This is a genomic window from Citrobacter sp. T1.2D-1 (assembly GCF_950098555.1).
GTDB classification, from domain to species: Bacteria; Pseudomonadota; Gammaproteobacteria; order Enterobacterales; family Enterobacteriaceae; genus Citrobacter_A; species Citrobacter_A telavivensis.
The window spans coordinates 1-115,343 of the sequence record NZ_CATNHH010000006.1 but is presented as its reverse complement, the minus strand read 5'-3'; the positions used below and the strand labels follow the sequence as shown (position 1 = coordinate 115,343).

The following is a 115,343-nucleotide window of genomic DNA, read 5'->3' as shown; positions in this document are numbered from 1 at the left end:
CTTTTTCGACATTGTCACATCCCTTACACATTCATGTTGGTGAGCGCTCAGGGTGTGGTTGTTATTTTTCTTTGCGGACGGGACCGCAAAGGTCCAGAATTGGGTCAATTCCCCCCATCCAGGAGGGGCTTGTGACAGAATACCACAATGTTGGTATGTGTGTTCTTATACGGTTAAAAGAAAGTGAATAAGATACATCCAAAAGAAGTTAAAAATGTGATAAATGTCACGAGTTCCCGGCGGATTAACCTTTGGAAACGTGAAGATTTGCAACATCCTCAGCCGGATGAGGTAGCCGAAGAGGTGCCCGTTGCGCTGGTCTATAACGGCATTTCTCATGTCGTGATGATGGCTTCGCCGAAGGATCTGGAACACTTTGCGGTCGGTTTTTCCCTCTCCGAGGGCATTATTGACAACCCGCGCGAGATCTATGGCATGGATGTTGTCCCCTCCTGTAACGGTCTTGAAGTCCAGATCGAGCTTTCCAGTCGCCGTTTTATGGGACTGAAAGAGCGTCGTCGCGCGCTGGCCGGACGCACCGGCTGTGGCGTATGCGGCGTTGAGCAGCTCAATGATATCGGTAAACCCGTACAGCCGCTGCCGTTCACCCAGACCTTTAACCTCGCCAGGCTTGACCACGCGTTAAGGCATCTGAAGGATTTTCAACCCGTGGGGCAACTCACCGGATGTACGCATGCTGCGGCGTGGGTGATGCCATCAGGCGAACTGGCGGGCGGACATGAAGATGTTGGTCGACACGTTGCGCTGGATAAACTGCTGGGGCGACGCGCTGCGGAGGGGGAAAGCTGGCTGCCGGGAGCGGCGCTGGTCTCCAGTCGCGCGAGCTATGAGATGGTGCAGAAGTCCGCAATGTGCGGCGTAGAGATCCTGTTTGCCGTTTCTGCCGCCACCACGCTGGCGGTTGAAGTCGCCGAGCGCTGCAATCTGACGCTGGTGGGGTTCTGTAAGCCGGGCAGAGCAACCATTTATACGCATCCACAGCGTTTAGTCGCTGAGTGATTTATGTTCAGTTAATTTGAATAAGATGGGCAAATCCTTCCGCTTTTAGTTGTCTGGGTAACGGCCTATTATTTATCACATCAAGGCACGGTGCCTTACTCAAACAACTAACTTAAAGGGTTTACATCATGAAAAGCATCAAAACTTTTGTCGCAGTTATCGCTCTCGCTACCTCTTTCGGCGCTTTCGCTGCCCAGTCCGTGACTGCTACCGGTTCGACTCTGGAAAGCACTGAAGCAAAAATCGCAGCCCAGGCTGAACAAGCGGGTGCAAGTTCCTACAAAATCACACAGGCTTACACCGGTAACCGCGTGCACATGACGGCGGAACTGCTGAAATAAGTTCATCTTCATCGTCGAAAGAGCGCCCCTGAGGCGCTTTTTTCGTTTCTGCGCTTACTGCTTTAATAGCCCGATAAAAGCCTCATATCCCTTTAATTCGCAAATGGTTTCAGCGGGATGACTACACAGCACGCTGGCCAGATAGCTAAAGATTTTTAGCTCATGACGCGCATCGGCGGCAGCGCAGGCGATCAGCACATGGCTCACGGGTTCATTATTGACCTGAACGGTATGCGCGAGGGTAATGAAGAATCCGCGAAAACGCCGCTTTTGTTCGCTCCAGCAATGGGGGATTGCCAGATGATTGACTATCAGGTTCTCACCTTCGCCTTCACGGGCGCAGATGCGTTGTGACTCATCGTCGGTAATCTGGTGTTGCGTCACAAGTCGGGTACAAATCTGGCGAATGATGTCGGGCCAGCCTTCGTTGGGGGTATTTGAATAGTGGAAACTGCCTGATTCAGAAAAGAAACGTTCCGGCTGCTGGCGAATAAAAGCAGTGGCAAGAAAGCTTTTAATTTGTTCAGTGCCGGCAGAGGAAATGATGTTCTTGATGGTCAGGACATTTTTTAATGATTCATTCAGCAAATAATGGCTGTTATTGACGATCAGTAGCGGTTCCACCTCCTGACTTATTGAGATCACCTCACCGGGAGTTCGTGCAATGATTACCCGGCAATTTAATACGTCACGCTCAATGGCCTGCTGGTTAATGGTGGCAATTGCATTTTGATCGGATAACAAAATGATGGGCTGACGCTCATTTTGATGCCGCTCCAGCGCACAGGCAAAGTAGAGCCCGATCAGATCGCTGTCGAACAACGGGATAGCGAATTGTTCACGCAATAGGGCAATGAAACGCAGGCTCATATCGAACGCGGCGGGCCAGGCGGCTTTCAGGTTATTCATGCTGCTCTGGCGATGTTCCGGAACCCAGATTGGGGCCGAAACGCATCTGCGCAGGTGATCGGTAATATTATCAACCAGTTGCGTATCAATGATGTTCAACGCGGCGACACCGGGTACACGTTGTAGCAAAGAAGCCACAGCGTCGGCAGATATTGTCATTGCCTGCTGTTGCTGCGTTTCCAGCAGTCCAGACAGCGTGTTGAACGCGTTTTCGCCGAGATAGATCCCGCTCTGCTCTACGATATTTTTTAGCAACGTATGCCGACATTCTGGCCATGCGCGGGTGAGTTGATTACGCAGCGCATAGACCGCCAGTACCAGGCTCGCAAGATATTCTCCCGACATCAGCGCAAACGCATCAAGACTTTCGCAGGCGGTGTTGAGTCGTTCAATATTGTCTCGTGTCACGCCAGGGAGCGGAATTAACAGCGGATCTTTTTTAAGCAGATTCGCCAACAGAACAATGCGTTTTTCTTCAGGTTCATCAATGAAATGGCCAACGCCCGGGCGACTGGAAAGGCAAAATGCACGTTCATAGCGTTGCTTCAGACGCGAAAGACGATCGGCAACCCAGGTCTCCGGCAAGTTAAGCGAAGCGGCCAACTGTACGCGGGGAGTAAAGGGATTCAACAGCAGGAGCGCCAGCAACCGGTCATCATTATCATGACGTTGCAGAAGCTGGAAAAAGCTGCGTCTGTCGATGATATCCAGTTGATAGCCTGCGCTACCGCCAGGCTGAATACGGGCCTTACCGCTGAGCGTAAAGTTGATGTAATCAATATCGCGCAGGATGGTTCTGCCCGAAACGCCAGTTTGCCGCGCCAACGCGTTTAGCGAGCAGGGCTGCTGTTCAAGAAGGTCGACGAGCGTTAACTGGCGTTCGCTGAGCATCAGTTCACCTGACGAAAGTCGGTGAACGCGTTGACCTTATCTGTCGTCAGCGACATCAGCAGTTCGCGCACCAGCGTAAACAGAGCATCATAGTCCTTCGCGGAAATCATACCGCTGTTGGCGTGAAGGTAACGGGTGGGTAAACAGAGCGCCGCTACCGGGCGACCACCGCCCATCACGTTATAGCGCCCGCCGTCCGTCGCCCCGGTTTTCATGGTGCAAAACTGTACAGGAACAGTACGGCTTTCCGCACTCGCTTTTAACGCAGCAACCAGTTGCTGATTGGGGAAATAACGTTTATCAAACAGCATCAGGCCAGGGCCCGCGCCCAGTTTCAAGGGGTATTTGATGCTGTCGATGCCGGGCACATCGCCTGCGACCGCCGTATCCAGCACGATAACCACGTCAGGTTTGATATGTTCTGCTGAGGTTTGCGCCCCGCGCAGTCCGACCTCTTCTTCCACGCTGCCGACGCCGTAAAGCGTAATGTCGGGGTTATCCACCGTCTGTAACAGCTCCGTCATCAGCGCACAACCGACTCGGTTATCCAGCGCTTTGCCAACGATTTTATCCTCACCCCAGCGGGCAAAGTTCGCTTCCGGGCTAATAAAATCACCGATCGCAATGCCGCGTTTTTCCACCTCTTCGCGGCTGTTCGCGCCAATATCAATGAACATATCGTCAAAGGTCAGCGGCTGCTGTTTCTGCTTATCCGTTAAGGCGTGCGGCGCAACGGAGCCGATGATTCCGGGGATTTTTACGCCTTTGCGGGTGCGAATGGCGACCCGATGGTTCAGCATTGATTGACTCCACCAACTGCCAATGGTGGTAAAGCGCAGAAAACCATTATCGTCGACATGCGTGACCATAAAGCCAACTTCATCCATGTGACCGACGATCGCGACCTTTGGCCCGCGGTTGCCTTTGCGGGCGACAAAACTGCCGAGACCGTCAAAGGTAATGTCATCTACGTTGTGCTCCAGCGCGTTGATGAGGATATTACGCACTTCTTGCTCATCACCGCTGACGGCGCTGGCTTCGCATAATTGCTGAAGTAACTCAATGTTCATGTGCAAGCTCCTGCTGTGCGGCTTTACGTCTGAGCCACAATCCCTTCAGGATAATAATCAACGAAATGTTCAGCGCCAGACCGATTGCCAGCACCAGATAAAAGGAACCGACCGGCGACATCAGGCCGATCAGAGGGTCAAAGATACCTAATCCTGGCGCGAGACGTTTGATTCCGAAGGCGATCACCAGCATGCCGGTTATGCCGCCTGAGAGCGTATTCGCGGTAATCATCGGCAGCGGTGCGGCCAGCGCGTAGGGAATCGCCGGTTCGGTGGCGACGGTGGCGCCGACCACAATCGCGCTGCTGGCGGCCGCCTTTTCTTGTTGAGTAAACAGTTTTGGCGTCAGGTATGTCGCGATACCTGCTGCGACGGGCGGCATCAGTGCCACAACGCCGACAATGGCGTACCAGTCATAGATATGTTTTTCCAGCAGCGAAAAGCAGAAGAACCATGCGGTTTTGTTGATTGGCCCCCCCATATCAAACGCCAGCATTGCCCCAACGAGGAAGGCGGCACCCATTTTCATGGAGGGCGGAATGGTATTCAGGAAATGCAGCAGACCGCCCATGATATCTGACATCACCGGGCCGATGACGTAATACGTTAATACGCCAAACACCAGCAGAGTAACAAACGGGATCAGCATTGAACCGAGTAGCGGCTGGAGCGCTTTGCCGAGACGGACTTTACGAAACCACAGCACGAAATAACCGATCGCCAACCCCAGCACGACCGCGCCGAGAAATCCCGCGCCAGACTGAGTGCCGAGCAGCCCTTTATCGTTAGCGAGATAACACACTAAAAATGCCGGAGCAAAGGCGGGTTTATCCGCAATCGACCACGCGATATATGCCCCCATAATCGGGATCATAAAGGTGAAACCCAGATAGCCGATGGATTCGACAATCCAGGTAAATGACGGCGCGCCTTTCGACATATCGGTATAGGGCAAGCCGAACTGGACCAGCATATTGGCGATAGCGACCAGGATACCCCCACCAATAACAAACGGCAGCGCAGCGGAAACCCCGGCCATCAGATGGCTCATGATGCTGCCCTGTTGGACATCCTGTTTACCCAGCTTCACGCCGCTATCTGTGGCAAAAATCTGCGAATGAGAAGGTAATTGCGTGAAAATTTGGTCGATGTTTTTCAGTGCCTGTGAAATGGCGATCTCATAGACTTTTTTCCCGGCGAAACGCGCCCTGTCTTCACCGCCTAAGCCTCGCCCGGTGGCTAAAATGACATAATCAGCCGCGGCAATTTCATCCTGCGTCAGGCGGTTTTCGACGCCGCTTGCCCCCTGGGTTTCGACTTTAATGGTATGGCCGAGCGAACGCGCTTTTTGTTCCAGCGCTTCCGCGACCATGTAGGTGTGAGCAATGCCCGCAGGACAGTTGGTGATTGCCACTAAACGTAAGGATGACTGCATAGCCGCTTCCTTATGAGGTTAAGGTCTGATTTAACAGGGCAAGCACCTGGCTGGCGTCACCCTGCTTCAGTTGATTGATGAAATCCTGATGGATAATTTTGCGGCATAGCGTGCCGATGATTTTGACCTGGTCCTCTTCACCGGTTTGCGGCACGCCGAGGCAAATCCAGCAGTTGACGCCTTCGCCGTCGCTCGCCTTCCAGTCAAGACTCTGGGTTTTACGGGCAAACAGAACAAAGGGTTGCTTCACGCAGATGCTTTTTCCGTGAGGAACGGCGATGCCTGAGCCGAATCCCGTGGAATGCAGTTTTTCCCGCATCAGTAGCGTTTGCAGAAATAACGAACGATCGGTGATATAGCCATTCTTAAACGCTATTTCCGCGAGTTGTTTGAGGATGGAATAAGGGGTATTCCCCTGAATATTCAGATCAATACAGTTTGCGCCGACTGCTGGCATAGAGTGACTCCGTTAAAATCTTTTTTATGATTTTAACGATGAACGGACGATGAGATGAGCGGCAATATGTCGGCGGGTAATGACATAATTCGCGCTAAGCATGTGCAGCCTTTGTGCGCAAGCCCACATTTTGACGCCTTACACCGGGAAAAATAGAGGCGTTGTGGACCTCTTAATCGTAAAAAAAAGCGATGGTTATCACATTTTTCTCTTTTTATAAAAGCGACATAACCCGTTGCCGAGGGAGTCTTAATGGCGATTTTTTCATGCTTTATTAACTCAATGATAAGTAAGGGAATTGAAAAGTAATCTCTGGATAAAATTCAATTTATAAATGAGATATATATCACAAAAAACAGCTTTATAATGAGCCTGTCAATATTAGGTGATTACGAATTTATCAGCATTATGTGATCTTCATTGCAAATATCAAGCATGGAGTCAGGGAAAAATGTTTCTACGGACGCTTCGGAGGAAACACAATGAAAATGGGTATTGTCATTAGTGGTGGAGACGTTTCTGGAATAAATAATTTCATATTCCAGGTCGCCAGACTCGCGGATGCAAAAATTACGTTATTCAATGGTGGTATTCCCGGTTTACTGGAGAAAAATCACCATGACGTGACATGGCGGGATTTGGTCGATTTTTCTATCGCGGCGATACCTGTCATTACCTCAGGAAGAACCACCCGGAAGTTGCAGCGTAGCGAGTATGAAGCGATCGCCAGAAAACTTAAGTCGTTGCACATTGATGTGCTGATTATGGCGGGTGGCGACGGCAGTTTACAGTTTCTCAATACCCTGAGCGAGTTTGATATTAATTGTTTTGGCGTAGGAATGACTATCGATAATGATGTTTATGGCAGCCATTATACGATTGGTTTTTCGACCGCCTGCGAACAGATTATTAAGGAGGTTTCACGTTTAAGAAATACCGGCAGAGCGCTGCCCGGCCGCGTGTTTATGGTGGAATTGTTGGGCGGATATTGTGGTGAATTAACCCTGCAATCGGCCATTAAATGTAATGCAGATATTGCCCTGATCCCGGAATCCCAGATGCCGCTTGAAACCTTAGCGCAGCGGGTGAAGCAGAAACTGGCCATCCAGAACAGCGTGATTATTCTGTGCTCCGAAGGCTACACCCGAGAATATTCTCCCGGCTTTCAGGGAGCGATTGACACAATGATTAAACAACTCGAACCGCGAATTGGCGAGCGAATTCGTAAAACGATAGTCGGTTACGGTTTACGGAATGGCGATCCGACCTGTGAAGAAATTTATCAGGGCACCATTATGGCGAGCGAAGTGGTTCGGTGCATCCAGTCAGGGATGAAAAATAAAGCGATTATTATAAATCAAAGTAATAAACCTATTCCGATTGATCTCGTAAGTATGAAAAAACGTCTGGTTGATACAGAAGGACATCATTACAAACTTGCCAAACAACTCAATATTATTTGAGGAGACCTTACATGCTGAAAATTCTTTGCGTATGTGGCTGCGGCCTCGGTTCAAGTTTTGCTATTGAAATGACGGCGAAAGCGGTTTTAAAGAAACTGGAAATTCCTGCGCATATCGAACATACCACGGTATCCGAAGCGGGAGCGTTTAAATCTGACATGATCCTGACGCAAAAAACCTTTGCTGACATCTTAACGGCTGATGCCAGCGAAGAAGAAATTAAACGGGTCGTGGTTCTGAATAAGCTCACAGACAAAGACGAAATTGAAGCCAAGATCGTCGCGTTTTTAAAAGAGCGGAATCTGAAGGTAGCCCATTATGAATAGCTTCGTTGAATTCATCGTTAAAGATTTGCTCGGTCAGGCGTCGATATTAATTGCTTTTATCGCGATGCTCGGGCTTATCCTGCAAAAGAAATCGCCGGGAAAAACCGCTGAAGGCACGTTTAAAACGTTGCTCGGTTTTTTAATCATGATGGCCGGGATTAACATTATTGTCGCCACACTGACCTTCCTGAACGATATTTTTACTCAGGGATTTGGCATGAAGGGTTACATTACCGATGTGGCCGCCATTGCCGGATTAGCCAACCGCGAGTTGGGCTCAGAAGTGGCGTTAACCCTGATGGTGATTTTTGCTGTCAACATCATCATCGCGCGTCTGACGCCGCTGAAATACATCTTCCTGACCGGACAGGCGTTATTGTGGATGGCGACCATTGGCGCGGTCATTGGCTATAAATCGGGTCTTACCGGACTGCCGCTGATTCTGACCGGTGGTATTTTTGGCGGCATCATGGCGGTTCTGATGCCTGCGCTGGCGCAACCGGTGGTCAGACGTATCACCGGCTCGGATGATGTGGCGCTGGGACACTTTTGCACCATTGGCTACCTGGTACAGGCGGCGGTGGCTAAGGTGGTGGGCAAAGGGTCCCGCTCCACGGAAGACCTCGAATTACCTGATAACTTCAAGTTCTTACAGGATACCTACCTCGCAATGGCGGTCGTGATGGTACCGATGTACCTCATTCCGGCGCTGGCGGCGGGTCCGGAATATATCGCCCAGTTCTCCGGTGGTGTTAACTACCTGATGTATGCCTTCATGCAGTCCATTCAGTTTGTGGCCGGCGTCTTCGTGCTCTACAGCGGCGTGCGTTTGTTGCTCAACGAACTGGTTCCGGCGTTTCGCGGTATCGCCATGCGTATCGTCCCGGATGCTAAGCCCGCGCTGGATTGCCCGGTGCTGTTCCCTTATGCGCCCAACGCGGTGATTGTTGGATTCCTGGCGACAACCGTTGGTTCCATCATTGGCATGCTGGTGTTCCCGATGTTTGGTCTGGCGATGATTCTGCCGGGTCTGTTAACCAACTTTTTTGCCGGGGGGACGGCGGGGGTGTTTGGCAATGCGCTGGGCGGTCGTCGCGGGGCGATGATCGGCGGCGTGGTTCACGGTTTGTTCATCACCTTCTTGCCTGCGATTCTGGTGCCGATGCTGGAAACCTACGGTTTCACCGGCGTCACGTTCAGCGATTCAGACGTCATCAGCTCTGGCCTCGTCTTAGGTCACGCCTTCCAGAATAACTGGCTCTTTGTTGCGTTGTTCATTGTTTTTGTTGCCGCACTGGCATGGTTCGTAAACGGTAAATCCGCTAAGCCAAAAGGGGAAAATGTTCATGAGTCTGTATAACTTCAACGAGATCCTTAAAATCGGCCAGGAAAGAAATTTCAAAGCGATTGGATCTTTTAACCTGCACTGTATTGAAATGCTGCCCGCGTTTTTTAAAGCGGCGCAAAAAACGAATAGCCCGTTGATGATTCAGATTTCAACCGGGACGGCAGAATATCTGGGCTATCGCCTGTTAGTGGATGCGGTACGTTCGCTGGCAGAGAGCGAGAATGTCCCGACCTGCCTGCATCTGGATCACTGCTCTGATATCAGCGCCATTGAGACGGCGATGAATGCCGGGTTTTCCTCGGTCATGTATGACGGCTCGCACCTGGGACTGGAAGAGAATATCGGTAATACCCGCATCGTGGTGGAGATGGCACGACCACGAAATATTACGGTGGAAGGCGAGCTCGGGGCTATCGGCGGCTCAGAGGATGGTAAAGCGGTGGCGGCGGAGGATATCTGCTTTACGACGGTAGAAGATGCCAAACGCTTTGTTGATGAAACGCAGGTCGACATGCTGGCGGTGTCGGTGGGCACGGTGCACGGTTTGTATACCGGTAAGGCGCAGATTCAACATCAGCGGCTGAAAGAGATCAGCGCCGCGACCGCTGTTCCGCTGGTATTACACGGTGGAACAGGGGTGAGTGATGACGATATGCGTCTGGCGGTTACCGAAGGCATTAATAAAGTGAATGTCGGTACGGAAATGAACGTGCAATGGGTCGATCAGTGTAAAAACACCTTTGAGAAAGGCAAGGTGAATGACAGCGTACGTAAGTTTTTAATTCCGGCAAATAATGCGGTAACCCAGGTATTAATGGAAAAGATCGCTTTATTTAAATAACGCCGTTATTAATGAATGATATTTTGTTGCCCTGTTGTCCATCAGGGCGGGGGATCGCTATGTTTGAATCTTTGAAATCGTTATGGAAAAAAGAAACACGCCCGCCGGAAGAATATGATGAACAATCCCGTGTTCTGGCGGAAGAAATCGCCAGGCTGGAAGGTGAACTGCAGGGCAACCCAGGTAATGGCGAAATACAGAAAGCATTAATGCTTACCTATAATCGGGCGCTGTCGGTTTATGCCAAAAGCCAAACGTACCGACAGGAAATTGATTCGCTTTTTGTACGTATAGATGAGTTACGTAATGTTATTCGCCGGAATATTTAGAGCCAGATTCATTAAGCTCTTAGGGAGTCGTCATGACGATAAAAGAATTACTTATCGAGGCCGATGCGATTCAGGTTGGCGTAGCAGAAACTGACTGGCAGAAGGTGATTCAACTGGCGGCCAGTCCATTGGTTGCAAAAGGGTATATTTCAGCGGAATACGGTCAGGCGGTTATCGACAACACCCTCAGTCATGGGGCGTATTATGTGTTTGATGAAGGTGTCGCGATCCCCCATGCCCGTCCAGAGTGTGGGGTGAAGCGTAACTGTTTTAGCATGGTGCTGCTGGATAAGCCCATTCAGTTTGCTGACAGTGAAGCCGCCGACATTGTCATTATGTTTGGCGCGCAGGACAGTAATGCGCATATCGAAGAGGGCATTCGCGCCATCGTCGCCTTACTCGACAATGATGAACGCATGGCGAAGCTGCGAGCGGCAAGTTCCCGCGAAGAGGTGGTCGCGCTGCTATGAAACGACACCTCTCGCCAGACTGTAAAACAGTCATTTTAATCAACGGGATCCCCGCTTCAGGTAAAAGCACGATCACCCGGCAGTTATCGGAAGCATTTAGCCTGCCGCTGCTGACGATTGATGGGATCAAAGAGCCGTTTATGGCGCGCTTTACGGATATCGACCGGCCTTTCAATCGGCAGTTAGGCTGTGCGGCCTATGAGGTGATCTGGTCGATTATCGGCCACTCTCCGGCGAGCGTCGTCTGGCTGGTTGACGCCTGGTTTGGCTTTCAGCCTCGTGAAACGTTACTGCGACTATTGCAGCAGGCGGGCGTTGAGAAGGTGGTTGAGGTGTGGAACCACATTACGCCCGAGCTCGCGGTGACGCGCTACGCCACGCGGCTACAGGCCCGTAAGTCGGGCCATCCTGGTGAGGAGTATCTGCCTGAACTGGCGCAACTGGCAGCACGCGCTGAGCCGATGCGGCTCGGGCCGGTATTAACGGTAGACCAGGCGCAAGCGTTGGATATTAACGCCGTTATCACCTGGATAGACGAACAGATAGCGAAAACCTGAACGACAAATTGTCGTTAACACGTTAAGGGCGCCCACGGGCGCTTTTTTAGTGTATCCCCGCCATCCGCAGCAGTGCCGTGACCACGGCAGCGGCAATAATCACCACAATCAATGGCATTTTTCGCCAGGCGAGGAAGACCGCGAAGGCGACGCCGAGGACGCGCGCCATGCCGGCAAAGTGCTCGCCTTCATAAAAGGTGGTGGCCAGCGCGACGGAAAACAGCAGTACCGTAGCGGCATCGGATAACAACGCCTGAGAGCGTTCAGAGAGTGCCAGTCGGCTGCCGAGTTTGGCGCCGCCGAGGCGCATTAAATAGGTTCCCGCCGATAAAATGGCGATGCCGACGATGAACAGCGTCATGTTGCCCATTATTTCTTCCTCGTCAGTAAACCCAGCAGGGAGAGCAGAACCGGCAGTCCGACCGGTGCAAAGGGAACGGCGGCGAGCGACACGACGGCACCGCTCAGGCCACGAATCAACGTGGTGCGGTTTTTAAACGCCGGGACGACGAGTGCCAGCAGGATGGCCGGGAACACGGCGTCCAGTCCAATGGTTTCCGGGGCGGGCAACAGTTGCCCCACCACCGTACCCAGCAACGTTCCCAGCGGCCACAGAATGGCGACGCCAAGGCCGCACAGCCAGTAGGCGGCTTTGCGCTGCTCCGGGGTTTTCTGCGACAGGCCGAACACCACGCTTTCATCGTTCATAATATGGCAGCCGAAAAAGCTTGCCGCGCGGGTGCCGACCAGGTCGCGTACCGTCACGCCAAACGGGACATGACGGGCGTTAACCAGTAAGCCAGCAGCGGCGGCGGCTAACGGATTGCCGCCGCTGGCGATAATGCCAATAAACATAAACTCGGACGCCCCCGCCAGCACACAAATAGAGAGTATAAACGGCACCCAGACCGGGAAGCCGTAAGCCATCGCCAGCGAACCGTAGGACATCCCCACCACGCCTACTGCCAGGCAGACCAGAAAGATTGCTTTTATTGTGTCTGCCTTCAGACAGGAGAAGAAGCGCGTCATGATTTAGCCATATCGAACGAATTTCCATTATAATGAACGCAACACAGATGTTTGACAAGATGAACGATTCGTTCGATATAAAAAACATGGAGTCGTGTATGACACAACCCATCAGCGTGATTGCTAAGAGTCTGGTTCGCGAACGTCAGCGAACGGGGCTGTCTCTGGCAGAAATCGCCCGACGGGCGGGGATTGCCAAGTCGACGCTTTCCCAACTGGAAGCGGGAAATGGTAATCCTAGCCTGGAAACGCTCTGGTCGCTCTGCGTGGCGCTGGATATTCCCTTTGCGCGGCTGCTGGAGCCGCAGGCGCAAAAAACGCAGGTGATCCGTTGCGGTGAGGGCACAAAAGTGGTGGCCGAACAGGCGCACTATCAGGCGATTTTACTGGCCGCCTGCCCGCCAGGCGCACGGCGCGATATCTATTTGCTGTTGACCCAGCCTGGAGCCGACCGCATTTCTCAGCCGCATCCGCCGGGATCGATCGAACACATTATTGTGACGAAGGGAAAAGCGCTGGTCGGCCTGACGGAAGCCCCAGAAGTGTTAGGTGAGGGCGACTATATTTGTTATCCCGCCGATCAGGAGCATATCTTTAAAGCGCTGGAAGCCGATACCCAGGCGATTCTGGTGGCTGAGCAGAGTTTAGCGAACCTGGAATTTCACCGCTATGGTATGCAAAAGGCGCCATCGAATGATTACTCTTAACTATTTTCTTTCTTAATTCATATTTAATTATTTTTATGATATTTCGTTTATTTTAGCCCTTTTGTTATATTCCTCACGAACTGAAAGCTTTCGGCGTTTACACAAAGAAAGCTGCGTGTTAGTAATTGTTGGCCTGTGGCGTTGTAACAGTTGATTATTATTTTTATCAATTGCTGCCGTTTTTAAATATAAAAATAATACATATTACCTTGTTATTCACTCTGCGTATTTCTAAAGGAAATACGCTGTTCATTATTTATTTAAAGGAACGCGAATAAATGAAGGAATCGACGCTGGCTTTAGCAATAGGTCTATTATTAGTTGCTAATAATAGTTTTGCTAAAACGCAAAAAATGACACTGGAACAACGACTCGAACAGCTGGAAGCGCGACTGGAAGCGGCAGAAAACCGGGCGGCGAAGGCGGAAAATCAGGTTCAGCAATTACAGACCCAGCAGGCAACTGAAATACGTGAGATTAAAGCGGCACAGGGCAATACGCCCGTAAACGGTCAGACCTCTGCGGAGGAGACGAAAAAGAATGCCGCGACGCCGAATCTGCTGCTGTCCGGTTATGGCGATCTGAAAATCTACGGTGACGTAGAATTCAACATGGATGCGGAAAGTAATCATGGCCTGCTGGCAATGACCAATGCCAATGTTAATAACGATCCGACTAACGAACAGTGGAATATTAATGGCCGAATTTTACTGGGCTTTGACGGCACGCGTAAGTTAGATAATGGCTATTACGCCGGATTCTCCGCTCAACCGTTGGGTGATATGAAGGGCATGGTGAATATTGATGATGCCGTCTTCTTCTTTGGTAAAGAGAATGACTGGAAGGTGAAGGTCGGGCGCTTCGAAGCCTACGATATGTTCCCTCTTAATCAGGATACGTTTATTGAGCACTCGGGGAATACCGCCAACGATCTGTATGACGACGGCAGCGGCTATATTTACATGATGAAAGAAGGCCGTGGTCGTTCTGATGCCGGCGGCAACTTCCTCGTCAGCAAGCAGGTGGATAACTGGTACTTTGAGTTAAACACTCTGCTGGAAGAGGGGACCTCACTTTATAACGATGACGAATTCCACGGTCGGGCAATGGAACAACAGAGGAGCGTTGCCTATTTGCGTCCGGTTATTTCGTGGTCACAGGATGCGTTCTCAGTTGCTGCCGCGATGGAATCGAACGTCGTCAATAACGCTTATGGTTACACTAATTCAAACGGTAAATTTGTCGATCAGTCCGATCGTACCGGTTACGGTATGACAATGACGTGGAATGGTTTAAAGACCGATCCGGAGAATGGCATCGTGGTAAACCTGAATACCGCGTATCTGGATGCCAACAACGAAAACGACTTTACTACCGGGGTGAACGCGCTGTGGAAGCGTTTTGAGCTGGGCTATATCTACGCGCATAACAAGATTGATGATTTTGAAGGGGTAGTGTGTGATGACGGCTGCTGGATTAACAATGAAGGCACCTATGACATTCATACTATTCACGCGTCGTATCAGTTCGCTAATGTGATGAATATGCAAAACTTCAATATTTACCTTGGTGCATATTATTCGATTCTGGATAGCGACGGGGATAACGTGAACGGTGACGATTCTGACAGTCGCTATGGTGGGCGCGTCCGCTTTAAATATTATTTCTAAACGAAAGGGCCCGGTAGCGCTGATGCCTACCGGGCTCATCGGTTACTCCAGATAAAACACGTCTTTCAGCTCCGCGCTCACCGGGCTGTTATCCGGGTTTGCGGGCATGACGTCACGCATATGCTTCCACCAGCGCTGACAAACGTCGGTGCTGGCAACGGCGTTCCAGCGTTCTTCGGACTCAATCTCGACGGTTGCGAACAGCAGATTGCGGTCTTTATCGAGATAAATCGCGTAATGATGCGCGCCGTGAGCCTTCAGCACCGCTTCCAGCTCTGGCCAGATGGGATTATGACGACGCTGATATTCCTCGTGCGCGTCGGCATTCACCTGCATCACGAACGCTTTGCGGATCATAACGCCTCCAGGTACAGCTCGCGCACATCGTCACGGCTGGCGGTACGCGGGTTGCACGGTGCGCAAGGGTCTGCCAGCGCTTTGTCCAGCCAGCCTTCGATATCCTCTTTAGTGACGCCGAGCTGGCTGAAACCTGTCGGAATGCCGACGCGTTTGCTCAGCGCGCGGATGGCGTTGATTGCTTCCTGACTCGCGGCTTCATCGCTCATACCACGGGTATCAACACCCATCGCCTGCGCGATACGGGCAAAACGCGCTACCGCGTTCGGACGGTTAAAGTTTTCGATAATCGGCAGCAGGATAGCGTTACAAACGCCGTGCGGCAGGTTATGCGTGGCACCCGGCTGGTGCGCCAGAGCGTGAACCAGTCCCAGACCGGCGCTGTTAAACGCCATACCCGCCAGATACTGACCAAATGCCATCTGCTCGCGCGCTTCCAGGTTGTGACCATCATCAACCGCTTTTGGCAACCACAGGTTGATCAGGCGAATCGCCTCCAGCGCATTGGCGTCGGTTAGCGGGTGCGCGCCGACAGAAACATACGCTTCCACCGCGTGAGTCAGCGCATCCATGCCGGTTGCCGCCGTTACGGAGGCCGGGATTTCCAGCATCACGCTGGCATCGTCCACGGCGATGTCCGGGATGATGTTCGGATCGATGATGACCTCTTTCACCTGGCGTCCGGAGTCGATAATGACCGCGTTACTGGTCATTTCGGCGGCTGTCCCAGCGGTGGTATTGATAGCAACCAGCGGCACGCCGGGGTTTTTCACTTTACCTACGCCGGAATAGGCGGTGGAGGGGCCAGGGTTTGCGGTGAGTATTTTCACGGCTTTGGCGGTATCGATCGGGCTGCCGCCGCCAAAGGCGATGATGTAATCACAGTTCGCACCCTGATAGGCCGCGTAACCTTTTTGTACCAGCGCTTCGGTCGGGTTCGGGAACACTTCATCGAACAGGTGGTACGACATTTTGTGCTCATCCAGCGCCGTAAACAGGCTGTCGAGCAGGCCCAGCTTAACCAGTTGACCGTCGGTGACGATCAGCGCTTTGCCCCATTGCTTATTCGCAACGAGGTTCACCATATCGCCAATCGCGCCCGCGCCATGCAGACTGATTTTTGGAAGTGCCAGCATAAAGCTCATGTTTTTTCTCCTTAAAGTGATGATATTTCCGGCGGCAAAACTCCATGTCGCCGGGGGGATTCAGATTCGTCGTCGTTGCATAACCCGGCGCGTCAGGATGGGCAGCGAGATAACCACAATCAGCATCGCGCCGATAATGATCGACATGACGATGCCCGGCACGTTGAGCAGACTCAGACCGAAGGTCACCAGCCCCATCAGGAAGGCCGCGATGATGACGCCGGTCATACTGCCGGAGCCGCCGAGAATATTGACGCCGCCCAGCACCGCCATCGTTACCACCGCCAACTCCCAGCCCATCGCGATGGTGGGACGCGTACTGCCAAGTCGGGAGGTGAGCAACACGGCGGCCAGTCCCGCCATGAGTCCGACCAGGGCGAATAAAATCAGGTTGTGGCGTTTGACGTTAATGCCGGAATACCACGCGCCCACCGGGTTATTGCCGATGGCGTAGGTGCGGCGACCAAAGTTTGTTTTGTGCAGCAGGAAGGTGAACGCTATCGCCAGCACGATAAACAGCGCGAACTCGAACGACAGCGCCCCCCAGACATAGCCCTGACCAAACCACGCAAAGCTCTCCGGCCAGGCATTCAGCGCCTGATCGCCGAGCAAAATGTAGGTTATGCCGCGATACAAGCTCATGGTGCCGATGGTTATCACAATGGACGAGAGGTTGAACCGCGTGACCAGGATGCCGTTCAGCAGCCCGCACAAGAGTCCGGTTCCCAGTCCGACACAGACCAGCAGGGGCGTATCCATCCCCGCCGCCGCGCAGAATCCCATGGCTGTCGAACTGAGCGCCAGGGTCGAGGCCACCGAGAGATCGATCTCCCTGGCGATAATCAGCATCGCCATCGGCAGCACGATGATCGCTTTTTCGGTGAAGTTGAACGTCGCGTCGGAGAGATTCCAGATATTAAGGAAGTACGGCGAGGCCAGCGCATTGACGATAAATACCGCCAGGGTGACGGTAAGCAGAAAACCTTCCCAGCACAACAGGCGTTGCCAGACCGCACGCGTATCGGGGGCGCGTTCGATCGCTTCAGACGTCATCACTTTACTCATGAGTTCACCGCCTGTTTTTGCCGTGCCAGTGCCGCGTTGCGCAGAATTAAACGGCCTTTCTGTTTATTGCTGCGTTCATTAAGCAGAACGGCAATCACGATCACCGCGCCGGAAATGGCCATCTGCCAGAAAGGTGAGATGCCAATGACGGGCAAAGCGTTATTGATCACGCCGAGGAACAACGCGCCACACAGGCAGCCGAGAACGCGACCGATCCCTCCCATCGTACTGATCCCCCCAATCACACAGGCTGCCACAACCTGTAACTCAAAACCGTTAGCTACATCGACATAGGCAACAGCGAATCGGGAAATCCACAGGTAGCCGCAGAAACCGGCGAGGGCACCCGACAGGCAGAAGCTGACGAACTGCATTTTCCCGGCGTTGATCCCGGTGTAGTACGCTGCGGTGGCGTTACCGCCTGCGGTGTAAAGCGCCCGCCCAGTGCGGCTGTAGCGCAGGAAGTAGCTCACCACGATAACGGCGGCGATAGCACACCAGCTCAGCACCGGCAGGCCAAGCAGGACGAAACGGGGAAGGGCGAGGAAGCTGTCGCTCATCTGATGCGAGTTAATCCAGCCACCGTTCGACAGCAAAAAGATAATGCCGCGATAAATACTCATGGTGCCGAGCGTGACCACAATTGCCGGAATACCTAATTTCCAGACCAGCAGACCGTTGATCATCCCCATCACCAGGCCACAGGCGGTTGCCAGTAACATCAACGCCCAGACGGGGATCTCAGGATGCTGGAAGTTGAGCAGGGCGACGATCATCCCGGTGAGCGCCAGATTGGCGGCCATCGACAGATCGATACCTTTGGTTAGCAGCACCATCATTTGCCCGAGCGCCAGGATGATAAGAATGGCGGTGTCATTGAAGATTTCGGCCAGGTTGCCGGGGGAGACAAACGACGGGACGCGACTGCCGATGGCGGCGATCATCAGGAGGATGACCGCCGCCAGCAGGGCTTCGCGATGTTTAAGCAGACGCTGAATCATTATGCTGCCTCCTTAGCGATGCCGCTGGCGGCGCTGACAATGGCCTCCGCCGTGGCTTCACCGGCGCGGTATTGCGCGACCATCAGCCCTTCGTGCATGACAATAATTCTGTCTGCCATGCCCATCACTTCCGGGAGTTCTGAGGAAACCATGATCACCGCCAGACCTTGCGCCACCAGTTCGGACATAAACTGGTGCACTGCCGCCTTCGAACCGATATCAATGCCTTTGGTCGGTTCGTCGAGAATAATCACTTCAGGATGGGTGGCGAGCCATTTGCCAATGACCACCTTTTGCTGATTGCCGCCAGAGAGCGTTTCGACCGCCTGACGCCAGCTAAAGGCTTTGACCTGCAGGCGTTTGGCGTAGCTGTCAGCCAGTTGCCACTCCCGCGCCGCATTGAGCACGCCGCGCGGATTCAGCTTACTCAACTGCGGCAGGCTGATGTTCTCGGCGATACTCATTTCAATGATTGCCCCCTGTTTTTGCCGCTCTTCCGGCACGCAGACAATACCGGCGCGAATTGCATCGGCGGGCTGATGAAAATGAATGGCCCGCCCGTTGAGGCGGATCTCACCGTGAGAAGGCCGGGAAACGCCGGACAGCGCCTGCATCAGTTCGGTACGCCCCGCGCCCACCAGTCCGTAGAAGCCGAGGATCTCCCCTTTTCTCAGGGTGAAATCAATGTGAGCAAATTCGGTGGGATGACAGAGATCTTTCACCTCCAGCACCGTCTCGCCTTTCTCACTGGCCACTTTCGGGAAGGTTTGGGTAATGGCGCGTCCCACCATCATGGCGACCATCCGCTCTTCGCTAATCTCATGGATGTCGCCGGAACTGACAAACGCGCCGTCGCGCAGAATGGTGTAGTAGTCTGCCAGCTCAAAGATTTCATCAAACTTGTGAGAGATAAACAGAATCGCTTTGCCTTCCTGCTTCAGGCGCTCAACGATTTGATAAAACTCCAGAATTTCGTGCTGTGACAGCGCTGCGGTTGGCTCATCGAGAATCACCACCTGGGCCTCAAAGGAGAGCGCACGGGCAATGGCCACCATATGGCGCTGCGCGATACTCAGGGTTTTCAGCGTGGCGTGCGGATCGATCTGCACCTCAAGCCGGGTGAGAATTGCCAGTGCCCGACGGTGCATTTCTGGCCAGTCGAGCTTTTTGAGAAGACCTTTATACAGGTACTGGCCGACAAAAATATTCTCGGTCACTGACAGCTCATCGAACAGCACCGTTTCCTGATGAATCGCGGTGATGCCGACTTTATGCGCCGCTTCCGGATTCGGGAGCCGAACAGGAATAGCTTTGTAGAGGATTTCCCCCTCTTCTGGCTGATAGATACCGGTCATCACTTTGACCAGCGTGGATTTCCCCGCGCCATTTTCGCCCACCAGCGCGGTCACTTTGCCAGGCCAGAGATCGAGTTGCACGTTCTCAAGGGCGCGCACGCCGGGGAATATCTTGGTGATCCCATGAAGTTGTAGTAAAGGGGTGGACATGTCAGTTCTCCTCTTCATGTAGCGTTGCCGGATGGCGCTAACGCTTATCCGGCCTACAAAACGTATCGGTACTCGCCGGCCGGATAAGCACAACGTCATCCGGCGGCGTGACCCTGGGATCAGAAGATTTTTGAGAACTTATCTATGTTGCTGGCATCGTAGACGAATGGCTTAGCCATCGCGCCATTGCCGTCGGCATCCAACTGCACTTTGCCCAGTCTCCCCATATTGGCTTCGGTTTTGCTGGCGGTGCCTTTGACCAGATCGACCGCCAGATATGTTGCCGCATAGCCCAGATCGATAGGGTTCCAGATCGCAAAACTTTTCGACGCGCCCGACTTCACCGCCCCCGCCATTTCAGACGGCAAGCCAAGGCCGGTCACGTACACTTTGCCAATTTTGCCCTGATCCTTCACCGCCTGTGCCGCGGCGACAATGCCGACGGAAGAAGGGGAGACGATCACTTTCAGGTCAGGGTAAGATTTGAGCAGCCCCACCGCTTCACGGTAGCTCTTGTCAGAGAGATCGTCGCCATAGGCCACGGTCACCAGGTTGATGGACGGATACTGCGCAAGCACCTTTTTCATCTCCGCAATCCAGATATTCTGGTTGGTCGACGTTGGCGTGGCGCTCAGGATCGCCACATCCCCTTTCTCCACGTTCAGCGCCTTCAGCGCATCGGCGGCGAGCTTGACGTTGGTTTCGCCGATCAGCGCATTATTCGACGGATTAAGGTGGATCTGCCGACCCGCAGGCGCCACGCCGGAATCCCATGAGACCACTTTGATCCCGCGCTGCATCGCTTTTTTCAATACGGGCACGACGGCATCGGGATCGTTGGCGGAGATGGCGATCGCATCAACACCCTGGGCGATCAAGCCGTTCAGAACTTCGATCTGGGCTTCTGCGGTGGTCGTGGTGGGACCGGTGTAGATCACGTTGACATCACCGATCTCTTTGGCGGCTTCCTGGGCGCCGACGTTTGCGGCTTCGAAGAATCCATTACCTAACGATTTCGCCACCAGGGCGATTTTCACTTCAGCTAAAGCGGAACCGGACAACGCCAGAATGGCAACGGTGAGGATCAAGCTTGTCTTTATTTTCATTGCTTTTACTCCACATAATGTTGATTCCCATAGGGAATGGTTTGGATTTGCAGGTGACAGAGTTCGCCCCGTCTCAGTGAGCGGGGCGCGATGTTGTTATCAATACAGTTCTAATGCACTGGCGAGCGGGGTGACGCCAAAGCGTTTACCCAGCGCAATCAGGTCCTCGCGGCTGATGGTTTGCTTCATACCGCCCATCGACAGCACTTTGACTAACACTTCAGCGGACTTCTCGGCGGTATCGATCAGCCCAAACGCTTCATCCAGCGTCGGGCCGCTGCCGAATACGCCGTGGAATGGCCACAGCACCAGCGAATGTTTCTGCATTTCTTGCGCGGTAGCCTGACCTATCTCGTCGGTGCCCGGCACCATCCACGGCAGAATGCCCACGCCATCCGGGAAGACCACCAGACACTCGGTACTGCCTTCCCACAGTTTGCGGGTGAAAAGCGCGGTGCTGTTTTCCAGCACATAGGTCAGGGCGATCAGGTTGGTGGCGTGGCAGTGCATGATCACGCGATCTTTACCTTGAGTGGTCTGGATGCGCTCGCAGTGTGACAAGAAGTGTGCCGGTAGCTCAGAGGTGGGAACCGCTTCGTTCGTCAGCCCCCATAGAATGTGGTAGCCCGCCCCGTCGCTGTCCACTTTCACGATGCCTAAATTGGCGGCGGGATCGAGCTGTACGTTGCGGAAGAATTTACCGGAGCCGGTTACGATAAACGGCGTGTTCGCCAGCAGCGGCATTGGCTGGCTCAGGGCAATGTAGCGCGGCGCACGATGGAAGTCGGCGCTGAAGGGGGAGAGGTCCGCGTCGTCGAGACGCAGCGTCAGGTTGCCGCCGTTGCGCTCATCCCAACCTTTCAGCCAGGCATCGGAAGTGGCTTTAATCATTCCCTGAACAAACCAGGCGTCGAGAATATTTTGCATAAAAGATGTACCTGTCTTAGTAAATGCCCGATGGCGCTGCGCTTATCGGGCCTACGATGTTGAGAGTGCCAGTAGGCCGGATAAGCGCAGCGCCATCCGGCAATGATGCGTTAACCGCGTTTGCTCAAAATCTCTTTCTCATAGGTGCGAACGCTCTCCAGCCACTGGCTACCGGTTGGCGTGTCATGGCGCTGGCAATACATCTCCCATACCGCCTGCCACGGCAGACATTTCTGCTCTTCCAGCAGTGCCAGACGCGCGGTGTAATCACCGCTGGCTTCCAGTTGACGCAGATGTTCGGTCGGTTCCAGCAGGGCGCGCAGCAGCGCTTTTTTCATGTTGCGGGTGCCGATGACCCATGCCGCGATGCGGTTGATGGAAGCGTCGAAGAAGTCGAGACCGATGTGGACGCGGTCGAACAGGTTGTGGCGTACGATCTCGCTGGCAATCGCCTGGGTTTCATCATCCAGCAGCACCACGTGGTCGCTGTCCCAACGCACCGGGCGGCTCACGTGCAGCAGCAGACGAGGCACGTACAGCATGGCAGCGGAGATCTTGTCGGAGATCACTTCAGTGGGATGGAAGTGGCCGGCATCGAGACACAGCGCGGTCTGGCGACTGGTGGCGTATCCCATGTAGAACTCGTTGGAGCCGACGGTGTAGCTTTCCGCGCCGATACCAAAGAGTTTGCTTTCGACGGCGTCGATATGGTGCGCCGGATTCAGTTTTTCACTGATGACCTCATCCAGCGCCTCCATCAGGCGCTGACGCGGGGCCAGACGGTCCACAGTGACATCTTTCATGCCGTCCGGGATCCAGATATTCATCACCGACGGCGTACCCAGTTGTTCACCAAAGTAAGCGGATACGCGGCGGCTGGCCTTGCAGTGGTCGATCCAGAACTGGCGGATGTTGTCATCGGCGTGCGCCAGCGTGAAGCCATCTGCGCTCAGCGGATGCGAAAAGCAGGACGGATTGAAATCCAGACCGAGTTGATGCGCTTTTGCCCACTCCACCCAGTTTTTAAAGTGCTCCGGTTTGATATTGTCGCGGGCGACCGGGGTATCCGATTCCAGATAGATAGCATGCAGATTCAGTCGTTTGGGACCTGGGATCAGGCTGATCGCCTGTTCCAGATCGGCGCGTAGCTCACGGGCATTGCGCGCTTTACCCGGATAGTTGCCGGTGGCCTGAATACCGCCGGTTAGCGACCCTTCCGGGTTTTCGAAACCGGCTACGTCATCGCCCTGCCAGCAGTGCATCGAGACCGGCAGACGATCGAGCTGGCGCAAAGCCTCCTCGACATCAATACCTACTGCGGCGAAGCGTTGTTTCGCCAGTTCCCAGGCTTGTTCCAGTTGAGTGGTCATGCGCAAAGCTCCTTTGTCTGTCGTTTTGAATGAAATTGCGCGATATAGCGGGCAATCTCACTATCAGGATTGGGGGTAAAAGTGGTCAGGTTGTCGTTGGCGGTGACCACCTGGCGGAAGTCATCGACGTTGCTCAGTTCATCCAGCGTCATCAACTGGATACCAATGTTGCCGAGCGTGGAGGCTTCAACAGGGCCGGCGATGACGCGGATACCGCAAGCATCGGCGCAAAGCTGGTTCAGCAAGACGTTCTGGCAGCCACCGCCAACAATATGCAACTGGCTGAAAGACTCGCCGCGCAGCGTCGCCAGTTCCTGCAACACATCGGCGTACAGCAGCGCCAGGCTGTCGAAAATACAGCGGGCCAGTTCCGCATCGCTGTCGGGCACCGGCTGCCCGGACTCGCGGCAGGCGGCCTGAATTTCGGCACTCATGTTGGCGGGGTTGATAAAGCGATCGTCATTCGGGTTGATCAGGAAACGACAAACGGGCAATGACCGCGTGGCGGCAATTAACGCGGACAGGTCGTCCACCTGACGCTCTTTCAGCACACGCTGTAACAGCCACAGTCCCATGATATTTTTCAGTACCCGATAACGCCCTTCCGCGCCGCCTTCGTTAGTGATGTTCGCTGCCAGTGCGGCGTCGTTGGTGTAAGGCGTTCTGCTTTCAAAGCCCATTAACGACCAGGTGCCGGATGAGAGATACGCGCTGTGTTTATCGGCCAGCGGCGAGGCGATTACCGCGCTGGCGGTGTCATGACTGGCGACGGCCACCACCGGGATTTGATTTTTCTGTGGGCAAATCCAGTAACCAATCACGTTGCCCGGATGCGTGGGGCGGCCAAACCAGGCGTTGTCCGCCCCCGTCCACGCCAGCAGCGTTTCATCCCAGTCGTCGCTGTTGATATTCACCAGTTGAGTGGTGGTGGCGTTGGTGTATTCCCAGTTCAATTCCCCGGTCAGACGAAAGCTGAAGTAGTCGGGAATCAGCAGGGCGTGCGCGACCTGCGCAACCTGCTCCGGCTGTTGTTCGACCTGTGCGCGCAGTTGGTAAAGCGTGTTGAAGGGCAGGAACTGGATCCCGCTGCGTTGATAAATCGCGCATTTACCGAGCTGTTCCTGCGCGCGCTGCATCACTCCCGTGGTGCGGCTGTCACGGTAGGAAACCGGTAGTCCGACACGTTGACCTTGTTTATCGAGCAGGACATAGTCCACGCCCCAGGTATCAATACCGATACTGTCAATGCGGATACCTTCATCGCAGACTTTTTCCAGACCCAGGCGGATGGCGTCTTCGAGGCTGTCGAGATCCCAGGTGTCGAAACCGTCCTGCTTTTGCAGGCAGTTAACGAAGCGGTGAATTTCACGCAGCGTCAGGGTGCGATGTTCACTGTCATAGCGCGCCAGCATTACGCGTCCGCTGGAGGCGCCAAGATCGACAGCGACACAATGGCGAAAAGTCATAGTGAGGTCCTTCTGAGTTTCATTAAGCCCAGTCTAGAAAACCTCGTCATGGCTCACCTTCTTGTTACTGACAGGCAAAATTGGCCGCTGGCAAGAAAGCAAAGGTGAACGTGATAACGTTCACAGTTTCCGGTAATAAGCGCGATATCCCCTGATGTGACGCCGTCCGCATTTCCGGATCTTTCCCGTCTTTTCTTGAAAAATTGACCCTGTTTGCACGGTTTCGTGTCAAAAATTTAAGGTGAGGTGGCTAACCCTTAATTACTATTTCTGACATGTTCATTTGACCCGGATGCCATCATGACCGTACTGCACAGCGTGGATTTTTTTCCATCAGGTAAAGCGCCCGTGGCCATCGAGCCCCGGCTACCGCAGCCTGCTTTTCCAGAGCATCATCATGATTTTCATGAAATTGTGATTGTGGAACATGGCACCGGTATTCATGTGTTCAATGGGCAGCCCTATACCATCAGCGGCGGTACGGTTTGCTTTGTCCGCGACCATGACCGGCACTTGTATGAACATACGGACAATCTTTGCCTGACCAATGTGCTCTACCGCTCGCCCGATGCGTTCCGCTTCCTGGCCGGACTGGATCAACTGCTGCCGCAGGAACAGGATGGCGTGTATCCCTCCCACTGGCGGGTAAATCAGGGTGCGCTGCAACAGGTGCGTCAACTGGTGGCAAAAATGGAACAGGATGGCGATGAGAGCGATCTCCCCGGCGTGGCCAATCGTGAAATTCTGTTTATGCAGTTGCTGGTGCTGCTACGCAAAAGTAGCCTGATGGAAGGGGCGGAAAATAACGATGCACGGCTGAATCATCTGATGGCCTGGCTGGAAGATCATTTTGCGGAAGAAGTGTGCTGGGAGGCGCTGGCCGGTAGGTTCTCGCTGTCCCTGCGCACATTGCATCGCCAGTTGAAGCAACAGACCGGATTGACGCCGCAGCGCTATCTCAACCGTCTGCGTTTAATCAAGGCCCGCCATCTGTTACGTCATAGCGATGAAAGCGTCACGGAGATCGCCTATCGCTGCGGTTTCGGCGACAGTAACCACTTTTCGACCCTGTTTCGCCGTGAATTTGACTGGTCGCCGCGCGACATCCGCCAGGGACGGGATGCGTTACTTCAGTAACGCGAATACTATCAACGTTTTTCGCCGCCAAATTGCTGATAATCATCGATCTGTGATGCCGGATGGCGACGCGGTGGCGTCTTATCCGGCCTACGTGTTCACGTAATTTGTAGGCCGGATAAGGCGAAGCCGCCATCCGGCAAGGAATATTCTGGTGGCGAATCAACTGATTCTTCTAAAAGACGACTTCTTTGCGAATGCCGGGCAGGCCGTCGCCGTTGCCGATCGCTATCCGCAGGATGTGTTTGCCGAACATACGCATGATTTCTGTGAGCTGGTGATTGTCTGGCGAGGCAATGGTCTGCATGTGCTGAACGACCGTCCCTATCGCATCACCCGTGGCGATCTGTTTTATATTCGTGCCGAAGACAAGCACTCCTATACCTCCGTTAATGACCTCGTGTTGCAAAACATCATCTATTGCCCGGAGCGGCTAAAGCTGAACCTGGGCTGGGAGGGGGCGATTCCCGGATTTAACGGCACGCCGCGGCAGCCGCACTGGCGGCTGGGCAGTGCTGGAATGACGCAGGCGCGCCAGGTGATAAGCCAGATTGAGCATGAAAGTAACCAGCACGATCCGCTCGCTAACGAGATGGCAGAGCTGCTCTTTGGCCAGCTGGTAATGACGCTGAAGCGCCATCGCTATGCCACCGACACGCTGCCAGCGACCTCCAGCGAAACGCTGCTGGATAAACTGATTACCGCGCTGGCCGCCAGTCTGGAACGTCCGTTTGCGCTGGATACCTTTTGCTGCCGGGAGGCGTGCAGCGAACGCGTGCTGCGTCAGCAGTTTCGTAGTCAGACCGGGATGACGATTAACCAGTATCAGCGTCAGGTTCGCGTCTGCCATGCGCAATATCTTCTTCAGCACAGCCGTCTGATGATCGGTGAAATTTCGATGAAGTGTGGATTTGAGGACAGTAACTACTTTTCTGTGGTGTTCACGCGGGAAACCGGGATGACGCCCAGTCAGTGGCGTCATCTCAGTAACTCAAGTGATTAGCTTGCCATGCCCAGACCGACAATGTTGGCGGCGATGATGATCACTACGCATCCCAGACTCAGTACGCTGACGGGACGACGCCCGGCGTTGTTCCACTCTTTCAGCACCAGACCGACGATACCACCGCACAGCACGTAGAAACTCATGTGCAGCATCCAACTGATGTAGTCATATTGCGCCGGAATGCGCGCGTGGCCCCAGGCGTAGAAGAAGAATTGCAGATACCACATCAGGCCACCCAGCGCGGACAGCAGCACGTTGGTGATGATAAGCGATTTTGCCAGCGAGAAGTCGGCTTTTACCGACAGGTTCTTCACTTTTGCCAGACGAACAAAACAGAAGCCCAGGTTGACCAGCGCGCCGCCGCCCATGATCACCACGTAGCTTGGCAGCGCGACATACAGCGGGTCTACACCCAGCGCCGCGGCTGCTTCATGCATCGGCTTCGCGGCGTTCATCGCAAACGACATGCCTGCGGAGAAAATCCCGCACATCACCGCCAGCAGTAGCCCTTTTTTCAGGTTGAAATCTTCGGCTTTGATGCCCATTTTGCGCTCTTTGAGCTGGCCCGCACGGGTGACAATCCCGACGCCAATCAGCGCAACCAGTACCCCGAGCAGGGTCATCCGCCCGCCTTCGGTGTTAATCAGCACATCAAAGTTGCCGTTGATGATAGGGGTCATCAGCGTACCGACAATCAGCGTGATGCCAATGGCAATGCCAATCCCCATCGACATGCCGAGGTAGCGCATGGTCAGGCCGTAGTTGATATTACCAATGCCCCACATTGCGCCGAACAGGAACACCGGAAGCAGAGTGGAGAGGTTGAAAGAACTGTAGTAGGCCCAGAAGTTGGGCAGCAGCATGGCGCTGATGGTCCAGGGAAGAATCAGCCAGGAGACAATCCCGCCGACCGACCACATGGTTTCCCATGACCACTGTTTCACTTGTTTGAACGGGGCATAGAAACAGGCTGCACTGGCCGCGCCTATCAAATGCCAAAAAATACCCATCGTAATCGCGTTACTCATTACATCATCCTCATTGTTTTTATCGTCGTTTCTACCCTTCCGACGTCATGAGTTTAAAAATTGCGCAGATGTATAACCTTTTGCCGATTGCCGCGATTTTTCCTTTCTGGCAAAGGCCCGGTTAAGTGGGTGATATGGCTCACATAATCAACAATAGACGTAAAGGTAATAACCTTATAAAAAGTACGGCATTGATAATCATTTTCAATATCATTTAATTAACTATAATGAACCAACTGCTTACGCGGCGTTAACACCCGGCCGCTCGACAATAATGGAGATGAATATGAGTTATACACTGCCATCCCTGCCGTACGCTTATGATGCGCTGGAACCGCACTTCGATAAGCAGACGATGGAAATCCACCATACCAAACACCACCAGACCTATGTAAACAACGCCAACGCGGCGCTGGAAAGTCTTCCTGAATTCGCTAACCTGTCTGCGGAAGAGCTGATCGCTAAACTGGATCAGGTACCGGCCGACAAAAAAACCGTTCTGCGTAACAACGCGGGCGGTCACGCTAACCACAGCCTGTTCTGGAAAGGCCTGAAAAAGGGCACGACCCTGCAGGGCGATCTGAAAGCGGCTATCGAACGTGATTTCGGCTCCGTTGATAACTTCAAAGCAGAGTTTGAAAAAGCTGCTGCAACCCGTTTCGGTTCTGGCTGGGCCTGGCTGGTGCTGAAAGGCGATAAACTGGCGGTCGTTTCTACCGCAAACCAGGATTCCCCGCTGATGGGTGAAGCGATTTCTGGCGCTTCCGGCTTCCCGATTGTGGGTCTGGACGTGTGGGAACACGCTTACTACCTGAAATTCCAGAACCGTCGCCCGGACTACATCAAAGAGTTCTGGAACGTGGTGAACTGGGACGAAGCGGCTGCGCGTTTCGCGGCGAAAAAATAAGTCTTATTTAACAAGACGTAGCGTTTGTATGACCCCGTCGGCGCGGCCGGTGGGGTTTTTTTGTGATCAAAATCAAATCAAAAACAGCGATCCACAAAAAATGAAACATTGTTTTGTTATGTGGTTGGGATCACTTTTATTATTGTGCTGAATGTCTATCGTTGACACATCTTTACATCGGAAGGTGATGGAAATGCAGATTAAACGCACGATAGAAAAAATCCCTGGCGGCATGATGCTCGTCCCTCTGTTCCTGGGCGCGTTGTGTCACACGTTCTCTCCCGACGCGGGGAAATATTTTGGCTCATTCACCAACGGGATGATCACCGGTACGGTGCCGATTCTGGCCGTGTGGTTTTTCTGCATGGGGGCCTCCATCAAGCTGAGCGCAACGGGTACCGTCCTGCGTAAGTCTGGAACGCTGGTGGTGACCAAAATTGCTGTGGCGTGGGTGGTGGCGGCGATTGCCTCGCGGATTATCCCTGAACATGGCGTGGAGGTAGGATTCTTTGCCGGGCTGTCGACACTGGCGCTGGTTGCGGCAATGGACATGACCAACGGTGGGCTGTACGCGTCGATCATGCAGCAGTACGGCACCAAAGAAGAGGCCGGGGCATTTGTCCTGATGTCGCTGGAATCTGGCCCGCTGATGACGATGATCATCCTCGGTACGGCCGGGATTGCGTCGTTTGAACCGCATGTTTTTGTCGGCGCGGTGCTGCCATTCCTGGTGGGCTTCACGCTGGGTAATCTGGACCCTGAGCTGCGCGAGTTCTTCAGTAAAGCGGTACAGACGCTGATCCCCTTCTTCGCCTTTGCGCTGGGCAACACCATCGATCTGAGCGTGATTGCGCAGACCGGTCTGTTGGGCATTCTGTTGGGTGTGGCGGTGATTATCGTGACCGGTATTCCGCTGATCGTTGCCGATAAACTGATCGGCGGCGGCGACGGTACGGCAGGGATTGCCGCTTCCAGCTCAGCAGGTGCGGCGGTGGCGACACCGGTACTGATCGCAGAAATGGTGCCCGCATTTAAACCGATGGCGCCGGCGGCAACCTCGCTGGTGGCAACCTCGGTGATTGTGACGTCAATCCTTGTGCCAATTATCACCTCTGTCTGGTCGAAGAAGGTCAAAGCGAAAGCGGCGGCAATCGAAATCCAACATGCTGTAAAATAAAACAATAATGCCGGATAGCACTGCGCTTATCCGGCCTTTTTTTGCATCATAAAAAGGCCTGGTGAATCTCACCAGGCCTTGTCTTTTAACGACCAAAGACCTCATCAATTGTCCGGCAGTCGTGTTCGTTCAACTCGCCGCCCGCATTACGTGAAACCCCGCTGCAATAGCCGAACTTCCGCGATACCACCGTCTTGATGGTGGTGACGAAATCTTCGCCGATGGCATAAATCGACATATAGACGCCAATTTTCTGCTGAATGTCGCGCAGGGCCGCCAGGTCTCCGGCTTTGAACGCTTCACGCGCGCTGACAAACAGTTCCGGCATAACGTTGTTGAGTCCGGAGATAATCCCCGCCCCGCCAGCCAGCAGGTTAGGAATGAAATACTCGTCATAGCCTGAGAGTACGGCAAAATCGTCACGTACGGCCTGGGTTGCCTCGATCATTCTACGGGTATGCGACTGACAGTCGACGGTATCTTTGATCCCGGCAAAGTTAGGGAACTCGCTGGCAAGTTGGGCGACCAGATCCGGCGTTAAATCGCTGCCGGTGCGTGGCGGGAAGTTGTAGGCGAACCATTTCCCGCTGAGCTTTTGCCCCAACTGGCGGAAGTAGCTCAGCAACTGCTTCGGCGTTTGGCCGTAGTAATACGGCGGCAGAACCATCACTGCATCGTAGCCTGTGCGATACGCTTCCTGCGCCATCCGTAATACATCGTGGATGCAGGTGGAGGAGACGTTAGCCACCATCTTCAATGAGCTCATGGCGCGCGCCTCGCGAATCAACAGCAAGCGTTCGTCAAGAGTGAAGGACGCGAACTCCCCGATACTGCCCATCAGCAAAATCACGTCGATTTTTGCCTCAGTCAGGCGTTGAAGGTGTTGGCTCAGACCGTTGAGATCGATATTACCATCCTGATCCATTGGCGTAATGGAGGGGCACCAGACGCCAGCAAACTGCGTTTGACCTGTCACGTTGTTGACTCCTTATTATGAAATGGCGTTTCAAAATCCCTTCAATAGATAGCATGGATAGTTGCGCATCGTGTGAACCTTGCTCTCATTTTGCGCGGTTGAGGTAAAATAATTGTGGTTAAATAAGGCAAATTTATCGGGGAGAGGGACCAGATGCGATATCCAGTAGACGTGTTCAGCGGCAAGATTCAGGACTACGCGGGAAGCCGCCCCAGTGCGATTGGCAAAATTCAGGTCGATGGCGAACTGATGCTGACGGAACTGGGCCTGGAAGGCGATGAACAGGCAGAAACGAAAATCCACGGCGGGCCCGATCGTGCGCTGTGCCATTATCCACGCGAGCATTATCTGTACTGGGCGCGCGAGTTCCCGGAGCAGGCGGATCAATTCGTGGCGCCGGCTTTTGGTGAGAACCTCTCTACCGATGGCCTGACGGAACAAAATGTCTATATCGGCGATATTTTCCGTTGGGGCGAGGCGCTGATTCAGGTCACGCAGCCGCGTTCACCGTGCTTCAAGCTCAATTTCCACTTTGGGATCGGCGATATGGCGAGCCTGATGCAGAACTGCGGCAAAACGGGCTGGCTGTGCAGCGTGGTTGCTCCAGGCATGGTATCAGCCGATGCGCCACTGGAGCTGGTCTCCCGGGTTAGCGACGTCAGCGTGCAGGAGGCTGTTGCCATTGCCTGGCATATGCCTTTTGACGATGAACAGTATCACCGTTTGCTGTCAGCGGCGGGGCTGTCGAAGAGCTGGACGCGAACGATGCAAAAGCGCCGACTGAGCGGCACAATCGAAGACCAGTCACGTCGTTTGTGGGGTAAATAAACGCCGCTATCTGGCAACCGAAAAAATGCCTGATGGCGCTCGCTTATCCGACCTACCGTTCGTGGAGATTTGTAGGCCGGATAAGGCGTTTACGCCGCCATCCGGCACAATCCGTTACGAACGTTTGTACAACGGTAGCCAGATAACCAGACGTAAGCCGCCCAGCGGACTGTCTTCGGCTTTCACCCAGCCGCGATGCTGCTGAATGGCGGTTTCCACAATCGCCAGACCCAGACCGGTGCCGCCGGATTCGCGATCGCGCGCTTCGTCAGTACGATAGAACGGGCGGAAAATCTGCTCGCGGTCTTCCGGGCTGACGCCAGGGCCATCGTCATCCACCGTGATCGTAATACCGTCTTTATCCACCGCGAAGCCAACTTCAATCTTCGTATGTGAATAGCGCAGGGCGTTACGGACGATGTTTTCCAGCGCACTTTCCAGCGCGTTCGGGTTACCGTACAGCGGCCACGGCCCCGGCGGGAAATTCACCGTGAGTGATTTACCCATCTGCTCGGCTTCAAAGGCCGCGTTATCCAGCACCTCGCCCCACAGATGATTAGCCTTCATCGTTTCGCTGACCAGCGCGTTTTTCTGCTGATTGCGCGACATCACCAGCAGATCGTTGATCATGCTGTCCAGACGTTGCGCTTCGGTTTCAATACGCTCCAGCTCTTTGCTCTCGCCGCTACGGCGACGCAACAGCGCGGTTCCGAGTTGCAGACGCGTGAGCGGGGTTCTCAGTTCGTGCGAGATGTCTGACAACAGACGTTGCTGCGTCGTCATCATGCGTTCCAGGGCGGTCACCATCTGGTTGAAACTGGCGCCTGCGGCAAGGAACTCCTGCGGGCCAGCTTCCAGTTCCGGATGCTGACGCAGGTTACCCTGAGCGACCTCATCCGCCGCGTTTTTCAACTTACGCGCCGGTTTCGCCAGACTCCACGCCAGCCATAACAACAGCGGGGAACTGACTAACATTGTGACAATCAGCAACAATAGCGGACGGTCAAACAGCAGGTTGATAAAATCGGATTGGGAATTGCTGGCTGGGCGAATCAGGTAAAGCTGGTAGTTATCTTCTCCATCTCTGACGGAGAATGGCCCAACCATTTCGACGCGACCGTACTTTTTCTTCTGCGGGTGATCGGCGTTGTCCGCCTGACCAATAAAGTTACGAATGATCTGCATCTCGCTGCGTTCAGCGCCGATCACGCGTCCTTCTGTGGTCACCAGCAATAATCGCTGCCCAGGCGGCGCCCACTTGTCAATCGCACGGAACAAGCGACGCCACCACATCAAATCGTTGGGTGGATCGTTCGCGAGTTCAGCTTCAACGTGTTGCTCAATCATTAACCCCTGGCGCTGTTCGCTATCCAGCAGCTCGGTCATTTGGCGTGAGTCGAGCTTGGGTAACATCAGTACCAACATCAACACCAGTGCCAGCGTCAACCAGAAGATGGCAAAGATGCGCGCGGTTAAGCTCCCTATCATGAAGCTGAAACCATCAGATAGCCACGACCACGCAGGGTTTTAAACCACGGATGCCCGTCTTTCCGCTCCGGCAGTTTGCGCCGCAGGTTTGAGATATGCATGTCGATGGCGCGGTCGAAAGGCGTCAGGCGTTTACCCAGCACTTCCTGGCTCAAATGTTCACGCGATACCACCTGGCCGAGATGCTGTGCCAGTAGATAGAGCAGGGTGAATTCGGTGCCAGTTAACTCCAGCGCCCGACCGTCAAAGCTGGCTTCCTGGCGACCCGGATTGAGGCTGAGGGCATCCACTTCCAGCGTCGGCGAGCCGTTATCGCTGCTTTGCTGCTGTTCGCTCCAGTGCGAGCGGCGCAAAATAGCGCGGATACGCGCGACCAGTTCACGATCGTTAAACGGTTTCGGTAAATAGTCATCCGCGCCCAGCTCAAGGCCAAGTACGCGATCCAGTTCGCTGCCGCGGGCGGTCAGCATAATCACGGGGGTCTGGTGTGTCTGGCGAAGCGCTTTCAGCGTATCGATACCGTTTTTCTTCGGCATCATGACATCAAGCAAAAGTAAATCAATGCTGTCGTCCAGAAGTTCAAGCGCCTGCTCCCCGTCATGGGCAACCAGCACATTGAAGCCTTCCATTTCGAGCAGCTCCTTTAACAGGGAAGTCAGCTCTCGGTCATCATCAACTAACAGGATTTTATTCATTGTTTAAGTACCTCCGAGGCAGAAATTACGTCATCAGGCGTCGCTAATCCATGACTTTACGTTGTTTTACACCCCCTGACGCATGTTTGCAGCCCGAATCGTAAACTGTCTCTCGTTGAATCGCGACAGAAAAGATTTTGGGAGCAAATGATGCGCAAAGTTACCGCTGCCGTCATGGCCTCAACGCTGGCACTCAGTACCGTTAGCCAAGCAGCTGAAGTCGTTACAGGCGATAACTGGCACTCGGGAGAATCCCCTGCGCCGCGCACTGTACAAAGCCATATGTTTGACGGCATAAGTTTAACCGAACATCAGCGTCAACAGATGCGAGATCTGATGCAACAGGCCCGACATGAACAGCCGCCTGTTAATGTTAGCGAAATGGAGACGATGCATCGTCTTATTATTGCAGAAAAATTTGATGAAACCGCTGTACGCGCTCAGGCAGAAAAGATGGCGCAGGCACAGGTTGCCAGACAGGTCGAAATGGCCAGAGTTCGCAACCAGATGTATCGCCTGCTTACTCCCGAGCAGCAAGCGGTTTTGAACGAGAAGCATCAACAAAGAATGGAGCAGTTGCGCGACGTGACGCAATGGCAAAAAAGTTCTTCGTTGAAGTTATTGAGTAGTAGCAACTCACGTTCCCAGTAGTAAACCCTGTTTTCCTTGCCATAGACACCATCCCTGTCTTCCCCCACATGATGTGGGGGTTTTTTTTGCCCTTTGATACGTAACTCTTTATTTTTCAATTCGTTATTTTATCTGATGCAGGATTTATTCCCTCATTCTCATCGGCAGGAAACCATTTTATGTGTTGCATGCAACTTAGAGATGATATTCAAGATGCGAGTTCCCGTTGTTGTGGCTTATGAGCGATGAAGCGACTCTCAACATATTTGTACATGACTGGTGCAATAATCCCTGATGCAATAATTGCACATGCCTGCCATAGATAATTCCCAGCGCTGTATAAATAGTGTTTAGACACGGTTTGAGTAATACCATGTACTAAATAGAGAGAAAAACTACAGGTTCCTAACATAGTAACTGGCAGTGAAGTCAATAGACCAAAGTAGTCACAACCGCTCTTAATTGTGTAGAATATGATAAACATGTAGAGTGGTGTTGTTGTATTATAAGCATGTTTTGTGAAAAATAATGCGACGAATAATAAGAGTAAACAAACTACATCCGATGGTCGTTTGTTGCTCTTGATTGTTGCGATAAGGAATCCAGTCAAAAAATACATTAAATAGCTAAGGAATTGTTCCTGGTTGATGAAGTATTTATAACTCAGGACAAGAACCATTAAAAAAATAATAAATATTTTTTTGTATTCTATCTTTTTCATTATTAGATATAAAAAAGGAATAGCAATGTAGAGGCGTAGCTCCCAGACTAATGTCCAGAAGACGCCTGAAGTCGCTATCTGCAACGATATGCCGTTGATGTTAGCTCCGGGTGCATCAAAGATAAATGGCAGCGACGGGACTAACCAACTCGTTATTGGCGTATGGTGTAATGGGTTCATTATTAACGTTATTAAATAAATCAATAATAACGTCACAATAACTGGAGGGTAAATTCTTAAACAACGGGAAATGAAAAATTCTTTAACATTAAATGTTGGGGCTAATGCTTTGCGAAAAAAAAGAAAGGCCGAAAGTATAAAAAAGATACCGACTGAAAGTTCACCTGTGAGAAAAATAATTCGCTTAATATTGCTTGCCGTAATATAATCAAGGGACCAGTAATTGTCGAATTCTCCTCCCGCCCTCCAGTATAAATGAAATATTGCAACGAGTGCTGCACAGATTCCTCGTAATCCGTCGAGAGCGGCAAATTTATGTTTTGCTGGTGTAATTCCAAGCAACTTGGATGTGATGAAGATGGTTAATACTAATAAGCTGATGTAAGTAGCGTACTCAATTAAATAAGACATTTTATTGTTTTCAATAATATTTTTCGACATATTATCATTTTTTAAATGTCAAGTGAATCACCAATCACCAATCACTTACACCATCCGTTATACTACCGGCATGAGATGGCAGGAGTGTTTATGAATCAATCCTATGGGCGGTTAGTCAGTCGGGCGGCCATTGCCGCGACAGTGATGGCGTCGCTGTTACTTTTGATCAAAATTTTTGCGTGGTGGTACACCGGGTCGGTGAGTATTCTGGCGGCACTGGTCGACTCGCTGGTGGATATCGCCGCGTCGCTCACTAACCTGTTAGTGGTGCGCTATTCGCTGCAGCCAGCGGATGATGAACATACCTTTGGTCACGGCAAGGCGGAATCCCTGGCCGCGCTGGCGCAAAGTATGTTTATTTCCGGTTCGGCGCTGTTTTTGTTTTTAACCGGTATTCAGCATCTGATTTCACCTACCCCGATGAACGATCCTGGCGTGGGGGTTGTGGTTACCATTATCGCCCTGATATGTACTGTAGTGCTGGTCTCGTTTCAGCGCTGGGTGGTGAAACGGACGCAAAGTCAGGCGGTGCGGGCAGATATGCTTCATTATCAGTCTGATGTTATGATGAACGGTGCTATTCTCGTGGCGCTCGGTCTGGCCTGGTACGGCTGGCATCGTGCGGACGCGTTGTTTGCATTGGGGATTGGCATCTATATTTTATATAGTGCATTACGCATGGGCTATGATGCAGTGCAGTCGTTACTGGATCGTGCATTACCCGATGAAGAACGTCAGGAAATTTTTGAAATCGTGAAATCATGGCCCGGCGTCAGTGGTGCTCACGATCTCCGTACGCGGCAGTCAGGGCCGACCCGCTTTATTCAGATTCATTTGGAAATGGAAGATAATCTGCCGCTCGTTCAGGCGCATGTTGTGGCTGAACAGGTAGAGCAGGCGATTTTACGGCGTTTTCCGGGATCCGATGTCATTATCCATCAGGACCCGTGTTCTGTCGTCCCCAGGGAAGGCAAAAGGTTTGAGCTTTCGTAAGTGAGCGTAAAAAAGAGAGCCAGGCCCGCATTTTGTGTATAAATTACCGCCATTTGGCCTGACCTGAATCAATTCAGCAGGAAGTGATTGTTATACTATTTGCATATTCGTTGGATCGTCTCGCTATGCAGGATCGACTTCCGGCAACAGACTTCATTTTGCATTCCAAAGTTCAGAGGTAGTCATGATTAAGAAAATCGGTGTGTTGACAAGCGGCGGTGATGCGCCGGGCATGAACGCAGCAATCCGTGGTGTGGTGCGCGCAGCACTGACGGAAGGACTGGAAGTCATGGGTGTTTATGATGGCTACCTGGGTCTGTACGAAGACCGTATGGTGCAGCTTGACCGTTACAGCGTGTCCGACATGATTAACCGCGGTGGTACCTTCCTGGGTTCCGCACGCTTCCCGGAGTTCCGTGACGAAAACGTCCGCGCCGTGGCTATCGAAAACCTGAAAAAACGCGGTATCGACGCGCTGGTGGTGATCGGCGGTGACGGTTCTTACATGGGTGCAAAACGCCTGACTGAAATGGGCTTCCCGTGCATCGGTTTGCCTGGCACCATCGATAACGATATCAAAGGCACCGACTACACCATTGGTTACTTTACGGCGCTGGGCACCGTGGTTGAAGCGATTGACCGTCTGCGCGATACCTCATCTTCTCACCAGCGTATTTCTATCGTTGAAGTGATGGGCCGTTACTGTGGCGACCTGACTCTGGCAGCGGCGATTGCGGGTGGTTGTGAGTTCGTTGTGGTACCGGAAGTGGAATTCAGCCGGGACGATCTGGTCAATGAAATCAAAGCGGGCATCGCGAAGGGCAAGAAGCACGCTATCGTGGCGATCACTGAGCACATGTGCGACGTAGACGAACTGGCGCATTACATCGAGAAAGAGACGGGCCGTGAAACCCGTGCGACCGTACTGGGCCACATCCAGCGCGGCGGTTCTCCGGTGCCTTACGACCGCATCCTGGCTTCCCGTATGGGTTCTTACGCCATTGAACTGCTGCTGGAAGGTCACGGTGGTCGTTGCGTCGGTATTCAGAACGAAAAACTGGTTCACCATGACATCATCGACGCTATCGAAAACATGCAGCGTCCGTTCAAAGGTGACTGGCTGGATTGCGCGAAGAAACTGTACTGATTCTTCTCTGCGCCTGATGGCACTACGCTTATCCGGCCTACAGATCGCAAAGACGTGTAGGCCGGATAAGGCGTCAGTCGCCATCCGGCATAAGCCCTTCATATATTCCCTCAAGTTATAGCCAATCTTTTTTTATTCTTTAATGTTTGGATTTCTTTCTGGCACGCTTTGCTCATCACAACACAACATAAGAGAGTTGGGCGATGAACAAATGGGGCGTGGGGTTAACTTTGCTGCTGGCATCCAGCGGCGTTCTGGCAAAGGATATTCAATTACTGAACGTGTCTTACGATCCAACGCGTGAGCTGTACGAGCAGTACAACAAAGCGTTTAGCGCACACTGGAAGCAAGAGACGGGCGATAACGTGGTGATTCGTCAGTCGCACGGCGGGTCGGGCAAACAGGCCACCTCGGTGATTAACGGTATCGAAGCGGATGTGGTGACGCTGGCGCTGGCCTATGATGTTGATGCGATTGCCGAGCGCGGTCGTATTGATAAAAACTGGATCAAACGCCTGCCTGACAACTCTGCGCCTTATACCTCCACCATTGTGTTCCTGGTTCGCAAAGGCAACCCGAAGCAAATTCATGACTGGAACGATCTGGTTAAACCTGGCGTCTCTGTGATCACCCCTAACCCGAAAAGTTCCGGCGGCGCTCGCTGGAACTACCTGGCGGCGTGGGGCTATGCGCTGCACCATAACAACGGCGATCAGGCGAAAGCCCAGGATTTCGTGAAGGCGCTGTTTAAAAACGTTGAAGTGCTGGACTCCGGCGCGCGCGGCTCCACCAATACCTTCGTGGAACGCGGCATCGGCGACGTGCTGATCGCCTGGGAGAACGAAGCGCTGCTGGCGACCAATGAACTGGGCAAAGATAAGTTCGAAATCGTGACGCCGAGCGAATCCATTCTGGCTGAGCCAACGGTCTCCGTCGTGGATAAAGTGACCGAGAAGAAAGGTACCCAGGCCGTGGCGGAAGCCTACCTGAAGTATCTCTACTCACCGGAAGGTCAGGAGATCGCGGCGAAAAACTACTACCGTCCGCGCGATGCAGAAGTGGCGAAGAAATACGAAAATGCGTTTCCGAAACTGAAGCTCTTCACCATTGATGAGGTGTTCGGCGGCTGGACGAAAGCGCAGAAAGAACATTTCTCGAACGGCGGAACGTTCGATCAGATCAGCAAGCGTTAAGCGCGGATCGCAGAAGAGGCCCGGGGCATTTGCCGCCGGGCTTTTTTTATTTGTCATGATTTTGCGTTACTCTTGCAGGTCGTTGAGATACAGGGAACGCGTTATGAAAAAAACTGGCTATGGGCTACTGGCCGCTGTCGTTATTGTTGCGGCAGCCGGTTTTGGCTACTGGAAGCTGGCCGGAAACCCGGATGCGTTGCGTAAGATTGTCCTTGAGCAATGTCTGCCCAATCAGTTGCAGCATCAAAACCCTGCGCCATGCGCCGAAGTGAAGCCCGGTGCCGGATACGTGGTCTTCAAAGACCGCAATGGCCCGCTGCAATATCTGCTGATGCCGACTTACCGCATTAACGGCACCGAGAGTCCGCTACTGGTGGAACAATTCACGCCGAATTTTTTCTGGCTGGCCTGGCAATCTCGCGACTTTATGAGCAAGACGTATGGTCAGGATATTCCGGACAGCGTCGTTTCGCTGGCAATTAATTCACGCAGCGGACGGACGCAAAATCATTTCCACATCCATATCTCCTGCCTGCGTCCTGATGTCAGAGCACAACTGGACGCTAATCAGGCCAAAATCAGCACCCGCTGGTTGCCGCTGCCGGGCGGACTGCGCGGACACGAATATCTTGCCCGTCGCGTGACGGAAAGCGAACTGGCGCAGCGCAGTCCGTTTATGATGCTGGCAGAAGAGGTGCCGGAGGCGCGCGAGCGGATGGGGAGCTACGCGTTGGCGTTGGCGCGCCAAAGCGATGACGCTTTTGTTCTGTTGGCGACACAGCGCAACTGGCTGACGTTTAACCGGGCGTCGGCGGAAGAAATCCAGGATCACGACTGCTCACTGCTCACCCAACCCTGAACGCGGTCCCACTAGGCTGTCGGCGTTTTTTTGCACAACCTCTCACTTCAGGCCAGCGATGATGTATCGTTGGTTAAATTAATGTGAAATCGATCAAAAGATATAAAGGTATACCTTTATATCTTTTGTGATTCCATTACACTCCCTCATAACGCCTGACCCTGACTGCCCGGATCATGCGTTAATCATAAAAGCTTTTATTTCACGTAGTTACGTCATCCTTTTTTCGACATTCTTGTGCCCAACGGCGCAAAAGGAATACCGATATGAAATTGTCTATCGTGGAAAAAATAGGTTTCGGCGCCGGGGATATGGCGATCAACGTAGTGATTATTGCCATGCAGCTACTGCTGGCATATTTCTACACCGATATTTACGGTTTACGTGCAGCAGATGTGGGTGTGCTGCTGGTGGTTGTGCGGATGATCGATGCCATTATCGATCCGGCAATGGGAATGCTGACCGATAAAGTCTCGACCCGCTGGGGGCGATATCGTCCGTGGTTGTTATGGTTTGCCATTCCGTTTGGTTTCGCCGTCTATCTGATGTTTATCACGCCGGATATGGCGTATACGGCGAAGCTGGCGTGGGCCTATTTTACTTACATCCTGATGACGCTGGTCTATACGGCGATCACCATCCCTTATATCTCTCTGATTGGCGTCATCACGGACGATCCGGGCGAGCGGTTGAGCGCCAACGGGTATCGTTTTGTGATGACTAAAATCGCCGCGTTTCTGGTGACGATTGTGGTTCCCATGCTGGCAGTCTGGCTGGGGCAGGGCAATAAAGCGCTGGGTTATCAGCTCTCTATGGGGTTGATGGGCGCGATGGGCGCAGTGCTGTTTATCTTCTGCTTTATGACCACCCGCGAACGCAGCGAGCCTGAACTGCCGTCACTGTCGGTAAAACAGCAGTTCGCCAATCTGCTGCGCAACGACCAGTGGCTGATTCTGGGCGTGGTGATTATGTTGCTGATGTGCGGCTACGTGATCCGTGGTTCGGTTGCCGCCTATTACGCCAAATATTATCTGAATGGTGGTGACAGCATGATTTCACCGTTCCTGACCGTCGGCGTTGTGGCATCTATTCTGGCGATGATTGCGACCACATGGGTGACCAAGTTCTGGGACAAAATAAAAATGTTCCGCTACACCCAACTGATGACCTTCGTGCTGAGTATCGCCATGTACTTCTGCGTCGGGCAGCAAAACCTGATCCTCGCCTTTATCTTTTACTTTCTCATCAACTTCTTCTGCGACATGCAAATGCCGGTGTTCTGGTCTTCCATCGCGGAGGCGGTCGATTACGGCGAGAAGAAAACCGGGCTGCGCGTCTCCGGACTGGCTTTTGGCGGCATTCTGTTCTTTCAGAAATTCGGCATGGGGATTGCCGGCGGCGTCCTCGGCTTCCTGCTGAGCCACTTCGGCTACCAGGCGGATGTCCAACAGAGCGCGAGTTCGCTGGCAGGAATTGCACTGATGATGACGCTCATCCCCGCCATCTTCCATCTGGTGGTTGGCGTCGTGATGAAAAAGTATCTGATCAACAACGATTATTACCGCGATATCCAGCGTGAACTGGCACAGCGTCAGGCGTGAGGAGGAGCAAATGAATCATCTCAATAAAGTCTGGGTGATTGGCGATGCGTCCGTGGATCTGGTGCCGGAAAGAACGGACTCTTACCTGAAATGTCCGGGCGGGGCATCGGCTAACGTCGCCGTTTGCGTCGCACGACTGGGAGGCGACTGCGGATTTATCGGCTGCCTTGGAGAGGATGATGCCGGGCATTTCCTTCGTCAGACGCTGGCAGACAACGGAGTGGACGTGAGTTCGCTACGCCTCGACCCGCAGCAAACCAGCGCGGTGCTGGTCGTTAATCTGACGCCAGAAGGTGAACGCAGTTTTACCTATCTGGTGCATCCCGGCGCGGACACCTTTGTCTCCGTGCAGGATTTACCGGCCTTCAGCGCTAACGAGTGGTTTTACTTCAGCTCGATTGGCCTGACCGACAGTCCGGCGCGCGAGGCGTGTCTGGAAGGTGCCAGACGCATGAAGGCGGCGGGCGGGCACGTTATGTTCGACGTCAACCTGCGCGTCAGCATGTGGCGGGATCGTCATGAAATCGCCCCCTTACTCGCACAGTCCATTGCGCTGGCCTCTATCTGCAAGGTCTCTGCCGATGAGTTGTGTTGGCTGGGTAAGGTCGAGCGCTGGCAGGACGCACGTTATCTGATGCGTGAACTCGGCTGCGATACCACCGTTATCTCACTGGGCGATGCGGGCGCGTATCTGGTGACGCCAGAGGGCGAATGCGCGTTCCCGACTGCGAAAATTTCCGTGGTGGACACCACCGGGGCAGGCGATGCCTTTGTTGGTGGGCTGCTCTATACCCTTTCACAGGCCGCTAACTGGGATAGCCGCCTGCTTGCTCAGGCGATTGGCACGGCCAACGCCTGTGGCGCGATGGTGGTCACGGCAAAAGGGGCAATGACCGCGCTGCCCTACCCGGAACAGCTCGCTGCCTTTCGCGTCAGTCATCCGCTGGAAAAATTATGCTAAACCGTTAAGGAGTCATTCATGCACGTTGAAATTAACAAAATACTGGGCTGCCTGATTGGTGCCGCTGCGGCGGACGCGATGGGCGCGGCGACCGAAGTGCGCACTCAGCAACAGATTCGCGAATACTTTGGTGGTTGGGTGACCGGTTTTGAGAAACCGCCCGCCGATACGTTTGGTCGCTGTAATGAGGCCGGAATGTGTACCGATGACTTTATTCAGGCGAAGTACATCATGGACGCCCTGTTACAGCATCATCGTCAGGTGAGCGATGAGGCGATGCGTGAAGCCTTTCAGCGCTGGCTGGCCTATCCGTATTATGCCAATTTTACCGGGCCAACAACCCGGGCCGCGATGAAAGCCATTTTTAACGATAACCGTGCGTCCCTGCAGGGGGAACTGGAAGGGGAGAAGCAGTCGGTACAGATTATCAACAAAGGCAATGCGGAAGCCACCAACGGCGCGGCAATGAAGATTTGGCCTGCCGCCGTATTGCATCCTGGCGATATTGAAAAAGCGATTCAGACTGCGCTGGATATCTGCCGTTTTACCCACAACAACGTGCTGGCAATGTCTGGTGCTGCGGCGATGGCGGCGGCGACCAGCGAAGCGCTACAGCCTGTGGCGAGTGCGGAAAGCATCATTGCGGCCGGGATTTACGGTGCCGACCGGGGCTATGCGCTGGCGGCAGAACAGGGCGCGATGATGGTCGCCGGGCCGTCGGTGGGGCGTCGTATCGAACTGGCGGTGGCGATCGGCAAACGCCACGCCCATTGGGAGACGGCGATTGTCGACATCGCCGATATCATTGGTTCCGGGCTGCACGTCAGCGAAGCCGTTCCGGCGGCGTTTGGTTTGTTCGCATGTTGTCCGAATTCTGCCGTTGATGCTATTATTTCCGCCGTTAATATCGGCAATGACACCGATACCGTCGCCACCATGGTTGGGGCACTCTCCGGCGCCTGGCACGGTGCTGATGCTTTTCCTGCCGACTATTTAACTACCGTTAATCGTATGAATCATTTCGATTTGGCTGAACTCGCCAGACAGATTAAAGGGTAGTGCGCTGCCCTGCGGGGGCGGCGACAACCGTCCCCGACTGGCAGACTTTCGAGGTAAATGGCTTGCAGGTTGATAAAACGAGTTTCACTCCGCTGTATAAGCAGTTGTTTTATATCATCTGCCAGCAGATCCAGAACGGCACCCTGCCGCTGGGGAGTCAGTTGCCTACGCAAAAAGCGATCGCGCAAACCTACAACGTGTCGCTGATCGTCGTGAAGCAGGCGTGGAGTGAGTTAATCAACGCCGGTGTGATTACCTCCCAGCGCGGAAGCGGTTCTGTGGTGAGCGCGGTGCCGGAAGGCGTCAGCTATGGCCATACCTTTCGCGGGATCACCAGCGATCTGCGTGATGCCAGCGTGGCGGTTGAGAACCGCATTCTGGAGATCGCCACACGCCGGGCGCGCGACGCGCAGGAAGATGGTTTAAGCCTGCCGACCCATCATCACTATCTCTATATTTCTCGGGTGCGATACCTGAATAATCGCCCGTTTAACCACGAGAAAATTTATCTCGATCTCTCCTTCTTCCCGGGGTTAACGCTGACGGCGGATGAACTGGCCCATACCTCGCTTTATCACCTGTTGAATGTCAAAAGCGACTCGGCCATCGAAAAGGTCGATGCCATTCTGCCCAGTCCCGATCTCTGCGAGAAGCTACAGATTGCTGAGAACAAACCGCTCCTTTCCGTGGCGCGCCAGACATTTATGGCGGGGGAAGAGCACCCCTTTGAGTATTGCCGCTACTATGTGCTGTCTGACTACTTTGGCGAAATCCATTATCACTAACCCTCTGCTTTTTTAGGGGAAGACGCGCGTTTACAGAAGGGAGATGCCCCCGTATTCTTGTTGAAAAAAACAACAGGAGACAGGCATGTCGCTCTGGTTTTCACACCCTCTGTTTCTGCCCTCGCTGGTGGTGGTGGTCACCATCCTGCTCTGGGCGACCTCGCTATTGCCGGAATTTATCACCGCGCTGCTGTTTTTCACCGTGGCGATGGTGGCGAAAATCGCCCCACCGGACGTCATCTTTGGCGGTTTTGCCTCGTCGGCGTTCTGGCTGGTATTCAGCGGCTTCGTGCTGGGCGTGGCGATCCGCAAAACCGGACTGGCAGACAGGGCGGCAAGAGCGCTGTCCTCACGGCTAACGGAATCCTGGCCGCTGATGGTCTCAAGCGTGGTACTGCTGAGCTATGCGCTGGCGTTTGTGATGCCCTCCAATATGGGACGAATCGCGCTGCTAATGCCCGTCGTTGCCGCGATGGCGAAACGTGCCGGGATCCTCGATGGCACTCGCGCGTGGTATGGACTGGCGCTTGCCGTGGGCTTTGGCACCTTCCAGCTCTCCGCCACTATTCTGCCTGCCAACGTACCGAACCTTGTGATGAGCGGGGCGGCGGAAGGGTCGTACGGTATTCACCTGAACTATTTGCCTTACCTGCTGCTGCATACGCCGGTATTAGGCTGGCTGAAAGGCGGGTTGTTGATTGCGCTGATCTGCGGGCTGTTCCCCGGGAAACCCCATGCGCCGCGTGAACTCACGCCGCCGGAACCGATGAGCCGCGACGAAAAACGACTGGCCTGGATGCTGGCAGTGGTGCTGGTGATGTGGGTCAGCGAAAGCTGGCATGGCATTGGCCCGGCATGGACTGGACTGGCGGCGGCGGTCATCACCCTGTTACCGCGCGTCGGGTTTATCAACGGAGAGGAGTTTTCCACGGGGGTTAACATCCGCACCTGCATTTATGTTGCCGGTATTCTTGGACTGGCGAGCGTGGTGACGCAAACCGGCATTGGCGATGCGGTCGGTGAGGCGCTGCTGCACGTGATGCCGCTGGACCCGGAGAAACCGTTCACCAGTTTTCTCGCCCTGACCGGCATCACCACCGCACTTAACTTTATCATGACCGCTAACGGCGTTCCGGCGCTGTATACCACCCTGGCGCAGAGCTTTTCTGAGGCAACGCAATTCCCACTGCTGTCGGTGATTATGATTCAGGTGCTGGGCTACTCAACGCCGCTGTTGCCGTATCAGGCATCGCCTATTGTGGTGGCGATGGCGCTGGGAAGAGTGCCGGCGAGAGCCGGGATGTTGCTGTGCCTGGTGCTGGCGGTGGCGACGTATCTGGTCCTGCTGCCACTGGACTATGCGTGGTTTAATCTATTAGGCAAATTGTAGTGTTAATTACCTGATAATTTTGGTTTTGTGAGAGGGCGGTGAGTTTTACCGGCACGAATGACGGTTAATATCGAAACGCATACTTATGCGCAGGATACTCAAGGATTGATCCATGGACAGATTGACCCCTATTCGCTGCTGGCCCGCCATTATCTCGATTGTTATCACACTGACTATCTGGTTTATCATCCCATGTCCTGCGGACGTGACGCCACAGGCGTGGCATCTGCTGGCACTGTTTATCGGCACTATTGCGGCCATTATCGGTAAAGCCATGCCCATTGGGGCGATTGCCGTTGTGGCTATCATGCTGGTGGCGATGACCGGTGTGACGAATCCCGGTAAGCCAGCTGCGGCGCTTAACGATGCGCTGAGCGGTTTTTCCAACCAACTGATCTGGCTGATTGGTTTATCGATCATGCTGTCGCAAAGCCTGCTAAAAACAGGACTCGGCGCGCGCATCGGCTACGGATTTATTGCGTTGTTTGGTAAGCGAACCTTAGGTATCGCGTGGGCATTAACGCTCGCAGAAACGCTGATTGCCCCCGTCACCCCAAGCAACACGGCGCGCGGTGGCGGTATTATCCACCCGGTAATGCGGGCCATCGCCGACAGCCTCGGGTCGCAGCCTGGCAACAGTGAAAATGGCTCAACGGGTCGCTATCTGGCGCTGGTGAATTACAACATTAACCCCATCAGTTCGGCGATGTTCATCACCGCAACCGCTCCTAACCCTCTCATTGTCACCTTTTTGACTCAGGGGACGGACGGGGTACTGACTATGACCTGGGGGATGTGGGCCATTGCGGCGCTCCTTCCGGCGGTGGTCTCGCTGCTGGTGATGCCCATCGTCATCTGGTGGCTCTATCCACCCGCCATTACCCGCACGCCTAACGCGCCGCAGTTCGCCCGGCAAAAGCTGGATCTTCTCGGCCCGCTGTCGCTGGCAGAGAAAATCACGCTGGCGGTATTCATTTTGCTGCTCTGTCTGTGGGCTGGCGTTCCTGCGATGATCATGGGCAGCGGCTGGACCGTGAACCCCACTAGCGCGGCGCTGATCGGCTTATCGATTCTGTTGGTGACGGGGGTCTTAAACTGGGAGGATATCCTTAAGTGTCGCGGTGCCTGGGATACCATTGTCTGGTTTGCCGCGCTGGTGATGATGGCGGATTTCCTCAGTAAACTGGGACTGGTCGGCTGGCTGGCGACGAGTGTGGGGACGGCAATCAATCATCTTGGCGTTCACTGGAGTATCGCGACGCTGCTGTTGATCCTGCTTTACGTCTATTCTCACTACTTTTTCGCCAGCACCACGGCGCATATCACGGCCATGTTCTCCGCCTTCTTCATCGCGGGGTTAGGTCTGGGCGCACCACCGGCTCTGCTGGGGCTGATGCTCGGTTTCTCCTCCTCGCTGATGATGTCGCTCACCCACTATGGCACGGGTACCGCGCCGATTATTTTTGGCTCTGGCTACGCCACGCTGGCGGAATGGTGGAAGACGGGGCTGGTGATGAGTGTGGTGAACCTGACTATCTGGGCGGTAACCGGGGCTTTCTGGTGGCACTGGCTGGGATACTGGTAATACGGAGATAAGCCGGGGGGAGAGGTTCCCCCCGGCTACACAACTTAAGCCTGTTTTGCTGCTTCAGCCGCTTTCACGATCACCGCGAAAGCATCAGCTTTCAGGGAAGCACCGCCAACCAGCGCGCCGTCGATGTCCGGCTGAGTGAACAGTTCTGCCGCATTGGCTGCGTTTACGGAACCGCCGTACTGGATGATGACCTGCTCAGCAATTTTCGCGTCTGCTTTGGCAATGTGGTCACGGATGAATTTGTGAACAGCCTGTGCCTGCGCTGGCGTTGCGGATTTGCCAGTGCCGATCGCCCAAACGGGTTCGTAAGCGATAACGACGCCTTCGAATGCCGCAGCACCCTGGGTTTTCAGAACGGCGTCGATCTGACGTGCGCACACTTCTTCTGTTTTGCCCGCTTCGTTTTCAGCTTCGGTTTCACCGATGCACAGAACCGGCGTCAGACCCTGCTCTTTCAGCACGGCGAATTTTTTCGCGATCAGTTCGTCAGACTCTTTGTGGTAAGTACGACGCTCAGAGTGGCCGATGATGATGTACTGCGCGCCGATGTCTTTCAGCATTTCAGCGCTTGTTTCACCGGTAAATGCGCCGGACAGGTTCAGGTCAACGTTCTGTGCGCCCAGGAGGATGTGGCTACCGGCCGCAGCGTGTTTTGCCAGGTCGATGTACATTTCCGGCGGCGCGATCGCTACCGCGCAGCCTGCGACGCCAGCCAGCTCTGTACGCAGGTTAGCAATCAGTTCGTTTACCATGTGGCGGCTGCCGTTCAGTTTCCAGTTACCCATCACTAAAGGATGTCGCATTTCTATTCTCCACGCTTTGTCAGCGAATTAAGGAAGATGGCCGCCCCTCAGGGCAGCATGGTCTGTGAAACAGTATAGAGATCACTCCCCGGAAAGGCTTTGCTTTTTATCATCTCCCCGTCATTCTCCGCGTTACAGGTGCGTTGTCTATACTCGCTCACCCCAGTCACTTACTGATGTAAGCTCCTGGGGATTCGTTGCGTCGCCGCCTTCCTGAAACGTGAATAATTTAGGGGGAATTGGACCCGTCCAGGTTTTCAGATAACGCCAGCTTAATCGGTTCAACTGCGAAGGTCAGCCCCTTTTCGCCGTTATCTGCGACAACATAGCGAATTGCGCCTTCGGTCTCTGCGTAATAGCGCTTATTTTTCCCGGCGGTAAGCAGCTTTTGCAGCTTTTTCTGGCTCTGCTCTTTGGTTAGCAAGGGGGCAACGGTGCGGATCACCGCCGCCATATACTCCAGCGCTTTGGCTTTTGCCGCTTTCTGTTCCGGCCCCTGAATCGGCAGCCAGGTTATCTGCATACTCTTGATCTTCAACGTCCCGCGCTCAAGGGCGGTCGAAGCATAGAGATTTTCATTAATTTTGCTGGCCGCACGGGTGAGGTTGGCTTTGTCACGACTGCTGTCGATCGCGCGGAATTCGTTTAAGGTAAGCTTCGGATTTTGCGTATTAAAGTTTTCGCGAAACTGGCTGATGGAAAGATCAAACGTGGGGGCTCCAGCGAGCAAATACGGTGCGGTGGTGGCTGTCAATGGCTCAGCCGCCAGCGCCGGGGTGCTGGAGAATATCGCAGAAAACAATAATAAAAACAGTGAACATCCTGGCTTCATCAATCTTACCTTTCGTTATGACTGTTCACGATTAAAACGATAACCGTCTGGCTTGTCAAAAGGGTAAACTGTCGAAGATAGTCATTTTAAAGGAACAGGCATGACCTTACAGCAGTGGTTATTCTCATTTAAAGGGCGTATCGGACGCCGTGATTTCTGGATCTGGATTGCGCTGTGGATTGTCAGCATGGTGGTTCTGTTTTCGCTCGAGAGTCAAAAATTACTCCCCGATCAGATAGCCCCCTTTGCGCTTGTGTGTCTGCTCTGGCCGACGGCGGCAGTTACGGTGAAACGTCTGCACGATCGTGGGCGTTCAGGGCTGTGGGCGTTATTGATTATTCTTGCCTGGATGCTGTTAGCCGGCAACTGGGCCATTCTTCCGGGGATGTGGCAATGGGTGGTCGGACGCTTTGTGCCGACGCTGATCCTCATTATGACGATTATCGATCTGGGGGCGTTTGTCGGCACCCTGGGCGTAAATAAATACGGCAAAGACACCCAGAATGTGAAGTTCAGGTAAAGTGCAGGCCGGATAAGGCGAGGCCGCCTGTCCGGCAACGTGCTTACCAGTAGTGCTCTGCGGTCATGTGGCCCGGTCGGCGGCGCAAATGTTTAGTCATTTGCCGGGTCTCTTTCAGCAACTGCTGCGTGTCGCGAACCATCTGCGGATTCCCGCACAGCATCACATGGCTGGTCTCTTTATCCATCACTAAGCCTACCGCTTTTTCCAGTTCACCACTTTCAATCAGCGCCGGAACGCGACCGGTCAGTGAACCTGCGACCGTCTCACGGCTTACCACCGTCTGGATCCGCAGTTTGCCTTCGTAGCGCGTTTGCAGCGCCTGCATAAGCGGCAGGTAGCTTAAATCAGCGGCGTAACGTGCGGCATGGACCAGCACCAGGTTTTTGAAGCGATCGAGATCTTTACCCAACTGCAGAATCGATAAATAGGGGCCGATGGCGGTGCCGGTTGCCAGCATCCACAGCGTGTCGCAGTCCGGCACTTCATCCAGCACAAAGAAACCAGCGGCTTCGCTCACTACCTGCACCTCATCGCCGGGCTTCAGTGCTGCCAGACGCGGGCTCAGCTTACCGTCAGGTACGGTGACCAGGTAAAACTCCAGATTGGGATTATCAGGGGCATTCACATACGAGTAAGCGCGCTGGACGCGCTCGCCGTCAATCTCAAGACCGAGCTTGGTAAATTGACCGGCGGTGAAGGGATGAACGGGGGCGTGAACGGTCAGACTAAACAGGGCATCGGTCCAGTTCTGTACCTTTGTGACTTTGCCTGTTACCCAATCTGCCATGGTTTTCTCCTGTACGGGTCTCGTTCCCTTATCTTCGTTTGTTGGCAGAAAGATTTCCAGCCTGAAGGGGGCTGGAAGGCTCTAATGAACAAATTCGTTAAAGGATATGTGTCTGCACGTCCGGGTCTTTGCGATCGAGGTAGTGAATCGACTGAATGCGGCGGATGGTGCGTGATTTTCCGCGGATCAGCAGCGTTTCGGTGGTCGCGATATTACCTTTACGACTAATCCCTTCCAGCAGATCGCCTTTAGTAATGCCGGTTGCAGAGAAGATGACGTTGTCGCTGCGCGCCATCTCATCCAGACGCAGCGCTTTACCGGCCTCGATGCCCATTGCTTTACAGCGCGCCAGCTCCTGTTCGCCGATGCGGCGGTTCTCTTCGCTATCGCCTTTAACATCATGACGCGCCAGCAGACGGCCCTGCATGTCGCCATCCAGCGCGCGGATCACCGCAGCGGACACCACGCCTTCCGGCGCGCCGCCAATTCCGTACAGCACATCCACTTCACTGTCCGGCATACAGGTCAGGATGGAAGCGGCAACATCGCCATCAGGAATCGCGAATACACGTACGCCCAGCGTCGCCATCTCTGCGATCACCTCATCATGGCGCGGTTTCGCCAGAATCGTCACCGTCAGTTCGCTCAGCGGTTTGCCCAGCGCGTTAGCGACATTGCGCAGGTTCTCTTCCAGCGGCAGATTGAGATCGATGCTGCCCTTTGCGCCCGGCCCGACAATCAGCTTTTCCATGTACATATCCGGCGCGTTCAGGAAGCAGCCCTTGTCACCGACGGCCAGAACGGCCAGCGCGTTGGCCTGGCCCATCGCCGTCATTCGCGTACCTTCGATGGGATCGACGGCAATATCCACCGCGTCGCCGCGACCGGTACCGACTTTCTCACCAATGTAGAGCATTGGCGCTTCGTCGATCTCGCCTTCACCAATCACGATGGTTCCGTCAATGTTGACCTGGTTTAGCATAATGCGCATGGCGTTAACCGCAGCACCGTCGGCGGTGTTTTTGTCACCGCGTCCCAACCATTTATAGCCAGCCAGCGCCGCCGCTTCGGTTACGCGGGAAAATTCGATGGCAAGTTCTCGTCTCATAGCAAACTCGTAGCAAAAAGGAATGGCGCGAAGTGTAGCACAGGGGAGGGGAGGGAATTATTGATATCAGAGGGTGAGTGTGCGGGGTTGCCCCCCGCACACGTAATACAATCCGTAGACCGGATAAGACGCGTTCGCGTCGTCATCCGGCAATTCACGATTACTCTTCGTGATCTTCCCACGCCAGCGCGCGTTTGACCGCTTTCTTCCAGCCGCTGTAACGGTAGTTACGCTCGGTGGTTTCGATACCAGGGCGGAATTCACGTTCGATAACCGCTTTCTCCTGCAGCTCATCGAGGTTCTGCCAGAAACCAACCGCCAGACCGGCCAGGTAGGCTGCACCCAGCGCCGTCACTTCACGCACTTCCGGACGCTCAACGCGCGTGCCGAGAATGTCAGACTGGAACTGCATCAGGAAGTTGTTGGCAACCGCGCCGCCGTCCACGCGAAGAGCGTGCAGGCGAATACCGGAGTCTGCCTGCATCGCTTCCAGCACGTCGCGAGTCTGGTAGGCAATCGATTCCAGCGTTGCGCGAATGATGTGGTTGGAGTTCACGCCACGGGTCAAACCGAAGATCGCCCCACGCGCATACGGGTCCCAGTAAGGCGCGCCCAGACCCGTAAAGGCCGGCACCACGTACACGCCGTTGGTGTCCTTCACTTTGGTCGCGAAATACTCGGAATCGAAGGCGTCGCTGATGAGCTTCATTTCATCACGCAGCCATTGAATGGAGGCGCCCGCCATAAACACGGCGCCTTCCAGCGCGTAGTTCACTTCTCCGGTCGGGCCACAGGCGATGGTGGTCAGCAGCCCGTTCTCGGACTTCACCGCTTTCTCGCCGGTATTCATCAGCATAAAGCAGCCGGTGCCGTAAGTGTTTTTCGCCATCCCTTCCTTCACACACAGTTGGCCGAACAGCGCCGCCTGCTGGTCACCGGCGATGCCGGAGATAGGAATACGCGTACCGCCTTTACCGCCAATGTTGGTCTGACCGTAGACTTCAGAAGAACGACGGACTTCCGGCAGCATGGCACGTGGAATATCCAGCGCATCCAGCATCTTGTCGTCCCAGTCCAGCGTGTGGATGTTGAACAGCATAGTACGTGAGGCGTTGGTGTAATCCGTCACGTGTACGCGTCCCTGCGTCATTTTCCAGATAAGCCAGGTATCAACGGTACCGAACAGCAGTTCGCCGCGACGTGCGCGCTCACGGGAGCCTTCAACGTGGTCGAGGATCCACTTCACTTTGGTGCCGGAAAAATACGGGTCAATGACCAGCCCGGTGTTATTGCGGACGTATTCTTCCATGCCATCGCGCTTCAGGCGCTCGCAGATCTCCGCGGTCCGACGACACTGCCAGACAATCGCGTTATAGATAGGTTTACCGGTTTCACGTTCCCAGACGATGGTAGTTTCACGCTGGTTAGTAATCCCGATAGCTGCAATCTGATCGGAACTGATGTCCGCTTTGGCCAGCACTTCCACCAGAGTAGAGCTCTGTGTTGCCCAGATTTCCATCGGGTCGTGTTCTACCCAGCCTGCTTTCGGGTAGATCTGCTCAAACTCGCGCTGTGAAACGCTCACTATATTGGCATCATGATCCATCACGACGGCGCGGGAGCTGGTGGTTCCCTGGTCGAGCGCAACGATATACTTTTTCTCAGTCATAATTATTTGTCCCGTAGTCACATTACAGCGAAGCTTTTTGTTGTGAAGTGGTCGTGGTTTCCTTCTCTTCCACGGCACAGGTATCGCACGGTAAATGGCGACCGATCAGCTTGCGATAGGCGAAAGCGCCCAAAATAGCGCCAACGATGGGGCCAAACAGCGGCACCAGGAAGTAAGGAATATCTTTGCCACCGGTGAAGGCGACATTACCCCAGCCCGCGAGCCAGGCGAACGCTTTCGGACCAATGTCACGCGCCGGGTTCATCGCAAACCCGGTCAGTGGGCCCATGGATGCGCCGATAACCGCAATCAGTAAACCAATCAACAATGGAGCCAGCGGGCCACGCGGTACACCGTTACCGTCATCAGTCAGCGCCAGGATAAGCCCCATCAGGATAGCGGTAATCACCATTTCAACCGCGAAGGCCTGCACAAAATTGATATGTGGGTTGGGATACGTTGAGAAAGTGCCGGCCAGATCAACACTCTCAATGCTGCCACGTACAATGTGGTGCGTCTGTTCGAAGTCGGCGAAAAGATTGTAGTAAAGCCCGTAAACTAACGCCGCTGCGCAAAAGGCACCGGCAAATTGAGAAAGGATAAAAGGAACAACCTTGCGCTTGTCGAAACACGCAAACAGCCACAATGCAATCGTGACTGCCGGGTTGAGATGTGCGCCAGACACACCTGCGGTCAGGTAGATAGCCATGGCTACCCCCAGTCCCCAGATAACGCTGATTTCCCACTGTCCAAAAGACGCACCCGCGACTTTAAGCGCAGCGACACACCCCACACCGAAGAAAATCAACAACCCGGTACCGAGGAATTCAGCAATGCACTGGCCTTTTAAGGTTGATGTTTGACTCATAATCGGATCCTGAAGAGTTTAATGTTTATTGTATGCGAGGAGGTCACTGACGTCCGCGATGCCCTGTAGGCACACTGTTAATTTATCGTTAACGAGCAAAAACGAGAAATATCGAACTTAAAATGTGTGTGCTCCGTCAATAAAATGAGCGTTTTCGCGCCATAAAGCGCGTTTTGTTATACAAAAACAGTGTGAGCTGAATCATTTCATTAACCAAAGTATTAACACTTAAGGGTTAGGGGGTTATTGTCTGTAAGAGTCGACTGAAAAGTGTTGTAAACCGCAATCAGCGCGGGATGCTGCTGGACAGCGAGGACGGGGCTTCATACAATCGGCACTATATATTGTGCGCGTTCACGTGAAGCGTCGCCTTGCAATTCAGGAGAGTAGTATGACCATGTCTTTAGAAGTGTTTGAGAAACTGGAAGCAAAAGTACAGCAGGCGATTGATACCATCACCTTGTTGCAGATGGAAATTGAAGAGCTGAAAGAGAAGAACAACTCGCTGTCACAGGAAGTGCAATCTGCACAGCATGGCCGCGAAGAGCTCGAGCGCGAAAACCAGTCTCTGAGAGAACAACAGAATGGCTGGCAGGATCGTCTGCAGGCGCTGCTGGGCCGCATGGAAGAAGTCTAATCCTCGTCATATTTCACGTTATGGCGGCGTTGGCTGCGCGTATTCACCCCAGTCACATGGTTATCTATGCTCCTGGGGATTCATGCGCTTACCGCCTTGCCCTAACGCGAAATCTTTAGCGGATTGCGGTAAGTCATGTAGGCCGGATAAGGCGCAAGCCGTCATCCGGCAATATCATAGCGTTACCGCGATACAACGTTAGTTTCAGGCATTCAAACCTCCATCCACGTCCAGACCCGTGCCGGAAATCTGCCCAGCCGCTTGGCTTGCCAGAAACGTCACCGCCGCTGCAACATCCTCCGGTGTACCGTAATGCCCTGTCGCAATAAGCTGTCGTTGGGCGTCCGCCTGTTCGCCATCTGCTGGGTTCATATCACTGTCCGTTGGGCCGGGATGGACAAGGTTGACGGTAATACCCCGCGGGCCGAGATCACGAGCCAGGCCACGGGTTAGCGAGTTGAGCGCTGATTTAGTCATCGCGTAGACAGCAATCCCCGGTTGGGCGACACGGTTGGCAAGGCAACTGCCAATATTGATAATCCGCCCACCTTCAGGGAGATGTGGCAACGCGGCCTGTATGGCTACCACCACGCCACGGATATTCACGTTAATCAACGCGTCGATGTCTTCCAGTGACAGCGACTCCAGCGGGCCACCGCGTGCGATCCCTGCGTTGTTGACCAGAATATCTAATCCTCCCAGTGACTGTATCGTGTGATTTACGGCGTTCTGAATAGCCTGAGCGTTTGCACTGTTTGCCTGAATAGCCTCGCCATGGCGGCCGAGTGCTGTAATTTCATTGGCAACGGCTTGGGCTTTCTCCGCAGATTTTTCATAGGTTATAACAACATCAGCACCGGCTTTTGCCAGCGACAGTGCAATAGCGCGCCCTAATCCACGACTGGCTCCGGTAACCAGCGCTTTTTTACCTGTCAGATCGATATGCATGATGACCTCGTGACGAGAGTGATGAGATTCATCATTAGGTATAGAGAGAGTTTTCTCTTCGTCAATGCGCTGAATGGGGGAATCGAAAGGGTGAAGTGACAAAAAAGAGGATCTGGAGATGTCCAGAATCGAAGTAAATTGCCAGTCAGTTGTTTAACCGACTGGCATCACACCGAATGGCGGTATTTTCTTTACTCGATATCGAGTGGGTCTTCGGAGAGGATGATTCCCGTATTGTCGGCGTACAGATGGTCGCCGGAGAAGAACGTCACGCCGCCAAAATTGACGCGGACATCGCTTTCCCCAATCCCTTCACCTGCTGCACCTACCGGAATCGCGGCAATCGCCTGAATGCCGATGTCCAGCTCTTCCAGATCGTCTACCTGACGCACTGCGCCGTAGATGACCAGCCCTTCCCATTCATTCTGTACCGCCAGACGCGCCAGTTCGGCGTCGACCAGCGCACGACGGACAGAACCGCCGCCATCGACCAGCAGAATGCGTCCACGACCATTTTGTTCGAGCAGATCATACAGCAACCCGTTGTCCTCGAAACATTTCACCGTGACGATTTGTCCGCCAAACGACGACCGTCCTCCAAAGTTAGAGAACAGCGGTTCCACGACGTTGACATCTTCTTGATAGATGTCACAAAGCTCGGAAGTATCGTATTTCATAGGCTTAACGTTCAGTTGCTGCGAGAATTTTTAGTATATCGCGCTATGTGTACTGTTGGCAAAATCATCAATTGTTAATTGATATTTGTCAGTTATCTTGCCCACTGACTTAAGAAAATCCCGACGACAAACAGCAGGTTAGTCAGCAACGCGGCTTTTACCGTACGTTCGAGCATCGGACGCATCGCCGCCGGTTCCATCTGGCGCATAACGTAACGCGCCTGTTTAACCAGTACCGGTGCGGCCAACAGGAACAGCCAACCCCACGGACTTTGCAGCGAAAGCAGGTTAAACAGCGCCAGGCAGACCAGCGTCCCCATCAGCAGACAGGCATGGTAACGACGGGCATTGACGGCACCGAGGCGAACGACCAGCGTATTCTTTCCGTTTTCCCGGTCGCTGTTGATATCGCGCAGGTTATTGATGTTAAGCACGGCAGTGGCCAGCAGACCACAGGCGGTTGCCGGAAGAATGAGCGCCGGGATCAGCGTATGCGCCTGCAGATACCAACTGCCCATCACGCTCAGCCAGCCAAAGAAAACCAGCACGGAAATATCACCCAGGCCGATGTAGCCATAGGGACGATTGCCCACGGTATAGGTGATGGCGGCAATAATCGACAGCACGCCAAGCACCAGGAAACCGACAAAATCCGCCGGCGTACGGCACGCCACGGCAACCAGCGACAGACCGGACAAACAAATGAGTACGACGGTGATGATCAGTGCGCGCTTCATCTCCTGTTGGGTGATCACCCCTTTTTGCATCCCACGCAGCGGTCCGAGGCGGTCCGGCTTGTCGCTGCCCTTAACGGCATCGCCATAATCGTTGGCGAGATTTGACAGGATTTGCAGAAGCCCTGCCGTAATGAGTGCCAGCAGAGCGACCAGCGGATCAAAGTATCCCTGCCACCATGCCAGGGCCGTACCGACGATGATCGCCGCGAAGGCGAGCGGTAGGGTCTTGGGTCGTAAGCTTTCCAGCCAGGCCTGGGAGCGGCTAATTTGTTGTTGTTCAGTCATATTTAGCGCCAATAAAAATGGGGCCTTTCAGCCCCATCAACAGTGATGAAAATGCAGTGAACGCGATTATAGGATAAAACGGCTCAGATCTTCATCTGCGACCAGCGCATCCAGATGTTTGCTCACATAATCCGCATCAATTGTTATGCTTTGACCATTCAAATCGCTCGCATCATAGGAAATATCTTCCATCAGGCGCTCCAGAACGGTGTGCAGACGACGGGCACCGATGTTTTCGGTGGTCTCGTTAACCTGCCATGCCGCTTCAGCAATTTTCTTGATACCGGATTCAGTAAACTCAATGTTGACGCCTTCAGTCGCCATCAGTGCTTTGTACTGCACGGTGACAGAGGCATTAGGCTCCGTCAGAATGCGTTCAAAGTCGCTGGTGGTCAGCGCCTGCAGTTCCACGCGAATCGGCAGACGACCCTGCAGTTCCGGGATCAGGTCAGACGGCTTCGCCACCTGGAACGCCCCAGAGGCGATAAACAGAATGTGGTCGGTTTTGACCATCCCGTGCTTGGTGGAGACGGTGCAGCCTTCAACCAGCGGTAGCAGGTCGCGCTGTACGCCTTCACGGGACACGTCCGGGCCGGAGGATTCGCCGCGCTTACAGATTTTGTCGATTTCGTCGATAAACACGATCCCGTGCTGCTCAACAGCGTCGATCGCTTCCTGTTTCAGCTCTTCCGGATTCACCAGTTTGGCTGCTTCTTCTTCAATCAGCAGCTTCATCGCGTCTTTGATTTTCAGCTTACGCGCTTTCTGCTTCTGCCCGCCCAGGTTCTGGAACATGGACTGCAACTGGCTGGTCATCTCTTCCATTCCCGGAGGCGCCATGATTTCCACGCCCATCGGTGCAGCAGCGAGATCGATCTCGATTTCTTTATCGTCGAGTTGGCCTTCGCGCAGTTTTTTACGGAATGCCTGACGCGCAGCAGACGGTTCAGACTGCTGTTCCGCCTGGCCCCAGTTATTTTTAGCCGGTGGGATCAGCACATCAAGAATGCGCTCTTCTGCCATCTCTTCTGCACGATAGCGATTTTTCTCGATCGCCTGGACGCGAACCATTTTGATGGCGGCATCGGTCAGATCGCGGATGATAGAGTCAACTTCTTTACCGACATAACCTACTTCGGTGAATTTTGTCGCTTCTACTTTGATGAACGGCGCGTTGGCAAGCTTTGCCAGACGACGGGCGATTTCGGTTTTACCGACACCGGTGGGGCCTATCATCAGAATGTTTTTCGGTGTGACTTCATGGCGCAGTTCTTCGTCGAGCTGCATGCGGCGCCAGCGGTTACGCAGTGCAATCGCCACGGAACGCTTGGCGTTATCCTGGCCGATGATGTGCTTGTTCAGTTCGCTGACGATTTCGCGTGGGGTCATTTCAGACATGGGAGATCCTTACGCTTTAGACGGTAATTCTTCAATGGTATGGAAATGGTTGGTGTAAATGCAGATATCACCTGCAATATCCAACGCTTTTTCAGCAATGTCGCGAGCGCCGAGCTCGGTGTTTTCCAGCAGAGCACGTGCCGCAGCCTGGGCGTAGGGACCGCCGGAGCCGATGGCAATCAGATCGTTTTCCGGCTGCACGACGTCACCGTTACCGGTGATGATAAGGGAGGCGTTTTCATCTGCGACTGCTAACAGCGCTTCAAGTTTGCGTAGCATCCTGTCGGTACGCCAGTCTTTCGCCAGCTCAACGGCGGCTTTGACCAGATGTCCCTGATGCATTTCCAGCTTGCGCTCAAACAGTTCAAACAGCGTGAACGCATCCGCCGTACCTCCCGCAAAGCCAGCAATGACTTTGTCGTTGTACAGACGACGTACTTTTTTCACGTTGCCTTTCATTACGGTGTTACCCAGTGTGGCCTGACCATCACCGGCGATAACCACATGGCCGTTACGGCGTACGCTTACTATTGTTGTCACGAGCAGACCCCTTGGTTACAAATACAGAATACAAGCCCCGCACGGTGTACGGGGCGTAATGCAAGTATAGATGGGGGGGATTTTGGGGGTTTCAACCCCCGGAGGCGAGTCGAATACAGTTTGTGTGACCCGCCATCTTCAGGCGGCTAATCGTGCTGTCGGCATTCTCTTTGCCTTTCACCGGCCCGATAACCACGCGATTCCAGCCATTGTTGGTGGTGATTTTGGAGTCAAAGCCTTCGAAAGCCAGCTGTGCACGCACGGTTTCTGCCTGTTCAGCGCCTTTAAACGAACCGCACTGCACCATCCAGCGACGTTCGTCTTTCTTCTCCGCAGTCGGCTTCGGTGCTTCTGGCACGCGCTCAACCGGAGCGGCAGGTTGTGTTTTCGGCGCAGACGCCGCTGTGTGCGCAGGGGTCTGCAGCAGATCCTGATACGGCTGTGACGTTGCCGCAGGTTTCTGCGGCTGCGCGACAGGCTTCGACGGTTGCTGTACCGGTGCCGTTTGCGCTGTGCGCGTTTGTGTCTGCGGCTGCGTACGCGGCTGTTGAACCGGTGGCGTGCTGTTCCACTGCTGCTGCTGTTGCTCAACCTGACGTTGCTGAGCCTGGCGCTGCAACGTTTGCTGACGCTGTGCCGGTGTCTGCTCGTTCCACGGTACTTCGTTGAGTTGCGTTGGCTGCTGGCGCATATCGGCCTGCATTTGCGCAAGCAACTGGCGCTGTTCGTTGGTCAGTTGATCCGGCTTCATCACTTCACCGCCTGCAGACGGTTCTGTCGGCGCACGTACGCCCGGCTGGCGGCTTTCCAGCTCTTTAATATAGCGCCAACGCTCTTCCGGCTTCGGCGGCAGCCCGTTACCGGTCACTTTCTGACCCTGCAACGTTTCGGATTCTTCTTTCTTATGATGCGTAATGAAGTACAAACCACCGATAAAGGCCACAAGAACGGCGGCGGCAATGGCGACCATTGCGGGCGATACCGCAGACGTGTTGCGTTGCTTTTTCCGTGAGGTGCTCTTTTTGCGCCGCGAAGGTGCCGGTTGGCCGCGACGTACATAATCTCGTTGTGCCACTATCGTTTCGCTGTATTGATTTGTTCGTCAGCCCGCCATGTTACTTAAGCGGCGGGCCTTTGACCAGACACCGTGTCTGAAAGGTTTACGTTAAGGCACGCGTGGTACCCCGAAGGATCAGTTCACAGTCCATCAAACGCGAGCCGCTGTTGACATTTTGTCCATGAATTTGGTCAAGCAGCAACAGCATCGCTTCACGACCAATTTCGAAACGCGGTTGCGCAACGGTGGTCAGCGGCGGATCGCAAAATTCCGCCAGGGCGATGTTGTCGAAACCAATAATCGACAGGTCATCCGGAACTTTGATGCCCTGACGTTTGGCCCATGAGAGGGCGCCGAGCGCCATGACATCGCTATGACAGAATACCGCTGTCGGCGGTTGCGGCAATTCGAACAACTGCCTGAGCGCATTGCCGCCAGCTTCGAAGGTGAAATCCCCGCGAGCGATATAGTGCGGATCCACCGTCACACCGCAACGGCGCAGCGCTTGCACGTAACCCTGCAAGCGGTAATGACATAGCGGCATCTCTTCCGGCCCGGCAATGCAGCCAATGCGCTGATGTCCCAGTTCATGCAGATAGTTCACGGCATTGAAGGCAGCGGTCAGGTTGTCGATATGGACGGTGGGCAACTCCAGCTCCGGCGCAAACTCGTTCGCCATCACCATCGGCGGCAGATTGCGCTGCTCTTCAATACTGGCGTCAAACGGCAGACGAGAGCCCAACAACAACATGCCATCAATTTGCTTGGTGATGATCAGATTGACGAAGGTTTTTTCCTGCTGGTTCTGGTGCGCGCAATCGCCGATCAACACCAGATAGCCATGACTGGCGGCGGTGACCTCGATCCCACGGATCAGTTCGCTAAAGAAGGGATCGCAAATATCCGGGACAATCACCAGGATCGTTCGCGATTCATTACGTTTAACATTGCGACCCGTCGCCTGCGGTAAATACCCCACTTCTACAGCTGCCTGTTCAACCCGGTTTCGGGTGGACTGAGAGACTTTATCGGGGTTCATTAGCGCGCGGGACACCGTTGCCGTTGAGACTTTCGCCTTTATGGCAACATCTTTCATTGTAGCGGCAGCGGCCTGCTTATTCGGTTTCACTCTTTCTCCTCGCCTGGAAAATTCGGCGCAGCACAATCCCTGTTTAAATTCACATCGAAAACATTTTTATCAGATAGCGGATGGAAACGGTTACAGAATTTTCATAAAAAGTGTGATGAATGTTGAATTTTACGATCCGCCTCGCATCTGAGGGGGCTATCCCTCGATGGGATCGACATCCAGCACCCATTTCACCTTGCGCGACTCCGGTAACGTATTGATGAGTGCTAGCGTGCCACTCACGATATGCTGCAAACGAATCCGTGACGGATGCTGCAATAAAATCTGCCAGCGATAGCGTCCGCCGCGCTTCGGCGCCAGTGCCGGTACCGGGCCTAAAATCCAGAGCTTATCGTCAGCCAGCGGACTGGCCTGAATCAGATTACGCAGTTGCTGCAAAAACAGCGGCGCCTGCTGATTATGATGATCTTCTGCGCGCACAATGACGTGACTGGTCCACGGCGGCAGTTGCAGAGTTTGCCGTTCCGCCAGCGCTTGTTCAGCGAATGCGTCATAGCCCTTATGCAACAGAGTCTGTAGCAGCGGATGTTCCGGATGGTGGGTCTGCAAAACCACTTCTCCCTGTTTGCCAGCGCGTCCTGCGCGCCCGGAAACCTGCGTATAAAGTTGGGCAAAGCGTTCTGCTGAGCGGAAATCTGCCGAGAACAGCGCGCCGTCCACATCCAGCAGCGCAACCAGCGTCACGTCAGGGAAGTGGTGACCTTTTGCCAGCATCTGGGTGCCGATCAGGATCCTTGCGCCACCGCGATGCACTTGTGCCAGATGCTGCTCAAGCGACCCTTTGCGGCTGGTGGTATCGCGGTCAATGCGGGAAATCGGCACGCCGGGAAAGAAGGGAGCCAGCGCTTGTTCAAGCTGCTCAGTGCCCAATCCGACCGGTACCATATGCGTAGAGCCACAGGAAGGACACTGACGTGGCACCGGACGCTGGCTGTCGCAGTGATGACAGCGCAAATGGTGCTGTGCCTGATGCAGGGTGTAGTAGTGATCGCAACGCGGACACTCCGCAATCCAGCCGCAGTCGTGGCAAAGCAGCGCAGGCGCAAAGCCCCGGCGATTGAGAAATAAAATCACCTGGTTGTCGGCCTGTAAATGCTGGCGCATACGGGCGATCAGCGCCGGTGCCAGACCGACCTGTACCTGCTGACCTTTTAAATCCAGCACGTGCTGAGTCGCGGGACGCGCGTTTCCGGCGCGGCGCGTCAGGCGCAGCATCCGGTATTTTTTCTGCCGCACGTTACACAGCGTTTCCAGTGCCGGAGTTGCCGAACCGAGGATTATCGGAATGCGTTCGCTATGGGCGCGCCAGACCGCCAGATCGCGGGCATGATAGCGCCAGCCTTCCTGCTGTTTATAGGAACTGTCGTGTTCTTCATCGATAACGATCACGCCAAGATTTTTAAACGGCGTAAATAAGGAGGAGCGTGTGCCAATGACAATCGCCGCTTCGCCGTTTTTGGCTTTCAACCAGGCAGAAAGGCGCTCGCTGTCATTGAGGCCGGAATGCAGCACTTCCACCGGCGCGTTGAACCGTTCGCGAAAACGGGCGATGGTTTGCGGCGTCAGACCAATTTCCGGCACCATCACCAGCGCCTGCTTACCCTGTGCCAGAACGTTTTCCAGTACGCTCAGATAAACTTCGGTTTTACCTGACCCCGTCACCCCGGCCAGCAGCCAGGCGGAGAAACAGTCTGACGCGCTGTGAATTGCGCCAACGGCGGTGGCCTGTTCGGTGTTCAGTCGCAGACGTTCGCCGCAAACCGCGTAGTGCGTGCGCCAGTCGCTAAAACCTGGGGTTTCGCTCGCCAGTTCACACAAGCCTTTTTTACGCAGAGCCTGAAGCGCGGCATCGTTGAATTCAAGGTCGGCGACCCGATCGCGCCAGATTTTCCCCTGTCGCAACGCGGCCAGCGCCTGCTGCTGTTTGGGGGAACGTTTCAGGCTATTAAGATCAACGGCCTGGCCCTCTTCGGTGGCAAACCAGTACCACATTGGCGTGTTGGTGGCTGGTTTCCCCTGACGCAGCAGGATGGGCAGGGCATGGAACAGCACGTCGCCAATGGGATGATGATAATAATCCGCCGCCCAGATCAGCAGACGCCAGACGGAGGTCGAAAAGAGCGGCTCATCATCCAGCACATCAACGACAGCTTTCAGTTCATTCAGCGGCAGCTCGCTTTTGTCACTAACCGAGACTACGATCCCGACGCGCTCCTGCTGTTTGCCAAACGGTACGCGCACGCGACACCCTGCTTTGACATTCATGCCTTCCGGCAGAAGATAGTCAAAGGTGCGAGGGAGCGGAACGGGTAAGGCAACGTGCACTACGGGCATAAATCATCCTGACTTGAAATCTGGCCGGTTAGTATACACATTACTCATGGGTGATGAGCGAATCAGTTTGCATGAGCGGGCTAATTTCTGTATGATTCGCCGCCTTTGATGCAAATTGATTGTGTCAAAACTTGACCGTTACCCGAGAATTTCACGCAGCCAACATATCAGCGGTGTGAAAGGCGACGGGTAAAAATTAACATCGCGTGGTGTCTGGCGTTAGGGCTGGAAGAGCGACGCGGCCTTAAACTGAGGTTTTCCCATGAAAAAAGATATTCACCCGAAATACGAAGAAATTACTGCTACCTGTTCTTGCGGTAACGTCATGAAAATTCGCTCTACCGTAGGTCACGATCTGAACCTGGACGTCTGCGGTAAATGCCACCCGTTCTACACTGGCAAACAGCGTGACGTTGCAACCGGTGGCCGTGTTGACCGCTTCAACAAGCGTTTCAACATCCCGGGCAGCAAATAAGTTTCAGCTGTCAAAAAAAAGCGCCGACTGGCGCTTTTTTTGTATCTGAATTTTATCTTTTTTATATTTTTTATTGACGCCTTGAATAAATAACGAGAAACTAACTTGAAATGCCGTTTCTAATTTTTCGGTAAATTGTTTCTATTGGTGATGTTCATCTCTCTTATCTTTCTTTTTTTGCCATGATTTTTAGTTGCTGGCAAAATTTAAAAGGTTTTAGCTTCCCCGCTTAAATAAACTTCATTACGTAATATAAAATTAATTCTGTCCCTTATTTTCATCATGTCGTTTTAGCAGTGGTGGTGCTGATAAGGTCAGATTGTTTTTGACGTTTTCTATTGAGAGGGATTGCTATGAAGCGTGGATATGCATTATTACTTATTCCATTATTATCTGGGGCCGCTCACGCAGGCTATGTAGATTATCGTCATGAATATTATGATGATGGACGTAACTATGACCGTGTTTATATGTCTCACCGCTTTGCGACTGGTTTTGGTGTGGCAGTAGAAGCTATCTCTCGTTCCGATGATGCGCAATCAAATGATGCGTGGAACAATATGGAAAGTAATGGCAACGAGTATACGGCAAGTTATCAATTCACCTGGCAGGGGCTCATCTGGCAGCCGGGCATCGCGGTGGAAACGGGTGATAATATAGCGATCTATAAGCCTTATCTTCGCGTACAGTATAATATCAATGATAACTGGTGGACTGCGTTCCGCTATCGTCAGGAATATATGCGCAGAAATGCTGACGGCAAAGATGACCGGATGGTCTATCGCCCGGAAGCGTGGCTCGGTTATAACGTCAATAACTGGATGTTTGAACTTAACGGCATTTATAAAATTGCCGATAGTGAAGATTTGTATAACAACAAAAATGAAGATTATGAATATAACTTCCGTGTTGCTTATAAGATAGGATCCTGGGTTCCTTTTGTTGAAGTGGGTAACGTTTCTTCTGGTTATAACACAACAACGACGGACGATCGCCAGACGCGTTATCGCGTGGGTCTGGGTTATAACTTCTGATTGTTAATTCCGTTAACGTGAAATTTATCTAAACAAAACATCATCAAGTTGCCTTTCAATACGCAAAATACGCTTGTTCTCATTTTCGCGTGAATAAGGCACTCAGGAGTTGACATAATGTCCAGTGATGAACATGTTATAAGAAGTAATGCAAGCATTGCTATCAGGCCTTTCGGATTCAGAGATAAAATAGGTTACTTGTGTGGCGACCTGGGAAATTGTTTTATTCTTGGGTTGGTCAATAGCTTTTTAATGATTTACTACACTAATGTGCTCGGTGTTTCCGGGGTTATTGTCGGGTCACTCTATTTTATAACAAAACTCTTTGATGCGTTTGTTGATGTCGCCGTAGGGCGCATATGCGATACGTCTAAACTGACCGTTTACGGGCGTTTTAATCCCTGGGTTCGTCGCATGAAATACCCTTTCTGCATCATTTCGGTGGTTCTTTTTCTGCCGTTTGTTCATGAATTTTCTGAAACAGCGAAAATTATCTATATCTGCTGTTCCTATTTTATTTACGGTTCGTTGTTATCGACCGTTAGCATTCCTTATGGTGCAATGTCAGCCGCGATTAGCTCGAATCCGGACGATCGTGTTTCGCTTTCGACTTACCGCAGCGTTGGCTCGGCGATTGGTGGTGGGGCAACCGGTTTTTTTATTCCCATTCTGATGTATACCACCCTTGTTGACGGAAGCCTGGTGATTTCCGGGCAACATTTCTTCTGGATTGCGATTGGCTGCTCGATACTGGCTTTTATCTTTTTAACACTGACCTGTCACTTAACGACAGAGCGCGTGCGTGTGGAAAGAAAAGAGAGCATGCCCGTTTCTGTTTTGCTGAAGGGATTGCTACGCAATAAGGCGTTGATTGTGCTGGTTGTGGTTGATCTGCTTATTGTGATTAATCAGGGTCTCTCCGGCACCAATATGACCTATCTGTTTAATGACTATTTCCACAATAAAGCCGCCATGTCTGTCGCACTCTTATTTACCTTTGGTTCCCTGATTCTGCTGGCGCCATCGGCGTCCTGGCTCACGAAGCGGTTTGGTAAAAAAGAAGCCAGCGTCGGCGCACTGTTCTTTTCAGTGGTGATGTATCTGATTATGTACTTCATCCACATTACGGATGCGAAAATCTATCTGGTCTTTCTTTTCCTTGCGACGCTAGGGGCCGGATTATTCAACCTGATGATTTGGGCGTTTATGACTGATGTTTGCGACTACCATCAGTATATTACTGGCGATCGCGAAGATGGCACCGTTTATGGTGTGAACTTCTTTGCTCGCAAAGTGGGTCAGGCATGTGCGGGGGCCATTGGGGGTTTTATGCTGGCTATCATCGGCTACCAATCCTCATCAACGGGCGGGGCTGTGCAAACCAGCGTCGTGCGGGAAAATATTTACACGATGGCGAATCTGATACCGGCTTTATGCCTGTTTTTGGCCGCCGTGATGCTGATTTATTTCTATCCACTGAACCGTAAAGAAACGCTCAAAATGGAAGCAACACTGAATAAATTTAATGGGATTAGCAAATAACCCATGAGCACCACTATGAAAATAGTGGGCAGTGAGTCTGAAAGGCAGGGGAAAACCTCTGCCTTTGTTGCGTCACCACCAAAGCAGCGGCCACGACTTCTCAACCGTTTCCAGTTGCGGCGCATCAAAAAGCGCCTGCGGGGAAATAACCGTTTCATTCAGCGGGATATTTTTACCGTAGCGTTCTTTCATTTTGGCTTGCACCGCCGGGTGACTGAGATCGAAATCCTTCAGCTTTTGCAGCTTACCCATTTTCATCCCGAGCGCATGGTCATACACCTTCCACACCACTTCAGAGCAGTACTGACGCTCGTCACTCCAGGAAAAGGCCAGATCGTAAGGTTTACCAAGATATTGTTTTGCGGTTTGCGCGAGCTTTTTCTGCTGCTGTGGCGATAGCCCACCGTCAACGCGACGCACGATGTATTTTCCGTCTTTACCGTGTTTTATCCACTTTTGCAGAGGGGTATAAACCACCGGGCCAATGGCCTCAAAGACATACGGTTTTTTCTCGCGGATAACGATCATGCCGATATGGCTATAGTCAGAATGCGTTGCCAGTTGAATCGCCTGGCTCTGGGAGGATAAGGACATTTGAAAGATGATATCGCCGGTTTGCGGCTGCCAGGCAAAAACAGGCGTCGCAATCAGCAGACTGAAAACCAGTAAGCCTCGATTCATGGCATAACGTCCTTGTTACACAATTAAAAAGAGCGGCCAGGAAACCCGCGCCGCTCTTTTCTGCAAATCAATATTCCCATGTCTCCGGGTCGATCCCCAGTTCACGCATGATCTCTTTCGCCGCTTCCGGGATTTCATCACTGCGCTCTTTACGCAGGTCTGCGTCGTTTGGCAGGGGTTGCCCGGTAAAGGCATGCAGAAACGCTTCACACAGCAACTCGCTGTTGGTGGCGTGGCGCAGGTTGTTCACCTGACGACGCGTGCGTTCATCGGTGAGGATTTTTAACACCTTCAGAGGAATGGAAACCGTAATTTTCTTTACTTGCTCACTCTTCTTACCGTGCTCAGCGTATGGGCTGATATATTCGCCGCTCCATTCAGCCATGAGATACTTAATCCTCTTTGTCATTAATATGAGGCAATGCCGCACTATTTGTGTGGCTACTCGCCATAATTCCGCATAGTTTACCGTACAGGCGATACTGTGACACTGATAAAGCGCCTGTAGTTGTGCGCTAATGCAGATAATTTTAACGGCTATTTCCAGTTTGCTCAATCTATACGCAAAGAAGTTTAGATGTCCAGATGTATTGACGTCTATTGTTAACCTGTTTACTCTGGGACCTGACTTTTCATCGACTCAGCTCAGGAACACCCTAACATGACGCGTAAACAGGCCACCATCGCAGTGCGTAGCGGGTTAAATGACGACGAACAGTATGGTTGCGTCGTTCCGCCGATTCACCTTTCCAGCACCTATAATTTTACCGGTTTTAATGAGCCTCGCGCCCATGACTACTCCCGTCGCGGCAACCCTACGCGCGATGTGGTGCAGCGTGCGCTGGCCGAACTGGAAGGGGGGGCGGGTGCGGTGCTGACCAATACCGGCATGTCGGCGATTCACCTGGTGACAACCGTGTTTCTGAAGCCAGGCGATCTGCTGGTGGCACCGCATGACTGCTACGGCGGCAGCTACCGCCTGTTTGACAGTCTGGCGACGCGCGGATGCTATCGCGTGCGGTTTGTCGATCAAGGGGATGAGCAGGCGTTGCAGGCCGCGCTGGCAGAAAAACCCAAACTGGTACTGGTGGAAAGTCCGAGTAATCCGCTGTTACGCGTGGTGGATATTGCGAAAATCTGCCAACTGGCGCGTGAAGCCGGAGCCGTCAGCGTTGTCGACAACACTTTTTTAAGCCCGGCGCTGCAAAATCCGCTGGCATTGGGCGCCGATCTGGTGTTGCATTCATGCACGAAATATCTGAATGGCCACTCTGACGTGGTGGCGGGCGTGGTGATAGCCAAAGATCCGGAAATCGTCACCGAACTGGCATGGTGGGCGAATAATATCGGCGTGACCGGCGGCGCGTTTGACAGTTACCTGCTGTTGCGTGGGTTGCGTACGCTGTCGCCGCGCATGGAAGTGGCGCAACGCAATGCGCAGGCGATCGTCGATTACCTGCAAACCCAGCCGCTGGTGAAAAAGCTCTATCACCCGTCGCTGCCGGAAAATCAGGGGCATGACATTGCCGTGCGTCAGCAAAAAGGTTTTGGCGCAATGTTGAGTTTTGAACTGGATGGCGATGAGCAGACGCTGCGTCGTTTCCTGAGCGGGCTGTCGTTGTTTACGCTGGCGGAATCCTTAGGGGGAGTGGAAAGCCTAATCTCTCACGCCGCAACGATGACGCATGCCGGCATGGCTCCAGAAGCGCGTGCTGCTGCCGGGATCTCCGAGACGCTGCTGCGTATCTCCACCGGTATTGAAGATGGCGAAGATTTAATTGCCGACCTGGAAAATGGCTTCCGGGCTGCAAACAAGGGGTAAACATGAGTATGATTGCGCAGGCAGGGGCGAAGGGTCGTCAACTGCACAAATTTGGTGGTAGTAGTCTGGCTGACGTGAAATGTTATCTGCGCGTCGCGGGCATCATGGCGGAATACTCACAGCCTGACGACATGATGGTGGTTTCCGCTGCGGGCAGTACGACCAACCAACTGATCAGTTGGCTGAAATTAAGTCAGACCGATCGCCTCTCTGCGCATCAGGTGCAACAGACCCTGCGCCGCTATCAGTGTGAGCTGATTAGCGGCCTGCTTCCCGCTGACGTGGCGGATGGATTAACCAGCCTGTTTATTAGCGATCTGGAGCGTCTGGCAAACCTGCTGGACAGCGGTGTGAATGACGCTGTTTATGCGGAGGTGGTAGGTCATGGTGAAGTATGGTCGGCACGTCTGATGTCTGCGGTGCTGAATCAGCATGGCATGGCGTCGGCCTGGCTGGATGCGCGTGAATTCTTACGCGCCGAGCGCGCCGCGCAACCGCAGGTGGATGAAGGGCTTTCTTACCCGTTATTGCAGCAACTGCTGATCCAGCACCCGCAAAAACGTCTGGTGGTGACCGGTTTTATCAGCCGTAGTAATGCGGGTGATACGGTGCTGCTGGGCCGTAACGGTTCTGACTATTCCGCCACGCAGGTTGGCGCGCTGGCGGGCGTTTCCCGCGTCACCATCTGGAGCGACGTGGCCGGGGTGTACAGCGCTGACCCGCGTAAAGTTAAAGACGCCTGCCTGTTGCCGCTGTTACGTCTGGATGAAGCCAGCGAGCTGGCGCGCCTGGCGGCACCGGTTCTGCACACCCGTACGCTGCAGCCGGTTTCCGGGAGCGATATCGATCTCCAGTTGCGCTGTAGCTACACGCCGGATCAAGGCTCTACGCGCATTGAGCGCGTACTGGCTTCAGGTACCGGCGCGCGTATCGTGACCAGCCATGATGACGTTTGCCTGATTGAATTTCAGGTTCCTGCCAGCCAGGACTTTAAGCAGGCGCATAAGGATATCGACCAGGTCCTCAAGCGTGCGCAGGTGCGTCCGCTGGCCGTTGGCGTTCATACCGATCGTCACCTGCTGCAGTTCTGCTACACCTCGGAAGTGGCGGATAGCGCTCTGCGAATCCTCGATGAAGCGGGTTTGCCGGGTGAACTGCGTTTGCGTCAGGGGCTGGCGCTGGTGGCGATGGTGGGGGCGGGCGTCACCCGTAATCCGCTGCACTGCCACCGTTTTTGGCAGCAGCTGAAAGGACAGCCGGTGGAATTTACCTGGCAGTCGGAAGAGGGCATCAGCCTGGTGGCCGTGCTGCGTACCGGCCCGACGGAGAGCCTGATTCAGGGTCTGCATCAGTCCATTTTCCGCGCAGAAAAACGCATCGGCCTGGTGCTCTTTGGCAAGGGCAATATTGGTTCCCGCTGGCTGGAACTGTTTGCTCGCGAGCAGAGTACGCTCTCGGCGCGTACCGGTTTTGAATTTGTGCTGGCAGGGGTGGTGGATAGCCGTCGCAGCCTGTTGAACTACGAAGGGCTTGATGCCAGCCGGGCGCTGGCGTTCTTCAATGATGAAGCCATTGAACAGGATGAAGAGTCGCTGTTCCTGTGGATGCGCGCGCACCCGTATGACGATCTGGTGGTGCTGGATGTGACCGCAAGCGAACAGCTTGCCGATCAGTATCTCGACTTCGCCAGTCACGGTTTCCACGTCATCAGCGCTAACAAACTGGCCGGGGCGAGTACCAGCAATAAGTATCGCCAGATCCACGACGCGTTTGATAAGACCGGGCGTCACTGGCTGTACAACGCCACCGTGGGGGCGGGGTTGCCGATCAACCACACCGTGCGCGATCTGATCGACAGCGGCGACACTATCCTGTCAATCAGCGGGATCTTCTCCGGCACGCTGTCCTGGCTATTCCTGCAGTTTGATGGCTCTGTGCCGTTTACCGATCTGGTGGATCAGGCCTGGCAGCAGGGACTGACGGAGCCGGATCCGCGCGTCGACCTGTCGGGTAAAGATGTGATGCGCAAGCTGGTGATTCTGGCGCGTGAAGCGGGCTACGACATCGAGCCGGATCAGGTTCGCGTTGAGTCGCTGGTTCCCGCACATTGTGAAGAAGGTTCAATCGATCACTTCTTTGAAAATGGCGATGAACTGAACGACCAGATGGTGCAACGTCTGGAAGCGGCCCGCGAAATGGGGCTGGTGCTGCGCTATGTGGCACGTTTCGATGCCAACGGCAAAGCGCGCGTCGGCGTCGAAGCCGTTCGTCCAGAGCACCCGCTGGCAGCGCTGCTGCCGTGCGATAACGTCTTCGCCATTGAAAGTCGCTGGTATCGCGATAATCCGTTGGTGATCCGCGGACCCGGTGCCGGTCGTGACGTTACCGCCGGGGCGATCCAGTCAGATATTAACCGTCTGGCGCAACTGCTGTAGTTTTTGCCGGATGGCGCTGCGCTTATCCGGCCTACGGTTCGTCAATCATGCTGGCCGGTGCGTTACCGGCCGGCAAACACTTCTTTTGCGGCAAACAGACCGTTTAACGCGGCTGGAAAGCCTGCATATACTGCCATCTGCATCATCACCTCAATAATTTCCTCCTGCGTTAACCCGACGTGCAGCGCGGCGGCAATATGTACCTTCAACTGCGGCGTGGCATTACCCAGCGCGGTCAATGCGGCGACGGTGGCAATCTCCCGACTGCGTAAATCCAGCCCGGGTCGGGAATAGATGTCGCCAAAAGGAAACTCAATCAGATAGCGGGCGAAGTCGGGAGCAATATCTTTCAGGCTCTCGACGACGGCATCGCCGCCTTTGCCATCGACCTGCTGTAGCATGTCCTGACCGGTAATAAAACGTTCCGAATGCATGGTGTCTTCCTCGTTTGTGTAATGTATGGCGTGAGGATAGGGCGGGCGGAATCATTTGGATAATACCGTTTCCGTGATACCTTTTCGGTATGACAACACCGCCTCTGTACTCTCTGGATATCCGCCTGCTGCGCTACTTTGCCGTGGTGGCGGAAGAGAACAACATGAGCCGGGCGGCCCAGCGACTGTTTATGTCGCAACCGCCGCTCAGCCGCCACATACGCCAGCTTGAAGAACGTCTGGGGATAACGCTGTTTGTCCGTCATACCAAAGGCCTGACGCTGACAAATGAGGGACTACGGGTGCTGGAGATCGTACGTCCGCTGCTGGAACTGCAGGATAAAACCTGGGCAGCTCTGAGTCAGCTCGCGCCAAATGATGTGCAGTCGCTGCGTCTGGGGCTGACGACGGCGTTTGAGCAGGGTGTTTTCGCTGGGCTGGAAACGCAGATGAATACCCGGGTGGAGACCCTGCGTCTGGTGCGCCAGGGCTCACCCGATCTGGTGCGTCAGGTGCGACGCGGAAAACTGGATGCTGCCGTGGTGGCGTTGCCGCTGGAGTCCGACGGACTTGCCGTCACGTCGCTCGACTGGCACGAGCCGCTCATCGCGGCGCTACCCGCCATCTGGCCAGAGGCAGGCAGAGAGTCTCTCCTCCTGGCGGAACTTAACCACCGACCGCTGTTCTGGTTCAGCCGGGAACGTAATCCGGCCTTCTTTGACGCTACGCGGGAACGCTTTCAGCGCGTGGGTTACGCCCCGACCTGTCTTGAAGAACCGCTGGAGCATGACGTTCTGCTGGCGCGAATTGCGCATGGCGACGGTCTGAGCTTACTTCCGGCCTCCTTTGCCGCCATTCAGCGCCAGGGCGTGGTTTTTCGTCCACTGCACAACGGTGAACTCAGTATTCAGGCGGGGCTGGTAATGCTGCCGGAGAACGTTGCGCGCTTACAGTGGCTGAAAAGCGTGATATCAGCCCTCTGAATGGCGGGCTAACGTGAATTTTTTTCATCTTCCCTGACTTTTCCTCACCATCAACGATGATTTTTCAGTTGACGTCATCGTGCTTTTCCGTCATTTTTACATCTGGACGTCTAAACGGATAGATGTTCACAACACAACATATAATGACAAGCGATTGATGAGGTAAGGTATGAGCTTTTTTCACGCCAACCAGCGGGAAGCCCTGAATCAGAGCCTGGCGGAAGTCCAGGGTCAGATTAACGTTTCGTTCGAGTTTTTCCCGCCGCGCACCAGTGAAATGGAGCAAACCCTGTGGAATTCCATCGATCGCCTGAGCAGCCTGAAGCCGAAGTTTGTTTCGGTAACCTACGGCGCAAACTCTGGCGAGCGCGACCGTACGCACAGTATTATCAAAGGGATTAAAGATCGCACGGGTCTGGAAGCCGCACCGCACCTGACCTGTATTGACGCGACTCGCGATGAGCTGCGCACTATCGCGCAGGACTACTGGAACAACGGTATCCGCCACATTGTTGCGCTGCGTGGCGACCTGCCGGCGGGCAGCGGCAAGCCGGATATGTATGCTGCCGATCTGGTGAGCCTGCTCAAAGAGGTGGCTGACTTTGATATCTCCGTCGCCGCTTACCCGGAAGTGCACCCGGAAGCGAAAAGCGCGCAGGCGGACTTGCTCAACCTGAAGCGTAAAGTGGATGCCGGGGCGAATCGCGCCATCACCCAATTTTTCTTTGATGTCGAAAGCTACCTGCGTTTTCGCGACCGCTGCGTCTCTGCGGGCATCGACGTGGAAATCATTCCTGGCATTCTGCCGGTCTCGAACTTTAAGCAGGCGAAGAAGTTTGCTGATATGACCAATGTGCGCATTCCGTCGTGGATGTCACAAATGTTTAACGGCCTTGATGACGATGCGGAAACCCGCAAGCTGGTGGGGGCAAATATCGCCATGGACATGGTGAAAATTTTAAGCCGGGAAGGGGTAAAAGATTTTCATTTCTATACACTTAACCGCGCTGAAATGAGCTACGCGATTTGCCACACGCTGGGCGTCAGACCCGGTGTATAAAATGCCTCGGCCCTCCCCGGAGGGCTTTTTTACACCTCATTTTGATCTACATCTCTGTAACTAAAAATATAAAAGGTATCAGCTATCGAATCTGTGGATTATTTCGACTATATCTTATCTCTGTAGGTGTATATCGTAATGTAAACACTGTAAAGGGAGCATATAGATGAGCACGCCAGACGATATCCATAACCCGACGTCCGCCGGAAAATGTCCTTTTCATCAGGGCGGCCATGACCAGAGCGCTGGAGCAGGAACAACCAGCCGTGACTGGTGGCCTAACCAGCTCCGCGTCGACCTTTTAAACCAACATTCCAATCGCTCAAACCCGCTGGGTGAAGATTTCGATTACCGCAAAGAATTCAGCAAATTAGATTATTCCGCGCTGAAAGGCGATCTCAGAGCGCTTCTCACCGAATCTCAACCGTGGTGGCCTGCTGACTGGGGAACTTATGCCGGTCTGTTTATCCGCATGGCCTGGCACGGTGCAGGTACCTATCGTTCCGTTGACGGCCGCGGTGGCGCGGGTCGTGGACAGCAGCGTTTTGCTCCCCTGAACTCCTGGCCGGATAACGTGAGCCTGGACAAGGCGCGTCGCCTGTTGTGGCCAATCAAGCAAAAATACGGGCAAAAAATTTCCTGGGCAGACTTGTTTATTCTGGCGGGTAACGTCGCGCTGGAAAACTCGGGCTTCCGTACCTTTGGTTTCGGTGCGGGTCGCGAGGACGTCTGGGAACCGGATCTGGATGTTAACTGGGGCGATGAGAAAACGTGGCTTGCCCACCGTGACCCGGAAGAGCTGGCAAAACGTCCTTTAGCCGCCACCGAGATGGGGCTGATCTACGTTAACCCGGAAGGCCCTAACGCCAGCGGTGAACCGCTTTCTGCGGCCTCAGCAATTCGTGCAACCTTTGGCAACATGGGGATGGACGATGAAGAAACCGTCGCGTTGATTGCAGGCGGTCACACGTTGGGTAAAACCCACGGCGCAGGCCCGGCGACACATGTCGGTCCGGACCCGGAAGTGGCACCGATCGAAAACCAGGGTTTAGGCTGGAAAAGCGATTTTGGTAGCGGTGTGGGCGCGGATGCGATTACCTCCGGACTGGAAGTGGTCTGGACGCAAACCCCAACCCAATGGAGCAACTACTTCTTCGAGAACCTGTTCAAATATGAGTGGGTACAGACGCGTAGCCCGGCTGGCGCCATCCAGTTTGAAGCGGTTGATGCGCCAGAAATTATTCCCGATCCATTCGACCCGTCGAAAAAACGCAAGCCCACCATGCTGGTCACCGACCTGACGCTGCGCTTTGATCCGGAATTCGAAAAAATTTCCCGTCGCTTCCTGAACGATCCGCAGGCGTTTAACGAAGCCTTCGCCCGTGCGTGGTTCAAATTGACCCACCGTGATATGGGGCCGAAAGCGCGTTACATCGGACCGGAAGTGCCAAAAGAAGATCTGATTTGGCAGGATCCGCTGCCGCAACCGACCTTCAATCCGACAGAAGAAGATATCCTGAGCCTGAAATCTGCGATTGCCGCGTCTGGCCTCTCTGTTGGCGAGCTGGTGTCCGTCGCGTGGGCATCTGCGTCGACCTTCCGCGGTGGTGATAAACGTGGCGGGGCGAACGGTGCGCGTCTGGCATTAGCGCCGCAGCGTGGTTGGGATGTCAATGCGATTGCCACGCGTGTGCTACCGGTTCTGGAGAAAATCCAGCGCGACTCTGCTAAAGCCTCGCTGGCCGATATCATCGTTCTGGCCGGTGTCGTCGGGGTTGAACAAGCCGCCAGCGCCGCAGGTGTCAGCATTCATGTGCCGTTCACCCCAGGTCGCGTGGACGCGCGCCAGGATCAGACGGATGTCGAGATGTTTGAACTGCTCAAACCGATCGCTGATGGTTTCCGTAACTATCGCGGTGAACCTGGCGCGGCAACGACAGAGTCTCTGCTGATTGATAAAGCGCAGCAGTTGACCCTGACCGCACCGGAAATGACCGTGCTGGTGGGAGGTCTGCGCGTTCTTGGCGCGAACTACGATGGCAGTAAGCATGGCGTCTTTACCGATCGTCCGGGCGTGCTCAGCAATGACTTCTTCGTCAACCTGCTGGATATGCGTCATGAATGGAAACCGGTGGATGAGTCAAACGAACAGTTTGAAGGCCGCGATCGTCAGACCGGTGAAGTGAAATACACCGCTTCACGTGCGGACCTGGTCTTTGGCTCTCATGCCGTATTGCGTGCTCTGGCGGAAGTGTATGCCGGTAGCGATGCGCATGTGAAGTTCGTGAAGGACTTCGTTGCGGCATGGGTGAAAGTGATGAACCTGGACCGCTTCGACCTGCAGTAATCCCGATTCAGACGTAATCTGACCCCACTTCAGCGACTGCTTGCAGTCGCTGAAGTGTATCCGTAGGGGTATAGTGTTTACAGGAAACGTCAATCTACTGGATTAATCATGTCTGTCTCAGGAAAGGGCAATCCACTGGCAATCGGTGGTCTTATCTTACTTACCCTTATCTGGAGCTATAGCTGGATTTTTATGAAGCAGGTCACGAGCTATATCGGCGCGTTCGACTTCACTGCATTACGCTGTATCTTCGGAACCTTACTATTATTCATCGTCCTCCTCCTGCGTGGCCGCGGTCTGCGCCCGACGCCGTTCAAATACACGCTGGCGATTGCGCTATTACAGACCTGCGGCATGATCGGGCTGGCGCAGTGGGCGCTGATGAGCGGCGGGGCGGGAAAGGTCGCGATTCTGACCTATACCATGCCATTCTGGGTCGTCATTCTGGCGGCGCTGTTTCTGGGCGAAAGGCTACGGCGTTTGCAATACGCGGCAATTATGATTGCGGCTATTGGTTTACTGCTGGTGATGCAGCCGTGGCAACTGAATTACGCCTCGCTGAAGAGTGCGTTGCTGGCGATCCTCTCCGGGGTCAGTTGGGGCGCGAGCGCCATTGTCGCCAAACGAATGTATGCCCGCCATCCTCGTATCGATTTACTGTCGTTAACCGCCTGGCAGATGTTGTATGCCGCGCTGGTGATGAGTGTGGTGGCCTGGTGGGTTCCACAACCGGTGGTTGACTGGCAGCCCATCGTATTCTGGGCGCTGGCCTATAGCGCGATTCTGGCGACAGCGCTGGCCTGGAGTTTGTGGCTGTTTGTGTTGAGGAATCTGCCTGCCAGTATTGCCAGCTTAAGTACCCTGGCGGTTCCGGTGTGCGGCGTTCTGTTTTCCTGGTGGCTGCTTGGCGAAAACCCCGGTCCTGTCGAGGGTGGGGGAATTGTGCTGATTGTCATGGCGCTGGCGATTGTCAGCCGGAAAAAGCGCGAAGTACGGACAGTTGAACAGGCGTGATAACATAAGAAACACTCCCGGACGATGCCGGGAGTGTTATGCGTTTTATTCCCACTCTTGCAGATAGCGCTGACCGTACTGGTCGGCAACCAACAGCGCTGCATAAACCTGATCCGGCGTCGCGCCGCCAGGCATGTTATGAATGGTTTCGCCTTCCGCACAGGCGGCTTCCGCCACGATACGCATCTTCGCCGGAATATCCTGTTTGATATCCAGTTGCGCCAGCGTAATCGGCAGACCGACGGAATGGCAAACTGCGGCAACGGTCTCAATCTCTTCAACCGGCGCGTTTTCCAGAACCAACTGAGTCAGCGTGCCAAATGCCACTTTTTCACCGTGATAATAGTGGTGCGCATCCGGGATCGCCGTCAGACCGTTGTGAACCGCGTGTGCGGCGGCCAGACCGCCGCTTTCAAAGCCGACGCCGCTCAGATAGGTATTAGCCTCAATCACGCGCTCAAGCGCCGGGGTGACGACGTGCTGCTCGGCGGCCAGCATTGCTTTTTCACCCTCTTCAAGCAGCGTGTTGTAGCACAGTTCAGCCAGCGCCAGTGCCGCCTGAGTGCATTTGCCGCCCGCCATGGTGATCGCGCCGCTGCGTGAACACGCGCGCGCTTCAAACCAGGTCGCCAGCGCATCACCAATCCCTGCGGCTAACAGACGCGCCGGTGCACCGGCAACGATTTTGGTGTCGACAATCACCATATGCGGGTTATGCGGTAGCAGTAGATAACGGTCAAATTCACCGGCGTCGGTGTAGATAACGGAAAGGGCGCTACATGGCGCATCGGTTGAGGCGATGGTTGGTGCGATCGCCACAGGCAGGTTCATAAAGTGGGCAAGGGCTTTCGCGGTATCCAGCGTTTTGCCGCCGCCGATGCCGAGAACGGCGCCGCACTGCGCGTTTTCCGCCACGCTGCGCAAACGGTCGATCTCGTTTTGCGAGCATTCACCGCCAAATGGCGCAACTTCCAGCGCCAGTCCTGCGTTTTTAAAGCTTTTTTCCAGTTCGCCCTGGGCGAAACCGAGAACAAATTTATCGCCGACAACCAGCCAACGTTCAGCCAACGGCTTGAGGTATTCGCCAAGACGAGTGATGACATCTGCACCCTGGATGTACTTACCGGGGGATTGAATAATGCGGTCCATATCCTATTTTCCTCACAGGTTGATGTTACCGAATGCGTTTTTCCAGTCTTGCTCAAACTTCTCAACAGCTGACTGTACCGCAGGGGTATCGAGCATTTGTTGCGCTACATCTAAAGGAAGGGTGATCGCTTCACAACCCGCCAGCAGACAATCCAGTGCCTGGCGTGGGGTTTTAAAACTGGCGGCCAGCACCTTGCTTTTCGGCGCATGCCGTTCCAGCAGCGTCTGTAATTCCTGTACCGTGCGGATACCGTCTCCGCCCTGGGCATCCACGCGGTTGACGTAAGGCGCGACATATTTCGCCCCCGCCAGCGCGGCAAGCAGTCCCTGAGATGCGCTGTACACAGCGGTACCCAGTGTGACAATGCCCTCTTTTTTCAACTGCTTGATGGCGACCAGTCCTTCAGAGGTCACCGGGATTTTCACCACAATTCCCGGAACGGCATTGTTCAGACGTTTGGCTTCGTTCACCATTCCCTGCGCATCGCGGCTCATGGTCTGGGCAAACAGAATGCCGTGTTCGCCAATCACCCTTTGCAGACGCGGCAGGACATCCCAGATAGATTCTTTGCTTGCCGCCACAATGCTCGGGTTGGTTGTTACCCCGGCGATGGGGAAGATGCGGGCCAGACGTTCAACTTCCGCCACATTGGCGCTATCCAGATACAGTTCCATTTTGCTTCCTCTTAAAGTTCAAGCTCATGTTGCAGTAGGTTGGCAATCGCGTCTGCAGACGCGGCGTTCACCAGCGCGTTGCGAAATTCTTCATGCATAATGCGACGGGCCAGGCGCGAGAAGATACGCATATGCTGGTCTCCCGCAGCGTGTTTGTTGAGCGTGAGCATGATGATGAACTGCGCCTCATCATCTCCCCAGCGTACGGGGGCTTTCAGGCGCGCGACGCTTATCGTGGACTGCTCAATATGCTCAGATTTGCTGTGCGGAATGGCGAAACTGAAGCCCAGTCCGGTGGAGAATACCGCCTCGCGGGCCCACAGATCGGCTTCCAGTTTGCGAGGGTAGCGGCAGCGGCTGGCGAGCAGCAGGTTGTCGGTCATCCCTTTGATCACCTCTTCTTTGCTGCGCCAGTCGCTGTCGAGGGTGATGCACTGGGCGGTGACCAGCGGGGCATCCTGCTGCGTCATGCGGAACTGCGCCAGCAGATGCTCCACTTCCAGCGACGTGCGACAGGCCATCGCCTGATTCAGTAACTGTCGGCAAGCGCGACTGTCGAGCTGTGCCATCCGCGCTTTGGCGGCAGGAATGGAGGGGGCGCTCATGCTGATTTCGTCCAGTCCCAGCCCGACCAGCAGCGGCAGAACGGAGCCTTTTGCCCCGAGTTCGCCACACAGGCCGATCCATTTCCCCTGACGGTGTACTGCCTGCACCGCGAAATCCAGCGCGCGCAGGAAGGCCGGGTTCAGGCTGTTGTAATGGCGGGTGACTTTGGCGTTATCGCGGTCAACGGCCAGCAGGTATTGCGTCAGGTCGTTACTGCCGATGCTAAAGAAATCAATCTCTTCACAGCACTGATCGATGATGAACATTACTGACGGGACTTCCAGCATAATGCCGAGCGGGATCTTTTCATCAAACGGGATCTGCTCATTGCGCAGCTGCTGTTTGGCTTCCGCCAGTTTCTCTTTAACCCACAGGATCTCTTCCATCGAGGAGATCATCGGGATCATGATTTTCAGACTACCGTGCGCCGAGGCGCGCAGGATCGATCGGAGCTGAGTGGTAAACAGTGCGGCGTATTCTTCATAGATACGCACGGCGCGATAGCCGAGGAACGGGTTGGCTTCAGCGGGAATATTCAGGTAATCAACGGGTTTATCGCCGCCGATATCCATCGTGCGCACAATAATGCTGCGTCCCTGCGCGGATTCCAGCGCCTGGCAAAAAATGTTGTACAGCTCGTTCTCGCCTGGGGCGCAGATCCGGTCCATATACAGCATTTCGGTGCGAAACAGACCGACTGCCTCCGCGCCGTTGCCAAATGCCGCCTGTGCTTCCACGGAGTGGGCGATGTTGGCGGCAACTTCCATTCGGATACCATCAGCCGTGCGCGCTTCCTGGGTCAACCAGACGCGCTGTTGCTCGCGCAGCGCCTCGTGCACGCGGGCTTCCTGCTGATAGTAGCGGCTGACCGGCTCGTCAGGCGCGACCACCACCGCCCCTGCATTGCCGTCGATATAGACCTCTTGTTGCAGCCACGGGGTTAAGGCATCAGTCGTGACGCCAACCAGCGTTGGAATGTTGAATGAACGAGCCAGGATCACGGTGTGCGAGGTGGTACCGCCGCTTTTCAGCAGCAGGCCTTTGAGGAAGGTTTTGTCCAGTTCGAGGAACTGGCTGGGCGTCAATTCATCCGCCATGCAGACGGTAGGTTGGGTCAGTTTTCCGGGGGCCGGAAAGCGTTTTTCGCCGTAGATGTGTTGCAGCAACTGGAAGCAGACGTCACGCACGTCCAGCGCGCGTTCCTGCAAATAGCTGCTGCTGGAACGAGCAAACTCTTCGCAGAAGTGGTTAGCGCTGTCGACAATCGCCTGTGCGCAGCTTAAGCCGCGAGAAACGCCCGTCAGCAGATGCTGACGCAAGGAGGTATCGCCTGCCAGCGAACGGTGGGCTTCCAGAATAGCGCTGGTGGCGCCGTCGCTGTCGAGCAAACGAAATTCAATGTTTTTCACCAGTAGCGTTAAGCCGCGATCCAGCGCCGACTGCTCGCTTTCCACATCGCTTGCCGCAGGAAGTTCGCCGAGCGCATTGAGATCCAGCGAAGAGAGAAGCGTCAGGATGCCGCCCGCGCTGCCGCTGCAAACGCTGCGGGCGCGGAAAAGCTGCGGATTCAGGTGGGTCAGCGAGGCCGGTAGCGGTTCTAATTCGCTGTTGTTGACCTCAGCCAGCGGCGCATCGCAGTGGGGAAACTCGTCGCACAGCCACTGGCTCAGGCGCTGATGGGCATCGGCTTCATCCGCGCCGGTAATCAGCAACTGGCAATGGTCGCCGGCCAGCGTATCTGTGCCAATCAGCGCCAGCGCGCTCTTGGCGTTGCCTTTACGATCGGTTCGTAGGTTGTGCCACTCAATGTGTGAAGTAAAGGTATTACACAGTGTCTCAACATGGCTTGCCGGGCGTGCATGAACGCCATTGGGCAGCTCACAGGTAAATTCCACAATCAGGGCCATTGCCTCTCTCCCATAACGGTTTTCTGCCTACAGGATAAAAGGCCTTGGTTGTTCGCTGCCATGTGACAATTCTGCCAAAAACTGGACAAATGTAATGTAAGACGAAAAGTGGGAGATAGTTCACAAGTCGACGTGATATCCATAAATCCTCCTATTTCTCAACTTATGAGGCGGATCCCATTTTTGTACTGACATTACAAAAATCCAGTAAATGGCCTTTTTATCCACTGTCTGCGCTCTTGCGGATTGCCTATTGTTTTCCACAACAACGTTATGGACATGGGCAAACATGTGCCCGGGAGCGACTTATGAATGAGTTGGTACAAATCCTGAAAAACACCCGTCAGCATCTGATGACGGGGGTGTCGCATATGATCCCCTTTGTGGTCGCGGGCGGCATATTACTGGCAGTCTCCGTCATGCTGTATGGCAAAGGCGCGGTGCCTGACGCCGCGACCGATCCGAATCTCAAAAAACTGTTTGATATCGGCGTGGCCGGGCTGACGCTGATGGTCCCTTTCCTCGCGGCGTACATCGGTTATTCCATTGCCGAACGCTCTGCCCTGGCACCGTGTGCGATTGGCGCCTGGGTGGGCAACAGCTTCGGCGCCGGGTTCTTCGGGGCGCTGATTGCCGGGATTATCGGCGGCATCGTTGTGCACTACCTGAAAAAAATCCCGGTTCATAAGGTGTTGCGTTCCGTGATGCCGATCTTCGTGATTCCTATCGTCGGGACCTTTATCACGGCGGGCATCATGATGTGGGGGCTGGGCGAACCCGTTGGCGCACTGACCGCCAGTCTGACCCAGTGGCTGCAGGGTATGCAGCAGGGCAGCATCGTGATGCTGGCGGTGATTATGGGACTGATGCTGGCCTTTGACATGGGGGGCCCGATCAACAAGGTTGCCTACGCCTTTATGCTGATTTGCGTGGCGCAGGGGGTTTACACCGTGGTGGCCATTGCGGCTGTTGGGATCTGCGTGCCGCCGCTGGGCTTAGGGCTGGCGACGCTGGTGGGGCGTAAAAACTTCTCTTCTGAAGAACGCGAAGCCGGTAAAGCGGCGCTGGTGATGGGCTGTGTCGGCGTGACCGAAGGGGCGATTCCTTTCGCCGCCGCTGACCCGCTGCGCGTCATTCCTTCCATCATGCTGGGCTCGGCCTGTGGTGCGGTCACTGCGGCGCTGTTCGGCGCGCAGTGTTACGCCGGTTGGGGCGGACTGATCGTTCTGCCGGTGGTTGAAGGCAAACTGGGCTATGTCGCCGCGGTGGCGGTGGGGGCGGTGGTGACGGCTGTCTGTGTGAACGTGCTGAAAAGTCTGGCGCGCAAGAATGTCTCTCAGACCGACGAGAAAGAAGACGATCTGGATTTAGATTTTGAAATTAATTAAGTGAGGAGTGGCGTCATGACGAAAATTATTGCAGTAACCGCATGTCCTTCAGGTGTTGCACATACTTATATGGCCGCTGAAGCGCTGGAAAGCGCAGCCAAAGCAAAAGGCTGGGAAGTGAAAGTTGAGACGCAGGGCTCGATTGGTCTGGAAAATGAACTGACGCCAGCCGATGTGGCGCAGGCCGATATCGTCATTCTGACCAAAGATATCGGTATCAAATTTGAAGAGCGTTTTGCAGGCAAAACCATCGTACGCGTCAACATCAGCGATGCGGTGAAACGCGCTGACGCGATCATGAACAAGATTGGCGCGCATCTGGCGCAGACTGCGTAACCGTTTTGTTTGCCGGATGGCGCTTCGCTTATCCGGCCTACGAATCAGAGCAAGTTTTAAGTTTAAGGGGCAACCTCATCAGGCGTCATCGTTGCAGGCAGTTTGAACACGGACAGCGCGCAGGAACCCGAGCGTACACGTAGTACGTGAGGGTTACGAGCACTGCCCAGGTTCAAAATGACAAATAAGATAGCCTGATAGGTTTGGCCCCACAGGAGTTCCTCATGACCAACCGTATCCATCGTCTCAAAACCGCCCTTTTTAAAAATAACCGTGAAATCTCACTTGAGCGTGCTGTGTTGTATACCGCCAGCCATCAGCAGACAGAAGGGGAACCGGTCATTTTACGTCGGGCGAAAGCGACGGTTTATATCCTTGAGCATGTCGCGATTTCGATTCGTGATGAGGAACTGATTGCCGGCAACCGTACCGTTAAGCCGCGTGCGGGCATCATGTCGCCGGAAATGGACCCGTACTGGCTGCTCAAGGAGTTGGATCAGTTTCCGACCCGTCCCCAGGACCGTTTCGATATCAGCGAAGACGATAAACGGCTCTATCGCGATGTGCTTTTCCCTTACTGGGAAAAACGGTCAATGAAGGATTTCATCAACGGTCAGATGACGGATGAGGTCAAAGCCGCCGTCAGCACCCAGATTTTTAGCATCAACCAAACGGATAAGGGACAGGGACATATCATCATTGATTATCCACGTCTGCTGAATCACGGGCTGGGTGAACTGGTCGAGCAGATGCGCGTGCACTGCCAGCAGGCACCGGATAACGTCTTTTATCAGGCGGCGCTGCTACTGCTGGAGGCATCGCAGAGCCACATTCTGCGCTATGCCGTACTGGCGGAAAGTATGGCTGAACGCTGCCCGGACGCCACGCGTCGCCAGGAGTTGCTGACTATCGCCGCCAACTCGCGGCATAACGTGCAGCATAAGCCGCAAACTTTCTGGCAGGCGTGCCAGTTGTTCTGGTACATGAATATCATTTTGCAGTACGAGTCCAACGCCAGCTCGCTGTCGCTGGGCCGTTTCGATCGGTACATGCTGCCATTTTATCAGGCGTCGCTGACGCAGGGGGAAGACCCCGCATTCCTGAAAGAGTTGCTCGAATCGCTGTGGGTGAAATGCAATGACATCGTGCTTCTGCGTTCGACCAGCAGCGCGCGTTATTTCGCCGGCTTCCCGACCGGGTATACCGCGCTACTCGGCGGCCTGACGGAAAATGGCCGCAGCGCGGTAAACGTGCTTTCGTTCCTCTGTCTGGATGCCTACCAGAGCGTGCAGTTACCCCAGCCGAATCTGGGCGTACGCACGAACGCGCTGATTGATACGCCGTTTCTGATGAAGACCGCCGAAACCATCCGTCTGGGGACCGGCATTCCGCAGATCTTTAATGACGAAGTGGTGATCCCGGCATTCCTCAACCGGGGCGTCTCGCTGGAAGATGCGCGTGATTACGCGGTGGTGGGGTGCGTGGAGTTGTCGATTCCGGGCAGAACCTACGGCCTGCACGATATCGCCATGTTCAACCTGTTGAAGGTTATGGAGATAAGCCTCTATGAGAACGAAGGCAATCGCGAGCTGACCTGGGACGGACTGCTGGCGCATATTCGCGCCAAAATCAGCCACTACATCACGCTGATGGTGGAAGGCAGCAATATTTGTGATATCGGTCATCGCGACTGGGCGCCGGTGCCGCTGCTCTCCTCGTTTATCAGCGACTGTCTGGAGAAGGGATGTGACATCACCGACGGCGGCGCGCGCTATAATTTCTCTGGGGTACAGGGTATTGGTATCGCCAATCTGAGCGACTCGCTGCATGCGCTGAACGGACTGGTGTTTGATCAGCAGCGCGTCAGTTTCGACGCATTGCTTGCGGTGTTGAAGGCCAACTTCGCCACGCCGGAAGGGGAAAAGATCCGCGCGAGGCTCATCAACCGCTTCCAGAAGTACGGTAATGACATTGATGAGGTGGACAACATCAGCGCCGAACTGCTGCGTTATTACTGCAAAGAGGTGGAGAAATACCAGAATCCGCGTGGCGGCCAGTTTACGCCAGGCTCTTATACCGTTTCTGCACACGTTCCGTTGGGGGCAGTGGTAGGGGCGACGCCGGACGGGCGTTTTTCCGGTGAACAACTGGCCGATGGCGGCCTGTCGCCGATGCTCGGGCAGGATATGCAGGGGCCGACGGCGGTACTGAAATCAGTCAGTAAACTGGATAACACGCTGCTGTCCAACGGGACGTTGCTGAACGTGAAGTTCACGCCCGCCACGCTGGAAGGAGAGGCGGGATTACGCAAGCTGTGTGATTTTTTGCGTGCCTTTACCCAGCTAAAATTGCAGCACATTCAGTTTAACGTGGTGAATGCCGAAACGCTGCGGGAAGCACAGCTGCGACCCCAGGATTTCGCCGGGCTGGTGGTGCGCGTGGCGGGGTATAGTGCCTTCTTTGTCGAGCTGTCGAAGGAGATCCAGGATGACATCATTCGCCGCACCGCGCATCAGTTGTGAGGTTGTGGAGTCGCGCGACGAGGAGGTTGCGCGCATCTTCAATATTCAACGCTATTCGCTGAATGACGGTCAGGGGATCCGCACGGTGGTTTTTTTTAAAGGCTGCCCGCATACCTGCCCGTGGTGCGCTAATCCGGAATCTATCTCGCCACGGATTGAAACGGTGCGGCGGGAAAGTAAATGTCTGCACTGTTCGCCGTGTCTGCGTGATGCCGATGAATGCCCGTCCGGGGCGTTTGAGCGGATTGGTCGCGACATCACCCTGGATGAACTGGAACGTGAGGTGATGAAAGATGACGTTTTCTTTCGTACCTCTGGTGGTGGGGTGACGCTGTCGGGCGGCGAAGTGCTGATGCAGGCGGCCTTTGCTACGCGGTTCTTACAACGTCTGCGGCGCTGGGGTGTGCACTGTGCGATTGAAACGGCAGGCGATGCCCCCGCCCGTCGCCTGCTGCCGCTGGCGAAAACGTGTGATGAGGTACTGTTCGATTTAAAGATAATGGAGCCAGAACGGGCCCGTGAGATTGTGGCGATGAACATGCCACGCGTGGTGGCGAATCTGCAAATGCTGGTGGAAGAGGGCGTGAACGTGATCCCCCGCTTGCCGCTGATCCCCGGCTACACGCTTACGCAGGAGAATATACAGCGTGCGCTGACGTTGCTGTTATCGCTTGGTATAAAGCAACTGCACCTGTTACCGTTTCATTTATACGGTGAACCGAAATACCGGTTGCTTGGGCAGCAATGGTCAATGAAGGACGTCCCTGCGCCAACGGAGCAGGTTGTCGCCCAGGTGCGTGAGATGGCGGAGAACGTTGGCTTTCAGGTCACAACAGGAGGGTAATATGTCCGTTTCAACAGGACGATATCTGGTCGCGGTGACGGCCTGCGTAAGCGGCGTGGCGCATACCTACATGGCGGCTGAACGACTGGAGAAGTTGTGCCAGCAGGAAAAGTGGACCATCAAGATTGAAACGCAGGGGGCGCTCGGCACGGAAAATCGCTTAACTGAAGATGATATCCGCCGGGCGGATGCCGTGCTGCTGATTACCGATATCGATCTGGCGGGCGCGGAGCGTTTCACCCAGTGCCGCTATGTCCAGTCCGGGATTAACGCCTTTCTGCGCGAACCGCAGCGTGTGATGAGCGCGGTACGTAAGCTACTTTCCGCTCCGCAATATACCCACCTTATTCTGGAGTAATCTGCTTTTCCGTTAGCTGGCTGTGATACTGACGACGATATTCTGACGGTGAGCGTTCGGTATTTTTACGAAACAGGCGGCAAAAGTAGTTACTGTCGACAAATCCACAGGTGTGAGCCACCTCTTTGATCTTCAGATCGTAGCCTTTTAGCAATGCTTTCGCGTGCTCCAGTCGCATATGGTTCAGGTATTCGTTAAAGCCGGTGGCCCCGGTTTTTTGAAACAGGTGCGAGAGATAGTTCGGTGAGATATAGAACGCCTGCGCTACCGACTCCCGGGTAAGCGGTGATGCGTAACGCTCGTCAATGTAGTCGCGGATAGCCTCAAATAACGCCTGACTGCGTGAGGCGGTTTGAATCTGGCTGCCAAGCAGATCGCGACAGTGGCTGAGCAGGCTGGCGACAATCAACCGCGCTGTCTGCTGCTCCTGTGGTTGCATCTGCATTTCATTGAGCGTCTGTAACAGAAAGGAACCGATACGCGGTCCACGGCGCGCCACGTGCTGTTTGACCAGGTTCTGGTACGTTTTCCCGTCCCATTGCACAACGCTGAACCCCAACTGTTGTTTGCCAAACAGAATACTGAGCGTGATGACGGGCACTTGCCATCGCGGGAGGTTCCAACCGCCAGCCGGTACATAGAGCACATCGCAAGGCGTGAGCGTATCGGTAAGGCTGGCGTCGGCCAGTTCACCTTCCAGTACGATTTCCAGACGGGGAAAATCGACCTGATACGCCAGTTCCGGGATGGGGGTGAGCGTACTGGCGAAGAAAATCTGGCGCAGCGGCGAGGGGCCATGAATCAGGCGGGAAAGAAGATGGCTGACGTCTTGATACATGATGATCCCTTGCGTTGCGCAGACAGGGAAACAGTAACCGCCATGGTGAAAAAAGGCCACTCTAAAAAGAGTGGCCTGTTGAATCACTTACTGATTTCCTACCTGCTCGCCATACGGCAGGCTGTCGTAGTCAATCAGCGCATTTTTCTTGTACGGGTTGCCAATCCAGCGCGTCGTTTCTTTGAACTGCGGGCTGGTGAGGGAACGCGTCGGATCGAAACCGTCGTAGGTCAGGCCAGCTAAGTCGGACCAGGTGTGGATCAGTTCCGAACTGCTGTACTTACGATTCACATCCTGTGATAAATCACGCGGATGCGCGGCCTGCCATTTCTCTGAGGTCCACAGCAGGAACGGCACGGTATACATGTGACGCGTCGGGTTGTCCTCGTTGCGACCCTGTGTTTTGTGCGGCGGCGTGTCATACACCTCTTCACCATGGTCGGAGAAATAGAGCAGGAAACCGTTCGGATCGGTTGCTTTATAATCCTTAATCAGGCTCGCGACGACCTTGTCGTTATACAGGTTGGCGTTGTCGTAATCGTTATACGACTCCTGCTCTTCTGCGTTCAGGCCCGGCGGGAGATGATCGGTACTGCCGTCGAATTTACCCTGGTCTTCCGGGTAGCGGAATTTGTACTTAATGTGCGTGCCCAGCAGATGAACAATGATGAACTTTTTCGGTGCAGGATCGGCCATGATTTTCTTAAATGGCGTCAGCACGTTAGTGTCATATTCGCGCGCGCTTTGCGTACGCTGCTGGTTCATATAGAACTGCTCGTCGGTCTGCTTAGAGAAGACCGTCAGCATGGTGTTACGAGCGGTCATCGTCTGCTGGTTTGTGATCCAGTAGGTTTTGTATCCCGCCTGTTTCATCATGTTCATCAGCGACGGTTTCGTCAGATACAGGTCCGGGTTCTTCTCGTTCGCGAAGGTCAGCGCCTGTTGCAAGATTTCGATCGTGTAAGGGCGTGAGGTCACGACGTTATTAAACACGGTCAGATTCGGGTCTGACTTATGCAATTCGTCCAGTTCCGGTGTGGTTTCACGCGGATAACCGTACAGACTCATGCGGCCACGCTGGGTAGACTCGCCAATTACCAGCACCAGCGTGCGCGGTGCGTCGCCGGAGTTGTCTTTAAAATTGGTCAGCGGAGGCAGAGCGTGGTTCTGGCTCAACAGGTTGTTGAGTGAGGTCAACTGGCGCTGATACTGATAATACCCAATGACAAACTGCCACGGCGCGGCCGGTTCCATACGCGAGGAGAGGCCGCTTAGCGTCTTCTCATACGGTGAGTTGCCAAACGCAGAACGAACCACAAACGGGTTCAGGATCAGTCCGTATAGCAACGCAAAAGAGACGAGCCAACGCCAGCGTCCGGGAATATAGACGGGGCGCAGTCGCGTCCAGAGAAATACGGCGACAACGGTATAAGCCAGCGCAATGGCGATGATCTTCAGACTGAAGTACTGGCTCAGGTATTCGCTGGCTTCGTTGGCATTGGTCTCAAACATCACGAACAGGACGCTTTGCGAAAACTCTTGTCCGTAGATGACGTAATAACAGAGCGTGGCCAGCGACGTGGCCCACAACACGACGCCCACCACCGCAGCAATAATGCGGGTTCGGTTGGGAAACAGGAAAATCGGGATCAGCCAAAGGGAGCTGTAAAGCAATGAGTCACGCAGCCCGTTGGTGCCGCTGAAACCCGTAACTAAAATAATGGCCTGTAGTAAGGTGGAAAAAAACCAAAAATAGAGAAGCGCCCAACCAAGGGCTTTCCAGCTAAATGATGGCGTAGACTGGAGGGTTGTGGATTGCATATTGTCAGCCTGTCTTTAAACGTGGTGCCAAACGTAGCGACTAAACCTTAAGAGAATCTGAAGCATCGGCGCAAAGGCGCACGTTGCTCTGGAAAAATCTCACGGTGGAAAAAACAGACAGAAATATAGTGAATGTGCGGAGGTTATGACAGCAATATTTCAGCCCCCTCGCGCGCAATAGCACGAGAGGGGGGAAGAGGGTGAAATTAGCCGGTATTACGCATACCTGCCGCCACGCCGGCAATGGTGACCATCAGCGCTTGTTCAACGCGAGGATCGGGCTCTTTGCCCTGCAGTTCCGTCAGTCGTGAGCGGTGTAACAGCTCTGCCTGCAGAACGTTCAGCGGGTCGGTATAGATATTACGTAACTGAATAGACTCGGCAATCCACGGGAGATCGGCCATCAGGTGTGAGTCGTTGGCAATGGCCAGCACCACTTTGATGTCCTCTTCCAGCAGTTCGCGCAGTTCTTTGCCCAGCGGCCACAACTCTTTCGCCACCAGTCGCTGATCGTAATATTCCGCCAGCCACAGATCCGCTTTCGAGAACACCATTTCCAGCATGCCGAGGCGAGTGGAGAAGAACGGCCAGTCGCGACACATCGCTTCCAGTTCGCTCTGCTTACCATCTTCAACCACTTTCTGCAGCGCGGTACCGGCACCCAGCCAGGCTGGCAGCATCAGGCGGTTCTGGGTCCAGGCGAAGATCCACGGAATGGCGCGCAGGGATTCTACACCGCCGGTCGGGCGACGTTTCGCCGGACGTGAGCCGAGCGGCAGTTTACCCAGTTCCTGTTCTGGCGTTGCGGAGCGGAAGTACGGGACAAAGTCTTTGTTTTCACGAACATAACCACGGTATACGTCACAGGAGATGACCGAGAGTTCGTCCATGATATGACACCAGGCGTCTTTCGGCTCCGGCGGCGGCAGCAGGTTCGCTTCCAGAATCGCACTGGTGTACAGCGACAGACTGCTAACGGTGACTTCTGGCAGGCCGTATTTGAAGCGGATCATTTCGCCCTGTTCGGTCACGCGCAGACCGCCTTTCAGGCTGCCCGGCGGTTGTGAAAGCAATGCCGCATGGGCTGGCGCGCCCCCGCGACCGATGGAGCCGCCGCGACCGTGGAACAGCGTCAGCTCGATACCCGCTTTCTCGCAGGTTTTAATCAACGCATCCTGCGCCTGATACTGCGCCCAGGAGGCGGCCATCACGCCGGCGTCTTTTGCCGAGTCGGAATAGCCAATCATCACCATCTGCTTGCCCTGAATCAGACCGCGATACCAGTCGATGTTCAGCAGTTGGGTCATCACGTCGTCGGCATTGTTCAGGTCGTCGAGGGTTTCGAACAGCGGCGCAACCGGCATAGCGAAGCCAATTCCAGCCTCTTTCAGCAGCAGATGCACGGCCAGCACGTCGGACGGCGTTTTTGCCATCGAGATAACGTAGGCGGCAATTGAACCTTTCGGCGCTTCGGCAATGACCTTACAGGTATCGAGCACTTCGCGAGTGTCATTGCTCGGTTCCCAGTTGCGCGGCAGCAGCGGGCGTTTGGAGTTCAGTTCGCGGATCAGGAAGGCCTGTTTGTCCGCTTCTGACCAGCTTTCGTAGTCCCCGATGCCGAGGTAACGGGTCAGTTCACCCAGCGCTTCGGTGTGGCGGGTACTTTCCTGACGGATATCAATACGGACCAGCGGAACGCCAAAACATTTCACGCGACGCAGGGTGTCGAGCAGTTCACCGTTGGCGATAATGCCCATGCCGCAGGCTTGTAGCGACCGGTAGCAGGCGTACAGCGGTTCCCACAGCTGTTCGTTTTGCGTCAGCAGACCTGCTGGTTTCGGCAGCTTCTCGCCTTTGAGGCGCGCTTCCAGCCAGGCCTGGGTTGCCATCAGGCGTGCGCGCAGGTTTTTCATCAGATAGCGGTAAGGCTCCGATGCGCCTTCTTCACCGACCATTGCTAACAGTTCCGGCGTGGCATTGACCATCGACAGTTCAGAAACCAGAACATGAATATCTTTCAGGAACAGATCGGTCGCTTTCCAGCGACTTAGCAGCAGAACGTGGCGGGTGATATCCGCGGTTACATTTGGGTTGCCGTCACGGTCGCCGCCCATCCACGAGGTGAAACGTACGGGAACGAAATCAACGGGTAACTGGTAACCCAGATTCTCTTCCAGCTGTTCGTTTAGTTCGCGTAAATAGTTCGGAACCCCCTGCCACAGGCTGTTCTCGACCACCGCGAAGCCCCATTTGGCTTCATCAACCGGGCTTGGGCGCAGCTTACGAATTTCATCGGTGTGCCAGGACTGTGCAATCAGTTGGCGCAGACGGCGCATCAGCTGGTGGCGTTCGTACTCAACGATATCTTTGTTATCGAGTTGCTTCAGACAGGCGTTAATTTCGCCCATTTTATGGATCAGCGTGCGACGGGTGATTTCCGTCGGATGTGCGGTCAATACCAGTTCCAGAGACAACGACTCCACCGCTTTTTTGATGATGGCGTCGTTCAGATCCGGCTGGTTTTTCAGTTTACGCAGGGTGCGGGCAATCACTTCCGGGTTGCTGGCGCCTTCGCCTTTTGGCGAACTGCTGTGATATTGCTCGGCGGTGTTGGCCAGGTTCAGGAACTGGCTAAACGCGCGTGCGACCGGCAGCAGCTCGTCATTCGACAGATTTTGTAACGTGGTGAGTAACTCCTGGCGATGAGCTTCATTGCCAGCGCGCGAGGATTTAGACAGCTTACGGATTGTTTCTACGCGATCAAGAATGTTCTCTCCCAGCGCATCCTTGATGGTTTCTCCCAGCACTTTGCCGAGCATACTGACATTACTACGCAACGCGGAATATTGTTCGTTCATATTAACCCAGACACCCCATCTCATATGTTTTACCCTTCGTCTTTCGCGCCGCAGATGCGTTGGCTGCGTTTGTGGACCCCGGTCACTTACTTAGGTAAGCTCCCGGGGCTCCACAAACTTGCCGCCTTCCTGCAACACGAAATACTGTGGGTTTGAGTCCTGTGATCAGGACATTTGTTAATTCATCTCACTTTATAAAGCCACGTAAAAAACCATTCGTCAATTGCGGCGAAATCGCTTCAGCAAACGAATAAATGTCGATAATTTACGAAATTTAATTCACTTTGCGGCAGATAAGTATTACTTATGGAATTGTGACAAAAGTCACTCTCCGGTGTTACCGGAGAGTGATGGAGGTCAGTGCCAGCAGAAATGATGAACAACCTGGGTAATCAGTTCACGCGTCGGTTTGATGAACCGGGTTTCCAGATATTCATCCGGCTGGTGCGCCTGATTGATAGAGCCCGGGCCCAACACCAGCGTCGGACACAGGGTCTGAATAAACGGCGCTTCGGTACAGTAGTTCACCACATCGGTTTTCTCGCCCAGCAGTTTCTCCACTACTTCAACCAACTGATGGTCTGGCGGACATTCGTAGCCCGGGATCGGCGGATGCAGTTCGGCAACGGTCAGCCGACCCGGCCAGCGTTCGCTCACCGGTGCCAGGGCTTCTGTCAGCAGGCCATCCAGATCGCCCAGCGTCATGCCCGGCAGCGGGCGGATATCCATATGCAGTTCACAGCAGGCGCAAATGCGGTTCGAGGCATCGCCACCGTGCAGACTGCCCAGATTCAGGGTGGGATACGGCACGGTGAAGGCATCGTAGTGATAACGTTCCTTTAGGGTGTCGCGCAGTTGCATAATGCGACCAATGGCGTCGTGCATCAGTTCGATAGCGTTCACGCCGCGCGCCGGATCGCTGGAGTGACCGGACTGGCCCATCACCCGTACTGCCGTTGAGATATGGCCTTTGTGCGCGCGAATCGGTTGTAGCGACGTGGGCTCACCGATGATCGCGCAATCGGGGCGAATCGCCGTGTTTTCTGAGAAGTAACGCGCGCCCGCCATGCTGGTCTCTTCATCTGCCGTCGCCAGGATGTAGAGCGGCTTTTTCAGTTGTGTCACATCAACGTCGCGAAGCGCGTCGAGAATAAAAGCGAAGAAGCCCTTCATGTCTGCCGTGCCCAGACCGTAGAGCTTGTTGTCATGCTCGGTGAGGGTGAAGGGATCGCGCGTCCAGCGCCCATCGTCAAACGGCACGGTGTCGGTATGACCCGTCAGCAGCAGGCCGCCCGCGCCCTGTCCGGTGCTGGCCAGCAGATTGAATTTATTGCGGGTTCCCGGGACCGGTTGAATCTCAACGTTAAAACCGAGATCGCTGAACCAACCCGCCAGCAGATTGATTAAAGACTCATTGCTTTGATCCAGCGCTTCTTCGGTAGCGCTGATGGACGGCGTGGCAATCAGCGCGCGGTAGATCTCGATAAATGGCGGTAAGTTCATTTTCATTGTTGACACACCTTAGGTCGTGATAGTATCAATATTCATGCAATAAATGTGCATAAAAATACATTAACGTTGAGCATAAAGGAACCTGATGTTGAATACGCTGATTGTAGGCGCTAGCGGTTATGCGGGCGCAGAGCTTGTAAGCTACGTGAATCGCCACCCCCATATGACCATAACCGCTTTGACCGTCTCAGCGCAAAGCAATGATGCGGGAAAGTTAATTTCTGATTTGCATCCACAGCTTAAAGGCATTGTCGATCTGCCGTTGCAGCCGATGTCCGATATCAGCGAGTTTACCGACGGCGTGGATGTGGTGTTTTTAGCCACCGCCCACGAAGTCAGCCATGACCTGGCGCCGCAATTTCTGGCCGCCGGTTGCGTCGTTTTCGACCTGTCCGGTGCCTTCCGTGTGAACGATGCCGGGTTCTACGAAAAATACTATGGTTTCACCCATCAGCACCCTGACCTGCTTGAGCAGGCGGTGTACGGCCTGGCGGAGTGGAGCGCCGACAAGCTGAAAGAGGCGAATCTGATTGCGGTGCCGGGGTGCTATCCCACGGCGGCGCAACTCTCTCTTAAGCCGCTGATCGACGCCGGGTTGCTGGATTTGGCGCAATGGCCGGTGATTAACGCGACCAGCGGCGTGAGCGGGGCAGGACGTAAAGCGGCGCTGTCTAACAGTTTCTGCGAAGTGAGCCTGCAACCGTATGGCGTGTTTACCCATCGTCATCAGCCGGAGATTGCCACCCATCTGGGGACCGAGGTGATTTTCACGCCTCATCTGGGTAATTTTCCGCGTGGGATTCTGGAAACGATCACCTGTCGGCTGCAGCCGGGCGTGACGCATGCGCAGGTCGCTCAGGTATTACAGCAGGCGTATGGTGATAAACCGCTGGTGCGTCTGTATGACAAAGGCGTTCCGGCGCTGAAGAATGTCGTTGGGCTGCCGTTCTGCGATATCGGTTTCGCCGTGCAGGGTGAACATTTGATTGTGGTGGCTACCGAAGATAACTTGTTGAAAGGCGCCGCCGCACAGGCAGTGCAGTGCGCTAATATTCGTTTCGGCTTTGCTGAAACGCAGTCTCTTATTTAAGGGTGCAATGATGAGTCCATTAATTATCAAGCTGGGTGGCGTATTACTGGATAGCGAAGAGGCGCTGGAGCGTCTTTTTACCGCGCTGGTGAACTATCGTGAGTCGCATCAGCGTCCGCTGGTCATTGTGCACGGCGGCGGCTGCGTCGTCGATGAACTGATGAAAGGGCTTAACCTGCCGGTGAAAAAGAAAAACGGCCTGCGCGTGACGCCTGCCGACCAGATCGACATCATCACCGGTGCGCTGGCGGGGACGGCAAACAAAACGTTGCTGGCCTGGGCGAAGAAGCATCACATTGCCTCCGTTGGTCTGTATCTTGGCGATGGCGATAGCGTAAACGTGACTCAGCTCGACGAAGAGCTTGGCCACGTTGGACTGGCGCAGCCGGGTTCGCCTGAGCTGATTAACACGCTGCTGGAAAAGGGTTTTCTGCCGGTGGTCAGCTCGATTGGGGTGACGGAAGAAGGGCAACTGATGAACGTGAACGCGGACCAGGCGGCGACGGCGCTGGCGGCGACGCTGGGCGCGGATTTGATCCTGCTCTCCGACGTGAGCGGGATTCTCGACGGTAAAGGTCAGCGCATTGCCGAAATGACCGCCGCGAAAGCGGAACAACTGATCGACCAGGGTATCATTACGGATGGCATGATTGTGAAGGTAAATGCCGCGCTGGATGCCGCGCGTACGCTGGGACGTCCGGTGGATATCGCTTCCTGGCGTCATGCCGAGCAACTCCCGGCGCTGTTCAACGGCACGCCGATTGGTACGCGTATTCTGGCGTAATGATTTTGTGCCCGATGGCGGCTACGCCTTATCGGGCCTACGAAAACACAACCTGTAGACCGGATTAGCGCAGCGCCATCCGGCAATTCAAGAATTTAAGGAAGCATGTTATGGCACTTTGGGGTGGGCGTTTTACTCAGGCAGCAGATCAGCGGTTCAAACAGTTCAACGATTCGTTGCGCTTTGATTACCGTCTGGCGGAGCAGGATATTGTTGGCTCTGTCGCCTGGTCCAAAGCGTTAGTCACCGTTGGCGTGTTAACCGCTGACGAACAGCTTCAGCTCGAAGAAGCGCTGAACATTCTGCTGGAAGAGGTCCGCGCCAATCCTCAGCAGATTCTGCAAAGCGATGCCGAAGATATTCATAGCTGGGTGGAAGGCAAACTGATCGACAAAGTGGGTCAGTTAGGTAAAAAGCTACATACCGGGCGTAGCCGTAATGACCAGGTCGCCACCGATTTGAAACTGTGGTGCAAAGAGACGGTGACCGAACTGCTTACCGCGAATCGTCAGTTGCAAAGCGCGCTGGTCGAGACGGCGGAAAATAACCAGGATGCGGTAATGCCGGGGTATACCCATCTGCAGCGTGCGCAGCCGGTGACGTTTGCGCACTGGTGTCTGGCCTATGTCGAAATGCTGGTGCGTGATGAAAGTCGTTTGCAGGACGCGTTAAAACGTCTGGATGTGAGCCCATTAGGCTGTGGCGCCCTGGCGGGGACGGCGTATGAAATCGATCGTGAACAGCTGGCCGGCTGGCTGGGTTTTGCCTCGGCAACGCGGAACAGTCTGGACAGCGTTTCCGATCGTGACCATGTGCTGGAACTGCTGTCTGACGCCGCTATCGGGATGGTGCATCTGTCGCGTTTTGCCGAAGACCTGATTTTCTTTAACACGGGTGAGGCGGGCTTTGTTGAGCTTTCCGATCGCGTGACCTCCGGCTCGTCGCTGATGCCGCAGAAGAAAAACCCGGATGCGCTGGAGTTGATTCGCGGTAAATGTGGCCGTGTTCAGGGTGCATTGACCGGCATGATGATGACGCTGAAGGGGCTGCCGCTGGCCTATAACAAAGACATGCAGGAAGACAAAGAAGGCCTGTTCGACGCGCTCGACACCTGGCTGGACTGCCTGCATATGGCCGCGCTGGTACTGGACGGTATCCAGGTGAAACGTCCGCGTTGTCAGGAAGCCGCGCAGCAAGGTTATGCAAACGCCACCGAACTGGCGGATTATCTGGTCGCGAAAGGCGTTCCGTTCCGTGAAGCGCACCATATCGTGGGTGAAACGGTCGTTGAGGCGATTCGCCAGGGGAAACCGCTGGAAGATCTGCCGCTGGGCGACCTGCAGAAATTCAGTAGCGTCATCGGCGATGATGTGTATCCGATCCTCTCCCTGCAGTCGTGTCTGGACAAGCGCGCGGCGAAAGGCGGCGTGTCTCCTCAGCAGGTTGCGCAAGCGATCGGCTATGCGAAGGCGCGTCTGGCATAACGGTTATGCGGTTTCACTCAGCCTGGCGCGATGCCAGGCTTTTTTATGTCACTGCATCAGGCATTACTGACCATAGTAGGCGTTCGCGCCGTGCTTCCTTAAAAAGTGCTTGTCCAACAATGTTTGCTGCATCGCGGTGAGATGGGGTTGCAGTTGCTGTGTGAACAAATTCATATACGCGATTTCTTCAAGCACAACGGCGTTATGCACGGCGTTGGCAGGATCGGTGCCCCAGGCAAAGGGGCCATGACTGTTTACCAGTACGGCAGGAATATGGTTGGGCGCGATCCCTCGTTGTTTAAAGGTTTCAATAATGACGCTGCCGGTGTCGTATTCGTAACGTTCATTGATTTCTTCATCCCGCATGGGGCGTGTACAAGGAATTGCGCCATAGAAATAATCAGCATGTGTTGTGCCCAGCGGCATTAAATCTTTTCCGGCCTGCGACCAGATGGTCGCGTGGCGCGAATGGGTATGGACGATGCCGCCAATATCTGGAAAGGCGTGATACAGCGCCAGATGCGTGTCGGTATCCGATGACGGTTTTTTGTTCCCTTCGACAACCTTTCCACTGTGTATATCGACGACGACCATATCATCCAGACTCATATTGTCGTATTCGACACCGGAGGGTTTAATCACCATTACCCCTTTTTCGCGATCAATTCCGCTGACATTTCCCCATGTAAAGGTGACCAGTTGATGAGCCGGCAAAGATAAATTAGCGGCCAGCACTTTTTTCTTCAGTGTATTCATTCTTTACTCCTGAATTACCGTTTGCTTTTATAAAAAGCGGATTTTCTCTCGTTCTTTAATTGGCGCGGTTTGTAACGTTGTTATTTAAATTACGCTGAATAAATAAGATGTAAAATTCATACAGATTCTTTGTGTTACCAAAACAACGAAAACGGTCAAATTCGGAACTAGTCGGGCATGTTTTTGTGTTTTATGAATGCCCGTAAATGACCGAATGGTGGTTTTCTTGTGGAAACAACAGAATAAAAGAGCGATGTTTTGTGATGTAGATTGGATTTCTTCATTGCTTTTTGCTTTTGTTGCAGTCGGATTTTTGGTTTTTGTCACGTTACAGTGTGTGTGATATTTCTGTAAAACGATCCTTGACACCACTCACTTTAATTTAGGGCAAAAAGATTAATGATAAACACATGATGAAATCGGTTTTCGTGGGTCGATATTATGTTGCAGGCAGAACGTTATAAAATGATTTGTGCGCATGTTCAGAAGTTGGGGGCGGTGCGCGTCACGGAACTGTCGCAATTATGTCAGGTGTCGCAGGAAACAATTCGCAGAGATCTGACGAGGCTGGAAAAAAATAAGAAGCTCACCCGCAGCTTTGGTGGTGCGGTTTCACTGGATGCGCCGGATATTACGCCTGTGGCGATTGAAGACAACACCTGGCAAAAAAATAGCGTGGATCGGGCGGAATCATTTCGTAAACGTACTGAAGAACATCCTGATATTAAAGCAAAAATCACCAAAGCAGCGCTCCAGTTTATTCATCCTGGCGACTGCATTTTGATGGATAACAGCAGCACCTGTTGGTTTCTGGCCCGGCAAATCCCGGATATCGATATAACGGTCGTGACCAATTCACTGCGTATTATCCAGGCGTTAGCTTGTCGGGATAACGTTCGTATTATTGGTATCGGCGGCGAGTATTCCGAACGTCATGATGATTTTCATGGTCCGGTTGCGGAGAGCGCCATCAGAAACTTTCAGATTAATAGTTTCTTTTTTTCCTGTCAGGGCGTGAATCTGGAAAATGGAATCCGTGATGGTAGTGAAATAAATGCCCGGTTGAAACAGGTTATGTTACAGGTTTCGGCGAAAAAAATATTAATGGTTGACTCCAGTAAGTTCGAACAGTTCGCCTTTAGCAAAATATGTATGCTGGATGAAATTGATATTATGGTTACCAATAGTTGTAGTGATGAGCGTTACCGTAGTTTGCATCCGCAGTTAAATGTTGTTGAAGTTGATAAGTCATAGATGTGAATCGTTATCTGAATAATTGAGGTAGCATCCCGATTATTTAGCCAATACCAGAGAAAAGTTGAAATTAATAAAAAGTCAGGCTGATATTTTTATCGGGTTTCCCTGACACATGACGCTATTTCTTAAGGAAATTACGATGAGAAAATTAATCTTACCCTGCCTGATTACTGCTGTTTTAACGTCAACCGCAGCCTGGGCGGAACAACCCGCTACACCGCAAAAAGCCAACAAACCTTTCACGATGGGTGTCGTGGTTAAGGTGGGGGGCATTCCCTGGTTTAACGTGATGGAACAAGGCATTAAGGAAGAAGGAAAAGCATTAGGCGTTAATGCCTGGCAAGTCGGGCCGACGACCGCAGACCCGGCTGAACAGGTCCGCGCCATCGAAGATTTAATTGCTAAAAAAGTCGATGTGATTGGCGTTGTGCCAAACGATGCGAAAGTCCTGGAGCCTGTGCTGAAGCGCGCGCAGGAAGCCGGTATTAAGGTCATTACGCATGAGTCGCCGAACCAGGCTAATGCTGACTGGGACTTTGAATTGTTGAACACCCAAACAATGGGTGCCAACCATATGAAAGATATGGCGAAATGCATGGGTGAAGAAGGAAAATACGCCATGTTCGTCGGCAGCCTGACAGTTCCCCTGGTGAATGACTGGGCTGACGCTGCTATCGCGTATCAAAAAGAACATTACCCAAAAATGACGCTGGTTGAGGATCGTTTTGGCGTGGCGGAATCCGTGGACGACTCAATGCGTACTGCGAATGACCTGATGTCAAAATATAAAGATCTCAAAGGTATCATGTCATTTGGTTCGCAAGGTCCGATTGGCGCAGGCCGCGCAATTGATAAGCGTAAGAAAAACGATGCGATTTGCGTATTTGGCACATTCACCCCGGGACAGGGAATTAAGCTGCTGGAAAAAGGCGCGATTGATGGCGGATATATTTCTAATCCGATGACGGCGGGCAAAGTTTTTGTTCAGGTCGCCACGGCGATGATGAATGGCGAACCTATCAAAGATGGCGTGAAACTTGGCGATATGGGGGAAATTAACGTTCAGAACAATACCATTCTGAGTGATAACCCTGAAAAACTCGATCTTGAAAATACGCAACGTTTAGTGAAATTAGGTTTGTAATTTTAGGTTGCATCACCGGGCCAGTCGTGGCCCGGATATCCTTTGGTCGTTCAGGAGCCGCAGATGCCCCATATTGCAGAGCGAAATGCAGATGTGCCGTTAGTGACGCTAAAATCGCTGACTAAAAGCTTCGGCGGTCATCAGGCATTAAAAAATATTGATCTCACGCTAAATAAAGGTGAAGTCCACTGCCTTGCGGGTGCGAATGGTTGTGGCAAAAGTACGTTAATCAAAACGTTGAGCGGTGTTTATACCCCGGATACCGGCAGTGAAATTATCATCGATGATAAATCATGGAGCAGACTCTCACCCGATAAAGCGCGCGAGTTAGGCATTCAGGTTATTTATCAGGATCTTTCTTTGTTTCCAAACCTGACGGTAGCGGAAAATATTGCCTTTGAGTACAACCTGAAAGGGTATTTTCGCTGGCATAAAAAATCTCACCTGAAAGCTGTATCGCAGAAAATTATTCAGGAATTGAATTTTAATCTTGATGCAGATGCGCTGGTTCAGCATTTGCCTATTGCACAACGCCAGCAGGTAGCGATTTGCCGTGCGCTGGTCGCAGAAGCCCGGCTGGTTATCATGGATGAACCGACGGCTTCACTTACCCGCACCGAAGTGAACCAGCTATTACGAACGGTAAATTACCTCCGTGATAAAAATATTACGGTGGTTTTTGTCAGTCACCGACTGGATGAAGTTAAAGAAATCTCCGACCGTATTACGGTGATTCGCGATGGCGAAATCATCGGAACCTGGGCAGCAGACTTATTGTCGCCAGGACGGATTACTGAACTGATGACTGGCAGAACGATTGTTCATCAGAAAAAATTACCGAATGGTATTGGCGGGAAAGTCGTCCTTGAGCTGAATAAATTGAGCCGGAAAGGGCAATTTGAAGATATTTCCTTCCAGCTTCACCAGGGTGAAGTGCTGGGATTATGTGGCTTACTAGGTTCAGGGCGAACAGAACTGGCATTGAGCCTTTTTGGTATTACTCATCCAGATAGTGGGGATATTTATCTGGATGGGAAGAAAGTCGTGATTAACGATAATACGCAAGCCGCGAAACTGGGTATTGCTTATGTCTCTGAAGACCGCCTGACGCTGGGGGCCGTTTTACCGCAATCGGTCAGTGACAATATGGTGCTCTCGATCCTGAATCGGTTAAAAACACCCTGGCAATGTATTGATAAAAAACGGCAGGAGACCCTTGTTAAGGAATGGATTCAGGATCTGGATATTAAAGTCACCGATCCTGATAACCCGTTATCCACGCTTTCTGGCGGTAATCAGCAAAAAGTAGTGTTGGCAAAATGGATTCTCACTCGGCCGAAAGTATTGATTCTCGATGCGCCAACGGTAGGCGTTGATATTGGTGCGAAAGACAGTATTTACCAGCTTATCCACCGGCTTTCCGGTGTCGGTATTTCCGTGTTGCTGATTACTGATGAAGCGCCAGAAGCGTATTACAACTGCGATCGTATTTTCCATATGCAGCGAGGAAAGATTATTAATGAATTGCTGCCTTCTCTCTATACCGAACAGCAACTTGCGGAGGTGATTAATGGCTAATGTATTGCAGCTCCGGTTCCCACGTTCGGTCGAAGGATGGTTGGGCTGGGTCATTGTCCTGATGCTGGCGCTTTTTTCTCTGATGAGTGATGAGTTCCTGTCGATTCAGAATTTGCTGGATCTGACCGAGAGCTATGCCGTAACGGGAATTTTTGCCCTCGGTTTATTTGTCGTGCTGGTGACAGGAGGCATTGATATTTCGTTCGCGGCCGTCGCTTCCGTGGTGCAGTACATTGTGGCGTCGCTGTTGTTGAATGGGGCGATCGCGAATCCCCTGCTGTGCCTTGGGTTGGCGATCGTGCTGGGCATTCTGTTTGGCCTGATTAACGCGATCCTCATTTATTACCTCAATGTGGTTTCCATCATTATCACTATCAGTATGCAATCACTGCTATTTGGCATGTTGATGTGGCTGACCAATGGTCACAGCATTTACGACTTGCCTGACTGGTGGGTTACACAGCGATCCCTTTTCAGCTTTGGCTTTGAAGGGGAAGTTTACCAGGTTGGGCTGCCGTTGGTGGTGATGCTGGGCATGGCCTGCTTCACCTGGATTGTGATGAACAAAACCCACATTGGACGTCAGCTTTATGCCGTGGGCGGCAGTACTGAGTCGGCGCGGCGTATTGGGATTCGGGTTTCACTCATTTATCTGTTCGCCTATGGCTATCTTGGCGCTGCGGCAGCGATTGGGGGAATGCTTCAGGCTTATCGTATGAGCGAGGTCGTGCCCAATGCGTTAGTGGGAGGCGAACTGGATGTACTGGCTGCCGCCGTGTTAGGTGGCGCGAGCTTATCCGGCGGTCGCGGGTCAGTCATTGGCACGTTGATGGGGGTATTCCTCATCGGCATTCTAAAAAATGGTCTCAACCTGGTCGGTGTCTCCAGCTACTTCGTCAACATCGTCATCGGGGTGGTCATTGTCTCGGCAATTTGCGTCACTCACTACAAAAAACGTAAAGAAACGGACGTTGGATTCGTCTGACAAGGGGCTTGAAATGAAAAAACAGGCATTTTTACCAATTGATGGCACCAGCTCCGGTTTACTGGCGATATGTTTCTTCGCGGTGGTGGCATTTAGTCTGGCGATGCCCGGACGTTTTTTTACCGATAATACGTTTCTGAGTATTGCCTTCCAGTTGCCAGAACTGGGGCTGCTCACTTTCGCAATGTTTGTCCCTATGCTGAGTGGCGGGTTGAATCTGGCGATTATCGGCACGGCGAATCTGACCAGTCTGTTTATGGCCTGGTTGTTAATCCAGTATGTGCCTGCTGAGGCGTCTACCGGCCTGCAGTTGTGGTGGTTATTTCTGGCGATGCTGGGCGCGATGATGATCGCCATCGTGATTGGCGCTATCACAGGGATCATTATTTCCCGGGTGGGGGCACACCCGATTCTGGTCACGCTGGGCAGTATGACGATTATCAGTGGCATTGGTATTTATCTTACCAAAGGCGCCGCGCTCAGTGGGATGCCACCCATTGTTCGCAGTATGGGGTCGGAAGTGGTTTATGGCGTGCCGGTTCCCATGGTGATTTTTATCGTCACGACGATCATGCTGGCACTGTTCCTCGGAAAAACCCGCACCGGGAAGGTTATTTACATGTGCGGCAGCAATATCAATGCGACCTGGTTTAGCGGTATTCGGACCGACCGTGTTCTGATGGCGATTTACGCCATATCCAGTCTGCTTTGCGTACTGGCGGGGCTCATTATGCTGGCCCGCTTTAACTCTGCACGTATGGGCTATGGCGATTCTTATCTCCTGCTGACGGTGCTGGCCATTGTCCTTGGCGGCACCGATCCATTCGGCGGGGTCGGTAAAGTCGGTCATGTCTTCTGCGCGTTGTTGGTGCTCCAGGTTATCGCCACCGGGCTGAGCCTGTCAGGACTGAGTCTGCATTTCAATCTGGCAGTATGGGGAATAACGTTGATTGCCGCCCTGGCCTTTAAGTTCTTCAAACAAAAATGGCAGGCGCGACGCGCCATGAATAACAGCCTGAAAGCATTTCGACAACAACTGGCCACTCGTGAGGGAAAAAATGCGTAGCCATCCATTAGGTATTTATGAAAAGGCGCTTCCCAGGAACACCAGTTGGGTAGAAAAACTGGCGCTGGCGAAATCATGCGGGTTTGATTTTGTTGAAATGTCAGTCGATGAAAGCGAAGAGCGCCTGGCTCGTCTGGACTGGTCGCTTGCCGAGCGCATGGAAATCATTAGCGCCATTCAGAAAACCGGCGTGCGTATTCCGACCCTGTGTTTATCGGCGCACCGCCGTTTCCCGTTTGGCAGTCACGATAGCGACACCCGCCTGCAAGCGCGAACGATCATGCAAAAAGCATTACGGCTGGCGCAGGATTTGGGCATTCGAACCATCCAGCTTGCCGGGTATGACGTCTATTACGAGCCGCAGAATGACGACACTATCGCCTTGTTTGAGGATGCGATGGCCTGGGTGGCGGAGCAGGCCGCCGCTGCGCAGGTGATGTGCGCTGTGGAAATTATGGATACTCCCTTTATTAACTCCATCAGCAAATGGAAAGTGCTGGATGCAAAAATCAATTCTCCGTGGTTTACCGTTTACCCCGATGTTGGCAATCTCACCGCATGGGGCAATGAGCTGGAGAGTGAGTTGGCGAAAGGTATTGACCGGATTGCCGCCATCCATCTTAAAGATACCTTTCCGGTGACGCCGGATTCCCCAGGGCAGTTCCGCGATGTCCCCTTTGGTGAAGGATGCGTAGATTTCGTGAAGCTCTTCAGAATATTACGCCGTCTGAACTATAGGGGCACTTTCCTGATTGAAATGTGGACAGAAAAATCCCCTGAACCGTTACTGGAAATTATCCACGCGCGCCAGTGGATAGAAAGCAAGATGCAGGCGGCGGGGTGGCACGACGAGCGGGCATTGATCGCAGGATAAGGAGAGGACGATGGACCATTACTTTATGGGCATTGATTTGGGCGGCACCGTCACCAAGGCGGGAATCTACACTGCCGAGGGTAGAGAAATCACGGTGGCTGCTCAAACCTTATCGTTACTCAGCCCACAGGCAGGATTCTGCGAACGCGATATGGAGGCCCTTTGGGCGGCAACGTGTGACGTTATCCGGCGTGCGCTGGTTGAAAGTCATCTGTCGGCGGAACAGATTAACGGAATTGGTTTTTCCTCACACGGTAAAGGACTTTATCTGGTCGATAAGTCAGGAAGGCCCGTACGCAACGGGATTGTCTCTTCGGATTCCCGGGCACAGTCTCTGGTTGCGGACTGGAAAGCGCAGGATATCGACCGTCTGGCATATCCGCATAGCTTTCAGCAGTTATGGCCTTCACATCCGGCGGCATTGCTGAGGTGGCTGAAACAGCACGAGCCGGAGCGTTATGCGCGTACGGGTTATGTGTTGATGGCCCACGATTACATTCGTTATCGTTTGACGGCGGAATTGACCTGCGAAGAAACCAATATTTCGGGAAGTCAGTTATTTAATTTGCAGCGTAATGATTTCGATCCTGCGCTGTTCACCCTGTTCGGCATAGAAGAGATGATGGATTGCATGCCGAAAGTGATTGGCTCCGCTGAACTGGCAGGGGTTGTCACCACGGACGCCGCCGCGTTATGCGGGTTAAACGCAGGAACGCCGGTATTTGGCGGGGTGTTTGATGTCGTTGGCGCGGCAATGACTTCCGGCGTCTATGACAGCACGCAGCTTAGCGCGGTTGCCGGAACGTGGTCGATTGCCACCCGCGTTTTTGATGACATTATCCCGGCAGACTATCCGTATGTATGGGGTAAATTCAGTATTCCGGGGCACTATTTTGCCCACGAAGGCAGCCCCACTTCTGCCAGCAATCTGACCTGGTTTATTCAGCACTTTTTACCGGAACTGCAGGATGACCACGACACGCTTAACCAGTGGGCGGCGCGTGGGTATGAGAAACCCGATAGCATTCTGTTTTTCCCCTGGCTATACGGTTCGAATTATGGCGATTCACTGAGTGGCGGATTCTTCGGGCTCGGAGGCCACCACGACGCGGCAGACCTCGTTTACGGTATCTATCAGGGGATTGTGTTCTCGCACTTACTGCATCAGGACAAACTGTTGCAGCTCGGAGAAGGTATTCAAACGATTCGTTTCACCGGCGGCCCTACGCATTCACGTATCTGGATGCAGATGTTTTGCGATGCCAGCAATTTGCCGCTTGAAATTGTCGACGTTGAGCAGTCCGGCTGCCGGGCGGCGGCGATGTGTGCGGCTGTAGGTACGGGTGATTATCCTGGGTTTGAGCAGGCCATTAAAGCGACCCTGCCGCCGGTGATTCGTCTGGAACCGGATGCGAAGAAGCACGGCATGTTGCGTCGCCGGTTCGAACGGTTTAAGCGTGTCGCCGATGCGCTGAGTACTGTCGAACGCGAATAACAACCTGTTTTTGTCTCATCACGGCCTGGCGTTAAGCCGGGCTTTTTTACGTAAAAAAAATGCGGACCTGAGGTCCGCAAAAGTTCACGTTGGCTTTAGTTATTTGGGTTTGAGAGAGACTCTCAAAACGGGCAGTGGCTTCAAGGGTTAAACGAGACCGCTCCGTTTCTGTGATGGATTATCAGACAGAAAGCTTGATAGGGATAATCGTTCGTTGCTATGCTACCTATCGCCATGAACTATCGTGGCGATGGAGGATGAATAATGAATATTCGTGATCTTGAATACCTGGTGGCATTAGCCGAACATCGCCACTTTCGGCGCGCGGCGGACTCTTGTCATGTCAGTCAGCCAACGCTGAGCGGTCAAATCCGCAAGCTGGAAGATGAACTGGGCGTGATGCTGCTGGAGCGTACGAGTCGTAAAGTGCTATTCACCCAGGCAGGTTTACTGCTGGTGGATCAGGCACGCACCGTGCTGCGTGAGGTCAAAGTGCTCAAGGAGATGGCAAGCCAACAGGGCGAGACCATGTCAGGTCCGCTGCACATTGGTTTGATTCCCACCGTTGGTCCTTATCTGCTGCCGCATATTATTCCGATGCTGCACCAGACTTTCCCGAAGCTGGAAATGTATCTGCATGAAGCGCAGACCCATCAGTTGCTGGCACAGCTGGATAGCGGCAAGCTCGATTGCGTGATCCTGGCGCTGGTGAAAGAGAGTGAGGCATTTATTGAAGTGCCGCTGTTCGATGAGCCGATGCTGCTGGCGATCTATGAGGATCACCCGTGGGCGAATCGCGAATGCGTGCCGATGTCCGATCTGGCAGGCGAAAAACTGCTGATGCTGGAGGACGGTCACTGTCTGCGCGATCAGGCGATGGGTTTCTGCTTCGAAGCGGGCGCTGACGAAGACACCCACTTCCGCGCGACCAGTCTGGAAACGCTGCGTAACATGGTAGCGGCGGGAAGCGGTATTACGTTGCTGCCGGCGCTGGCGGTTCCACAGGAACGCAAGCGCGATGGCGTCGTGTATCTGCCCTGCATTAAGCCTGAACCGCGTCGCACAGTGGGGCTGGTTTATCGTCCGGGTTCACCCCTGCGCAGTCGCTATGAGCAACTGGCAGAGGCCATCCGTGGTGCAATGGATGGCCATTTCGACAATGCGTTAAAAAAGGCGGTTTAAGCCGTTTAGCGCAGCGACCCGATAGGCTTCTGCCATGGTCGGGTAGTTAAAGGTGGTGTTAACAAAGTACTCAATTGTGTTACCGCCACCTTTCTGCTCCATAATCGCCTGACCGATGTGAATAATCTCGGCTGCGCGCTCGCCAAAGCAGTGAATTCCCAGAATCTCTTTGGTTTCCCGATGGAACAAAATCTTCAGCGTGCCCACGTTCATGCCGACGATTTGCGCACGTGCCAGGTGTTTAAACTGGGCACGTCCCACTTCGTAAGGCACTTTCATTGCCGTCAGTTGCTGTTCGGTTTTACCCACAGAACTGATCTCCGGAATGGTGTAAATCCCGGTTGGGATATCTTCAATCAGGTGCGCGTTCGCTTCCCCTTTCACCAGCGCCTGGGCAGCAATGCGTCCCTGGTCGTATGCAGCGGACGCCAGGCTCGGGTAACCAATCACGTCACCCACCGCGTAAACGTGCGGCAGCGCGGTCTGGTACATGCTGTTGACCTTGAGCTGACCACGGCTGTCGGTTTCCAGACCGATATTCTGTAACGCCAGGGAATCGGTATTCCCGGTACGACCATTGGCATACAGCAGGCAGTCGGCCTTCAGTTTCTTACCGGACTTCAGGTGCATGATCACCCCGTCGTCACAGCCTTCGATCTTCTCATACTCTTCATTGTGGCGAATGACGACGCCGCTGTTCCAGAAGTGATAAGAGAGGGAGTCGGACATCTCCTGATCGAGGAACGCCAGCAGACGATCACGGGTGTTGATGAGGTCAACTTTGACCTCCATTCCGCGGAAAATAGACGCATACTCGCAGCCGATCACCCCGGCGCCATAAATAATGACGTGGCGAGGCTCGTGGTGCAGACTGAGGATCGAATCGCTGTCATAAATGCGCGGGTGCGAGAAGTCCACGTCTGTCGGATGATAAGGGCGCGATCCGCAGGCAATGACAAACTTCTCTGCCGTCAGGGTTTCAACCGTACCGTCATGACATTCCAGCGCCAGCGTGTGTTCGTCGACAAAATGGGCGTTGCCCTGCAAGATTTCGCAGTGGTTACGCTCATAAAAACCCTGCCGCATCCGTGTTTGCTGATTAATCACGTTGTCGGCATGGTTGAGAATATCGGCGAATGAGGAACGAAGCAGGCGGGAATGATCGCTGTAAAGGGGGTTCTGATTGAATTCGATAATACGGCTGACTGCGTGACGGAGCGCTTTCGACGGGATGGTGCCCCAGTGGGTGCAACCGCCGCCAACGTTATGATAGCGCTCGACAACGGCAACGCGAGCTCCTTGCTTAACCAGACCCATTGCAGCGCCTTCGCCGCCGGGGCCGGAACCTATTACTATGGCATCGTAATCGTAGGAATGTGGCATGGTAAGGCTTACCTGTTCTTATACATAAAAGCAACAGAATAGTAACATCATTGCCGGGATAACCCAATTATCGTTGTGCTTTTTTGCGAAGCTGAAGCACAAACTGCGCGCAAACAATCATTCACAAAGCGGAACAAGCAGATTAACTTTGAACTCTGGTATAGTGCCAGACAAGACATATGGAAGGATTCAGACATCGTGATGGGCGTTAGAGCGCAGCAAAAAGAAAAAACCCGGCGTTCGCTGGTAGAGGCCGCATTTAGTCAACTGAGCGCAGAGCGTAGCTTCGCCAGCCTGAGTTTGCGTGAAGTCGCGCGCGAAGCGGGCATTGCGCCAACCTCCTTTTATCGTCATTTCCGTGATGTTGATGAACTCGGCCTGACGATGGTCGATGAAAGCGGTCTGATGCTGCGTCAGTTGATGCGCCAGGCTCGTCAGCGTATCGCCAAGGGCGGGAGTGTGATCCGCACCTCGGTCTCTACATTTATGGAGTTCATCGGTAACAACCCCAACGCCTTCCGTTTATTATTGCGTGAACGTTCTGGTACCTCAGCGGCTTTCCGTGCCGCCGTTGCACGAGAAATTCAGCACTTCATCGCGGAACTTGCGGATTATCTGGAACTCGAAAACCATATGCCGCGCGCGTTTACTGAAGCGCAAGCCGAAGCGATGGTGACGATTGTCTTCAGTGCAGGCGCCGAGGCGCTGGACGTGGGGGCGGAACAACGCCAACAGTTAGAAGAGCGACTGGTACTGCAACTGCGCATGATTTCGAAAGGCGCGTTTTACTGGTATCGCCGCGAACAAGAGAAGATGACCCTCATTCCAGGTAACGTGAAGGAAGAGCAATGAAACAGTCAGTTCAGGATAAAGGTACGCTGTTGCTGGCGCTGGTCGCTGGCTTGTCGATCAATGGCACATTCGCGGCGCTGTTTAGCTCCATCGTGCCGTTCTCTGTATTCCCGATTATCTCGCTGGTGCTGACGGTGTACTGTCTGCATCAACGTTATCAGAATCGCACCATGCCTGTGGGGTTACCGGGCCTGTCTGCCGCCTGCTTTATTCTCGGCGTTCTGCTTTACAGCACCGTGGTGCGCGCGGAGTATCCGGATATCGGCTCCAACTTCTTCCCGGCGGTGCTGTCGGTCATTCTGGTCTTCTGGATCGGCGTGAAAATGCGTAATCGCAAGCAGGAAGTGTCGGAATAAGCGCGGCTGACGTCCAGGCCGGATGCGGCATAAATGCTTTATCCGGCCGATAACCGATTACTTCGCCGTCAACAACACTCCGCACTCCATATGGTGCGTATACGGGAACTGATCGAACAGCGCCAGACGTGAGATGTTATGCGTCTGGCTCAAGGTTTCCAGGTTCTTGCACAGCGTCTGTGGATTGCAGGAGATGTACAGAATACGCGGATACGCCTGCACCATTTTCTCCGTCTCACTGTCCAGACCGCTGCGGGGCGGATCGACAAAAATCGTTTCGCACTGATAGCTTTTCAGATCGATGCCCTGTAAGCGGTTAAACTCGCGCACGCCGTTCATCGCCTGCGTAAACTCTTCCGCCGCCATGCGGATGATCTGCACGTTATCAATCTGATTCGCCGCAATGTTGTATTGTGCGGCGGCAACCGATGGTTTAGCGATTTCGGTCGCCAGTACGCGCTCAAAGTTGCGCGCCAGCGCGAGCGAAAAGTTGCCATTCCCGCAGTACAGTTCGAGCAGATCGCCTTTCGATTCGCGGGTGACATCCAGCGCCCACTCCAGCATCTGAATGTTCATTGCCGCATTGGGCTGCGTAAAGCTGTTCTCGACCTGACGATAAATCATCTCTTTGCCCGCAACCGGCAAGCGTTCGTCGATGTAATCCTGGTCCAGCGCGATTTTCGTTTTCGTCGCGCGGCCAATCAGATGCACGTTCAGGTTCTGCGCGCGCAGAGCATCGCGCAATGCTTCGGCGGCTTCACGCCACTCATCGTCCAGCTTTTTATGATACAGCAGCGAGACCACTGCCTGATTGCTCATGGTGGTCAGGTAATCAATCTGAAACAGCTTATGGCGCAGCACGCGGTTGTCGCGTACGCCAGCGATCATCGCGGTCATTAACTGATTGATCAGTTCACTCGCCGCCGGGAAGCTGTCGACGCGAATTCGGCTTTTGCTCTGCTGATCAAAAATGATGTGATACAGGTCGTCACCGTCGTGCCAGATGCGGAACTCCGCACGCATACGGTAGTGACTGACCGGCGAGCGAAACACTTCCGGAACCAGGCCAGAAAAGGGCGCCATCATACTCTGCAAGCGCACCACTTTCTCGGCGAGCTGCGCGTCATACTGTTCTGTCGGAAGGTGTTCGGGGGTCATGATGTATCCTGAAAAATATAAGTACGCGGGGATTGTAGGGATTGCTCAACAGATGTCCAGACATTGATGACTTCCGATATTTAACAAACGCGCTGGACAGTAAGATGTTACAAACTGTAGCATCCGTGTGCCGGTCCTGTGAGTTAATAGGGAATCCAGTGTAAATCTGGAGCTGACGCGCAGCGGTAAGGAAAGGTGAGATGAGAGCGTAAGCAGACACTGCCCTCGGGTGGGAAGTCTTCATTTCTGGTATCCCTGACGGGGATACCCTTCCAAGCCCGAAGACCTGCCGGCTAACGTCGCAACTGGTTTTCATCATCGCGTACTATCGGTGGGACCTGCGGCATCCTTCTTATATTGTGGATGCTTTACAATGATTAAAAAAACATCGCTGTTGACGGTGCTCTCCGTCACGGCCTTTTCAGGTTGGGCACAGGATGCCACGCCTGACACGCTTGTCGTGACGGCAAACCGTTTTCAGCAACCTGTTAATACCGTTCTGGCACCAACTGACATCGTCACGCGTGAAGATATCGAACGCTGGCAGTCCCGAACTGTCCTTGATGTCATGCGCCGTCTGCCTGGCGTGGATGTCGCCCAGAATGGCGGCATGGGGCAAAGCTCTTCTCTGTTTGTGCGGGGTACCGAAGCGAAACACGTTCTGGTGTTAGTGGATGGTATTCCGGTCGCCCGTCCGGGCATTTCGAATAACTCCGATATTGATCAGATTCCGGTCTCGCTGGTGCAGCGCATCGAATATATCCGCGGCCCACGTTCAGCGATTTATGGTTCCGGTGCCATTGGCGGAGTGGTGAACATTATCACCATGGCCGGTGAGGAGCGTTCGCAGATCAATGCTGGCGTGGGGTCAAAAGGCTATCAGCAGTATGACGGCACTTATCGCCAGCGTTTTGGTGATACCGTGGTGACCGCTGCCGGGGCATATCAGACCACCAAAGGCTTCGATGTTCAGCCACGCTCCAGCTACAGCGGTGATAGCGATCGCGATGGCTATCGCAACAAGCTGTTCTGGGGAGGCGTTGAGCACAAATTTAACGATCAATTCGATGGTTACTTCCGTGGCTACGGCTATGCCAGTAATGCCGATTATGACCAGGGGAAATGGGGTTATGACGGCGGAAACGACGAGCACCAGAATTACACCCAGTCGTGGGATACAGGGCTGCGCTTCAATTCCGGTATCTACTCTTCGCAACTGGTCGCCAATTACCAGCGTATTAAGGACTACAACTACAGCAGTCTGAACGGGCGCTATGCGACAGGTTACAGCCTTGATGACATGGAGCAGCGCTATGTCCAGTGGGGTAACAACGTTATTGTCGGGCACGGTGCTGTCAGCGCGGGCGTCGACTGGAAGCAAGAAAAGTTGATGTCCTTTGGCGAGTATGGGACAGACAACTATAAGCGTGATAACACGGGCCTCTATTTGACCGGACAACAGCAAATTGACAGCGTGACGCTGGAAGCGTCTGGTCGTGAAGACCATGACGACCAGTTTGGCTGGCATGGCACCTGGCAAACGGCGGCGGGCTGGCAGTTCGTTGATGACTATAAGGTGACGCTCTCTTACGGCACGGGCTTCCTTGCGCCTTCACTGGGGCAACAGTTTGGTGCGGAGCGTTTTGGCATTGCCTCTAACCCGAATCTGAAGCCGGAAGAATCGAAGCAGTGGGAAGCCGGGCTGGAAGGGCTGACCGGTCCGCTTGACTGGCGCTTGTCGACCTATCGCTACAAAATCCAGAATCTGATCGACTACAACAACAATACCTACTTCAACGTCAAATCTGCGACCATCAAGGGGCTGGAATGGACAGGGAACCTGACAACCGGTCCGGTCGATCACCGCTTAACGTTGCAGTATGTGGATCCGCGCGATGATGAAACCGATCAACAGCTTTATCGCCGCGCCAAGCAGCAGGTGAAGTATGAGCTGAGCGGGCAGATCTACGAGCTGGGCTGGGATGTGACCTATCAGTACATCGGCGAGCGCTACGATTACGACTATGACAATTCCCGTAAGGTGAAAATGGGCGGGCTGAGCGTGTGGGATATTGGACTTTCATATCCGGTCACCTCACATCTCACAGTTCGTGGTAAAATAGCCAACCTGTTCGATAAAGATTACGAGACAGTTTATGGCTACCAAACTGCAGGACGGGAATACACCTTGTCTGGCAGCTACACCTTCTGATCCACGCCCCACCGTACTGGTATTTGATTCCGGTGTCGGTGGGTTGTCGGTCTATGATGAGATCCGGCATCTCCTGCCGGATCTCCACTATATCTACGCTTTCGATAACGTGGCTTTTCCTTATGGGGAAAAGAGCGAGGCATTTATCGTTGAGCGCGTTGTTGAGATCGTGACGGCGGTACAGCAGCGTTATCCTCTCTCCCTGGCGGTTATCGCCTGTAACACGGCCAGTACGGTCTCTCTTCCGGCCTTGCGTGAGAAGTTTGCTTTCCCGGTCGTGGGCGTGGTGCCGGCGATCAAACCGGCGGCGCGTCTGACGGCGAATGGTATTGTTGGGTTACTGGCAACTCGCGGGACGGTGAAACGTCCTTATACGCATGAGCTGATTGCGCGCTTTGCGAATGAGTGTCAGATAGCCATGCTGGGGTCAGCGGAGCTAGTGGAGTTGGCGGAAGCGAAGCTGCATGGCGAGCCGGTGCCGCTGGAAGAGTTGCAACGGATTCTGCGCCCATGGCTGCGGATGCCGGAACCGCCTGATACGGTAGTGCTCGGGTGCACCCATTTCCCACTGTTACAGGAAGAACTCTTACAGGTTCTTCCTGAAGGGACGCGGCTGGTAGATTCCGGAGCGGCGATTGCGCGCCGCACGGCCTGGCTACTGGAACATGAAGCGCCGGATGCGAAATCCGCAGATGCCAATATCGCCTATTGTATGGCGATGACGCCGGAAACTGAGCAATTATTACCCGTTTTGCAGCGTTACGGCTTTGAATCGCTCGAAAAACTGACGGTTTAAACCTGTTTTGGATAAATATTACGCACTCGGAAAATTATTTTAAATTTCCCCTTGTCAGCCTGAAATAACTCCCTATAATGCGCCTCCACTGACACGGAACAACGGCACGCAAGCCGCCGGGTCAGCGGGGTTCAGAGATGAACGCCCACAGAGAAAAGCGAAATAAATGCTTGACTCTGAATGAGGAAAACGTAATATACGGGACCTCGCGACAGAGCGCTAAAGCGCGTCGCAACTGCTCTTTAACAATTTATCAGACAATCTGTGTGGGCACTCAAAGTGACATGGATTCTTAA

General features: G+C 53.8%; 104 protein-coding genes, 1 pseudogene and 1 riboswitch. Of the genes and pseudogenes, 58 read left to right on the top strand and 47 right to left on the bottom strand.

Translation table 11 applies throughout. The features are described from left to right. The first annotated feature begins 183 nt into the window (after nt 1-183). Nucleotides 184-1,020 carry a formate dehydrogenase accessory sulfurtransferase FdhD gene (fdhD, locus tag QQZ17_RS08155; RefSeq protein WP_152401094.1) on the top strand — a complete coding sequence of 279 codons (837 nt, stop codon included), beginning with the start codon at nt 184-186 and terminating at the stop codon, nt 1,018-1,020. A gap of 128 nt (nt 1,021-1,148) precedes the next feature. Continuing rightward, nucleotides 1,149-1,361, top strand: a complete 213-nt coding sequence (locus QQZ17_RS08150; RefSeq protein WP_152401095.1) for a DUF1471 domain-containing protein — start codon at nt 1,149-1,151, stop codon at nt 1,359-1,361. Between the two features lie 54 nt (nt 1,362-1,415). Here the strand turns inward: QQZ17_RS08150 and QQZ17_RS08145 are convergent, their stop codons facing one another. From QQZ17_RS08145 to QQZ17_RS08130, 4 genes are read right to left on the bottom strand one after another with little or no spacing between them, the layout of a single operon-like run. Beyond that, entirely contained in the window at nt 1,416-3,161 is a 1,746-nt protein-coding gene (locus QQZ17_RS08145) for a putative frv operon regulatory protein (protein WP_152401097.1), read from the bottom strand. Continuing rightward, nucleotides 3,161-4,231 (bottom strand): aminopeptidase, encoded by a 1,071-nt coding sequence (locus QQZ17_RS08140; RefSeq protein ID WP_152401099.1) that lies wholly within the window; start codon nt 4,229-4,231, stop codon nt 3,161-3,163. Before QQZ17_RS08140 ends, QQZ17_RS08145 begins: the two co-directional genes overlap by 1 nt. Continuing rightward, nucleotides 4,221-5,666 (bottom strand): PTS fructose-like transporter subunit IIBC, encoded by a 1,446-nt coding sequence (locus tag QQZ17_RS08135; RefSeq protein ID WP_152401101.1) that lies wholly within the window; start codon nt 5,664-5,666, stop codon nt 4,221-4,223. The genes QQZ17_RS08140 and QQZ17_RS08135 overlap by 11 nt, the downstream gene beginning before the upstream one ends. 10 nt (nt 5,667-5,676) lie before the next feature. Then, nucleotides 5,677-6,123 carry a PTS fructose transporter subunit IIA gene (locus tag QQZ17_RS08130; RefSeq protein WP_152401106.1) on the bottom strand — a complete coding sequence of 149 codons (447 nt, stop codon included), beginning with the start codon at nt 6,121-6,123 and terminating at the stop codon, nt 5,677-5,679. Between the two features lie 482 nt (nt 6,124-6,605). On the opposite strand from QQZ17_RS08130, the gene QQZ17_RS08125 reads away from it, so the two are divergent. The 7 genes from QQZ17_RS08125 to QQZ17_RS08095 are packed head-to-tail and all read left to right on the top strand — an operon-like array spanning nt 6,606 to nt 11,457. After that, on the top strand, nt 6,606-7,586 hold the full coding sequence (locus tag QQZ17_RS08125) for a 6-phosphofructokinase (protein WP_152401108.1): 981 nt from the start codon (nt 6,606-6,608) through the stop codon (nt 7,584-7,586). 11 nt (nt 7,587-7,597) lie between these two features. After that, a complete protein-coding gene (locus tag QQZ17_RS08120) occupies nt 7,598-7,912 on the top strand; it encodes a PTS sugar transporter subunit IIB (RefSeq protein ID WP_042325486.1) in 315 nt (104 codons plus the stop codon). After that, a complete protein-coding gene (locus QQZ17_RS08115) occupies nt 7,905-9,272 on the top strand; it encodes a PTS sugar transporter subunit IIC (protein ID WP_125370347.1) in 1,368 nt (455 codons plus the stop codon). The genes QQZ17_RS08120 and QQZ17_RS08115 overlap by 8 nt, the downstream gene beginning before the upstream one ends. Beyond that, complete coding sequence (locus tag QQZ17_RS08110) at nt 9,259-10,101, top strand: class II fructose-bisphosphate aldolase (protein ID WP_152401111.1); 843 nt, start codon at nt 9,259-9,261, stop codon at nt 10,099-10,101. Before QQZ17_RS08115 ends, QQZ17_RS08110 begins: the two co-directional genes overlap by 14 nt. Before the next feature lie 59 nt (nt 10,102-10,160). Then, on the top strand, nt 10,161-10,430 hold the full coding sequence (locus QQZ17_RS08105; protein ID WP_152401113.1) for a hypothetical protein: 270 nt from the start codon (nt 10,161-10,163) through the stop codon (nt 10,428-10,430). Nucleotides 10,431-10,462: 32 nt separating this feature from the next. Further along, nucleotides 10,463-10,900, top strand: coding sequence for a PTS sugar transporter subunit IIA (locus tag QQZ17_RS08100; protein WP_042325494.1), 438 nt, complete (start codon nt 10,463-10,465; stop codon nt 10,898-10,900). After that, nucleotides 10,897-11,457: an AAA family ATPase gene (locus QQZ17_RS08095; RefSeq protein ID WP_152401115.1), complete on the top strand. Its 561-nt coding sequence runs from the start codon at nt 10,897-10,899 to the stop codon at nt 11,455-11,457. Before QQZ17_RS08100 ends, QQZ17_RS08095 begins: the two co-directional genes overlap by 4 nt. Nucleotides 11,458-11,503: 46 nt before the next feature. Here QQZ17_RS08095 and QQZ17_RS08090 read toward each other — a convergent pair whose 3' ends face one another. Continuing rightward, nucleotides 11,504-11,827 carry an AzlD domain-containing protein gene (locus QQZ17_RS08090; RefSeq protein WP_152401117.1) on the bottom strand — a complete coding sequence of 108 codons (324 nt, stop codon included), beginning with the start codon at nt 11,825-11,827 and terminating at the stop codon, nt 11,504-11,506. Continuing rightward, entirely contained in the window at nt 11,827-12,486 is a 660-nt protein-coding gene (locus QQZ17_RS08085) for an AzlC family ABC transporter permease (RefSeq protein WP_152401118.1), read from the bottom strand. The genes QQZ17_RS08090 and QQZ17_RS08085 overlap by 1 nt, the downstream gene beginning before the upstream one ends. Nucleotides 12,487-12,584: 98 nt before the next feature. Between QQZ17_RS08085 and QQZ17_RS08080 the strand changes: the two are divergent. Next, nucleotides 12,585-13,130 (top strand): annotated as a pseudogene (locus QQZ17_RS08080) (helix-turn-helix domain-containing protein); the annotation flags it as partial. A gap of 341 nt (nt 13,131-13,471) precedes the next feature. After that, nucleotides 13,472-14,863, top strand: a complete 1,392-nt coding sequence (locus tag QQZ17_RS08075) for a carbohydrate porin (RefSeq protein ID WP_152401120.1) — start codon at nt 13,472-13,474, stop codon at nt 14,861-14,863. 42 nt (nt 14,864-14,905) lie between these two features. Here the strand turns inward: QQZ17_RS08075 and rhaM are convergent, their stop codons facing one another. The 9 genes from rhaM to rhaB all read right to left on the bottom strand — a co-directional run bounded on the left by rhaM (nt 14,906) and on the right by rhaB (nt 24,805). Then, nucleotides 14,906-15,220, bottom strand: coding sequence for an L-rhamnose mutarotase (gene rhaM, locus QQZ17_RS08070; protein WP_152401122.1), 315 nt, complete (start codon nt 15,218-15,220; stop codon nt 14,906-14,908). After that, a complete protein-coding gene (fucO, locus tag QQZ17_RS08065) occupies nt 15,217-16,365 on the bottom strand; it encodes a lactaldehyde reductase (protein ID WP_152401123.1) in 1,149 nt (382 codons plus the stop codon). The genes rhaM and fucO overlap by 4 nt, the downstream gene beginning before the upstream one ends. A 60-nt stretch (nt 16,366-16,425) precedes the next feature. Continuing rightward, the gene (locus tag QQZ17_RS08060) at nt 16,426-17,430 is read right to left on the bottom strand and encodes an ABC transporter permease (protein ID WP_152401125.1); all 1,005 of its coding nucleotides are present in this window, start codon (nt 17,428-17,430) and stop codon (nt 16,426-16,428) included. Continuing rightward, a complete protein-coding gene (locus QQZ17_RS08055; protein ID WP_152401127.1) occupies nt 17,427-18,431 on the bottom strand; it encodes an ABC transporter permease in 1,005 nt (334 codons plus the stop codon). The genes QQZ17_RS08060 and QQZ17_RS08055 overlap by 4 nt, the downstream gene beginning before the upstream one ends. Continuing rightward, nucleotides 18,431-19,936, bottom strand: a complete 1,506-nt coding sequence (locus QQZ17_RS08050; protein ID WP_152401129.1) for a sugar ABC transporter ATP-binding protein — start codon at nt 19,934-19,936, stop codon at nt 18,431-18,433. The genes QQZ17_RS08055 and QQZ17_RS08050 overlap by 1 nt, the downstream gene beginning before the upstream one ends. Before the next feature lie 119 nt (nt 19,937-20,055). Beyond that, nucleotides 20,056-21,042, bottom strand: coding sequence for a rhamnose ABC transporter substrate-binding protein (rhaS, locus tag QQZ17_RS08045; protein WP_152401132.1), 987 nt, complete (start codon nt 21,040-21,042; stop codon nt 20,056-20,058). Nucleotides 21,043-21,141: 99 nt separating this feature from the next. Then, nucleotides 21,142-21,969, bottom strand: coding sequence for a rhamnulose-1-phosphate aldolase (rhaD, locus tag QQZ17_RS08040; RefSeq protein ID WP_152401134.1), 828 nt, complete (start codon nt 21,967-21,969; stop codon nt 21,142-21,144). A 110-nt stretch (nt 21,970-22,079) separates the two neighbouring features. Next, nucleotides 22,080-23,339: an L-rhamnose isomerase gene (rhaA, locus tag QQZ17_RS08035; protein WP_152401137.1), complete on the bottom strand. Its 1,260-nt coding sequence runs from the start codon at nt 23,337-23,339 to the stop codon at nt 22,080-22,082. Further along, complete coding sequence (rhaB, locus tag QQZ17_RS08030) at nt 23,336-24,805, bottom strand: rhamnulokinase (protein WP_152401140.1); 1,470 nt, start codon at nt 24,803-24,805, stop codon at nt 23,336-23,338. The genes rhaA and rhaB overlap by 4 nt, the downstream gene beginning before the upstream one ends. Before the next feature lie 300 nt (nt 24,806-25,105). Here rhaB and rhaS (QQZ17_RS08025) point away from each other — a divergent pair, with 300 nt between their 5' ends. Continuing rightward, nucleotides 25,106-25,942: an HTH-type transcriptional activator RhaS gene (gene rhaS / locus QQZ17_RS08025; RefSeq protein WP_152401142.1), complete on the top strand. Its 837-nt coding sequence runs from the start codon at nt 25,106-25,108 to the stop codon at nt 25,940-25,942. A gap of 154 nt (nt 25,943-26,096) precedes the next feature. Further along, nucleotides 26,097-26,945 (top strand): HTH-type transcriptional activator RhaR, encoded by an 849-nt coding sequence (rhaR, locus tag QQZ17_RS08020; protein WP_152401144.1) that lies wholly within the window; start codon nt 26,097-26,099, stop codon nt 26,943-26,945. Here the strand turns inward: rhaR and rhaT are convergent. Next, nucleotides 26,942-27,976, bottom strand: coding sequence for an L-rhamnose/proton symporter RhaT (gene rhaT, locus QQZ17_RS08015; protein ID WP_152401146.1), 1,035 nt, complete (start codon nt 27,974-27,976; stop codon nt 26,942-26,944). The genes rhaR and rhaT overlap by 4 nt on opposite strands. A gap of 286 nt (nt 27,977-28,262) precedes the next feature. Here rhaT and sodA point away from each other — a divergent pair, with 286 nt between their 5' ends. Both sodA and kdgT read left to right on the top strand, forming a co-directional pair. Next, entirely contained in the window at nt 28,263-28,883 is a 621-nt protein-coding gene (gene sodA, locus QQZ17_RS08010) for a superoxide dismutase [Mn] (protein ID WP_044257452.1), read from the top strand. A gap of 193 nt (nt 28,884-29,076) precedes the next feature. Next, a complete protein-coding gene (kdgT, locus tag QQZ17_RS08005) occupies nt 29,077-30,060 on the top strand; it encodes a 2-keto-3-deoxygluconate transporter (protein WP_152401149.1) in 984 nt (327 codons plus the stop codon). Between the two features lie 85 nt (nt 30,061-30,145). On the opposite strand, the gene QQZ17_RS08000 is transcribed toward kdgT, so the two are convergent. Next, a complete protein-coding gene (locus QQZ17_RS08000; RefSeq protein WP_152401152.1) occupies nt 30,146-31,036 on the bottom strand; it encodes a dihydrodipicolinate synthase family protein in 891 nt (296 codons plus the stop codon). A gap of 153 nt (nt 31,037-31,189) precedes the next feature. On the opposite strand from QQZ17_RS08000, the gene yiiM reads away from it, so the two are divergent. Beyond that, nucleotides 31,190-31,864 (top strand): 6-hydroxyaminopurine reductase, encoded by a 675-nt coding sequence (gene yiiM / locus QQZ17_RS07995; RefSeq protein WP_152401154.1) that lies wholly within the window; start codon nt 31,190-31,192, stop codon nt 31,862-31,864. A gap of 114 nt (nt 31,865-31,978) precedes the next feature. On the opposite strand, the gene cpxA is transcribed toward yiiM, so the two are convergent. Next, nucleotides 31,979-33,352: an envelope stress sensor histidine kinase CpxA gene (gene cpxA, locus QQZ17_RS07990; protein WP_046493226.1), complete on the bottom strand. Its 1,374-nt coding sequence runs from the start codon at nt 33,350-33,352 to the stop codon at nt 31,979-31,981. Next, nucleotides 33,349-34,047 carry an envelope stress response regulator transcription factor CpxR gene (cpxR, locus tag QQZ17_RS07985; protein ID WP_152401156.1) on the bottom strand — a complete coding sequence of 233 codons (699 nt, stop codon included), beginning with the start codon at nt 34,045-34,047 and terminating at the stop codon, nt 33,349-33,351. The genes cpxA and cpxR overlap by 4 nt, the downstream gene beginning before the upstream one ends. Nucleotides 34,048-34,197: 150 nt before the next feature. On the opposite strand from cpxR, the gene cpxP reads away from it, so the two are divergent. Continuing rightward, a complete protein-coding gene (cpxP, locus tag QQZ17_RS07980; RefSeq protein ID WP_152406230.1) occupies nt 34,198-34,698 on the top strand; it encodes a cell-envelope stress modulator CpxP in 501 nt (166 codons plus the stop codon). Between the two features lie 187 nt (nt 34,699-34,885). Here cpxP and QQZ17_RS07975 read toward each other — a convergent pair whose 3' ends face one another. Continuing rightward, nucleotides 34,886-36,019: an acyltransferase family protein gene (locus tag QQZ17_RS07975; RefSeq protein WP_152401194.1), complete on the bottom strand. Its 1,134-nt coding sequence runs from the start codon at nt 36,017-36,019 to the stop codon at nt 34,886-34,888. Between the two features lie 90 nt (nt 36,020-36,109). On the opposite strand from QQZ17_RS07975, the gene fieF reads away from it, so the two are divergent. From fieF to QQZ17_RS07925, 10 genes are all read left to right on the top strand, one after another. Next, nucleotides 36,110-37,012 carry a CDF family cation-efflux transporter FieF gene (gene fieF / locus QQZ17_RS07970; protein WP_152401196.1) on the top strand — a complete coding sequence of 301 codons (903 nt, stop codon included), beginning with the start codon at nt 36,110-36,112 and terminating at the stop codon, nt 37,010-37,012. Nucleotides 37,013-37,196: 184 nt separating this feature from the next. Continuing rightward, nucleotides 37,197-38,159 carry a 6-phosphofructokinase gene (gene pfkA / locus QQZ17_RS07965; protein WP_152401199.1) on the top strand — a complete coding sequence of 321 codons (963 nt, stop codon included), beginning with the start codon at nt 37,197-37,199 and terminating at the stop codon, nt 38,157-38,159. 203 nt (nt 38,160-38,362) lie between these two features. Beyond that, on the top strand, nt 38,363-39,352 hold the full coding sequence (sbp, locus tag QQZ17_RS07960) for a sulfate/thiosulfate ABC transporter substrate-binding protein Sbp (protein ID WP_152401201.1): 990 nt from the start codon (nt 38,363-38,365) through the stop codon (nt 39,350-39,352). 103 nt (nt 39,353-39,455) lie between these two features. Beyond that, nucleotides 39,456-40,211 (top strand): CDP-diacylglycerol diphosphatase, encoded by a 756-nt coding sequence (locus tag QQZ17_RS07955; RefSeq protein WP_152401203.1) that lies wholly within the window; start codon nt 39,456-39,458, stop codon nt 40,209-40,211. A gap of 266 nt (nt 40,212-40,477) precedes the next feature. Further along, complete coding sequence (locus QQZ17_RS07950; protein ID WP_152401205.1) at nt 40,478-41,812, top strand: MFS transporter; 1,335 nt, start codon at nt 40,478-40,480, stop codon at nt 41,810-41,812. A gap of 10 nt (nt 41,813-41,822) precedes the next feature. After that, complete coding sequence (locus QQZ17_RS07945) at nt 41,823-42,773, top strand: aminoimidazole riboside kinase (protein WP_152401207.1); 951 nt, start codon at nt 41,823-41,825, stop codon at nt 42,771-42,773. An 18-nt stretch (nt 42,774-42,791) separates the two neighbouring features. Next, nucleotides 42,792-43,832, top strand: coding sequence for an ADP-ribosylglycohydrolase family protein (locus QQZ17_RS07940; protein ID WP_152401209.1), 1,041 nt, complete (start codon nt 42,792-42,794; stop codon nt 43,830-43,832). A gap of 62 nt (nt 43,833-43,894) precedes the next feature. Then, nucleotides 43,895-44,617, top strand: coding sequence for a GntR family transcriptional regulator (locus tag QQZ17_RS07935; protein ID WP_152401212.1), 723 nt, complete (start codon nt 43,895-43,897; stop codon nt 44,615-44,617). 85 nt (nt 44,618-44,702) lie between these two features. Continuing rightward, entirely contained in the window at nt 44,703-46,007 is a 1,305-nt protein-coding gene (locus QQZ17_RS07930; protein WP_152401214.1) for an SLC13 family permease, read from the top strand. A gap of 112 nt (nt 46,008-46,119) precedes the next feature. Further along, complete coding sequence (locus QQZ17_RS07925) at nt 46,120-47,592, top strand: DASS family sodium-coupled anion symporter (RefSeq protein ID WP_152401216.1); 1,473 nt, start codon at nt 46,120-46,122, stop codon at nt 47,590-47,592. A gap of 44 nt (nt 47,593-47,636) precedes the next feature. Here the strand turns inward: QQZ17_RS07925 and tpiA are convergent, their stop codons facing one another. Both tpiA and QQZ17_RS07915 read right to left on the bottom strand, forming a co-directional pair. Beyond that, a complete protein-coding gene (tpiA, locus tag QQZ17_RS07920) occupies nt 47,637-48,404 on the bottom strand; it encodes a triose-phosphate isomerase (protein ID WP_046493417.1) in 768 nt (255 codons plus the stop codon). Nucleotides 48,405-48,633: 229 nt separating this feature from the next. Next, a complete protein-coding gene (locus QQZ17_RS07915) occupies nt 48,634-49,236 on the bottom strand; it encodes a YiiQ family protein (protein WP_152401218.1) in 603 nt (200 codons plus the stop codon). 100 nt (nt 49,237-49,336) lie between these two features. Between QQZ17_RS07915 and QQZ17_RS07910 the strand changes: the two genes are divergently transcribed. Next, nucleotides 49,337-49,756, top strand: coding sequence for a DUF805 domain-containing protein (locus QQZ17_RS07910; protein ID WP_152401220.1), 420 nt, complete (start codon nt 49,337-49,339; stop codon nt 49,754-49,756). 43 nt (nt 49,757-49,799) lie between these two features. On the opposite strand, the gene fpr is transcribed toward QQZ17_RS07910, so the two are convergent. From fpr to glpF, 4 genes are all read right to left on the bottom strand, one after another. Next, nucleotides 49,800-50,546: a ferredoxin--NADP(+) reductase gene (gene fpr, locus QQZ17_RS07905; protein ID WP_152401222.1), complete on the bottom strand. Its 747-nt coding sequence runs from the start codon at nt 50,544-50,546 to the stop codon at nt 49,800-49,802. Nucleotides 50,547-50,643: 97 nt separating this feature from the next. Further along, nucleotides 50,644-51,654 (bottom strand): class II fructose-bisphosphatase, encoded by a 1,011-nt coding sequence (gene glpX / locus QQZ17_RS07900; protein ID WP_152401223.1) that lies wholly within the window; start codon nt 51,652-51,654, stop codon nt 50,644-50,646. A gap of 160 nt (nt 51,655-51,814) precedes the next feature. Continuing rightward, complete coding sequence (glpK, locus tag QQZ17_RS07895) at nt 51,815-53,323, bottom strand: glycerol kinase GlpK (RefSeq protein WP_152401226.1); 1,509 nt, start codon at nt 53,321-53,323, stop codon at nt 51,815-51,817. 22 nt (nt 53,324-53,345) lie between these two features. Next, on the bottom strand, nt 53,346-54,191 hold the full coding sequence (gene glpF, locus QQZ17_RS07890; protein WP_042325574.1) for a glycerol uptake facilitator protein GlpF: 846 nt from the start codon (nt 54,189-54,191) through the stop codon (nt 53,346-53,348). Nucleotides 54,192-54,582: 391 nt separating this feature from the next. Between glpF and zapB the strand changes: the two genes are divergently transcribed. Next, the gene (gene zapB / locus QQZ17_RS07885) at nt 54,583-54,828 is read left to right on the top strand and encodes a septal ring assembly protein ZapB (RefSeq protein WP_152401228.1); all 246 of its coding nucleotides are present in this window, start codon (nt 54,583-54,585) and stop codon (nt 54,826-54,828) included. Nucleotides 54,829-55,032: 204 nt separating this feature from the next. Here zapB and QQZ17_RS07880 read toward each other — a convergent pair whose 3' ends face one another. From QQZ17_RS07880 to priA, 8 genes are all read right to left on the bottom strand, one after another. Next, the gene (locus QQZ17_RS07880; protein WP_152401229.1) at nt 55,033-55,776 is read right to left on the bottom strand and encodes an SDR family NAD(P)-dependent oxidoreductase; all 744 of its coding nucleotides are present in this window, start codon (nt 55,774-55,776) and stop codon (nt 55,033-55,035) included. Nucleotides 55,777-55,967: 191 nt separating this feature from the next. Next, nucleotides 55,968-56,453, bottom strand: coding sequence for a ribonuclease E activity regulator RraA (gene rraA, locus QQZ17_RS07875; protein ID WP_042998924.1), 486 nt, complete (start codon nt 56,451-56,453; stop codon nt 55,968-55,970). A gap of 92 nt (nt 56,454-56,545) precedes the next feature. Beyond that, complete coding sequence (gene menA, locus QQZ17_RS07870) at nt 56,546-57,475, bottom strand: 1,4-dihydroxy-2-naphthoate polyprenyltransferase (protein ID WP_152401231.1); 930 nt, start codon at nt 57,473-57,475, stop codon at nt 56,546-56,548. Nucleotides 57,476-57,541: 66 nt separating this feature from the next. Continuing rightward, complete coding sequence (hslU, locus tag QQZ17_RS07865; RefSeq protein ID WP_042325582.1) at nt 57,542-58,873, bottom strand: HslU--HslV peptidase ATPase subunit; 1,332 nt, start codon at nt 58,871-58,873, stop codon at nt 57,542-57,544. A 9-nt stretch (nt 58,874-58,882) separates the two neighbouring features. Beyond that, nucleotides 58,883-59,413 (bottom strand): ATP-dependent protease subunit HslV, encoded by a 531-nt coding sequence (hslV, locus tag QQZ17_RS07860; protein ID WP_046493441.1) that lies wholly within the window; start codon nt 59,411-59,413, stop codon nt 58,883-58,885. A 91-nt stretch (nt 59,414-59,504) separates the two neighbouring features. Further along, the gene (gene ftsN / locus QQZ17_RS07855) at nt 59,505-60,488 is read right to left on the bottom strand and encodes a cell division protein FtsN (protein ID WP_152401233.1); all 984 of its coding nucleotides are present in this window, start codon (nt 60,486-60,488) and stop codon (nt 59,505-59,507) included. An 85-nt stretch (nt 60,489-60,573) separates the two neighbouring features. Next, entirely contained in the window at nt 60,574-61,599 is a 1,026-nt protein-coding gene (cytR, locus tag QQZ17_RS07850) for a DNA-binding transcriptional regulator CytR (protein ID WP_152401235.1), read from the bottom strand. Nucleotides 61,600-61,755: 156 nt separating this feature from the next. After that, the gene (priA, locus tag QQZ17_RS07845; protein ID WP_152401237.1) at nt 61,756-63,954 is read right to left on the bottom strand and encodes a primosomal protein N'; all 2,199 of its coding nucleotides are present in this window, start codon (nt 63,952-63,954) and stop codon (nt 61,756-61,758) included. 262 nt (nt 63,955-64,216) lie between these two features. Between priA and rpmE the strand changes: the two genes are divergently transcribed. The 3 genes from rpmE to QQZ17_RS07830 all read left to right on the top strand — a co-directional run bounded on the left by rpmE (nt 64,217) and on the right by QQZ17_RS07830 (nt 67,005). Then, nucleotides 64,217-64,429, top strand: a complete 213-nt coding sequence (gene rpmE, locus QQZ17_RS07840) for a 50S ribosomal protein L31 (RefSeq protein ID WP_042325590.1) — start codon at nt 64,217-64,219, stop codon at nt 64,427-64,429. A 353-nt stretch (nt 64,430-64,782) separates the two neighbouring features. After that, nucleotides 64,783-65,463, top strand: a complete 681-nt coding sequence (locus QQZ17_RS07835) for an oligogalacturonate-specific porin KdgM family protein (protein WP_152401238.1) — start codon at nt 64,783-64,785, stop codon at nt 65,461-65,463. Between the two features lie 117 nt (nt 65,464-65,580). Then, entirely contained in the window at nt 65,581-67,005 is a 1,425-nt protein-coding gene (locus QQZ17_RS07830; protein WP_152401240.1) for an MFS transporter, read from the top strand. 72 nt (nt 67,006-67,077) lie between these two features. Here the strand turns inward: QQZ17_RS07830 and QQZ17_RS07825 are convergent, their stop codons facing one another. Both QQZ17_RS07825 and metJ read right to left on the bottom strand, forming a co-directional pair. Beyond that, nucleotides 67,078-67,686, bottom strand: coding sequence for a YiiX family permuted papain-like enzyme (locus QQZ17_RS07825; RefSeq protein WP_152401242.1), 609 nt, complete (start codon nt 67,684-67,686; stop codon nt 67,078-67,080). Nucleotides 67,687-67,753: 67 nt separating this feature from the next. Further along, complete coding sequence (gene metJ / locus QQZ17_RS07820; RefSeq protein ID WP_042325599.1) at nt 67,754-68,071, bottom strand: met regulon transcriptional regulator MetJ; 318 nt, start codon at nt 68,069-68,071, stop codon at nt 67,754-67,756. 276 nt (nt 68,072-68,347) lie between these two features. Here metJ and metB point away from each other — a divergent pair, with 276 nt between their 5' ends. Together metB and metL are read left to right on the top strand one after the other, a co-directional pair. Beyond that, nucleotides 68,348-69,508, top strand: coding sequence for a cystathionine gamma-synthase (gene metB, locus QQZ17_RS07815; protein ID WP_152401244.1), 1,161 nt, complete (start codon nt 68,348-68,350; stop codon nt 69,506-69,508). 2 nt (nt 69,509-69,510) lie between these two features. Then, on the top strand, nt 69,511-71,943 hold the full coding sequence (metL, locus tag QQZ17_RS07810; RefSeq protein ID WP_152401247.1) for a bifunctional aspartate kinase/homoserine dehydrogenase II: 2,433 nt from the start codon (nt 69,511-69,513) through the stop codon (nt 71,941-71,943). A gap of 62 nt (nt 71,944-72,005) precedes the next feature. Here metL and QQZ17_RS07805 read toward each other — a convergent pair whose 3' ends face one another. Continuing rightward, on the bottom strand, nt 72,006-72,377 hold the full coding sequence (locus tag QQZ17_RS07805; RefSeq protein ID WP_152401249.1) for a carboxymuconolactone decarboxylase family protein: 372 nt from the start codon (nt 72,375-72,377) through the stop codon (nt 72,006-72,008). A gap of 89 nt (nt 72,378-72,466) precedes the next feature. On the opposite strand from QQZ17_RS07805, the gene QQZ17_RS07800 reads away from it, so the two are divergent. The 4 genes from QQZ17_RS07800 (at nt 72,467) to QQZ17_RS07785 (ending at nt 77,781) form a co-directional block, all read left to right on the top strand. After that, nucleotides 72,467-73,360 (top strand): LysR family transcriptional regulator, encoded by an 894-nt coding sequence (locus QQZ17_RS07800; RefSeq protein WP_152401251.1) that lies wholly within the window; start codon nt 72,467-72,469, stop codon nt 73,358-73,360. A gap of 169 nt (nt 73,361-73,529) precedes the next feature. Then, nucleotides 73,530-74,420 carry a methylenetetrahydrofolate reductase gene (gene metF / locus QQZ17_RS07795; RefSeq protein ID WP_046493473.1) on the top strand — a complete coding sequence of 297 codons (891 nt, stop codon included), beginning with the start codon at nt 73,530-73,532 and terminating at the stop codon, nt 74,418-74,420. A gap of 166 nt (nt 74,421-74,586) precedes the next feature. Then, nucleotides 74,587-76,767, top strand: coding sequence for a catalase/peroxidase HPI (gene katG / locus QQZ17_RS07790; RefSeq protein ID WP_152401253.1), 2,181 nt, complete (start codon nt 74,587-74,589; stop codon nt 76,765-76,767). Between the two features lie 108 nt (nt 76,768-76,875). Further along, nucleotides 76,876-77,781 carry a DMT family transporter gene (locus tag QQZ17_RS07785; RefSeq protein ID WP_152401255.1) on the top strand — a complete coding sequence of 302 codons (906 nt, stop codon included), beginning with the start codon at nt 76,876-76,878 and terminating at the stop codon, nt 77,779-77,781. A 45-nt stretch (nt 77,782-77,826) separates the two neighbouring features. Here QQZ17_RS07785 and gldA read toward each other — a convergent pair whose 3' ends face one another. The 3 genes from gldA to ptsP are packed head-to-tail and all read right to left on the bottom strand — an operon-like array spanning nt 77,827 to nt 82,118. Next, nucleotides 77,827-78,930, bottom strand: coding sequence for a bifunctional L-1,2-propanediol dehydrogenase/glycerol dehydrogenase (gene gldA, locus QQZ17_RS07780; protein WP_046493479.1), 1,104 nt, complete (start codon nt 78,928-78,930; stop codon nt 77,827-77,829). A gap of 12 nt (nt 78,931-78,942) precedes the next feature. Continuing rightward, nucleotides 78,943-79,605 (bottom strand): fructose-6-phosphate aldolase, encoded by a 663-nt coding sequence (gene fsa / locus QQZ17_RS07775; protein WP_152401257.1) that lies wholly within the window; start codon nt 79,603-79,605, stop codon nt 78,943-78,945. 11 nt (nt 79,606-79,616) lie between these two features. After that, entirely contained in the window at nt 79,617-82,118 is a 2,502-nt protein-coding gene (gene ptsP / locus QQZ17_RS07770; protein WP_152401259.1) for a phosphoenolpyruvate--protein phosphotransferase, read from the bottom strand. Between the two features lie 308 nt (nt 82,119-82,426). Between ptsP and QQZ17_RS07765 the strand changes: the two genes are divergently transcribed. The 5 genes from QQZ17_RS07765 to QQZ17_RS07745 all read left to right on the top strand — a co-directional run bounded on the left by QQZ17_RS07765 (nt 82,427) and on the right by QQZ17_RS07745 (nt 87,566). After that, the gene (locus tag QQZ17_RS07765; RefSeq protein WP_152401261.1) at nt 82,427-83,506 is read left to right on the top strand and encodes a PTS fructose transporter subunit EIIC; all 1,080 of its coding nucleotides are present in this window, start codon (nt 82,427-82,429) and stop codon (nt 83,504-83,506) included. A 15-nt stretch (nt 83,507-83,521) separates the two neighbouring features. Continuing rightward, on the top strand, nt 83,522-83,842 hold the full coding sequence (locus tag QQZ17_RS07760; RefSeq protein ID WP_044257490.1) for a PTS fructose-like transporter subunit IIB: 321 nt from the start codon (nt 83,522-83,524) through the stop codon (nt 83,840-83,842). A 224-nt stretch (nt 83,843-84,066) separates the two neighbouring features. After that, nucleotides 84,067-86,364, top strand: coding sequence for a formate C-acetyltransferase (locus QQZ17_RS07755; protein ID WP_152401263.1), 2,298 nt, complete (start codon nt 84,067-84,069; stop codon nt 86,362-86,364). Continuing rightward, nucleotides 86,330-87,208 carry a [formate-C-acetyltransferase]-activating enzyme gene (locus tag QQZ17_RS07750; RefSeq protein WP_152401265.1) on the top strand — a complete coding sequence of 293 codons (879 nt, stop codon included), beginning with the start codon at nt 86,330-86,332 and terminating at the stop codon, nt 87,206-87,208. The genes QQZ17_RS07755 and QQZ17_RS07750 overlap by 35 nt, the downstream gene beginning before the upstream one ends. Nucleotide 87,209: 1 nt before the next feature. Beyond that, on the top strand, nt 87,210-87,566 hold the full coding sequence (locus QQZ17_RS07745; RefSeq protein ID WP_046493492.1) for a PTS fructose-like transporter subunit IIB: 357 nt from the start codon (nt 87,210-87,212) through the stop codon (nt 87,564-87,566). On the opposite strand, the gene QQZ17_RS07740 is transcribed toward QQZ17_RS07745, so the two are convergent. The 4 genes from QQZ17_RS07740 to argE all read right to left on the bottom strand — a co-directional run bounded on the left by QQZ17_RS07740 (nt 87,553) and on the right by argE (nt 94,592). After that, a complete protein-coding gene (locus tag QQZ17_RS07740; protein WP_152401267.1) occupies nt 87,553-88,404 on the bottom strand; it encodes a helix-turn-helix transcriptional regulator in 852 nt (283 codons plus the stop codon). The two genes, QQZ17_RS07745 and QQZ17_RS07740, sit on opposite strands and share 14 nt — an antisense overlap. An 87-nt stretch (nt 88,405-88,491) precedes the next feature. Continuing rightward, nucleotides 88,492-90,225, bottom strand: coding sequence for a phosphoethanolamine transferase CptA (locus QQZ17_RS07735; protein WP_152401269.1), 1,734 nt, complete (start codon nt 90,223-90,225; stop codon nt 88,492-88,494). Between the two features lie 206 nt (nt 90,226-90,431). Further along, nucleotides 90,432-93,083: a phosphoenolpyruvate carboxylase gene (gene ppc, locus QQZ17_RS07730; protein WP_152401271.1), complete on the bottom strand. Its 2,652-nt coding sequence runs from the start codon at nt 93,081-93,083 to the stop codon at nt 90,432-90,434. A 357-nt stretch (nt 93,084-93,440) separates the two neighbouring features. After that, nucleotides 93,441-94,592, bottom strand: coding sequence for an acetylornithine deacetylase (argE, locus tag QQZ17_RS07725; protein ID WP_046493499.1), 1,152 nt, complete (start codon nt 94,590-94,592; stop codon nt 93,441-93,443). An 88-nt stretch (nt 94,593-94,680) separates the two neighbouring features. Here argE and argC point away from each other — a divergent pair, with 88 nt between their 5' ends. The 3 genes from argC to argH all read left to right on the top strand — a co-directional run bounded on the left by argC (nt 94,681) and on the right by argH (nt 97,953). Continuing rightward, a complete protein-coding gene (gene argC / locus QQZ17_RS07720; protein ID WP_152401273.1) occupies nt 94,681-95,685 on the top strand; it encodes an N-acetyl-gamma-glutamyl-phosphate reductase in 1,005 nt (334 codons plus the stop codon). Nucleotides 95,686-95,692: 7 nt separating this feature from the next. Beyond that, nucleotides 95,693-96,469, top strand: coding sequence for an acetylglutamate kinase (gene argB / locus QQZ17_RS07715; protein ID WP_152401275.1), 777 nt, complete (start codon nt 95,693-95,695; stop codon nt 96,467-96,469). A 110-nt stretch (nt 96,470-96,579) separates the two neighbouring features. Next, entirely contained in the window at nt 96,580-97,953 is a 1,374-nt protein-coding gene (gene argH / locus QQZ17_RS07710; protein ID WP_152401277.1) for an argininosuccinate lyase, read from the top strand. Nucleotides 97,954-98,016: 63 nt separating this feature from the next. On the opposite strand, the gene araD is transcribed toward argH, so the two are convergent. Continuing rightward, nucleotides 98,017-98,709 (bottom strand): L-ribulose-5-phosphate 4-epimerase, encoded by a 693-nt coding sequence (araD, locus tag QQZ17_RS07705; protein ID WP_152401279.1) that lies wholly within the window; start codon nt 98,707-98,709, stop codon nt 98,017-98,019. Nucleotides 98,710-99,150: 441 nt separating this feature from the next. Here araD and QQZ17_RS07700 point away from each other — a divergent pair, with 441 nt between their 5' ends. From QQZ17_RS07700 to oxyR, 8 genes are all read left to right on the top strand, one after another. Next, nucleotides 99,151-99,963, top strand: a complete 813-nt coding sequence (locus tag QQZ17_RS07700) for a DeoR/GlpR family DNA-binding transcription regulator (protein ID WP_152401281.1) — start codon at nt 99,151-99,153, stop codon at nt 99,961-99,963. A gap of 142 nt (nt 99,964-100,105) precedes the next feature. Beyond that, complete coding sequence (locus tag QQZ17_RS07695) at nt 100,106-101,110, top strand: substrate-binding domain-containing protein (RefSeq protein WP_152401283.1); 1,005 nt, start codon at nt 100,106-100,108, stop codon at nt 101,108-101,110. Nucleotides 101,111-101,173: 63 nt separating this feature from the next. Then, complete coding sequence (locus tag QQZ17_RS07690; protein ID WP_152401285.1) at nt 101,174-102,688, top strand: sugar ABC transporter ATP-binding protein; 1,515 nt, start codon at nt 101,174-101,176, stop codon at nt 102,686-102,688. After that, complete coding sequence (locus tag QQZ17_RS07685) at nt 102,681-103,673, top strand: ABC transporter permease (protein WP_152401287.1); 993 nt, start codon at nt 102,681-102,683, stop codon at nt 103,671-103,673. Before QQZ17_RS07690 ends, QQZ17_RS07685 begins: the two co-directional genes overlap by 8 nt. A 13-nt stretch (nt 103,674-103,686) precedes the next feature. Beyond that, complete coding sequence (locus QQZ17_RS07680) at nt 103,687-104,739, top strand: ABC transporter permease (RefSeq protein WP_152401289.1); 1,053 nt, start codon at nt 103,687-103,689, stop codon at nt 104,737-104,739. Further along, nucleotides 104,732-105,613, top strand: coding sequence for an L-ribulose-5-phosphate 3-epimerase (locus QQZ17_RS07675; RefSeq protein ID WP_046493521.1), 882 nt, complete (start codon nt 104,732-104,734; stop codon nt 105,611-105,613). Before QQZ17_RS07680 ends, QQZ17_RS07675 begins: the two co-directional genes overlap by 8 nt. Before the next feature lie 10 nt (nt 105,614-105,623). Then, the gene (locus QQZ17_RS07670; RefSeq protein ID WP_152401291.1) at nt 105,624-107,108 is read left to right on the top strand and encodes an FGGY-family carbohydrate kinase; all 1,485 of its coding nucleotides are present in this window, start codon (nt 105,624-105,626) and stop codon (nt 107,106-107,108) included. Nucleotides 107,109-107,372: 264 nt separating this feature from the next. Beyond that, complete coding sequence (oxyR, locus tag QQZ17_RS07665; protein ID WP_152401293.1) at nt 107,373-108,290, top strand: DNA-binding transcriptional regulator OxyR; 918 nt, start codon at nt 107,373-107,375, stop codon at nt 108,288-108,290. Here oxyR and sthA read toward each other — a convergent pair. Beyond that, nucleotides 108,273-109,673: a Si-specific NAD(P)(+) transhydrogenase gene (gene sthA / locus QQZ17_RS07660; protein ID WP_152401295.1), complete on the bottom strand. Its 1,401-nt coding sequence runs from the start codon at nt 109,671-109,673 to the stop codon at nt 108,273-108,275. The two genes, oxyR and sthA, sit on opposite strands and share 18 nt — an antisense overlap. A 198-nt stretch (nt 109,674-109,871) precedes the next feature. On the opposite strand from sthA, the gene fabR reads away from it, so the two are divergent. Together fabR and QQZ17_RS07650 are read left to right on the top strand one after the other, a co-directional pair. Continuing rightward, the gene (gene fabR, locus QQZ17_RS07655; protein ID WP_080950006.1) at nt 109,872-110,525 is read left to right on the top strand and encodes an HTH-type transcriptional repressor FabR; all 654 of its coding nucleotides are present in this window, start codon (nt 109,872-109,874) and stop codon (nt 110,523-110,525) included. Then, nucleotides 110,522-110,881 carry a YijD family membrane protein gene (locus QQZ17_RS07650; RefSeq protein ID WP_042325658.1) on the top strand — a complete coding sequence of 120 codons (360 nt, stop codon included), beginning with the start codon at nt 110,522-110,524 and terminating at the stop codon, nt 110,879-110,881. Before fabR ends, QQZ17_RS07650 begins: the two co-directional genes overlap by 4 nt. A 57-nt stretch (nt 110,882-110,938) precedes the next feature. Here the strand turns inward: QQZ17_RS07650 and trmA are convergent, their stop codons facing one another. Then, nucleotides 110,939-112,039 carry a tRNA (uridine(54)-C5)-methyltransferase TrmA gene (gene trmA / locus QQZ17_RS07645; protein ID WP_152401297.1) on the bottom strand — a complete coding sequence of 367 codons (1,101 nt, stop codon included), beginning with the start codon at nt 112,037-112,039 and terminating at the stop codon, nt 110,939-110,941. A 114-nt stretch (nt 112,040-112,153) separates the two neighbouring features. Next, a riboswitch (cobalamin riboswitch) is annotated at nt 112,154-112,347 on the top strand. A gap of 65 nt (nt 112,348-112,412) precedes the next feature. Here trmA and btuB point away from each other — a divergent pair. Then, the gene (gene btuB / locus QQZ17_RS07640) at nt 112,413-114,251 is read left to right on the top strand and encodes a TonB-dependent vitamin B12 receptor BtuB (protein ID WP_152401300.1); all 1,839 of its coding nucleotides are present in this window, start codon (nt 112,413-112,415) and stop codon (nt 114,249-114,251) included. Then, entirely contained in the window at nt 114,196-115,047 is an 852-nt protein-coding gene (murI, locus tag QQZ17_RS07635; RefSeq protein ID WP_090050685.1) for a glutamate racemase, read from the top strand. The genes btuB and murI overlap by 56 nt, the downstream gene beginning before the upstream one ends. Nucleotides 115,048-115,343 lie beyond the last annotated feature (296 nt).

Coding starts and splice junctions, on each gene's coding strand:
- rhaS (WP_152401142.1), top strand. CDS start 25,106: ATGACCGTACTGCACAGCGTGGATTTTTTTCCATCAGGTAAAGCGCCC.
- QQZ17_RS08085 (WP_152401118.1), bottom strand. CDS start 12,486: ATGACGCGCTTCTTCTCCTGTCTGAAGGCAGACACAATAAAAGCAATC.
- cpxA (WP_046493226.1), bottom strand. CDS start 33,352: ATGATAGGGAGCTTAACCGCGCGCATCTTTGCCATCTTCTGGTTGACG.
- kdgT (WP_152401149.1), top strand. CDS start 29,077: ATGCAGATTAAACGCACGATAGAAAAAATCCCTGGCGGCATGATGCTC.
- QQZ17_RS07680 (WP_152401289.1), top strand. CDS start 103,687: ATGAAAAAACAGGCATTTTTACCAATTGATGGCACCAGCTCCGGTTTA.
- QQZ17_RS08100 (WP_042325494.1), top strand. CDS start 10,463: ATGACGATAAAAGAATTACTTATCGAGGCCGATGCGATTCAGGTTGGC.
- argC (WP_152401273.1), top strand. CDS start 94,681: ATGTTGAATACGCTGATTGTAGGCGCTAGCGGTTATGCGGGCGCAGAG.
- QQZ17_RS07750 (WP_152401265.1), top strand. CDS start 86,330: ATGACATCATTCGCCGCACCGCGCATCAGTTGTGAGGTTGTGGAGTCG.
- gldA (WP_046493479.1), bottom strand. CDS start 78,930: ATGGACCGCATTATTCAATCCCCCGGTAAGTACATCCAGGGTGCAGAT.
- rhaD (WP_152401134.1), bottom strand. CDS start 21,969: ATGCAAAATATTCTCGACGCCTGGTTTGTTCAGGGAATGATTAAAGCC.
- QQZ17_RS07760 (WP_044257490.1), top strand. CDS start 83,522: ATGACGAAAATTATTGCAGTAACCGCATGTCCTTCAGGTGTTGCACAT.
- QQZ17_RS07830 (WP_152401240.1), top strand. CDS start 65,581: ATGTCCAGTGATGAACATGTTATAAGAAGTAATGCAAGCATTGCTATC.
- QQZ17_RS07765 (WP_152401261.1), top strand. CDS start 82,427: ATGAATGAGTTGGTACAAATCCTGAAAAACACCCGTCAGCATCTGATG.
- sthA (WP_152401295.1), bottom strand. CDS start 109,673: ATGCCACATTCCTACGATTACGATGCCATAGTAATAGGTTCCGGCCCC.
- trmA (WP_152401297.1), bottom strand. CDS start 112,039: ATGACCCCCGAACACCTTCCGACAGAACAGTATGACGCGCAGCTCGCC.
- QQZ17_RS07910 (WP_152401220.1), top strand. CDS start 49,337: ATGACCTTACAGCAGTGGTTATTCTCATTTAAAGGGCGTATCGGACGC.
- rhaA (WP_152401137.1), bottom strand. CDS start 23,339: ATGACCACTCAACTGGAACAAGCCTGGGAACTGGCGAAACAACGCTTC.
- murI (WP_090050685.1), top strand. CDS start 114,196: ATGGCTACCAAACTGCAGGACGGGAATACACCTTGTCTGGCAGCTACA.
- QQZ17_RS07700 (WP_152401281.1), top strand. CDS start 99,151: ATGTTGCAGGCAGAACGTTATAAAATGATTTGTGCGCATGTTCAGAAG.
- QQZ17_RS08145 (WP_152401097.1), bottom strand. CDS start 3,161: ATGCTCAGCGAACGCCAGTTAACGCTCGTCGACCTTCTTGAACAGCAG.
- QQZ17_RS07945 (WP_152401207.1), top strand. CDS start 41,823: ATGAATCATCTCAATAAAGTCTGGGTGATTGGCGATGCGTCCGTGGAT.
- zapB (WP_152401228.1), top strand. CDS start 54,583: ATGACCATGTCTTTAGAAGTGTTTGAGAAACTGGAAGCAAAAGTACAG.
- fieF (WP_152401196.1), top strand. CDS start 36,110: ATGAATCAATCCTATGGGCGGTTAGTCAGTCGGGCGGCCATTGCCGCG.
- QQZ17_RS07805 (WP_152401249.1), bottom strand. CDS start 72,377: ATGCATTCGGAACGTTTTATTACCGGTCAGGACATGCTACAGCAGGTC.
- hslU (WP_042325582.1), bottom strand. CDS start 58,873: ATGTCTGAAATGACCCCACGCGAAATCGTCAGCGAACTGAACAAGCAC.
- QQZ17_RS08120 (WP_042325486.1), top strand. CDS start 7,598: ATGCTGAAAATTCTTTGCGTATGTGGCTGCGGCCTCGGTTCAAGTTTT.
- QQZ17_RS07825 (WP_152401242.1), bottom strand. CDS start 67,686: ATGAATCGAGGCTTACTGGTTTTCAGTCTGCTGATTGCGACGCCTGTT.
- priA (WP_152401237.1), bottom strand. CDS start 63,954: ATGCCCGTAGTGCACGTTGCCTTACCCGTTCCGCTCCCTCGCACCTTT.
- QQZ17_RS07785 (WP_152401255.1), top strand. CDS start 76,876: ATGTCTGTCTCAGGAAAGGGCAATCCACTGGCAATCGGTGGTCTTATC.
- QQZ17_RS07950 (WP_152401205.1), top strand. CDS start 40,478: ATGAAATTGTCTATCGTGGAAAAAATAGGTTTCGGCGCCGGGGATATG.
- menA (WP_152401231.1), bottom strand. CDS start 57,475: ATGACTGAACAACAACAAATTAGCCGCTCCCAGGCCTGGCTGGAAAGC.
- rpmE (WP_042325590.1), top strand. CDS start 64,217: ATGAAAAAAGATATTCACCCGAAATACGAAGAAATTACTGCTACCTGT.
- rraA (WP_042998924.1), bottom strand. CDS start 56,453: ATGAAATACGATACTTCCGAGCTTTGTGACATCTATCAAGAAGATGTC.
- cpxR (WP_152401156.1), bottom strand. CDS start 34,047: ATGAATAAAATCCTGTTAGTTGATGATGACCGAGAGCTGACTTCCCTG.
- ptsP (WP_152401259.1), bottom strand. CDS start 82,118: ATGGCCCTGATTGTGGAATTTACCTGTGAGCTGCCCAATGGCGTTCAT.
- QQZ17_RS07690 (WP_152401285.1), top strand. CDS start 101,174: ATGCCCCATATTGCAGAGCGAAATGCAGATGTGCCGTTAGTGACGCTA.
- QQZ17_RS08135 (WP_152401101.1), bottom strand. CDS start 5,666: ATGCAGTCATCCTTACGTTTAGTGGCAATCACCAACTGTCCTGCGGGC.
- metB (WP_152401244.1), top strand. CDS start 68,348: ATGACGCGTAAACAGGCCACCATCGCAGTGCGTAGCGGGTTAAATGAC.
- sodA (WP_044257452.1), top strand. CDS start 28,263: ATGAGTTATACACTGCCATCCCTGCCGTACGCTTATGATGCGCTGGAA.
- QQZ17_RS08105 (WP_152401113.1), top strand. CDS start 10,161: ATGTTTGAATCTTTGAAATCGTTATGGAAAAAAGAAACACGCCCGCCG.
- QQZ17_RS07800 (WP_152401251.1), top strand. CDS start 72,467: ATGACAACACCGCCTCTGTACTCTCTGGATATCCGCCTGCTGCGCTAC.
- QQZ17_RS08060 (WP_152401125.1), bottom strand. CDS start 17,430: ATGAGTAAAGTGATGACGTCTGAAGCGATCGAACGCGCCCCCGATACG.
- rhaM (WP_152401122.1), bottom strand. CDS start 15,220: ATGATCCGCAAAGCGTTCGTGATGCAGGTGAATGCCGACGCGCACGAG.
- QQZ17_RS08125 (WP_152401108.1), top strand. CDS start 6,606: ATGAAAATGGGTATTGTCATTAGTGGTGGAGACGTTTCTGGAATAAAT.
- QQZ17_RS07975 (WP_152401194.1), bottom strand. CDS start 36,019: ATGTCGAAAAATATTATTGAAAACAATAAAATGTCTTATTTAATTGAG.
- araD (WP_152401279.1), bottom strand. CDS start 98,709: ATGAATACACTGAAGAAAAAAGTGCTGGCCGCTAATTTATCTTTGCCG.
- QQZ17_RS07930 (WP_152401214.1), top strand. CDS start 44,703: ATGTCGCTCTGGTTTTCACACCCTCTGTTTCTGCCCTCGCTGGTGGTG.
- QQZ17_RS07755 (WP_152401263.1), top strand. CDS start 84,067: ATGACCAACCGTATCCATCGTCTCAAAACCGCCCTTTTTAAAAATAAC.
- argH (WP_152401277.1), top strand. CDS start 96,580: ATGGCACTTTGGGGTGGGCGTTTTACTCAGGCAGCAGATCAGCGGTTC.
- cpxP (WP_152406230.1), top strand. CDS start 34,198: ATGCGCAAAGTTACCGCTGCCGTCATGGCCTCAACGCTGGCACTCAGT.
- rhaT (WP_152401146.1), bottom strand. CDS start 27,976: ATGAGTAACGCGATTACGATGGGTATTTTTTGGCATTTGATAGGCGCG.
- oxyR (WP_152401293.1), top strand. CDS start 107,373: ATGAATATTCGTGATCTTGAATACCTGGTGGCATTAGCCGAACATCGC.
- QQZ17_RS08075 (WP_152401120.1), top strand. CDS start 13,472: ATGAAGGAATCGACGCTGGCTTTAGCAATAGGTCTATTATTAGTTGCT.
- QQZ17_RS08055 (WP_152401127.1), bottom strand. CDS start 18,431: ATGATTCAGCGTCTGCTTAAACATCGCGAAGCCCTGCTGGCGGCGGTC.
- QQZ17_RS07955 (WP_152401203.1), top strand. CDS start 39,456: ATGAAAAAAACTGGCTATGGGCTACTGGCCGCTGTCGTTATTGTTGCG.
- glpX (WP_152401223.1), bottom strand. CDS start 51,654: ATGAGACGAGAACTTGCCATCGAATTTTCCCGCGTAACCGAAGCGGCG.
- QQZ17_RS07745 (WP_046493492.1), top strand. CDS start 87,210: ATGTCCGTTTCAACAGGACGATATCTGGTCGCGGTGACGGCCTGCGTA.
- pfkA (WP_152401199.1), top strand. CDS start 37,197: ATGATTAAGAAAATCGGTGTGTTGACAAGCGGCGGTGATGCGCCGGGC.
- QQZ17_RS07675 (WP_046493521.1), top strand. CDS start 104,732: ATGCGTAGCCATCCATTAGGTATTTATGAAAAGGCGCTTCCCAGGAAC.
- sbp (WP_152401201.1), top strand. CDS start 38,363: ATGAACAAATGGGGCGTGGGGTTAACTTTGCTGCTGGCATCCAGCGGC.
- metF (WP_046493473.1), top strand. CDS start 73,530: ATGAGCTTTTTTCACGCCAACCAGCGGGAAGCCCTGAATCAGAGCCTG.
- argE (WP_046493499.1), bottom strand. CDS start 94,592: ATGAAAATGAACTTACCGCCATTTATCGAGATCTACCGCGCGCTGATT.
- fucO (WP_152401123.1), bottom strand. CDS start 16,365: ATGAGCTTTATGCTGGCACTTCCAAAAATCAGTCTGCATGGCGCGGGC.
- QQZ17_RS07925 (WP_152401216.1), top strand. CDS start 46,120: ATGGACAGATTGACCCCTATTCGCTGCTGGCCCGCCATTATCTCGATT.
- QQZ17_RS07940 (WP_152401209.1), top strand. CDS start 42,792: ATGCACGTTGAAATTAACAAAATACTGGGCTGCCTGATTGGTGCCGCT.
- ppc (WP_152401271.1), bottom strand. CDS start 93,083: ATGAACGAACAATATTCCGCGTTGCGTAGTAATGTCAGTATGCTCGGC.
- fsa (WP_152401257.1), bottom strand. CDS start 79,605: ATGGAACTGTATCTGGATAGCGCCAATGTGGCGGAAGTTGAACGTCTG.
- glpF (WP_042325574.1), bottom strand. CDS start 54,191: ATGAGTCAAACATCAACCTTAAAAGGCCAGTGCATTGCTGAATTCCTC.
- metL (WP_152401247.1), top strand. CDS start 69,511: ATGAGTATGATTGCGCAGGCAGGGGCGAAGGGTCGTCAACTGCACAAA.
- QQZ17_RS08110 (WP_152401111.1), top strand. CDS start 9,259: ATGAGTCTGTATAACTTCAACGAGATCCTTAAAATCGGCCAGGAAAGA.
- QQZ17_RS07650 (WP_042325658.1), top strand. CDS start 110,522: ATGAAACAGTCAGTTCAGGATAAAGGTACGCTGTTGCTGGCGCTGGTC.
- QQZ17_RS07685 (WP_152401287.1), top strand. CDS start 102,681: ATGGCTAATGTATTGCAGCTCCGGTTCCCACGTTCGGTCGAAGGATGG.
- glpK (WP_152401226.1), bottom strand. CDS start 53,323: ATGACTGAGAAAAAGTATATCGTTGCGCTCGACCAGGGAACCACCAGC.
- QQZ17_RS07880 (WP_152401229.1), bottom strand. CDS start 55,776: ATGCATATCGATCTGACAGGTAAAAAAGCGCTGGTTACCGGAGCCAGT.
- tpiA (WP_046493417.1), bottom strand. CDS start 48,404: ATGCGACATCCTTTAGTGATGGGTAACTGGAAACTGAACGGCAGCCGC.
- yiiM (WP_152401154.1), top strand. CDS start 31,190: ATGCGATATCCAGTAGACGTGTTCAGCGGCAAGATTCAGGACTACGCG.
- QQZ17_RS08130 (WP_152401106.1), bottom strand. CDS start 6,123: ATGCCAGCAGTCGGCGCAAACTGTATTGATCTGAATATTCAGGGGAAT.
- QQZ17_RS07835 (WP_152401238.1), top strand. CDS start 64,783: ATGAAGCGTGGATATGCATTATTACTTATTCCATTATTATCTGGGGCC.
- QQZ17_RS08140 (WP_152401099.1), bottom strand. CDS start 4,231: ATGAACATTGAGTTACTTCAGCAATTATGCGAAGCCAGCGCCGTCAGC.
- QQZ17_RS07670 (WP_152401291.1), top strand. CDS start 105,624: ATGGACCATTACTTTATGGGCATTGATTTGGGCGGCACCGTCACCAAG.
- QQZ17_RS08095 (WP_152401115.1), top strand. CDS start 10,897: ATGAAACGACACCTCTCGCCAGACTGTAAAACAGTCATTTTAATCAAC.
- argB (WP_152401275.1), top strand. CDS start 95,693: ATGATGAGTCCATTAATTATCAAGCTGGGTGGCGTATTACTGGATAGC.
- katG (WP_152401253.1), top strand. CDS start 74,587: ATGAGCACGCCAGACGATATCCATAACCCGACGTCCGCCGGAAAATGT.
- QQZ17_RS07915 (WP_152401218.1), bottom strand. CDS start 49,236: ATGAAGCCAGGATGTTCACTGTTTTTATTATTGTTTTCTGCGATATTC.
- rhaS (WP_152401132.1), bottom strand. CDS start 21,042: ATGAAAATAAAGACAAGCTTGATCCTCACCGTTGCCATTCTGGCGTTG.
- fpr (WP_152401222.1), bottom strand. CDS start 50,546: ATGGCAGATTGGGTAACAGGCAAAGTCACAAAGGTACAGAACTGGACC.
- rhaB (WP_152401140.1), bottom strand. CDS start 24,805: ATGACTTTTCGCCATTGTGTCGCTGTCGATCTTGGCGCCTCCAGCGGA.
- metJ (WP_042325599.1), bottom strand. CDS start 68,071: ATGGCTGAATGGAGCGGCGAATATATCAGCCCATACGCTGAGCACGGT.
- QQZ17_RS08050 (WP_152401129.1), bottom strand. CDS start 19,936: ATGTCCACCCCTTTACTACAACTTCATGGGATCACCAAGATATTCCCC.
- QQZ17_RS07695 (WP_152401283.1), top strand. CDS start 100,106: ATGAGAAAATTAATCTTACCCTGCCTGATTACTGCTGTTTTAACGTCA.
- btuB (WP_152401300.1), top strand. CDS start 112,413: ATGATTAAAAAAACATCGCTGTTGACGGTGCTCTCCGTCACGGCCTTT.
- QQZ17_RS07735 (WP_152401269.1), bottom strand. CDS start 90,225: ATGCAATCCACAACCCTCCAGTCTACGCCATCATTTAGCTGGAAAGCC.
- QQZ17_RS08090 (WP_152401117.1), bottom strand. CDS start 11,827: ATGGGCAACATGACGCTGTTCATCGTCGGCATCGCCATTTTATCGGCG.
- QQZ17_RS08150 (WP_152401095.1), top strand. CDS start 1,149: ATGAAAAGCATCAAAACTTTTGTCGCAGTTATCGCTCTCGCTACCTCT.
- QQZ17_RS08115 (WP_125370347.1), top strand. CDS start 7,905: ATGAATAGCTTCGTTGAATTCATCGTTAAAGATTTGCTCGGTCAGGCG.
- QQZ17_RS07740 (WP_152401267.1), bottom strand. CDS start 88,404: ATGTATCAAGACGTCAGCCATCTTCTTTCCCGCCTGATTCATGGCCCC.